The 112,459-nt window shown below is 68.7% G+C and carries 116 protein-coding genes, 5 tRNA genes and 2 pseudogenes (2 of these 123 only partly in view); 91 read left to right on the forward strand and 32 right to left on the reverse strand.

Features of this window, described 5'->3' with window-relative positions; genetic code table 11:
- The 4 genes from OHB56_RS25000 to OHB56_RS25015 form a co-directional block, all read left to right on the forward strand.
- On the forward strand, positions 1–987 hold the 3' portion of the coding sequence (locus tag OHB56_RS25000) for a NuoM family protein (protein WP_406355726.1). 588 nt of this gene lie to the left of the window's left edge; only the last 987 of its 1,575 coding nucleotides appear in the window; its start codon lies off the left edge, out of view; it ends in the stop codon at positions 985–987.
- Positions 984–2,483: an NADH-quinone oxidoreductase subunit N gene (locus OHB56_RS25005; RefSeq protein WP_326754234.1), complete on the forward strand. Its 1,500-nt coding sequence runs from the start codon at positions 984–986 to the stop codon at positions 2,481–2,483. The genes OHB56_RS25000 and OHB56_RS25005 overlap by 4 nt, the downstream gene beginning before the upstream one ends.
- A 327-nt stretch (positions 2,484–2,810) precedes the next feature.
- The gene (gene htpX / locus OHB56_RS25010; protein ID WP_406355728.1) at positions 2,811–3,674 is read left to right on the forward strand and encodes a zinc metalloprotease HtpX; all 864 of its coding nucleotides are present in this window, start codon (positions 2,811–2,813) and stop codon (positions 3,672–3,674) included.
- Entirely contained in the window at positions 3,671–4,063 is a 393-nt protein-coding gene (locus OHB56_RS25015; RefSeq protein WP_055595890.1) for a YccF domain-containing protein, read from the forward strand. Before htpX ends, OHB56_RS25015 begins: the two co-directional genes overlap by 4 nt.
- Before the next feature lie 288 nt (positions 4,064–4,351).
- On the opposite strand, the gene OHB56_RS25020 is transcribed toward OHB56_RS25015, so the two are convergent.
- Positions 4,352–5,602, reverse strand: coding sequence for an APC family permease (locus OHB56_RS25020; RefSeq protein ID WP_406355730.1), 1,251 nt, complete (start codon positions 5,600–5,602; stop codon positions 4,352–4,354).
- A 143-nt stretch (positions 5,603–5,745) separates the two neighbouring features.
- Here OHB56_RS25020 and OHB56_RS25025 point away from each other — a divergent pair, with 143 nt between their 5' ends.
- Complete coding sequence (locus OHB56_RS25025; protein WP_406355732.1) at positions 5,746–6,012, forward strand: GlsB/YeaQ/YmgE family stress response membrane protein; 267 nt, start codon at positions 5,746–5,748, stop codon at positions 6,010–6,012.
- Between the two features lie 135 nt (positions 6,013–6,147).
- On the opposite strand, the gene OHB56_RS25030 is transcribed toward OHB56_RS25025, so the two are convergent.
- Positions 6,148–6,636, reverse strand: a complete 489-nt coding sequence (locus OHB56_RS25030; RefSeq protein WP_055570592.1) for a YajQ family cyclic di-GMP-binding protein — start codon at positions 6,634–6,636, stop codon at positions 6,148–6,150.
- Between the two features lie 243 nt (positions 6,637–6,879).
- On the opposite strand from OHB56_RS25030, the gene OHB56_RS25035 reads away from it, so the two are divergent.
- Positions 6,880–6,961 (forward strand) — tRNA-Tyr (locus OHB56_RS25035).
- A gap of 174 nt (positions 6,962–7,135) precedes the next feature.
- Here OHB56_RS25035 and OHB56_RS25040 read toward each other — a convergent pair.
- From OHB56_RS25040 to OHB56_RS25090, 11 genes and pseudogenes are all read right to left on the reverse strand, one after another.
- A complete protein-coding gene (locus OHB56_RS25040; RefSeq protein WP_406355734.1) occupies positions 7,136–8,515 on the reverse strand; it encodes a tyrosine-type recombinase/integrase in 1,380 nt (459 codons plus the stop codon).
- A 59-nt stretch (positions 8,516–8,574) separates the two neighbouring features.
- Positions 8,575–8,760, reverse strand: a complete 186-nt coding sequence (locus tag OHB56_RS25045; RefSeq protein ID WP_406355736.1) for a helix-turn-helix transcriptional regulator — start codon at positions 8,758–8,760, stop codon at positions 8,575–8,577.
- Positions 8,761–8,933: 173 nt separating this feature from the next.
- Entirely contained in the window at positions 8,934–10,076 is a 1,143-nt protein-coding gene (locus OHB56_RS25050; protein WP_406355738.1) for a DUF3631 domain-containing protein, read from the reverse strand.
- A complete protein-coding gene (locus OHB56_RS25055; RefSeq protein ID WP_406355740.1) occupies positions 10,073–10,429 on the reverse strand; it encodes a hypothetical protein in 357 nt (118 codons plus the stop codon). The genes OHB56_RS25050 and OHB56_RS25055 overlap by 4 nt, the downstream gene beginning before the upstream one ends.
- Positions 10,426–11,328, reverse strand: coding sequence for a bifunctional DNA primase/polymerase (locus OHB56_RS25060; protein WP_406355742.1), 903 nt, complete (start codon positions 11,326–11,328; stop codon positions 10,426–10,428). The genes OHB56_RS25055 and OHB56_RS25060 overlap by 4 nt, the downstream gene beginning before the upstream one ends.
- A gap of 85 nt (positions 11,329–11,413) precedes the next feature.
- Complete coding sequence (locus tag OHB56_RS25065) at positions 11,414–11,881, reverse strand: hypothetical protein (RefSeq protein ID WP_406355744.1); 468 nt, start codon at positions 11,879–11,881, stop codon at positions 11,414–11,416.
- A 204-nt stretch (positions 11,882–12,085) separates the two neighbouring features.
- Positions 12,086–14,203 carry an ATP-binding protein gene (locus OHB56_RS25070; RefSeq protein WP_406355746.1) on the reverse strand — a complete coding sequence of 706 codons (2,118 nt, stop codon included), beginning with the start codon at positions 14,201–14,203 and terminating at the stop codon, positions 12,086–12,088.
- Between the two features lie 92 nt (positions 14,204–14,295).
- Positions 14,296–14,616 carry a hypothetical protein gene (locus OHB56_RS25075; protein ID WP_406355748.1) on the reverse strand — a complete coding sequence of 107 codons (321 nt, stop codon included), beginning with the start codon at positions 14,614–14,616 and terminating at the stop codon, positions 14,296–14,298.
- Entirely contained in the window at positions 14,607–14,924 is a 318-nt protein-coding gene (locus OHB56_RS25080) for a hypothetical protein (protein WP_406355749.1), read from the reverse strand. The genes OHB56_RS25075 and OHB56_RS25080 overlap by 10 nt, the downstream gene beginning before the upstream one ends.
- 1 nt (position 14,925) lies before the next feature.
- Positions 14,926–15,273 (reverse strand): RRQRL motif-containing zinc-binding protein, encoded by a 348-nt coding sequence (locus tag OHB56_RS25085; protein ID WP_406355751.1) that lies wholly within the window; start codon positions 15,271–15,273, stop codon positions 14,926–14,928.
- Positions 15,270–15,566: pseudogene (locus OHB56_RS25090) on the reverse strand (diguanylate cyclase domain-containing protein); the annotation flags it as partial. The gene OHB56_RS25085 and the pseudogene OHB56_RS25090, both read right to left, overlap by 4 nt.
- Before the next feature lie 104 nt (positions 15,567–15,670).
- Here OHB56_RS25090 and OHB56_RS25095 point away from each other — a divergent pair.
- Entirely contained in the window at positions 15,671–16,300 is a 630-nt protein-coding gene (locus OHB56_RS25095) for a class I SAM-dependent methyltransferase (protein ID WP_406355753.1), read from the forward strand.
- A 51-nt stretch (positions 16,301–16,351) separates the two neighbouring features.
- On the opposite strand, the gene OHB56_RS25100 is transcribed toward OHB56_RS25095, so the two are convergent.
- The 6 genes and pseudogenes from OHB56_RS25100 to OHB56_RS25125 form a co-directional block, all read right to left on the reverse strand.
- On the reverse strand, positions 16,352–18,313 hold the full coding sequence (locus OHB56_RS25100; RefSeq protein WP_406355755.1) for a tyrosine-type recombinase/integrase: 1,962 nt from the start codon (positions 18,311–18,313) through the stop codon (positions 16,352–16,354).
- Positions 18,314–18,840: 527 nt separating this feature from the next.
- The gene (locus OHB56_RS25105; protein WP_406355756.1) at positions 18,841–20,121 is read right to left on the reverse strand and encodes a tyrosine-type recombinase/integrase; all 1,281 of its coding nucleotides are present in this window, start codon (positions 20,119–20,121) and stop codon (positions 18,841–18,843) included.
- 63 nt (positions 20,122–20,184) lie between these two features.
- Positions 20,185–20,493, reverse strand: a pseudogene (locus OHB56_RS25110) (GGDEF domain-containing protein); the annotation flags it as partial.
- An 11-nt stretch (positions 20,494–20,504) separates the two neighbouring features.
- Positions 20,505–21,401, reverse strand: a complete 897-nt coding sequence (locus tag OHB56_RS25115; RefSeq protein WP_406355758.1) for a DUF2637 domain-containing protein — start codon at positions 21,399–21,401, stop codon at positions 20,505–20,507.
- The gene (locus OHB56_RS25120) at positions 21,398–21,844 is read right to left on the reverse strand and encodes a Pycsar system effector family protein (protein WP_406355760.1); all 447 of its coding nucleotides are present in this window, start codon (positions 21,842–21,844) and stop codon (positions 21,398–21,400) included. Before OHB56_RS25120 ends, OHB56_RS25115 begins: the two co-directional genes overlap by 4 nt.
- Positions 21,841–22,110, reverse strand: coding sequence for a DUF6284 family protein (locus OHB56_RS25125; RefSeq protein WP_406355762.1), 270 nt, complete (start codon positions 22,108–22,110; stop codon positions 21,841–21,843). The genes OHB56_RS25120 and OHB56_RS25125 overlap by 4 nt, the downstream gene beginning before the upstream one ends.
- Before the next feature lie 500 nt (positions 22,111–22,610).
- Here OHB56_RS25125 and OHB56_RS25130 point away from each other — a divergent pair, with 500 nt between their 5' ends.
- Positions 22,611–23,378, forward strand: a complete 768-nt coding sequence (locus OHB56_RS25130) for a helix-turn-helix domain-containing protein (RefSeq protein ID WP_406355764.1) — start codon at positions 22,611–22,613, stop codon at positions 23,376–23,378.
- A 2-nt stretch (positions 23,379–23,380) separates the two neighbouring features.
- Positions 23,381–23,854 (forward strand): NUDIX domain-containing protein, encoded by a 474-nt coding sequence (locus tag OHB56_RS25135; RefSeq protein WP_406355766.1) that lies wholly within the window; start codon positions 23,381–23,383, stop codon positions 23,852–23,854.
- Here the strand turns inward: OHB56_RS25135 and OHB56_RS25140 are convergent.
- The gene (locus tag OHB56_RS25140; RefSeq protein WP_406355768.1) at positions 23,842–24,408 is read right to left on the reverse strand and encodes an HD domain-containing protein; all 567 of its coding nucleotides are present in this window, start codon (positions 24,406–24,408) and stop codon (positions 23,842–23,844) included. The two genes, OHB56_RS25135 and OHB56_RS25140, sit on opposite strands and share 13 nt — an antisense overlap.
- A 1-nt stretch (position 24,409) precedes the next feature.
- The gene (locus tag OHB56_RS25145; protein ID WP_406355770.1) at positions 24,410–24,871 is read right to left on the reverse strand and encodes a GntR family transcriptional regulator; all 462 of its coding nucleotides are present in this window, start codon (positions 24,869–24,871) and stop codon (positions 24,410–24,412) included.
- Between the two features lie 502 nt (positions 24,872–25,373).
- On the opposite strand from OHB56_RS25145, the gene OHB56_RS25150 reads away from it, so the two are divergent.
- The 4 genes from OHB56_RS25150 to OHB56_RS25165 all read left to right on the forward strand — a co-directional run bounded on the left by OHB56_RS25150 (position 25,374) and on the right by OHB56_RS25165 (position 28,258).
- Positions 25,374–26,294 carry a hypothetical protein gene (locus tag OHB56_RS25150; RefSeq protein ID WP_406355771.1) on the forward strand — a complete coding sequence of 307 codons (921 nt, stop codon included), beginning with the start codon at positions 25,374–25,376 and terminating at the stop codon, positions 26,292–26,294.
- A 606-nt stretch (positions 26,295–26,900) separates the two neighbouring features.
- A complete protein-coding gene (locus OHB56_RS25155; RefSeq protein WP_406355773.1) occupies positions 26,901–27,728 on the forward strand; it encodes a hypothetical protein in 828 nt (275 codons plus the stop codon).
- Positions 27,729–27,840: 112 nt separating this feature from the next.
- A tRNA-Tyr gene (locus tag OHB56_RS25160) sits at positions 27,841–27,946 on the forward strand.
- Positions 27,947–28,045: 99 nt separating this feature from the next.
- A complete protein-coding gene (locus OHB56_RS25165; RefSeq protein ID WP_055595900.1) occupies positions 28,046–28,258 on the forward strand; it encodes a hypothetical protein in 213 nt (70 codons plus the stop codon).
- Positions 28,259–28,305: 47 nt separating this feature from the next.
- Here OHB56_RS25165 and OHB56_RS25170 read toward each other — a convergent pair whose 3' ends face one another.
- Together OHB56_RS25170 and OHB56_RS25175 are read right to left on the reverse strand one after the other, a co-directional pair.
- Entirely contained in the window at positions 28,306–28,962 is a 657-nt protein-coding gene (locus tag OHB56_RS25170) for an NAD(P)H-binding protein (RefSeq protein WP_406355775.1), read from the reverse strand.
- A 125-nt stretch (positions 28,963–29,087) separates the two neighbouring features.
- Positions 29,088–30,380 carry an amidohydrolase family protein gene (locus OHB56_RS25175; RefSeq protein ID WP_326754242.1) on the reverse strand — a complete coding sequence of 431 codons (1,293 nt, stop codon included), beginning with the start codon at positions 30,378–30,380 and terminating at the stop codon, positions 29,088–29,090.
- A 294-nt stretch (positions 30,381–30,674) separates the two neighbouring features.
- Between OHB56_RS25175 and OHB56_RS25180 the strand changes: the two genes are divergently transcribed.
- From OHB56_RS25180 to OHB56_RS25220, 9 genes are all read left to right on the forward strand, one after another.
- Positions 30,675–30,747, forward strand: a tRNA-Thr gene (locus tag OHB56_RS25180).
- 46 nt (positions 30,748–30,793) lie between these two features.
- A tRNA-Met gene (locus tag OHB56_RS25185) sits at positions 30,794–30,866 on the forward strand.
- Between the two features lie 94 nt (positions 30,867–30,960).
- Positions 30,961–31,125 (forward strand): 50S ribosomal protein L33, encoded by a 165-nt coding sequence (gene rpmG, locus OHB56_RS25190; RefSeq protein ID WP_006347275.1) that lies wholly within the window; start codon positions 30,961–30,963, stop codon positions 31,123–31,125.
- Positions 31,126–31,229: 104 nt separating this feature from the next.
- The gene (locus OHB56_RS25195) at positions 31,230–31,682 is read left to right on the forward strand and encodes a MaoC family dehydratase N-terminal domain-containing protein (protein WP_326754243.1); all 453 of its coding nucleotides are present in this window, start codon (positions 31,230–31,232) and stop codon (positions 31,680–31,682) included.
- 8 nt (positions 31,683–31,690) lie between these two features.
- Positions 31,691–32,119 (forward strand): MaoC family dehydratase, encoded by a 429-nt coding sequence (locus tag OHB56_RS25200; RefSeq protein ID WP_326757130.1) that lies wholly within the window; start codon positions 31,691–31,693, stop codon positions 32,117–32,119.
- A gap of 115 nt (positions 32,120–32,234) precedes the next feature.
- Entirely contained in the window at positions 32,235–32,804 is a 570-nt protein-coding gene (locus tag OHB56_RS25205; protein ID WP_326754244.1) for a helix-turn-helix domain-containing protein, read from the forward strand.
- 178 nt (positions 32,805–32,982) lie between these two features.
- A complete protein-coding gene (locus OHB56_RS25210; protein ID WP_406355778.1) occupies positions 32,983–34,425 on the forward strand; it encodes an MFS transporter in 1,443 nt (480 codons plus the stop codon).
- Between the two features lie 115 nt (positions 34,426–34,540).
- A complete protein-coding gene (locus OHB56_RS25215) occupies positions 34,541–34,921 on the forward strand; it encodes a DUF3291 domain-containing protein (protein ID WP_326754246.1) in 381 nt (126 codons plus the stop codon).
- Between the two features lie 160 nt (positions 34,922–35,081).
- Positions 35,082–36,137, forward strand: coding sequence for a UDP-N-acetylmuramate dehydrogenase (locus OHB56_RS25220; protein WP_406355780.1), 1,056 nt, complete (start codon positions 35,082–35,084; stop codon positions 36,135–36,137).
- Between the two features lie 50 nt (positions 36,138–36,187).
- On the opposite strand, the gene OHB56_RS25225 is transcribed toward OHB56_RS25220, so the two are convergent.
- Both OHB56_RS25225 and OHB56_RS25230 read right to left on the reverse strand, forming a co-directional pair.
- The gene (locus tag OHB56_RS25225) at positions 36,188–37,228 is read right to left on the reverse strand and encodes an adenosine deaminase (RefSeq protein ID WP_326754248.1); all 1,041 of its coding nucleotides are present in this window, start codon (positions 37,226–37,228) and stop codon (positions 36,188–36,190) included.
- Positions 37,229–37,386: 158 nt separating this feature from the next.
- Complete coding sequence (locus OHB56_RS25230) at positions 37,387–38,613, reverse strand: pyridoxal phosphate-dependent aminotransferase (RefSeq protein WP_055592511.1); 1,227 nt, start codon at positions 38,611–38,613, stop codon at positions 37,387–37,389.
- Positions 38,614–38,883: 270 nt separating this feature from the next.
- Between OHB56_RS25230 and OHB56_RS25235 the strand changes: the two genes are divergently transcribed.
- The 16 genes from OHB56_RS25235 (at position 38,884) to OHB56_RS25310 (ending at position 58,968) form a co-directional block, all read left to right on the forward strand.
- Positions 38,884–38,956: transfer RNA gene (locus OHB56_RS25235), tRNA-Trp, on the forward strand.
- 109 nt (positions 38,957–39,065) lie between these two features.
- Positions 39,066–39,353, forward strand: a complete 288-nt coding sequence (gene secE, locus OHB56_RS25240; RefSeq protein WP_055570299.1) for a preprotein translocase subunit SecE — start codon at positions 39,066–39,068, stop codon at positions 39,351–39,353.
- Between the two features lie 80 nt (positions 39,354–39,433).
- The gene (gene nusG, locus OHB56_RS25245) at positions 39,434–40,288 is read left to right on the forward strand and encodes a transcription termination/antitermination protein NusG (protein WP_326754249.1); all 855 of its coding nucleotides are present in this window, start codon (positions 39,434–39,436) and stop codon (positions 40,286–40,288) included.
- Positions 40,289–40,476: 188 nt separating this feature from the next.
- Positions 40,477–40,911: a 50S ribosomal protein L11 gene (rplK, locus tag OHB56_RS25250; protein WP_055570301.1), complete on the forward strand. Its 435-nt coding sequence runs from the start codon at positions 40,477–40,479 to the stop codon at positions 40,909–40,911.
- Between the two features lie 86 nt (positions 40,912–40,997).
- On the forward strand, positions 40,998–41,723 hold the full coding sequence (gene rplA / locus OHB56_RS25255) for a 50S ribosomal protein L1 (RefSeq protein ID WP_406355783.1): 726 nt from the start codon (positions 40,998–41,000) through the stop codon (positions 41,721–41,723).
- A 166-nt stretch (positions 41,724–41,889) separates the two neighbouring features.
- Positions 41,890–42,864 (forward strand): hypothetical protein, encoded by a 975-nt coding sequence (locus OHB56_RS25260; protein WP_326754251.1) that lies wholly within the window; start codon positions 41,890–41,892, stop codon positions 42,862–42,864.
- 377 nt (positions 42,865–43,241) lie between these two features.
- Positions 43,242–43,772, forward strand: a complete 531-nt coding sequence (gene rplJ, locus OHB56_RS25265) for a 50S ribosomal protein L10 (RefSeq protein ID WP_055592515.1) — start codon at positions 43,242–43,244, stop codon at positions 43,770–43,772.
- 115 nt (positions 43,773–43,887) lie between these two features.
- Entirely contained in the window at positions 43,888–44,271 is a 384-nt protein-coding gene (gene rplL / locus OHB56_RS25270) for a 50S ribosomal protein L7/L12 (RefSeq protein WP_326754252.1), read from the forward strand.
- A gap of 624 nt (positions 44,272–44,895) precedes the next feature.
- Positions 44,896–48,381, forward strand: coding sequence for a DNA-directed RNA polymerase subunit beta (gene rpoB, locus OHB56_RS25275; protein WP_326754253.1), 3,486 nt, complete (start codon positions 44,896–44,898; stop codon positions 48,379–48,381).
- Between the two features lie 111 nt (positions 48,382–48,492).
- Complete coding sequence (locus tag OHB56_RS25280; protein ID WP_326754254.1) at positions 48,493–52,392, forward strand: DNA-directed RNA polymerase subunit beta'; 3,900 nt, start codon at positions 48,493–48,495, stop codon at positions 52,390–52,392.
- 165 nt (positions 52,393–52,557) lie between these two features.
- Positions 52,558–53,145 (forward strand): DUF1707 and DUF4190 domain-containing protein, encoded by a 588-nt coding sequence (locus OHB56_RS25285; protein ID WP_406355786.1) that lies wholly within the window; start codon positions 52,558–52,560, stop codon positions 53,143–53,145.
- 380 nt (positions 53,146–53,525) lie between these two features.
- On the forward strand, positions 53,526–53,897 hold the full coding sequence (gene rpsL, locus OHB56_RS25290; protein WP_003948652.1) for a 30S ribosomal protein S12: 372 nt from the start codon (positions 53,526–53,528) through the stop codon (positions 53,895–53,897).
- A 2-nt stretch (positions 53,898–53,899) separates the two neighbouring features.
- Positions 53,900–54,370, forward strand: a complete 471-nt coding sequence (gene rpsG / locus OHB56_RS25295; RefSeq protein WP_055597737.1) for a 30S ribosomal protein S7 — start codon at positions 53,900–53,902, stop codon at positions 54,368–54,370.
- Between the two features lie 39 nt (positions 54,371–54,409).
- Positions 54,410–56,536 carry an elongation factor G gene (fusA, locus tag OHB56_RS25300; protein WP_326754256.1) on the forward strand — a complete coding sequence of 709 codons (2,127 nt, stop codon included), beginning with the start codon at positions 54,410–54,412 and terminating at the stop codon, positions 56,534–56,536.
- A 155-nt stretch (positions 56,537–56,691) separates the two neighbouring features.
- Positions 56,692–57,885, forward strand: a complete 1,194-nt coding sequence (gene tuf, locus OHB56_RS25305; RefSeq protein ID WP_326754257.1) for an elongation factor Tu — start codon at positions 56,692–56,694, stop codon at positions 57,883–57,885.
- Between the two features lie 195 nt (positions 57,886–58,080).
- Positions 58,081–58,968 (forward strand): hypothetical protein, encoded by an 888-nt coding sequence (locus tag OHB56_RS25310; RefSeq protein ID WP_326754258.1) that lies wholly within the window; start codon positions 58,081–58,083, stop codon positions 58,966–58,968.
- A 55-nt stretch (positions 58,969–59,023) separates the two neighbouring features.
- On the opposite strand, the gene OHB56_RS25315 is transcribed toward OHB56_RS25310, so the two are convergent.
- Complete coding sequence (locus tag OHB56_RS25315) at positions 59,024–61,468, reverse strand: FtsX-like permease family protein (RefSeq protein WP_326754259.1); 2,445 nt, start codon at positions 61,466–61,468, stop codon at positions 59,024–59,026.
- Complete coding sequence (locus OHB56_RS25320; protein WP_406355789.1) at positions 61,462–62,199, reverse strand: ABC transporter ATP-binding protein; 738 nt, start codon at positions 62,197–62,199, stop codon at positions 61,462–61,464. Before OHB56_RS25320 ends, OHB56_RS25315 begins: the two co-directional genes overlap by 7 nt.
- Positions 62,200–62,395: 196 nt before the next feature.
- Between OHB56_RS25320 and OHB56_RS25325 the strand changes: the two genes are divergently transcribed.
- Both OHB56_RS25325 and OHB56_RS25330 read left to right on the forward strand, forming a co-directional pair.
- Complete coding sequence (locus OHB56_RS25325) at positions 62,396–63,685, forward strand: sensor histidine kinase (RefSeq protein WP_406355791.1); 1,290 nt, start codon at positions 62,396–62,398, stop codon at positions 63,683–63,685.
- Positions 63,658–64,317 carry a response regulator transcription factor gene (locus OHB56_RS25330; RefSeq protein WP_326754262.1) on the forward strand — a complete coding sequence of 220 codons (660 nt, stop codon included), beginning with the start codon at positions 63,658–63,660 and terminating at the stop codon, positions 64,315–64,317. The genes OHB56_RS25325 and OHB56_RS25330 overlap by 28 nt, the downstream gene beginning before the upstream one ends.
- A gap of 67 nt (positions 64,318–64,384) precedes the next feature.
- Here OHB56_RS25330 and OHB56_RS25335 read toward each other — a convergent pair whose 3' ends face one another.
- Positions 64,385–64,771 (reverse strand): hypothetical protein, encoded by a 387-nt coding sequence (locus OHB56_RS25335; RefSeq protein WP_406355793.1) that lies wholly within the window; start codon positions 64,769–64,771, stop codon positions 64,385–64,387.
- Complete coding sequence (locus OHB56_RS25340) at positions 64,768–65,136, reverse strand: PadR family transcriptional regulator (RefSeq protein WP_406355795.1); 369 nt, start codon at positions 65,134–65,136, stop codon at positions 64,768–64,770. The genes OHB56_RS25335 and OHB56_RS25340 overlap by 4 nt, the downstream gene beginning before the upstream one ends.
- Positions 65,137–65,558: 422 nt before the next feature.
- Here OHB56_RS25340 and gdhA point away from each other — a divergent pair, with 422 nt between their 5' ends.
- From gdhA to truA, 37 genes are all read left to right on the forward strand, one after another.
- On the forward strand, positions 65,559–66,917 hold the full coding sequence (gene gdhA / locus OHB56_RS25345) for an NADP-specific glutamate dehydrogenase (protein ID WP_326754264.1): 1,359 nt from the start codon (positions 65,559–65,561) through the stop codon (positions 66,915–66,917).
- Between the two features lie 133 nt (positions 66,918–67,050).
- Positions 67,051–67,383 (forward strand): cupin domain-containing protein, encoded by a 333-nt coding sequence (locus tag OHB56_RS25350; RefSeq protein WP_326754265.1) that lies wholly within the window; start codon positions 67,051–67,053, stop codon positions 67,381–67,383.
- Between the two features lie 103 nt (positions 67,384–67,486).
- Positions 67,487–68,134, forward strand: a complete 648-nt coding sequence (locus tag OHB56_RS25355; RefSeq protein ID WP_326754266.1) for a hypothetical protein — start codon at positions 67,487–67,489, stop codon at positions 68,132–68,134.
- 100 nt (positions 68,135–68,234) lie between these two features.
- Positions 68,235–72,842 (forward strand): RHS repeat-associated core domain-containing protein, encoded by a 4,608-nt coding sequence (locus tag OHB56_RS25360; protein ID WP_406355798.1) that lies wholly within the window; start codon positions 68,235–68,237, stop codon positions 72,840–72,842.
- A gap of 11 nt (positions 72,843–72,853) precedes the next feature.
- Positions 72,854–73,606 (forward strand): hypothetical protein, encoded by a 753-nt coding sequence (locus tag OHB56_RS25365; protein WP_326754268.1) that lies wholly within the window; start codon positions 72,854–72,856, stop codon positions 73,604–73,606.
- Between the two features lie 35 nt (positions 73,607–73,641).
- Positions 73,642–74,007 carry a hypothetical protein gene (locus OHB56_RS25370; RefSeq protein ID WP_406355799.1) on the forward strand — a complete coding sequence of 122 codons (366 nt, stop codon included), beginning with the start codon at positions 73,642–73,644 and terminating at the stop codon, positions 74,005–74,007.
- Between the two features lie 1,296 nt (positions 74,008–75,303).
- Entirely contained in the window at positions 75,304–75,612 is a 309-nt protein-coding gene (gene rpsJ / locus OHB56_RS25375; protein ID WP_003948644.1) for a 30S ribosomal protein S10, read from the forward strand.
- Between the two features lie 18 nt (positions 75,613–75,630).
- Entirely contained in the window at positions 75,631–76,275 is a 645-nt protein-coding gene (gene rplC, locus OHB56_RS25380) for a 50S ribosomal protein L3 (RefSeq protein ID WP_326754270.1), read from the forward strand.
- A gap of 8 nt (positions 76,276–76,283) precedes the next feature.
- The gene (gene rplD / locus OHB56_RS25385; RefSeq protein ID WP_055592167.1) at positions 76,284–76,943 is read left to right on the forward strand and encodes a 50S ribosomal protein L4; all 660 of its coding nucleotides are present in this window, start codon (positions 76,284–76,286) and stop codon (positions 76,941–76,943) included.
- Positions 76,943–77,362, forward strand: coding sequence for a 50S ribosomal protein L23 (rplW, locus tag OHB56_RS25390; protein ID WP_326754271.1), 420 nt, complete (start codon positions 76,943–76,945; stop codon positions 77,360–77,362). Before rplD ends, rplW begins: the two co-directional genes overlap by 1 nt.
- Before the next feature lie 40 nt (positions 77,363–77,402).
- Positions 77,403–78,239 carry a 50S ribosomal protein L2 gene (gene rplB / locus OHB56_RS25395; RefSeq protein ID WP_055628342.1) on the forward strand — a complete coding sequence of 279 codons (837 nt, stop codon included), beginning with the start codon at positions 77,403–77,405 and terminating at the stop codon, positions 78,237–78,239.
- 12 nt (positions 78,240–78,251) lie between these two features.
- Positions 78,252–78,533 (forward strand): 30S ribosomal protein S19, encoded by a 282-nt coding sequence (gene rpsS / locus OHB56_RS25400; protein WP_003948639.1) that lies wholly within the window; start codon positions 78,252–78,254, stop codon positions 78,531–78,533.
- 42 nt (positions 78,534–78,575) lie between these two features.
- Positions 78,576–78,923: a 50S ribosomal protein L22 gene (gene rplV / locus OHB56_RS25405; protein WP_030619142.1), complete on the forward strand. Its 348-nt coding sequence runs from the start codon at positions 78,576–78,578 to the stop codon at positions 78,921–78,923.
- Positions 78,923–79,750 (forward strand): 30S ribosomal protein S3, encoded by an 828-nt coding sequence (gene rpsC, locus OHB56_RS25410; protein WP_010986347.1) that lies wholly within the window; start codon positions 78,923–78,925, stop codon positions 79,748–79,750. The genes rplV and rpsC overlap by 1 nt, the downstream gene beginning before the upstream one ends.
- 5 nt (positions 79,751–79,755) lie before the next feature.
- Positions 79,756–80,175 carry a 50S ribosomal protein L16 gene (gene rplP / locus OHB56_RS25415; RefSeq protein WP_004927269.1) on the forward strand — a complete coding sequence of 140 codons (420 nt, stop codon included), beginning with the start codon at positions 79,756–79,758 and terminating at the stop codon, positions 80,173–80,175.
- Positions 80,175–80,399, forward strand: coding sequence for a 50S ribosomal protein L29 (rpmC, locus tag OHB56_RS25420; RefSeq protein ID WP_030831683.1), 225 nt, complete (start codon positions 80,175–80,177; stop codon positions 80,397–80,399). Before rplP ends, rpmC begins: the two co-directional genes overlap by 1 nt.
- On the forward strand, positions 80,399–80,686 hold the full coding sequence (rpsQ, locus tag OHB56_RS25425) for a 30S ribosomal protein S17 (RefSeq protein ID WP_326754272.1): 288 nt from the start codon (positions 80,399–80,401) through the stop codon (positions 80,684–80,686). Before rpmC ends, rpsQ begins: the two co-directional genes overlap by 1 nt.
- Before the next feature lie 136 nt (positions 80,687–80,822).
- Complete coding sequence (gene rplN, locus OHB56_RS25430; RefSeq protein ID WP_003992364.1) at positions 80,823–81,191, forward strand: 50S ribosomal protein L14; 369 nt, start codon at positions 80,823–80,825, stop codon at positions 81,189–81,191.
- Between the two features lie 2 nt (positions 81,192–81,193).
- Positions 81,194–81,517: a 50S ribosomal protein L24 gene (rplX, locus tag OHB56_RS25435; protein WP_326754273.1), complete on the forward strand. Its 324-nt coding sequence runs from the start codon at positions 81,194–81,196 to the stop codon at positions 81,515–81,517.
- Positions 81,517–82,074 carry a 50S ribosomal protein L5 gene (rplE, locus tag OHB56_RS25440; protein ID WP_055605692.1) on the forward strand — a complete coding sequence of 186 codons (558 nt, stop codon included), beginning with the start codon at positions 81,517–81,519 and terminating at the stop codon, positions 82,072–82,074. The genes rplX and rplE overlap by 1 nt, the downstream gene beginning before the upstream one ends.
- Before the next feature lie 5 nt (positions 82,075–82,079).
- Positions 82,080–82,265: a type Z 30S ribosomal protein S14 gene (locus OHB56_RS25445; RefSeq protein ID WP_003948630.1), complete on the forward strand. Its 186-nt coding sequence runs from the start codon at positions 82,080–82,082 to the stop codon at positions 82,263–82,265.
- A 238-nt stretch (positions 82,266–82,503) separates the two neighbouring features.
- Positions 82,504–82,902: a 30S ribosomal protein S8 gene (rpsH, locus tag OHB56_RS25450; RefSeq protein ID WP_055592171.1), complete on the forward strand. Its 399-nt coding sequence runs from the start codon at positions 82,504–82,506 to the stop codon at positions 82,900–82,902.
- Between the two features lie 24 nt (positions 82,903–82,926).
- Positions 82,927–83,466, forward strand: coding sequence for a 50S ribosomal protein L6 (gene rplF, locus OHB56_RS25455; protein ID WP_326754274.1), 540 nt, complete (start codon positions 82,927–82,929; stop codon positions 83,464–83,466).
- Between the two features lie 3 nt (positions 83,467–83,469).
- On the forward strand, positions 83,470–83,853 hold the full coding sequence (gene rplR / locus OHB56_RS25460) for a 50S ribosomal protein L18 (protein WP_055592173.1): 384 nt from the start codon (positions 83,470–83,472) through the stop codon (positions 83,851–83,853).
- Between the two features lie 41 nt (positions 83,854–83,894).
- Positions 83,895–84,500 (forward strand): 30S ribosomal protein S5, encoded by a 606-nt coding sequence (rpsE, locus tag OHB56_RS25465; RefSeq protein WP_030221015.1) that lies wholly within the window; start codon positions 83,895–83,897, stop codon positions 84,498–84,500.
- A gap of 2 nt (positions 84,501–84,502) precedes the next feature.
- The gene (rpmD, locus tag OHB56_RS25470; RefSeq protein WP_042165115.1) at positions 84,503–84,685 is read left to right on the forward strand and encodes a 50S ribosomal protein L30; all 183 of its coding nucleotides are present in this window, start codon (positions 84,503–84,505) and stop codon (positions 84,683–84,685) included.
- A 2-nt stretch (positions 84,686–84,687) separates the two neighbouring features.
- The gene (gene rplO / locus OHB56_RS25475; protein ID WP_055592174.1) at positions 84,688–85,143 is read left to right on the forward strand and encodes a 50S ribosomal protein L15; all 456 of its coding nucleotides are present in this window, start codon (positions 84,688–84,690) and stop codon (positions 85,141–85,143) included.
- 232 nt (positions 85,144–85,375) lie between these two features.
- Complete coding sequence (secY, locus tag OHB56_RS25480) at positions 85,376–86,689, forward strand: preprotein translocase subunit SecY (protein WP_055592175.1); 1,314 nt, start codon at positions 85,376–85,378, stop codon at positions 86,687–86,689.
- Positions 86,689–87,342: an adenylate kinase gene (locus OHB56_RS25485; RefSeq protein WP_406355806.1), complete on the forward strand. Its 654-nt coding sequence runs from the start codon at positions 86,689–86,691 to the stop codon at positions 87,340–87,342. Before secY ends, OHB56_RS25485 begins: the two co-directional genes overlap by 1 nt.
- Before the next feature lie 134 nt (positions 87,343–87,476).
- Entirely contained in the window at positions 87,477–88,313 is an 837-nt protein-coding gene (gene map, locus OHB56_RS25490; protein ID WP_055592177.1) for a type I methionyl aminopeptidase, read from the forward strand.
- A gap of 426 nt (positions 88,314–88,739) precedes the next feature.
- Entirely contained in the window at positions 88,740–88,961 is a 222-nt protein-coding gene (gene infA, locus OHB56_RS25495) for a translation initiation factor IF-1 (protein WP_003948620.1), read from the forward strand.
- A gap of 64 nt (positions 88,962–89,025) precedes the next feature.
- Positions 89,026–89,139: a 50S ribosomal protein L36 gene (gene rpmJ / locus OHB56_RS25500; protein ID WP_003974245.1), complete on the forward strand. Its 114-nt coding sequence runs from the start codon at positions 89,026–89,028 to the stop codon at positions 89,137–89,139.
- 207 nt (positions 89,140–89,346) lie between these two features.
- Positions 89,347–89,727 (forward strand): 30S ribosomal protein S13, encoded by a 381-nt coding sequence (gene rpsM, locus OHB56_RS25505; protein WP_055592178.1) that lies wholly within the window; start codon positions 89,347–89,349, stop codon positions 89,725–89,727.
- A gap of 65 nt (positions 89,728–89,792) precedes the next feature.
- A complete protein-coding gene (gene rpsK / locus OHB56_RS25510; protein WP_003956432.1) occupies positions 89,793–90,197 on the forward strand; it encodes a 30S ribosomal protein S11 in 405 nt (134 codons plus the stop codon).
- A gap of 279 nt (positions 90,198–90,476) precedes the next feature.
- A complete protein-coding gene (locus OHB56_RS25515) occupies positions 90,477–91,499 on the forward strand; it encodes a DNA-directed RNA polymerase subunit alpha (RefSeq protein WP_042165128.1) in 1,023 nt (340 codons plus the stop codon).
- 114 nt (positions 91,500–91,613) lie between these two features.
- Positions 91,614–92,129, forward strand: coding sequence for a 50S ribosomal protein L17 (gene rplQ, locus OHB56_RS25520; RefSeq protein ID WP_326754276.1), 516 nt, complete (start codon positions 91,614–91,616; stop codon positions 92,127–92,129).
- Positions 92,130–92,202: 73 nt separating this feature from the next.
- Positions 92,203–93,066 (forward strand): tRNA pseudouridine(38-40) synthase TruA, encoded by an 864-nt coding sequence (truA, locus tag OHB56_RS25525; RefSeq protein ID WP_326754277.1) that lies wholly within the window; start codon positions 92,203–92,205, stop codon positions 93,064–93,066.
- A 49-nt stretch (positions 93,067–93,115) separates the two neighbouring features.
- Here truA and OHB56_RS25530 read toward each other — a convergent pair whose 3' ends face one another.
- Complete coding sequence (locus tag OHB56_RS25530) at positions 93,116–93,949, reverse strand: hypothetical protein (RefSeq protein WP_406355809.1); 834 nt, start codon at positions 93,947–93,949, stop codon at positions 93,116–93,118.
- Positions 93,950–94,149: 200 nt separating this feature from the next.
- Here OHB56_RS25530 and OHB56_RS25535 point away from each other — a divergent pair, with 200 nt between their 5' ends.
- From OHB56_RS25535 to OHB56_RS25555, 5 genes are all read left to right on the forward strand, one after another.
- A complete protein-coding gene (locus OHB56_RS25535; protein WP_406355810.1) occupies positions 94,150–95,325 on the forward strand; it encodes a CapA family protein in 1,176 nt (391 codons plus the stop codon).
- Positions 95,326–95,532: 207 nt separating this feature from the next.
- Positions 95,533–97,854, forward strand: coding sequence for a HAMP domain-containing protein (locus tag OHB56_RS25540; RefSeq protein WP_406359213.1), 2,322 nt, complete (start codon positions 95,533–95,535; stop codon positions 97,852–97,854).
- A gap of 6 nt (positions 97,855–97,860) precedes the next feature.
- Positions 97,861–99,591, forward strand: coding sequence for a poly-gamma-glutamate synthase PgsB (gene pgsB, locus OHB56_RS25545; protein ID WP_406355812.1), 1,731 nt, complete (start codon positions 97,861–97,863; stop codon positions 99,589–99,591).
- Between the two features lie 54 nt (positions 99,592–99,645).
- Positions 99,646–100,128, forward strand: a complete 483-nt coding sequence (locus OHB56_RS25550; protein WP_055592185.1) for a poly-gamma-glutamate biosynthesis protein PgsC/CapC — start codon at positions 99,646–99,648, stop codon at positions 100,126–100,128.
- A 21-nt stretch (positions 100,129–100,149) separates the two neighbouring features.
- The gene (locus OHB56_RS25555; protein WP_326754280.1) at positions 100,150–101,235 is read left to right on the forward strand and encodes an NlpC/P60 family protein; all 1,086 of its coding nucleotides are present in this window, start codon (positions 100,150–100,152) and stop codon (positions 101,233–101,235) included.
- Positions 101,236–101,317: 82 nt separating this feature from the next.
- On the opposite strand, the gene OHB56_RS25560 is transcribed toward OHB56_RS25555, so the two are convergent.
- Positions 101,318–102,205, reverse strand: coding sequence for a hypothetical protein (locus OHB56_RS25560; protein ID WP_406355814.1), 888 nt, complete (start codon positions 102,203–102,205; stop codon positions 101,318–101,320).
- A gap of 436 nt (positions 102,206–102,641) precedes the next feature.
- On the opposite strand from OHB56_RS25560, the gene rplM reads away from it, so the two are divergent.
- The 3 genes from rplM to glmM all read left to right on the forward strand — a co-directional run bounded on the left by rplM (position 102,642) and on the right by glmM (position 105,417).
- Positions 102,642–103,085 (forward strand): 50S ribosomal protein L13, encoded by a 444-nt coding sequence (gene rplM, locus OHB56_RS25565; protein ID WP_360038652.1) that lies wholly within the window; start codon positions 102,642–102,644, stop codon positions 103,083–103,085.
- A 42-nt stretch (positions 103,086–103,127) separates the two neighbouring features.
- Positions 103,128–103,652, forward strand: a complete 525-nt coding sequence (rpsI, locus tag OHB56_RS25570) for a 30S ribosomal protein S9 (protein WP_326754282.1) — start codon at positions 103,128–103,130, stop codon at positions 103,650–103,652.
- A gap of 406 nt (positions 103,653–104,058) precedes the next feature.
- The gene (glmM, locus tag OHB56_RS25575; RefSeq protein ID WP_055592190.1) at positions 104,059–105,417 is read left to right on the forward strand and encodes a phosphoglucosamine mutase; all 1,359 of its coding nucleotides are present in this window, start codon (positions 104,059–104,061) and stop codon (positions 105,415–105,417) included.
- A gap of 162 nt (positions 105,418–105,579) precedes the next feature.
- Here the strand turns inward: glmM and coaA are convergent, their stop codons facing one another.
- Positions 105,580–106,569, reverse strand: a complete 990-nt coding sequence (gene coaA, locus OHB56_RS25580; protein ID WP_326754283.1) for a type I pantothenate kinase — start codon at positions 106,567–106,569, stop codon at positions 105,580–105,582.
- 194 nt (positions 106,570–106,763) lie between these two features.
- On the opposite strand from coaA, the gene OHB56_RS25585 reads away from it, so the two are divergent.
- The 6 genes from OHB56_RS25585 to OHB56_RS25610 all read left to right on the forward strand — a co-directional run.
- Positions 106,764–108,275, forward strand: a complete 1,512-nt coding sequence (locus OHB56_RS25585; RefSeq protein ID WP_406355817.1) for a polysaccharide pyruvyl transferase family protein — start codon at positions 106,764–106,766, stop codon at positions 108,273–108,275.
- A gap of 164 nt (positions 108,276–108,439) precedes the next feature.
- Positions 108,440–109,219: a hypothetical protein gene (locus tag OHB56_RS25590; RefSeq protein WP_406355818.1), complete on the forward strand. Its 780-nt coding sequence runs from the start codon at positions 108,440–108,442 to the stop codon at positions 109,217–109,219.
- 106 nt (positions 109,220–109,325) lie between these two features.
- On the forward strand, positions 109,326–111,173 hold the full coding sequence (gene glmS / locus OHB56_RS25595) for a glutamine--fructose-6-phosphate transaminase (isomerizing) (RefSeq protein WP_406355819.1): 1,848 nt from the start codon (positions 109,326–109,328) through the stop codon (positions 111,171–111,173).
- 290 nt (positions 111,174–111,463) lie between these two features.
- Positions 111,464–111,835 carry a holo-ACP synthase gene (locus tag OHB56_RS25600; protein WP_326754287.1) on the forward strand — a complete coding sequence of 124 codons (372 nt, stop codon included), beginning with the start codon at positions 111,464–111,466 and terminating at the stop codon, positions 111,833–111,835.
- 10 nt (positions 111,836–111,845) lie between these two features.
- The gene (locus OHB56_RS25605) at positions 111,846–112,016 is read left to right on the forward strand and encodes a hypothetical protein (RefSeq protein ID WP_406355820.1); all 171 of its coding nucleotides are present in this window, start codon (positions 111,846–111,848) and stop codon (positions 112,014–112,016) included.
- A gap of 174 nt (positions 112,017–112,190) precedes the next feature.
- Positions 112,191–112,459 carry the beginning of an RNA-guided endonuclease InsQ/TnpB family protein gene (locus OHB56_RS25610; protein WP_406355822.1) on the forward strand. It continues 934 nt past the right edge of the window, so 269 of the gene's 1,203 nt are visible here — the first part of the coding sequence; the start codon lies at positions 112,191–112,193; the stop codon falls past the right edge of the window.

Raw genomic sequence — 112,459 nt, forward strand, 5'->3', positions numbered from 1 at the left:
CTGCTCCTGATCGGAATCAAGGCGGGCACATTCGACATGGTGGCACTCGCCACTGACAACGGTCGGTCACTTACCGTATCCGTGCAGATCATCGCCGTATTGGCGATCGGGATCGGGCTCGCGGTCAAGACCCCGATGTGGCCGCTGCACAGCTGGCTGCCCGACGCCCACACCGCCGCCCCGACCGTCGGCTCCGTCCTGCTGGCCGGCGTCCTGCTGAAGATGGGCACGTACGGGTTCGTACGGATCCTGCTCCCCGCCGCACCGGACGGCTTCCGCACGTTCGCGCCCTACCTCGCCGCCTTCGCCGTCGTCGGCATCATCTACGGATCCCTCGCCTGCCTCGCCCTCGCCAAAGAAGGCGCGAAGGGCGACCTCAAACGCCTCATCGCCTACTCCTCCGTCGGCCACATGGGCTTCGTCCTCCTCGGTATCGCCACCATGACCCCGACCGGCGTCAACGGCGCCCTCTTCGCCAACATCGCCCACGGCCTCATCACCGGCCTGCTCTTCTTCCTCGTCGGCGCCCTCAAGGACCGCACCGGCACCGTCGACCTCGACACCCTCTCCCAGCAGACCGGCGCCGCCCTCTACGGCAGGGCACCCCGCCTCGGCGGACTGCTCGCCTTCGCCGCCGTCGCCTCCCTCGGCCTGCCCGGCCTCGCCGGGTTCTGGGGAGAGATGCTCGCCCTCTTCGGCGCGTTCGACCCCGCCGCCGGACTCAGCCGCCCCGCCTTCCTCGTCTTCATGTCGATCGGCGCGTTCGGCACCCTGCTGACCGCGGCGTACCTGCTCGTCGTGGTCCGCAGGGTCTGCATGGGCGCCCTGCCGGAACAGGCCCCCGCGCTCACCGACGTCCACGGCTACGAGTTCGCGGCCTGGACCCCGCTCGTCGTCCTCACCGTCGTCGCCGGACTGTGGCCCGGGGCCCTGATCGGACTGACCGACCCGGCCGTGCAGCAGCTCCTCACAGGAGGCACCCGATGAGCTCCCTCGTCCAGTCCGTCGACTGGCTTGCCATCGCGCCGCCCGTCATCGCGGCCCTCGTCGGGCTCGCCGTCCTCGTCGCCGACCTGTTCGTCGGTGAGGCCAGGAAACCGCTCCTCGGGTGGCTCGCGGTCACCGGACTCGCCGCCGCCACGCTCATGCTGCTGCCCCTCCTCGACGCCGACCGCAGCACGTTCTGCCTGGTCGGCGACCCCGGAGTGTGCAGCTACACCGCCGACCGGTTCACCCTCGTCATCCAGTTCCTGGTGCTCGGCGGCGCGCTCCTGACCGCCCTCCTGTCGGTCACCGCCCTCAAGGACGCCGACAAGCGGCTCCCCGAAGGCGAGTACTGGTTCCTGTTCCTGTCCTCCGTCGCGGGCGCCGCCCTCCTGCCCGCCTCCCGCGACCTCGCGACCCTCGTCGTCGCCCTGGAGGTCGCGTCCCTGCCCGCCTTCGCCCTGGTCGGCCTCAGACACGGCGACCGGAAGTCGTCCGAAGCGGCGCTGAAGTTCTTCCTGTCCTCGGTCACCGCCACGGCGGTCAGCCTCCTCGGCATCAGCTTCGTCTACGCCGTCACCGGGACCCTCCACCTCACTCTGGTGGCCGAACGCGTCCAGACCGTCGACGGGCAACTCCACACCCTCGCCCAGACCGGCGTCGTCCTCACCCTCGTCGGCTTCGCCTTCAAGACGGCCGCCGTCCCCTTCCACTTCTGGGTACCCGACACCTACGTGGGCGCTCCTCTGCCGATCGCCGCCTACCTGTCGGTCATCGGCAAGGCGGTCGGCTTCACCGGCCTGATCCTCGTCACCGTCGTCGCCCTCCCGTCGTACGCCGAGGTCTGGGGCCCGGCCCTGGCCGCGCTCGCCGCCCTCACCATGACCGTCGGCAATGTCGGCGCCCTCGGGCAGCAGGCCGCGCGCGCGTACAGCGCGGTACGCCTCCTGGCCTGGTCCTCCGTCGGCCAGGCCGGCTACCTCCTGGTGCCGATCGCCGCCGCCGCGTACTCCGGCGACGCCGAGAAGTCGATCGGCTCCACCCTCGCCTACGCCCTCATGTACGGCGCGGTGAACCTCGGCACCTTCGCCGTCGCCGCCCTGGTCGGCCGTACGAAGGCCCTCAACCGGGTCTCCGACTACCGCGGCCTGTACGCCTCCAGCCCGCTCACCGCCCTGCTCCTGGCCTTCTTCCTGCTGTGCCTGGCCGGACTCCCGCCCGGCATCATCGGCCTCTTCGCCAAGGTCACCGTCTTCTCCGCGGCCGTCGACGCCGGACTCGGCTGGCTCGCCGTCGTCATGGCCGTCAACGTCGTCATCGCGCTGGTCTACTACCTCCGCTGGACGGCCCTGCTGTTCCGCGCCCCCGACGGCGAACCGGCCGTGCACCGCGTCCCGGTCCCGCTCACCGCCGCGATCGCCCTCACCGGAGTCCTCGGCATCGCCCTGTCCGGCGCACCCCAACTGATCCTGCGCTTCACCGACACCGGCCTCTTCTGACCGGACCGCCGGGACCGTGCCGCCCCCGGCCTCCCCGGACGTGCCGAGGCCCCGAGGCCTTCCGGGTCTCCTCCGGTCCCTGCCCTCATCCACCGGCCGCGCTTTTCGGCCACCGGACGGGCGCGGCCGGCACGACGCCGGGGGAGGACGTCACCCGGACGGTGTGCACGTGCCACCACGCGCCCCGGGGAACCTGTGCCGCTCGCCTGGCGTTGACGAATGCGGGAGGGTCCACTGGACGTGAGGCCACACCACCCGGGGCCACCGCAGGTCAGAAGGAAGATCGGCAGACGAGGGTCCCCCGCCGCACGATTTGGAGGACGTACCGTGCACCGCCGGCACAACGGGCTCAGAACCGCGCTCCTCCTCGGGGGACTGTCCGCACTCATCATCGTCATCGGCAGCTTCTTCGGCCGTACGGGCCTCGTTGTCGCTGTCGTGATCGCGCTGGGCACCAACGCGTACGCGTACTGGAACAGCGACAAGCTCGCCCTGCGCGCGATGCGGGCCCGCCCCGTGAGCGAGTTCGAGGCCCCCGGCCTGTACCGCATGGTGCGCGAGCTCTCCACGCAGGCCCGCCAGCCCATGCCCCGCCTGTACATCTCCCCGACCGAGGCGCCCAACGCCTTCGCCACCGGCCGCAACCCGCGCAACGCCGCCGTGTGCTGCACCGAAGGCATCCTGCGCCTGCTCGACGAGCGCGAACTGCGCGGTGTCATCGGCCATGAACTCAGCCACGTCTACAACCGGGACATCCTGATCTCCTCGGTCGCCGGCGCCCTCGCCTCCGTGATCATGTTCCTGGTCAACTTCGCCTGGCTGATCCCGGTCGGCCGTTCCAGCGACGACGACGGCCCCGGCATCCTCGGCATGCTCCTGATCATGATTCTGGGGCCCCTCGCCGCCTCCCTCATCAAGCTGGCCATCAGCCGTTCCCGCGAGTACGAGGCCGATGCCTCCGGCGCTCAGCTGACCGGCGACCCCCTCGCCCTGGCAAGCGCTCTGCGCAAGCTGGAAACGGGCACCAAACAGCTTCCCCTGCCCCCCGAACCCCGTATCGAGACCGCCAGCCACATGATGATCGCGAACCCGTTTCGCCCGGGCCAGGGGTTCGCGAAGATGTTCTCGACCCACCCGCCCATGGCGGAACGCATCGCCCGACTCGAGAAGATGGCAGGTCGAACGCAGTGAAGACCATCCTGAACGTCATATGGCTCGTTCTGAGCGGCTTCTGGCTGTTCCTCGGCTACCTGCTCGCGGGCGTCCTGTTGTGCATCACGATCATCGGTATTCCTTTCGGCATCGCCGCCTTCCGGATCGGTGTCTACGCCCTGTGGCCGTTCGGGTATACGGCGGTCGAGCGCAGGGACGCGGGGGCCGCCTCCTTCGTCGGCAACGTGCTGTGGCTGGTCCTCGCGGGCTGGTGGCTGGCCATCGGCCACATCGTCACCGGTCTCGCCCTGTGCGTGACGATCATCGGCATCCCGCTCGGCATCGCCAACTTCAAGCTGATCCCTGTTTCGTTGCTCCCGATGGGCCGCGAGATCGTACGCACCGACCAGCCGTTCGTGTCCCGCTAGTTCCGCTAGTTCCGCTAGTTCCGCTAGTCCCGTCAGTCCCGCTGGATCGACTGGGTTTTCCACAGCCCGCGAGCGCGCCGAAGAGGGTTGTCCACAGGGCGCCGTGACTGTCAGTGGCGGCGTGCATCATGGATTCATGACCGAGCGTGAGTATTCGCTGACAACAGGTGGTGCCCGAATTCCAGGTGGTCCGGAAGGCCGGGCCCCACCCGGAACGCCACCCGTTCCCGCCCCGCCATGGGGTCGCCCCGCCATGGCTCTGCCGGACCCCGCCCGGACCGGGGCGGTCTACCGCCCGGCGACCCTCCACCGCCGTACCCCGTATGCGGCCGTGCCCACCGCCAGTACCCCCGCGCCGAGGGCTACGGACATCCCCGGCAGCGAGAACGCCAGGACCAGACACCCGGCGAGCCCGACCGCCGGCAGCACCCGCGCCACCGGCCCCGGCCGAAGCGTCCAGGCCGACGCGTTGGCCACCGCGTAGTACACCAGCACTCCGAAGGAGGAGAACCCGATCGCACCCCGTACATCCACCGTGGCAGCCAGGACGGCGACCACCGCTCCCACGGCCGCCTCCGCCCGGTGCGGCACCTGGAAACGAGGGTGGACGGCGGACAGAAAGCCCGGAAGATGCCGGTCCCGGGCCATGGCCAGCACCGTCCGCGAGACACCCAGGATCAGGGCGAGCAACGAACCCAGCGCGGCCGCGGCCGCCCCCACCCGTACCGCCGGCGTCAGTTCCGGAACCCCGGCCGCCCGCACCGCGTCGGCCAGTGGCGCGCCCGAATCGCCCAGCCCCCGGGCCCCCAGCACCGAAAGGACCGCGACCGCGACAGTCACGTACACGACCAGTGCGATGCCCAGCGCCAGCGGGATCGCGCGCCGGACGGTGCGCGCCGGATCCCGTACCTCCTCGCCGAGGGTCGCGATCCGCGCATACCCGGCGAAGGCGAAGAACAGCAGACCGGCGGCCTGAAGCACGCCGCCCGCGCCGCCCGGTGCCGCGAAGGAGAGGCGTCCGGCATCGGCCTGTCCCGAGGTCAGGCACGCGACCACCACGGAAGCGAGGACAGCAAGGACCACAGCCACGATCACCCGCGTCAGCCATGCGGACTTCCGCACCCCGCCGTAGTTCACCGCGGTCAGCGCCACGACAACTGCGACCGCCACCGCGTGGGCCTGCCCCGGCCAGAGGTACGCGCCGACGGTGAGCGCCATCGCCGCACAGGAGGCCGTCTTCCCGACCACGAACGCCCAGCCCGCGAGGTACCCCCAGAACTCCCCGAGCCGCTCCCGCCCGTAGACGTAGGTGCCGCCCGATTCGGGATACAACGCGGCCAGGCGTGCCGACGACGTGGCGTTGCAGTAGGCGATCACGGCGGCGACCGCGAGCCCGAGGAGCAGGCCGGGACCGGCCGCCTGTGCCGCGGGCGCCAGAGCGGCGAAAATCCCGGCCCCCACCATGGCACCGAGACCGATGACGACGGCGTCCCCCACGCCGAGCGTGCGGCGCAGTCCGGAACCGGAGCGGGTTGTCATGAGGCCGCACCCTACTGATCGTGGGAACCGCCACACATGCCCACGCCGTCCTCCGTCCCAACACGACATGAACGGAACACCGGGCGCGGGTTTCACAGACCGTGCCAGGTGAGAGCGCGGTACGAGAAGGGAACGGGCAGGGCATGACGATCATCAGCTGGATCATTCTGGGGCTGCTGGCCGGAGCGATCGCGAAGTTCCTGCTGCCGGGCCGCGACCCGGGCGGCTTCATCGGGACGACCTTCATCGGCGTCGCCGGAGCGTTCATCGGCGGCTGGATTTCATCCCGTTGGCTGGACCACCCGATCACCAAGGACTTCTACGACGGCACCACCTGGGCCGCCGCGATAGGCGGCTCCCTGGTCCTCCTGATCGCCTACCGGCTCCTCTTCGGCCACTCGCGCGACTGACGCCACCGGCTTCTCGGGAAACAGTCGACAGCAGAGCAGAGCAGAGCAGGGCGGGGCGGGTGCCCGGAGACACCCGCCCTGCCGTATCCACGCGACGCCCAGGGCGCACGCGGCTTCGTTCTCCGCCGGGACCTGCTAGCGGTAGTTCACGAACTGCAGGTCGAAGTCGAAGTCCTGGCCCTTGAGCAGGGAGATGACGGCCTGAAGGTCGTCACGGCTCTTGGAGGAGACCCGGAGTTCCTCGCCCTGCACCTGAGCCTTCACACCCTTGGGACCCTCGTCCCGGATGAGCTTCGCCACCTTCTTCGCGTTCTCCTGGGAGATGCCCTCCTGGATCGACGCGAAGAGCTTGTACTCCTTGCCGGAGAGCTGCGGCTCACCGGCATCCAGGGACTTCAGTGAGATGCCCCGCTTGATCAGCTTGGACTGGAAGACGTCGAGGACAGCCTTCACCCGGTCCTCGGAGTTCGCCTCCAGAAGAATCTTCTCCCCGGACCACGAGATCGAGGCGCCCACGCCCTTGAAGTCGTAGCGCTGCGAGATCTCCTTGGCGGTCTGGTTGAGGGCGTTGTCGACCTCCTGCCGCTCGACCTTCGAGACGATGTCGAAACTGGAGTCGGCCATGTCCTGTGGCTCCTTGCATCGGGGTTGCGTATGGGGCTGAGAGCCGGATGCGTACCGGCTACCGGCGTATGTGGGCGGCCGTCGAGCCCGGCATCGGTCCCGGGCCGCATCCGCACAAGCCTAGCCACCTCGGGGTCCCCGGGGTGGCGATCAATCGGGTGGCGAACCACCCCTCCCCATCAGGTATCGTTTACGTCGTTGCCACGGAGCACCGCCGCAAGGCGGTTCGCGGGCAGCGACCTTGGCGGTGTGCCCGAGCGGCCAAAGGGAGCAGACTGTAAATCTGCCGGCTCAGCCTTCCCAGGTTCGAATCCTGGCGCCGCCACATTGAGGGAGACCCCCTCCGACCAGCTATCACAACAGGTCGGAGGGGGTTTTTCGTTTGCGGTCTCCGGTCGAACCACTGTGGACGGGGCGTGGACGTGTCTCACCTCATACCGCCCGTATCCCACCTTCGATCAGTGCGTGTCCCCCAGGTGTCCCCCGGGGGAGAGCGTGATCACTCCGGTTCGTTCCACTCCCGAAGGGCCGCATCGATCCGGCTGTTCGCGCGCTCCCGGGTCTGGTCAAGCACCTTGGCGTACACCTTGTGCAGCACCGCGATGCTGTGGCCGGCGCGGCGGGCGCACTCCATCGCGTCCACGCCAGAACTGAGCCAGAACGACACTCCAGCGTGCCGCAGGTCGTAAGGGCGGCGAGCCAACAGCGAGACCGTCTCTGCCTCGCTCAGCACGTCCCGGCGGGCCCTCGCCCACACCTCCCCGTAGCCGGTCTCCTGTAGCAGGCCGTTGCGGTTGGTCCGGAACAGCCGGCCGTCCGGCGCCGTGCCGTGCGCGGCGGTGTGCTGCCGCAGCATGCGGACGAAGTGCGGCGGGATGGGTACCGGCCGGGAATCCTTCGCGGCGCGAGCCTTGAGGTGGCGCACCTCGTGCGCCGTCCCGTCATCCGTCCAGCTCCGTCCGGCCCGGACGATGCCCTGTCGCAGGGTGAGCATGCCCCACCCCGATTCCGGAAGGAGGCATTGGCTCGCACGCAGCCCAGCGGCTTCGGCCGGCCGCATAGCCGCGTAGTAGAGGCAGCCGAAGAACGCCTCCAGATGCCGCCCGCGGGGCCCTTGCTCTCGAACCCCTGCCAGGAGCGCACGCACCTGGCGGGGGTTGGCGACGCTCTCGGGGTCCACCTCCTCCACCGACTTCGGGGCGGTCCACTTCACGGCCGCGAGCGGATTGACCGGCAGGGCGAAATACTTCTCCTCCACGGCGAGCCCCAGCACGTCGCTCAGGCACGCGCGCTTTCTCTTCGCGGTGCGCGGTGAAGCTGTCTTCCCGTCCAGCCGCAGCGACAGAGCGTCCAGGGCTAGGCGCACGTTCGCGGGGTCTTCCAACGCGGACACCGGCATGGAGTGCTTGGCGATCCAGGTGAGGGCGCGGACAACATCGTCCGGTGGAGTCTCGTCCCAACGGTTTCGGTTGTACGCCCACCCGTAGAGCGCCCGCCGCATGAGGGCGGCATCGGGCATGCCCGCCTTCGTCTTCACAAGCGCGGGCGTGATCGTGGCCAGCGCGTCAGCGTAGTTCTTCCGCGACTTCGCAGGGGCCGGCGCCCATTTGCGGTCGACGTAGGTGCGGCTGTGCTCGTACCAGGTGATGGAGCCCTGCTTGGCGCGCAGCTCCGAGACGGGCAGACCGGTCTCCTCGTCGAACTGGTCACCGCGTCGCACGGCCGACATGAGTTCCGAGCGGCGCCCCTCAGCCTGCACCTTGAGCGTGTAGCTCTTGGAGTGCTTCCGCTCCCCGACCAGCCAACGGAGGCGGTAGGGCTTGGGGCGGTCTCTGCGGACTTCGATGGAGTAGAGGCGGACGTCGTATGTCAGTGACATGCAAACTCCAGAGGGGTCCGCCGGAAGCGGGCCCCTCGTGTCTCGTGTGCGGAAGGTGATCAGGCAACGTCTTCCATGGACGACCACCACGCGTCCAAGTCAGTGCGGCGGCAGCGAAGCTGACCGTTCGGGAGCTTGATGAGCTTCGGGGCCTTACCCCGGGCGCGCATGCGGTAGAACGCGGCGCGGCTCATCTCGATCTCTTCGAGGACTTCGGGGAGCTTGAGCATCCTGGTGCCAGCCAAGGCAAAGACTCCTTCTCAGAGTTCAGCGGGAGGGGGGTACCTCTGAGGGGCGCTACTTCCGCTACCGCCGCTACCGTGCAGGTCAGGGGCCTGTTGGAGGTAGCGGGAAGGGGTAGCGGTAGCGGCGGGGTAGCGGCAAGCGGGGCCGCTTGCCGCTACCTCGTTAGTGCTGGTCAGGCCGCGTTTTCGGTACCGGGTAGCGGAGGTAGCGGACTTTCCGGGGGTGGGGGGCAGTAGCGGGCCCACGCGTCCCACAGGTCGGCGCTGTGGTAGCCCTTGAGGACGCTCCCGGCGGTCTTGATGTTGCGGGAGGCGATCGGCTCGTTGTCCGCCGTCATGTACTCGGCGAGCATCTTGGACAGGCGCCGGTTGTCGAGCGGCTTGCCGTGAAGGTCGGCCCACGGGGCATCGTCCAGGGCGTTGAGCCGGTCCAGGATGGCGACGGTGGGCAGGCGGTCGATGCCGACCATGACGTGATCGCGCAGGTCGGTCAGCAGCCGGACACCCAGACTGCCTTTGTCGTTGGCCTTGGACGCGGTCACCAGCGTCACGCATGCCTCTCGTGCCCGGGTGGGCCAGTCGCCACCGGCCGCGTCAGCGATGGCGAGCAGGGGTTCCCACACGTCGGCCGGCCGGTCGGTGACGCCGTCGGGCATCTCCGGCCACGCCCCCATGACCGAGTCGCGTGCCTGCTCCGTCCACTGCGCGAGGCGGTCACGGAGCTTGTGGCCCTCGGCTTCGTGGAGGCGGGCCCGGAAGGCTTCCACGCGTTCGTTGCGGGCCCGGCGCCGCATCCGGATCACGACCGAGCGGGTCATGATCGTGTCCGGGAGTGCTCCGAGGCCGGCGACCGCGACCGCGCAGTACGACGGGAAGGCTTGCACGGTCTGGTTGCCGCCGTCGCCGATGCACCGGTAGGTGACCCCGGTGCGGCGGTGGCCGGCGTTGAGGAACCCGCGCAGTTCCTCGTTGTCCCCCGCCTTCGGGCCAAAGATCGTATCGATTTCGTCGAACAGGATCGTGGGCCGTCCGTTGGGGTTGGACACGGACCGGAACAGGGCGGCGGCGGACGCGTTGACGGCCGTCATGGGCTGCGGCACGAGGGTTTCCACGACCTCCAGCGCCCGCGACTTGCCCGACCCCGGCTCCGGGGACAGGAAGGCGAGCCGGGGGGTGGAGTCGAAGCAGTCGAGCAGATGGGCGTGTGCGTCCCACAGCGTCACGGCGACGTAGGCGGCCTCGGTGGGGAAGACGTTGAAGCGGCGGTGGAAGGCTTCCACTTCGTTGAGCAGTGCGGCGCCGTCGATGGCGGTCATGCGGCGGCCCTCCCTTCCAGGGGGGTGCGGAGCGGGCAGGCGTTGCGGTGGGCGGCGTGGTCGTCGATCAGGGCGAGCACGCGGCCGTGACCGACGGCGCTGCGGTCACGGCCGCACTCGCACCGTGAGGTGGCCGTTGGAACGGCGCCGCGCGGTGCCACGATGTGCAGCCACGCCATGGGGTACCGGCCGTCGCCCTTGCGCGGGTCAGGGCGAAGGGCAGCGACGACGCCCTGACGGGCGGCGCCTTTCGGCTCGCCCCCGGCCGGCCGTGGTGTGGCCGGTCGGGCGGCGTGCGGGCCGGTGGGTGCCGGCGGTTGGCCTTCCAAGCGGGGGCGGTTCGGGGTGGTCATGCCGCCTCCCGGGGGCGGGCGGTGCGCTGGGAGCTGTTCAGGGCGCTGCGGATGGTGGTGGTGCACTCGGCAGCGGTGAGCCCGACCGCTTCTCCTGCCGCTTGGAAGGCCTCTTCGGCCATGTGCCGGGGGAGGTCGCCCCATGCGACGAACCGCCCCACCTTGAAGGCGCACCGGTTCAACGTGCTGTTGCGCAACCCGTCCGGCGCCGCGGCGACGACGGCGCATTCGGCTTCCAGCGCGGCCAGCGCCGCGCGGCTCCCGTCGACCGCCGGGAGCCTGAGCGGACCCGCAGGCCGCACGGGGGCCGGTTGCAGGATGGTGTGCAGCCACCGGGGCAGAGTGACGGCCACAGAGCCGCACAGCGCTCCGTACGGTCCGGTGGGCAGGGTGCTGCCGGCGGCGACGACGTAGCCGCCCCACGCGCGGGTGTCGACCGAAGCGGCCACGGTGCCCGCGGTGTTGGGCAGCCGGACGCCGTCCGGGGCGGTGAAGTACAGGTGCGTTCCGCCGCTCGCGGTCCGGGTGCGGTAGGTGGTGGGGACGGGGTGGCCGGCGCGCTCGCAGAGCGCTGCGAAGGTTGCCGTGCCGTCAGGCGCGTCCGAACTGCCCTTGTGCTCTGGCGTGTCCAGGTCGACGACGACCAGCCCGGACGGACCGGTCGCGATACCAACATTGAACGGCGCCCGCGACCAGGCAGCGCGGATGCGGTCCGGGTTAGTGGTGGCGCGCTGCTCCCACTTGCGATGGCCACCGGCGCACGGCCCGCTGCCGGTGCACGCCTTCTCGCCGTGCAGGGCGGGCCGCTTGGTGCCGGGCCGGAGCGGGAAGACGTGCCAGCCGCGTTCGGCGGCGTCCAGTGCTGCGCGCAGCAGCGCGGAACGGGGGTCTTGGGTCATGCTGGGTGTCTCCAGTTCTGTTGAAGGCGCTGGGAGACAAGGGCGGCCCCGGTTCTTTGGCGAGAGGGGGCCGCCTTTGGCGTCGCTAGCCGTGGAAGTGGTTGCGCTTGAACGTGGCCTTGCGGATGTTCACCGTGGTCCCGTCGCCCTTGTGGCCACTCGTGCTGAGGACCTGGACGGCGATCCATCCGCCGAAGATGACGGCGGCGAGGGTGATGAGCTGGGTGATGAACGCGGTCAGGGCGGCGATGAACGAGGTGAGTAGCAGCAGTCCGCCGCAGACCGCGAGGAAGCCGATGCCCCCGAGGGCGACGTTCACTGCGGTGCGGGAGACGGCCGGCGGGGTCGCGGCGGGGGTGTGCTGGGTGTGGTCGATGGCGTAGCCGGTGACGATCCGGCCGTCGGGCAGGACGATGCTCGCCACCGCCGGGACCGTGCCCGACTGGACGGGAACGACCGGCGCCGGCGTCACGACGGCGGGGGCGATGGGGGTGGGCTGGTGGACTTCCACGGCCCGCTGTGTGGGCACGTGGTGGGTGTGGTCGGGGTACATGCGGAATCCCTTCCGGCACATGGCCAGGGAGGCGGAGACACCCCCTTCGGGGTGCCGTGTGGAGGGGTGTTCGGGGGATCTGACCTGCGGGCCTCCCTGACTCCCTGAACGATCATTTGTGCAGGTCAGGGCGAGGGAGGCGGGTCAGGGAGGTGTTCAGGGAGTTCTCCCTGTCTCCCTGACCCGTCGGCGGTGCGCTCCCTGTCACCGGCCGGTGGAAGCGGAACCCTCGGTGTCGCGGTGGGCGAGTGCGCGGGCGACGCGGTCGCGGGCGACGACCATCACGCCGTCGGACTTGTAGGGTTCGGCGCCGGCGTCGTCCAGGACGCGCTTGAGGTCGATGAACGACCAGCCGCCGTACGCGTCCGGGTTCCGGGTGGCGAGACGCGCCAGCACGTCCTTGGTGCGCACCCGGGGCGCGTCGCCGATGACGGCGGCGATGTCGGCGAGCGGGTCGTGTTCCTGGCTTCGGTCGATGGTGTGCAGGGTGGTGACGCCGTCGCGGAGGGCTTTGGCCCGGTCGGTGATGGCCTCGGCGGCGTCGTCGTCGATGTAGTGCGTGCGCACCGTGAGGGAGGACTGTCCGGCCGGGATGGTGATCCCGTCGGAGGCGACGACCAGGGTTCCCCGGTCCAGACCGGGCCGCAGCAGGTTCGGCGCGGCCCCGCCGTCGACGGCCTTGTCTCCCAGCGCCATGCGGGCCTGTGACTCGGTGCCGAGGGCGAGGGAGGCGCGGGTGTGGGCGCCCTCGCGCACGAGCTTGGGCAGGTTCTCGTTGGTCGGGTCCTGGGTGCCCTGCCACATCAGCACGTTCACCGCCCGCCCCTGGTTGTGGATCTTACGGACGGCCATGAAGTACCGGGAGTTGGCCTTCGACCCGCCATAGGGGCGCCTGTCCTCGTCCTTGGCCGGGCACATGAACGCCACCTGCGCTTCGTCGACCAGCACGATCAGCGGCGGAAACGTCGTGCCGGGCGGCGCCTGGATGCGGCGGTTCATCTCGTCGACGGCGCCCTCGACCATCTCGGTCACCTGGATCACGTGCTCATCCGTCGGCCCCTGGATGAGGGTGGTGGCGAGCCCGCCGAACATGGCCCAGTCGCCCACGCCCTTGAGGTCGCCCATGAGGAACTGCACCGACTTGTCCAGCGACAGCCACAGGGCCAGGGAGCGCAGGGCCACGGTCTTGCCCTGGTTCGACAACCCGGTGATGAGCAGGTGGCGCTGATACAGGGACAGCGCGGCAGCGTCCCCGCGCAGGTCCTGACCCCACGGGGCCTTGCCCTTGGTGTAGTCGGCGGTCAGCGTGTCGTCGGTGACCAGCGGGGACGGACCGATCGGCTCGTCCAGCGCACCGGAGTCGGCCACCCACAGCCGCACCGTGCGCGCGGCGGTCGGGATGGTGATGAACACCTCGTGCTCGTGCCGGGTCAGGTTCTCGGCAAGCTTGCGACGCCGGTTCTGCACCTCGATCGTCGACACCCCGGACGGGAGAGTCACGTCGACCTCCACACCGCATCCGGCGATGGTGATCGGTCCGAGCATGGACGCGCCGGCGTCGCCCATCTCCTTGATGGCTCGCGCCAGGGCGGGTACTCCGAGGTCGCGCAGGGCCTTGACCACGATGGACGGCGTGATCGGCTCGCCCTCGCCCGATCGCACGTTGGCGGGCAGTGCCCACGCGGGGGCGGCGTGCTGCTTGCGGCCGACCGACCACAGGGCGAGCAGAGCCAGGAACGGGCCGATCGAGAGCGCCGGACCCCACACCACGGTCACGATCCGGATGAGCAGGGCGATGAAGTCGACGGTCGCAGTCAGCGGGGTGATGACGTCACCGACGCGCCCGGTGTTGAGGGCCATCACGACTCCGAGGGCGACCAGCACGCCGACGCTCATGCCGGCGCCGACGGCCACACCCTTGGCGGCGTCGACCGGGGAGTGAAGGAGGTCCATGCGGCGGTGGTGGCGGGCGGCGCGGAAGCGCTGCAGCCGCTCTTCCCACTCCTCGGCCGCTTCCAGGTTCCCCGCGGCTTCCGCTGCGCGGATCATGCGTTCGTAGCGGGCGCCGGTGCGGCCGTCCCAGGTGCGGCGGGCCACGATCCGCCCGCCGTTGAGGGTGTAGAGGGTGTGCCGGGCCGCCGCGCGGACCGTGGCCCGGGTCGTCTCGTGCGTGGCGGCGGTCTTCACCGCGCGGCCGGAGCGCACCCACAGCGGCACGGGGGCGGCCGGGGCCGGGTCGGGCACGACGGTGAGGAGGGTGGGGGCGGTGTCGGAGGTCGGGGGGTCGGTGGGCTTGTGCAGGTGAACGACGTTCTCGGACATGCGGGAAGTTCTCCTGACTGCCCCAGAAGGGGGCCGGAAGCGGGGAGAGACACCGCCCCCGACCGGCAGCAGCGCGGGCGGGGGCGGGCGGGTTAGCGGTTGTTGCGGGCGCGGTTCTCCGCGTGGCTGAGCTGCGTCGGGTCGGTGCGCGGGGCGTTGATCCAGCAGAACGGGCGGATGCCGTCGGCGGCCTTGAAGGTGCGGATCGCGGCGCCCGCCGGGGCGTTGGGCAGCGGGTAGACGCGGCCCCGATCGAGGGAGGCGAGCAGGCGGGCGCCGTGGTGCTCGCAGCCGTCCGCCCCCGCGCCCGTGGCGTCCAGTACGGTCACCGCGAGCGGACCGGTGCACGGCGTCGGGTCCTCGGGGTGCGCGGCAGGGCAGCGCCGGGCGGGGTGCCGCACGCTCACCACCACCCCGAGGACTTCTTGGCGGCCTTGTCGCGGGCGGCCTCGGTGATGAGCCGCTGCCGCTCGCTGTGCAGGGCGGTCAGTTCCGCATTCAGCCGCATTTCGGCCGCGCTGCCGGTGGAGTCCATCTGCGACTCGGCACGGCCGGTGCTGCGGCCCTTCATGACGCGGTAGGAGCCGCCGGCCAGGGCGCGGGCCATGGCCCGGCGCTCGCTGCCGTTCAGCGGCCACCACTCGCCCCGGCGGACCGCTTCCAGCTTCTTCGCGGTCACCTTGATCTCGCGGTCCAGGCGGCGCAGGTCGGAGTTACCCATGTCAGACGTTCCCTTCGGACCCGTGCGGGTCGGGGTAGGCGCAGGGCACGCAGGTGCCGAGTGCGGCGGGGATGACGTAGCCGGCGTCGCGCCGGCAGGCGGGGCAGACGCGGCGGGCGGCGTTGGCCTTGGCCAGAGCCGCCCACCGGGCCGGCGTCATCGGCCGGACGGGCTTGGCCAACTCGATGCGGTAGAGGTAGGCGATCAGCGGGCCCCGGCGGCGGCGCGGTCGCTCGAGCTGTGCGGCCACGTCCTGACCGCCGGGCCGCAAACCGTGGGCGCGGAGTTGTCGGCGGGTGGCGTAGCCGTCCGGGGCGAGCCGCCACGGGTAGACGGGCAGGGTGCTCATGCCGCGCCCCGGCGGCCGGGGCGCCGTCCGGTGACGCTGGCGAGCAGGCGCCCCAGACCGGCGCGGTGGACGCGGGCGGGGCCGCGCTTGGCCGCGTACATGGCCTCATCCGCCCGCCGCAGCAGCCCCGACAGGTCCTCGTCGGGGTGGTCACTCCGCCGGACCCAGCCCAGCGACACCGTGGTGTGGACCTCGGGTGCGGTATCGACGGGGCGGGCCAGGATGCGGGAGAGGACGGCGAACCGGTCGGCGGCCGTGCCCTCGTGGTCGATGAGCACGGCGGCGAACTCTTCTCTGAACTACCGAGGGTGTCCCGTGATCAGGTGAGGGGACGATCAGTCCTGAGGGGAAGGGCCGGAGAACGGCTGCGACCGGCGAAGGTGTTAGTTTCCTTCCCGTGTTAAGCCACCAGGACGAGACTAGGGCGGCCTATGACGGGGTCGTCGACCTGTACGCGTCGATGTTCGCTAATCGGCTGGAGACGCAGCCGTTCGCGCGGAACATGATCGGTACCTTCGCCGAGCTCGTGCGTGCCACGGGGAACCTGCGGGCGGCCGACGTCGGGTGCGGGCCCGGTCATCTGACGGCCATGCTGCACGACTTGGGGCTGGACGCCTTCGGGCTCGACCTCTCCCCGGGGATGGTCGACCACGCTCGGCGGGCCCATCCGGCGCTGCGGTTCGACGAAGCGCGAATGGAGGCCCTGCCGGTCGAGGACGGCGCGCTCGGCGGAGTGCTGGCCCACTACTCGATGATCCATACCCCACCTGAGGAATTGCCCGTGCTGCTCGCCGAGCAGGTGCGTGTCCTGGCACCAGGGGGCCTGCTCCTGGTGTCCTTCTTCGGGACCGAGGGGCCGAAGCCGGTCCGCTTCGACCACAAGGTGGCGCCCGCCTATAGCTGGCCGGCGGAGCAGTTTGCCGCGATGCTAACCGGGGCCGGACTCGTCACAGTTGCTCGGTTGCTCCATGACCCAGCGTCCGAGCGTGGTTTCCTCGACACTCACTTGCTGGCCCGCCGCCCGTAGAGCGTGGCCTGGGTCAGGGTGGTGTAGATCATCCGCGTGGATGAAGCTCGTCTAACTTGAAGGTCCTCTTGCCGTACTGATTCGTGTCGCGATCTGGCTGAAGCTGGGCATGCCGAGATTGATCACTTGGCGTTGACGGACTTGCTCTGTATCGAGCTGGATGAGCTTCTCCTCTGCGCTGGCGAGGCTGACTTGGAGTCCTTCGATCTCACCCAGCCATCCCTCCTGTTCTGCTTCGGTGATTCGGGCGATCAGGTTGTCGCGGATCTCGACGAGGCGGTGTCTCTGATCCGGGTCCGGTCGGAGCATGGAGCATCGAATACACGCGTGTTCGTGGATGCAGGGCGTTCCGAATGCGCGAGCGCAGATTCCGATGGACAGTTTGCGTCGCTCGAAGTGCCCGAGGAAGGCATCCCATTCTTCGTTGGTGGGGGTTCGGTACTCCTCGCTGGGCCGGAGTGTTCGGCGCCGGGCGATGAATGCGCGATGGGCTTCGATGGCCTCGCCGGGGTAGATGGCGTTGTATCCCATGGTCGTGTTGATGCTGGTGTGCCCGGCGATGACCTGCGCGATGTGCGGGGGAAGGCCGCTGCGGATGGCGTCGGTGATGAAGATTCGCCGAAAGTCATGGGGCGAGAAGTCCAAAGGCTGTCCGGCTGAATCGGTCAGATTCGTGGAGGCCAGCACTTCCTGGAGTGCTTCGCGCAGGAGCTTCGGGGAGAGGCGGGAGCTCTCGCCGCTGCGGCACCACTGGAAAAGCAGTGGCATCTGCGGATTCCAGGTCTTCTCTGCCATGTCATAGCTGGAGACATAGGGGACGGCACCGGTGCGAGGGTCGCGGATGCGGGCGATGATCGCGCTGAGCACATCGGCGAGCTCCGGGCTGACCAGGATGACTCGTTCCTCATCGGTTTTGGAGGGCGCGATCTGCAGGAGGGGAACAATCTCGCCGGTCGTGGGCAGTCTGTACTGGATCAGGCTGTGATGGCTGGCCTCCAGCATCTCCTCGATGCGGACACCAGTGTGCTGAAGGAACTCGACCATCGCCCAGGCCCAGAACGCTCGGCTCTCCGCGAGGGCCAGGTCGACGCGCCGGCCGGTGGCAACGTTCACCGCCCAGGTCGTTCCGTCCTTCGCTGCCCGCATGAAGGTGTCGCCCGCGAAAGCGAACCGACCGCCTGGCCGGGTGTCCATCAGTGCCTGTAGTCGGGCTTTGGCTGCGTGGAGGCATGATGAAGCTGCTCGGGCGACAGCAGGCAGAGCCGGAAGGCGTTCCCTCGTCCGGTGGTCCATCCGAGCTTTGCGCCGCTTGTTGTCTTTCACAACAGCGACATCCGCGTCCTTGATGGGGCTCGGCACCGCCCAAGGCCCCCAGCGTGCCGGCTCGTCGATGGCCCACTGGGCGATGTCGAGATAGAACGCCCGGACGGAGAGCATGATGCTGGCGACGTTGGCGCGTTCGGTCACTACTTCACGCACTTTGCCGTCTGGTTGGCGGCGCCGTTCGATGCGGGTCCGGCATCTCTGTTTCCAAGCCGCGCTCACCTCGGGCGCAAGGTGGAGAGAGTCGATCCCTGGATGATGCTGTTCCAGCTCACCCCAGAAGTTGCTGGCCAGGTGCCGGGACAAGTTATTCAGGGACGTGTAGTCGAGACCCGGCTGCCGCTCTTTGAGATAGTCCACCAAGAGATCTCGGACAGGGCGGCAGCGGACGCCGAACCGGTCGACGAGCTGCTCCATCGACACCTGGCCACTGGTGTTGGCCAGGTAGCGCAAGGAAGTGGGTGCTTCTGCAGGCAGGGTGCCCAACTCTCGCAGCCAGGCGTAGAAAAGGGTGTTGCCGCGGGCTTTGACGTTCGCGGCTTTGTTCGCTGCTTTGAGTGCGGCGAGATACTCCACGGCGTCGCCGACGGTGACGTCCGCCAAGGTGCCGCCCTTGGCGGCCACGATCTTGACCAGGGAGTGCAGGGCGTGACGCCCGACTTTGGAGGACCACGTGGCAGAGTCGATCATCGCTTCAAGCTGAGCGAATCCTCCCGGGTCACGGGCGGGGATCAGCCCGATACGTAGGCTCGTCATGTTGGCTGAGGTCCGTGACAGCAGCCACGGGAGGGCGGGCCTGACAACGTCTGCGCAGATCAGACTCAGCAGCCCTCCCGACAATGCCTGCCGTTGCGAGGGACCAGCAGCCGTTCCGATCCAACCGGGTGCCAATCGGGCCCAGTCGTTGCCAGGACGCGTGCTCGCGGGACTGGTATTCCAGCGCTGCTGCCAGGTGGCCCCCGGGAAGGTCTCCAGCCACTGCAACGTCTGGCGAGCTCCTCGGATCCTGGCTCGGTGCTGCCTCACGTCCGCCGGTCGCAGAGGAGGTTGCTCCAGACGAGCAAGGATGTCGGCCTGCGTGCTTGCCGTGGCCGCCCAGTGATCCTCAGCAGGTCTGGGCGGGAAGCGCAAAGCGACAGCTTTCAACGCCTCCCCGGCCAGGCGCAGGGACGCGGGAGGCGCGACATGCGTCGCGACGGACAGGGTCTCCGTAGGTGTCACCAGGCAGTCCCGAAAAGGTTGTTGAGGGATTCAGGGTTGTAGCCGGCTGCCGGAGGCGCGGGAGTCCGCTCGGCGGACTTCGCCCGTCGGGCATGATGTGCCCGAACGTGTTCGATCACCTCGTCCCGGTCAGCCGGAAGATAGAGCTGTGTCGTCGACAGGTGTGCATGACCGAGCACCCACTGCACGTCGGTCAGGGGCATCTTCGGATCCCTCGCCAGCCGATAGGCGGCGGTGTGTCGAAGATCGTGGAGAGTCCAGTTCGTACCGAGCAAGCTGTTGGCCCGGTTGAACATCGCACGGGCCGCCGGATAGTTCAGAGGACGCCACGGGCGGCGTAACGTCCACCACAGCCCCTCGTTCCCCCCGCGGGGGACCCCAGCCCGCCAGGCGCTCTCCTGATAGAGCCGTAGCCAGACGAAAGCGTCCGCTGAGCAGGGGAGTTGTTGATAGGCCCGGCTCCCCTTGCGGACAACCCCCAGGACCTGTTGGCCGGGCAGCGCGTCGCGTTGCCGACTGGTGAGCAGTTCCTCGGCGCGAGCCCCGTTGGAAACCCAGAAGGCCAGCAGGGCTCGATCACGATCGTGCTTCAGCGCGGCGAAGAGCGCGTTGAACATCGCGTCGGGGATTCGCCGAGGCGCTCGCTTGGGGATGGCCGGCCGGTAGCGGCCCTGCCGTTCGTGGCGAAACCGCTCGTCAGGGTTGTGGTGAGCGTGTGCCCTGCCATGGCGCCGGGAGCGATCCAGTGGAAACGGGTTCAGGATCGGGCCGGTTCCCTCGGAGAGGTGGAAGTCGTAGAAGACCCGCAGGACGGTCTCGCAGTGCGCTCGCGTTGTCGGCGCGTATCTCGCCCCTGGTGACGTCTTTCCCGTGATCGGATTTGGGGCTCCGGGCGGCAGCTTCTCTGGTACTGGCTTTGGTGCTGTCTCAGTCTGGATGTCTCGTCGGTGGCGCCAGTGCAGCGGTGCGGGCTTGTTCGCGATCTGCATCCAGCGTGAGAAGTCCCGAGCGTCCGACCGGACTGCACGATCCCAGGCGATTCCCCAGCCCCACAGGAAGCGCCACCAACGCAGCAGATCCATTCCGTACGACCGGATCGTGGCTGCTGACTTGTCACAAGCCAGCAGCTCCGCGAAAAAGGCGGCCACGGGTTCGATCTCGACCCCGTCCGCGTCCAGCAGGACAAACGGCCTCCATCGATCTCCCGTCTCCGCCAGTTGTCCGGCCTCGGGCACCACGAAGCTTGCTAACTCCCTCTCGGGATCACGTCCAAGCATCCACGGAAGCTAGCAGAAAGGCTATCTGACCTGCGAAAATACTGGATCTAGTTCAGTCAACGGATCGTCGCCCCCGAGCCTGCCGGCCACCCCGGCACGGCCCACGGCGTGGGCGAGCCGGCCGGCCGTTGCGGCGAGCAGGGCGTCACCGGCGGCGTGGCCGTGGGTGTCGTTGACCTGCTTGAAGCGGTCGACGTCCGCCAGGACCACCACCGCGTGCGGGTTGCGGAGCAGGCGGCGGGCCCGCCGGGTGAAGGCGTCCCGGGTCCATAACCCCGTGAGCGGGTCCCGGCGGGCGGTCCGCAGACGGCGGGACATCCACCATCCGTGGACACCCCACACCAGCGCCACACCGGCCGCGATCAGAACCAGCGTCGGTGTGTTCACGAGGTCGCCCCCGCCCCGGCGCGTTCGGTAAGGATCGTGTCCCGCAGCGTCCGCGCGTTCACCGGCGACGTGCGCACCGCGCGGCGGATGCCCTCGGCGGTCACCTTCGCGTCCGGCCAACCGGCCGTCACCGACCGTGCTTCGGCGAGCAGTTCGGCCGGCGTGCGCCTGGGTCGACTCGACTTCGCCACCGCCGGGACACGCCCGGTGGCGCGGCGCGATCGGGTCGACTCTGCCGCCACCGGGCGCCGCTCGATCGGCGTGACGGGGGCCGGTGCGATCGAGGGCAGCGGCTTGGCCGGGAGACTCGACTTCAGGAAGCCGACGGCCACCGGTCGGGGCAGCACCGCCGCGTTCGACGTGATCGGCGCCGGGGTCGATACCGCGAGGTCAGCCGTAGACCGTTTCGCATCGGTCTCGGTCGATTCCTCCGCATTCGCGCTCACGGTCGGAATCGGGCCGGGGCGGTGGTGGAGCACCTTGGCGACCAGATCGGAACCGAAGTAGATCGACCCGACTGGCAGCGACGTGGCGAGCAGCACGAGCGCCCAGTTCGCCGGGTCCCAGTCGGCCAGCCGACCGAAGTCGACCGTGCCGCCGTGCAGCTCCGGAACGAGTCCGTGCACGTAGTTGAGGACCAGGGAAGCGACGGTGTAGGCGCCCAGCACCCGCAGCGCGAACGTCCGGTCGCGGTCGGCGAGTACGAGGGTGGCGACCAGGGCGAGCGCCATCAGGCCGTCGACCACGAACGGGTACAGCATGGCGGCCGTGTCGTCGGCTCCGACGGCGCCGGCGATGTCCCGCAGCGCGTTCCACGAGACGCGGAACGCCATGGCGACCACGGCGACCAGGGCCAGCACCAGGGCGGCGCGTCCCTTGCGGTGAAGGTTCATGCCGCACCCCCGAGGGCGAGCACGGTCGCGAGGACGAGCAGGGCGCCGCCGGTCAGGGTGAGGTCGACCGCGCGGCGCAGGCAGGTGAACTTGGCGACCGCGAGCCGGGACAGGCCGGCGATGTCGGCGGCCAGGCCCCCGCCGATGGCTGTGTTGATCTCCTCGGCGGTGAGCGTGGCCCACAGCGGGAAGCCGTGCCGACCATGCAGGTTCGGACGCACCGACCACAGCAGCAGCCCCGCCGCGCCGACCAGCAGCGCCAGACCGACACCGCCCGCCACGATGGCGGGCACGTTCAGCGGCAGGTCACGGGCGACCGTCCAGGTACCGGCGAGGACCGCGCCGACGAACGCCAGCAACAGTGCCGTCTTCGTGTCCGTCCGCGTAATCTCCGCCTTCACCTCGGCGTGTGCGGCACTCAGGTTCCGGTCGGTGGCGCTCACGCGGCACCCCCGGGCAGGGTCGCGTCGGCCGTGCGGTTGAGCAGCGCGACCCGCGCGGCCAGCGCCCGGCGGCGGGCCCGGCGGATGCGGCGCGCGTCCAGCTCGGTCGGCGTGCGGTCGAGGGTAATGATGTGCGCGTCCAACAGGTCGACGTCCGCGAGGATCACGGGCATCTCCAGCTCGATCGCGTCCAGCTCCGCGTTCGTCGGCTCGATGAAGTCGGCGAACGCGGTAACAGCTTCCTGAACAGTGACGATGTGGTTCATGGGTCGTGGTCTCCCTAGCAGGTGAAACGGCCCGAACAGCGGTCCCGGGTCTAGCCACCCGGGACCGCGCGCCGTTGTTGGTGAAGCCGCGCATCAGGCGAGGCATGGCCGCTGAGCAGCGGCCGAAGTGCCCCGGACCGGACTTGAACCGGCCAGACTGCCGTACGAGGCACGCCGGTCTTCTCCGCCTTGTTTCCGACCCCTTCGGGCAGGCGGACCACGGGTTACCGGCAGTTCCCTGTGTGGAGTTGTCAAGGCACTGACGCTTCCTTCGTACTCACCCCTGCGGGCTTTCCTCCGGGCGTTGCAGTACCTGTTTTACAGATACTGCATAGGGGTTCGTCAAGTACGGCGGCGCAATCTCTTGGTCTCGCGCCGGGACGTCTTGGCGTACTCTCAGAATCCCCGCAGGTCAGGGGAGTTGGTTACCCCGCTCATGGACAGCTCTGGGACTTCTGGCTACGGTCAAGAAGTCCCTAGACGTCCCACCGGGGGTGCAGATGTCGAACGAGCGCTTACGAACCGCCCTCCTCGCCCGGGGCATGACCGTGCAGAGCCTCGCTGAGACGATCGAGGTGAGCCCTAAGACGGTCGAACGCTGGATCACTCAGGGCAAGGTGCCGTACCTGCGTCACCAGTACGCGACGGCGGCGGCCCTCAAGGTCGACGTGACCACACTGTGGGAGGACGGTCGGACCGTCCACAGTGCGGCCGACCTGACCAAAGCCGAGATCGCGACGGTCTACCCGCATCGCCACACGGTGCCTTCTGGGCTCTGGCGAGAGCTGTACGGACGTGCTGAGCGCAACTTAGACGTCCTCGTGTACTCCGGGCTTTTCTTGTCCGAAGACCCCCTTTTTCACGACCTCGTGAGGGCGAAGGTGGAAGCCGGGGCGCGGGTGCGCATCCTGCTCGGGGACCCGGGATGTGCGGCTGTCCGGCAGCGCGGCATTGACGAGGGGCACCACATCATGGACGGCAAGATTCGCAACGCGCTCGTGCTGTATCGGCCCCTCATGCGGAGTCACCCGGACATCGGCTTCCGGCTGCACGAATCGACGCTGTACAACTCGATTTATCGGGCCGATGACGAAATGCTCGTCAACCCTCACGTCTACGGCATCGGCGCCTACATGGCGCCCGTCCTGCACCTGCGACGACTCCCCGGCGGAAGCCTCTTTGACACGTACGCGAATAGCATCGATCACACCTGGGAGAACGCACGCCAGATCACTGACCAGGACGTCACGAGCATCACGGGAGCCTGACCATGGGACGTATCGACTACCTGCACGACCCGGACGCCCCGCCGGCGAACTCGGTAGTGCCGTCCGTCGTCGCTTTCGTACAGAACGACGCGGGGCAGGTGTTGATGATCCAGCGCTCCGACAATGGCAGGTGGGCACTGCCCGGCGGTGGTCACGACGTGGGGGAGTCCATTAGTCACACGGTGGTGCGTGAGGTTTGGGAAGAGACCGGCATCAGGGCGGAAGTGGTCGACGTGTCCGGCCTCTACACAGACCCCGGGCACGTCATGCAGTACGACGATGGTGAAGTCCGTCAGCAGTTCAGCATCTGCTTCCGGGCCCGGCCGGTCGGCGGTGACCTTCGTACGAGCAACGAGACGACTCAGGTCCGCTGGGTTGACCCGGCGGACCTGGTGACGCTGGACGTACACCCCACGATGCGGCTCCGGATTGAGCACGCTATGGACCGGACGCGCACGGCGCCTTACATCGGTTGACGCTTGGCGGCGGCGACCCGTTCGAGGACGCGGCATGTGCACGCGAGGATCTCGGGTTCGGCACGCCGGATGAACCGGCCGATCAGGCTGTCCGGCCCGTAGCGTCCGGTAATTTCGTTGATCCGATCCACGGGGTTGGTCGGCGTGCCGTCCGGGGTGGTGTTCATGTCGCAGTAGCAGAGCGCATCGTTCAGGTGCTCGCTCTCACGGGGAAACTCGCCGTCCAGCTCAGCACGCAAGCCGCGCGCGTCAGCCTCAAGCCATGAGCACGAGTGATGAGCGACCAGGTTGACAACCCGCTCGTCAGCGTCGGCCACGTCCCGGAGATACCGCGCGCCGTCCAAGGGATGAAATCCCGTCTTGGCGAGATCCGGCGCATAGCCGATGTCATGCAGAACCGCCGCAGCCTCCAACAGGTCCGCATCCTGATCGAGGATGAGCGCGATGGTGCGCGCCCTCTCGGCGACCCCGAGGCAGTGTTTCCAGCGTCGCGGCAGCGGCTCAGCGAGCAACGACTCAGCCAGGGGATAGGCCCACTCCGTCAACGTCAACAAGCTACGAACGCCCCTCTCGCGCCGGCACGGCGCGGACCGTCCGCACCTTGCCCTGTCCTCCACCCGCCAGCACGCCGGCGGCCTCCAACTTCTCCAGGGCCTTGGTCACGGTCGGACGTGACACCCTGAACCGTTCGGCCAGCGCGGAAGCGCTCGGGAACGCTTCCCCTACTTTGAGCCCCTCAGTCGCGATGATCTCCGCAATCCGCTGATCGAGCGGGCGCCGGTCGATTTGCGCCCCCACGCGTACGACGCGCCACCGCTCGCCCGGTACCGGCTCGGCCACGCCCTCCTGACGCAGCACGCCGAACGCACGGAGGGCGACCCCCCGCGAGACCTTGTGGTCGCGCATGACATCAGCCAGAGACGGAAGCTCCGTCATGTCCGGGTCGTCCTCGATCTGCCTCTTCATGGAGTCGGCAATCTTCAGGAAGGTCCCCCGAGGGTTGGCCTGTTGTGACACTCGCTCTCCCTCTCCGTTCGCCCATCGTCACTCCAAGACTCCCATGACTCGCCACCGTCGCGGAGACGTCGCGACGGCAAGGAACGACGGCGCGGAGCCCGTCCAGGCGTGGTCTCGACTCGCTCTCTGAGGTCCCGGAACCGTCGATGGCGCGGCTACTTACATAGGCGTGCTGCGTGTGCATCCAACCGTCTGCGAGGTGGATGGGCGGTGACCTCCGAGCCTGCTCTACTCCACGGGCGGCGCCCGTCCCGCGAGCGCGCGGATTCGGACAGTTTTGGGACGCTGGCGACAGCTCCACGCCTCTGAGCTGCGGGAATGACGTCGTACCCCGGGGGAGTAACCGCCGATAACATACGGCCGTCCCGGACGGAATCTTGGCATCGTTGGACACGGGAGTCGACTTGTTGCCACGCTCTTATTGTCCGAAGAGGCGGACTCACGCATTGCAATAACGTCATTAGGGGGGCCGGTGCGGCGTCACGGATTCAATGACTCACACATGGCAGCCGGGCCTTTGCAGTCCTGGTTGTTGGCGGAGAAACGGCGGAGTGGCCTTAGCTTTGGTCAACTAGCTGCGCTGACGTTCGTCTCTAAATCCTCGTTGCAGCGGGCAACCCGAGGATTTGAGCTACCGAGTCGGCAGGTGTTCGAGGCTTTCATTAGCGGCTGCGCTTCGGATCCCGAAATCGCTGAGCGGGAGTGGCGAACGGCCATGGCGATGCGCCGCTATTTCCTAGGGCGCAGGATGTATCCAATCCGTCCCGAGAATGTCACGAGTCACAGTGAATTGCGTCAGGCTCTTGAGGATCTCATTGATCGACGTGGGCTCAGTCTTCGGCAGATTGAAAAGTTGACTGAAAAGCGAAATGGAAAACTTCGGCGCAGTACATTGAGTGATGCGCTGAGTGGGCGTCAAAACTTCAGTCGTGTTTCGGTTGCAGAGCTTGTCCGCTCGTGCGGGGAGAAAGAGGATCTGGCTCACGCGTGGGACGAAGCGTGGCAGCGAGCTGAGCGGGATAGGCGTGGTCGGAAAGGGCATCTGGGTGAGTTCCGCGCACTGCCGGCCGAGGTGAGGCAATACGTTGAGCTTGGCGTAGGGGAGATCTACAGCGTCTGTGAGCGCCACGGAGTTTCGAGCGCTGAGATAGAGATGTATATGCGTCAGTGCGCCGAGTTGCGGCGTCGTACGGGAATTTCTCATTATTGGATCAATGCCCCCGAGTCGTGGAAGGAATCCGTATCTCGGCCTTGCGGGGATGTGTCGGGAGGGATCGAAAGGGCTATACAGGGGGTGTTGATGGAGACTTTCGGTGGGCCTGTGGATGGTGGGCTATTGGGTGGACTTACGAAAGCTGTACTCAAAGAAATTGGCCAGAGTCGAGTGGCTGATGATGTCGAAGCATCAGAGTCTGTTGAGTAATCCTTAGAATGCGTCTATGTGTAAAGGGGTGACTTTCCTTGGTCGGCCTTGAGAGTGATGGCGGAGCGCGGGAGGGGTATTCGGTGAAAGAATCAAGCGAGCAGAAACGGCGCAAACCGTGGAGTTGGCCTGAGAGGTGGCAAGTCGCACTGGCTGCGGCGGGTCTGTTGGTGGCAGCCATTGGCACCATTGGGCAGTACGTGCAGTAGCGCGGGTCACGCACGAGTGTTTGTAGCGATACCCCATCCTGGTCCCCCAGGTGTTCCCCACAGAGGGCACGCCCTCTCGATTCACCAGGTCACAGAGGCGATGCGGGGTCCACTGTAAAGCTGCCGCCTAGCTGCAGCGCGCAGCAATTAGCGCGACCGGGTTGTGGTCGGCTCGCGCGGCGACCACCTGTGGTTCCACACCGGAACTGAGCCACGTGGAGACGGCGACGGCGGCATGGCGTAGGCCATGGGGGCGCTTGGCGAGCTGGGAGGCGCGTTGAGCAGGAGGCGGGAGGGATCGGCTGCGGGGTCGTGAGCTGGGCGGTCAGGGTCAGAGTCATGAACTCGTCAGATAGGCTGCCGCCTCTTGCAACGGCATCCTCCTGATGAGGTGTGAATGAAGACAGGCAGACGCACCGTCGCGGTGGCCACGCTCGTGGGGACGCTGGGGCTCCCGGTGCTGAACGCGCCGACGGCTCAGGCGGCGGACACCGGTATCACCGTGTCGGACATCGTCATCAACAAGGGCAAGCCGATCGTCGTCGGCACGTCGAAGGAGGTGGAGCCGCCCATCACTTTCAACATCGCGCTGCCTCCCGGGTACAGCACTGCCAACCCCTTCCGCTACGAGGCGTACCCCTTCCTCTACCGCGGCAGCATCAAGACGGCGGCCGACACCGGAGAGAACTTCATCCGGCCGGGCAGCTACACCTGCTACGAGATCGACTCCAAGCATGCTCGCTGCGAGGGCGACCTCTACATCGACCCGCACCCGAGCCGGGAGCACGTCGACTCCAACAGCGACGCCACGACCTGGAAGGTCGGCGTCTCGCTGAAGCTGTGGAAGGCCGGCGGCGACCTCAAGACCGGGGAACTGGAGACGCGGTCCACGACGGCCCAGCTCAAGCGTGCGGCCAAGGCAACCGCCAACGCCTCGCCGGAGCCGGTCACCAAGGGCAAGTCGATCACGGTCACGGGCAAGCTGACTCGCGCGAACTGGAGCACGAAGAAGTACGGCGCTTACAGCGGCCGTAAGGTCAGCCTTCAGTTCCGCGCCAAGGGCGCCGACACCTTCAAGACGGTCAAGAAGGCCACCACCAGCAGCACCGGGGGTCTGAAAGCCACGGTCACCGCCTCGGTCGACGGCTCGTACCGCTGGGTGTACTACGGCAACTCCACGACTGGCGTCGCCACCAGCGCGGCCGACTACGTCGACGTGCGCTGACACCCTCGGTGCAGGGTCGGGATCTCGCCGCCCTCGGCCCTCGTCAGCGTGACCCCCATCAGGCCGCGTAACCCGCGTTCCGCCACGGCGGCGGTCGGTGGGGTGCCTGTGGGGCAGAGGGGTGGCAGGCCGAAGAAGAACCAGGCCAGGCGGATCACCTCACGCGGACTGTAAATCTGCCGGCTCAGCCTTCCCAGGTTCGAATCCTGGCGCCGCCACAAGGGAGGACCCCTCCGTACTGCGAGACGCAGCACGGAGGGGTCCTCGCGTTTGCTGCGGGGTATGTGTGGGGCGGGTCGCTCGGGGAGACTGGCGGGATGTCGTCACGTCGTAGGCGTTGTCCCGAGTGCCGTCGCGAGATCGCCGTCGTGGCCGGGCGGTACGCGCGTCACGATCCGCCCGGCGCCCGGGGGAGCGGGGAGCTCACCTCGTGCCCGGGGTCCCGCCGGTACGCTCTGGCCGGCGCCGAACAGCCGTCGCTGGACGGATACGTCGTACCGGAGTTCCCGGGGCAGATGCCGCTGTTCTAGCCGTCCTCGAGGAGCTTTCCGCGTCCTCCCGATCCCCCTCCCGCGGCTCACTCGCCCGCCACGGCCTTCACCGCCACCGGGACCGGCACGGGGCCGCTGATCAGTTCCAGGGTCAGGCCGGCCGTCGAGGAGCCCTCCACCAGCTCGGCCAGGACGGCGGCCACATCGTCGCGGGGGACCGGGCCGCGGCCGGTGTGGGCCTCCAGGCGGACCAGGCCGGTGCCGGCGTCGTCGGTGAGCATGCCGGGGCGCAGGATCGTCCATTCGAGGGCGTCCAGGCCGCGGACGTACGCGTCGGCCTCGCCCTTGGCACGCTGGTACACGTCGAAGACCTCGTCCCCCTTATGGGCCGGGTCGGCACCCATCGACGAGACGACCACGAACCGCCGCACGCCCGCGCGGACCGAGGCGTCGGCGAAGAGGACCGCCGCGGCCTTGTCCACCGTCTCCTTGCGTGCCGTGCCGCTCCCCGGACCGGCGCCTGCGGCGAACACTGCGGCGTCCGCGCCCCGGAGTTGCTCCGCGACATCCGCCACCGAGGCCGACTCCAGGTCGAGTACGACGGGCTCGGCACCCAACTGCCGCAGCGCGTCGGCCTGCTCGGACTTGCGAATGATGCCCGCGACTTCGTCCCCGCGCGCGACGAGCAACCGCTCCAGCCGCAGCGCGATCTGACCATGACCACCAGCGATGACAATGCGCATGCCTTCGACCGTACGCCGCGACGATCGCATCCGCCGCACGGCACGGCCCGGAAGGAGAGCAACGAAAGGAACAGGAGCAGGAGCAGCAGGAACGACGGGAAGAACGAGAGGAACCGGCGGAGGGGTTACGTGGTTCCTGCCCGGCCCTGCCGGGGCAGGCCCGTTGTCGGTTCCGGTTCCGGTTCCGTGGTCGTCGTCAACGAATCGCAGTACTGCCGTACCGCGCTCGTGCGTGCGACCACGCGTCCCCGGTGCACCACGATCCGGCTGTACGCCAGGGACAGTGCCGCCGACAGCCGGTCGCCGCGGACCGCGAGCAGTTCGGCGGGGAAGCCCGCCTCCACCCGCACCTCGGGCAGCCCGAGGGCGGCGCGAGCCGACGTGCTCACCGTCTCGTAGGCGTCCTCGGGGGACAGCCCGTGGTGGGAGGCCAGCAGGTACGCCGCCTCCAGCGGGTCGCCGCGGCCGACCGGGTTCGACACGTCCCGCAGGGCGCCGCTTCCGGCCGCCACCCGTACGCCCGCCGCGCGTAGCAGCCGTACCGGAGCCGTGCCCGTGCCCCGGCGGTCGAGGCCTCCGCAGCCGCCCTGGGGCAGGCACACCACGGTCACCCCGGCCGCCGCCAGGTGGTCAGCGGTACGTGCGGCGGCCTCGGCGGGCAGCCGGTCGAGGCCGCCGCACGGGCTGAGCGTCACACCCGGCCGCAGCCCGCCCGCCATCGCGGCGAGCCGGGCCACTCGGGCGGGGTCGGCGGTGTCCGTGTGCAGGTCGACGGGGCAGCCGTGCTCGGCGGCGACCTCCAGGACCGCTTCCACGTACCCCGTGGGGTCGGGATCGACGTCCGGGCAGCCACCCACCACCGACGCGCCCATCTTCATCGCGTCCCGCAGTATCGCGATCCCGTCGGCTCCTGCCACCCCGGTCAGCACGCGCGGCATCGCCACCGTCGTCAGCTCGGTCAGCCCGCGCAGCGAACGCCCTGCCTGCAGTACGGCGGTGAGCGCGCCGAGTCCGGTCATGTCGTCCACGCGCACGTGCGCCCGAAGTGCCGTCGCCCCGTGCCCGAGCTGGAGCAGCGCGGCCTCCGTCGCCCGGTTCCGGACGTCGTGGGGGTCGTACGGGAGGGGGCCGTCGGATGCTGCGGACAGGGCGGTGTCGGAGTGGGCGTGCGGTTCGGCGGGGGCCGGGAGGAGCAGGTGGCCGGCCAGGTCGACCCGGGTGCCGCCCGTACGGGTGCCGTCCAGGGTCAGGCTGCCGGCCGTGCCGACCGCCTCGATGCGCCCGCCGCCCAGCCGTACGTCCACGGTCCGGCCGTCGGTGAGCCGCGCCCCGCACAGCAGGAGCGGCGCCGGGTCGGACGGGCCCGGGGACGGCACGGGCGACGAGGGGGGCGGTGGCTGCGGCCGGTTGTCGGGCATCGCGCTCCTGGGGCTCGGACTGCGCACGGCTGTCGCAGGATCACACAGAGGGAAGATCACGCAGAGTGAGTCGAGCCTAGGGCGGAGGCTCGTCCCTCGCCGGGAGGAGCGTAAGAGTCAGCAATAGTCGTACCGGCGTGGCCGAGCAGGGGCCGCCGGGGTCCGGTGGGGGTGTCACGGAGGGCCGGACGTGACCTCCGGGACCGCCGTGAGGGAGTGACCGACAGGGTGGGACAGGGGCCGCGAAACGGATTTGGGTGAACGGCGGCGGAGCGTGTAATGTCTTCCTCGCTCGCCCCAATAGCTCAGTCGGCAGAGCGTCTCCATGGTAAGGAGAAGGTCAACGGTTCGATTCCGTTTTGGGGCTCTGGTGTGTGAGGTTCCCGTCGCGAGACGGGAACCAATCGCATCACAGCGGTGTAGCTCAGTCGGTAGAGCAAGCGGCTCATAATCGCTGTGTCACCGGTTCAAGTCCGGTCACCGCTACACAAAGTAGCCGATTGCGGGGTCGGTCCTTCGATCGGCTACTCTTTCTGCGTTCATCCAGTTTCATTATCCCGTCCGTCCAAGGAGCACTCACGTGGCTGCCACCGACGTCCGCCCGAAGATCACGCTGGCCTGCGTGGAGTGCAAGGAGCGGAACTACATCACCAAGAAGAACCGGCGTAACAACCCGGACCGTCTGGAGATGAAGAAGCACTGCCCGCGTTGCAAGGCGCACACCGCGCACCGCGAAACGCGATAAATCAGGCTCGTACGCGAGGCCGTCCCCCTTGTCGGGGGGCGGCCTCGCGTTGTTCTTCCCACCGGCCGACCAGGGCCGCACGAGACACAGGAGGTGCCGCGCGCATGGCGCTCGACCAGTCCTTCGTGGGGCGGAGCTACCCGCCCACCGTTCCTTATGAAGTGGGCCGGGAGAAGATCCGCGAGTTCGCCGAAGCGGTGGGGGACGCCAACCCGGCGTACACGGACGCGGAGGCCGCCAAGGCGCTCGGCCACCCCGATGTGATCGCCCCGCCGACCTTTGTGTTCGCGATCACTTTCAAGGCCGCCGGACAGGTCTTCACCGACCCCCAGCTCGGCCTGGACTACAGCAGGGTGGTGCACGGCGACCAGAAGTTCGCCTACCGCCGCCCGGTGCGTGCCGGCGACCGGCTCACCGTCACCTCGACCATCGAGGCGATCAAGTCGATGGCGGGCAACGACATCCTGGACGTCCGCGGCGAGGTGCACGACGAAGCCGGCGAGCACGTCGTGACCGCCTGGACCAAGCTGGTGGCCCGCGCCGCCGAGGGGGCGTGAGCAGCATCATGACGGCGAAGATCTCCTACGCCGACGTCGAGGTCGGTACCGAACTGCCCGCACAGACGTTTCCCGTGACTCGGGCCACCCTCGTCCAGTACGCGGGTGCCTCCGGCGACTTCAACCCCATTCACTGGAACGAGAAGTTCGCCAAGGAAGTCGGCCTGCCCGACGTCATCGCGCACGGCATGTTCACCATGGCCGAGGCGATCCGTGTGGTCACCGACTGGGTGGGCGACCCGGGTGCGATCGTCGAGTACGGCGTCCGCTTCACCAGGCCGGTCGTCGTCCCCAACGACGATCGGGGCGCCACCGTCGAGGTCACCGGCAAGGTCGGGGCCAAGCTCGACGACCACACCGTCCGCGTCGACCTCACGGCGACCAGCGCCGGGCAGAAGGTGCTGGGGATGTCGCGGGCGGTCGTACGACTCGCCTGACCGAAAACCGCATCACGTGGCATGGCGCAAGGGGCGCTCTCCCAGGAGAGCGCCCCTTGCGCCATGCCGGGCCCACCTCTTGACGTGGTTAGTGATTGAGTACTAACTTATTGGTGTGGTCAGGATGAGTGCGGAGGAGAGGCGCGAGAGCATCGTTCGCGCGGCGAGTGCCGAGTTCGCCCGTGGTGGTTATCACGGCACGTCGACCGAGGCGATCGCCAAGCGGGTCGGCGTCTCGCAGCCGTATCTCTTTCGCCTTTTCCCGGGTAAGAGGGCCATCTTCCTGGCGGCGGCGGAACGCTGCGTGGAGGACACCATCCGCATGTTCACGGAGGCGTCCGAAGGGCTGGAGGGTGAAGAGGCCCTGCATGCCATGGCGAACGCTTATATGCAGACCATCGCGGAGCGGCCCGAGCTGCTGATGATGCAGATGCAGATGTACCTCGCGGTGGCGGCAGCCGAACAGGAGGGCGACGAGGAGTTCGGTGCGAGCGTGCGCGCCGGCTGGCTGCGGCTGTGGGACACCGTCCACCTCGTGCTGGGGGCCGACGTCAACGAGACGACGACCTTCATGGCGTACGGCATGCTCATCAACTGCCTGTCCGCCATGGGATTCCCGGCCGGACACCGGATCTGGGAAGGGCTGGACCTCTCGGCGCGGATCGAAGGGCTGCCGAAGAAGTAGGAAGCGGCGCCCTCGGGAGACCCGATGGATCAGATCCATCAGATCCATCAGATCCGACGGATCCGTCGGATCCATCCGGTGGGGGCGATCGGAGTGAAGGAAAGCGTTGCTGTGCCGTCTTTTTCTGCGCGTGAAAGTTAGTCATCAATAACTAACAACATCATCTCCTGGGGGAGCGATGTCACAACAGACCGCACGCGGCGGCTCGGCCACCTGGGCACTCGTCATCACCAGCGTCGCCGGCTTCATGGCGGCCCTCGACAACCTCGTCGTCACCACCGCACTGCCCTCCATCCGCAAGGACCTGGGCGGTGCCCTGCCCGACCTGGAATGGACCGTGAGCGCCTACACGCTCACCTTCGCCGTCCTGCTGATGTTCGGCGCGGCACTCGGCGACCGCTTCGGCCGCCGTCGGCTCTTCATCGCCGGCATCACCGTCTTCACCGCGGCCTCCGCCGCCGCGGCCATGGCTCCCGGCATCGACTCCCTGATCGCCGCCCGCGCGGTGCAGGGCGCCGGTGCCGCCGTCATGATGCCCCTCACCCTGACCCTGCTCACCGCAGCCGTACCCGAGGCGCGGCGCGGCATGGCGTACGGCATCTGGGGCGCCGTGAACGGCTTGGCGGTGGCCTCCGGGCCGCTGGTCGGCGGCAGCCTCACCGAGCACATCTCCTGGCAGTGGATTTTCTGGCTGAACGTCCCGCTCGGTCTGATCCTCGTCCCGCTCGCCCGCCTGCGCCTCGCCGAGTCCCGCGGCACCGGAGCCCCGCTCGACCTGCCCGGCACCCTGCTCGCCAGCGGCGGACTCTTCGGCATCGTCTACGGACTGGTCCGCGGGCCCGTGGACGGCTGGACCGGCATCGTCGTCCTGACCGGACTGTTCGCCGGGACCGCGCTGCTCGTGGGCTTCGTGCTCTACAGCATCCGCGCCAAGCACCCCATGCTGCCGATGCGGCTGTTCCGCTCCCGCGCCTTCTCCGGCATCAACGCGGCGAGCCTGCTGATGTTCCTCGGCATGTTCGGCTCGATCTTCCTGCTCAGCCAGTACATGCAGGGTGTGCTCCGCTACACGCCCACCGAGGCGGGCCTGCGGATGCTGCCCTGGACCGGCATGCCGATGCTCGTCGCCCCGATCGCCGGCATCCTCTCCGACCGCATCGGCGGCCGTCCGGTCGTTGCCACCGGCCTCTTCCTGCAGGCTCTCGGCCTCGGCCACCTGGCCGTGGTGGCGACCGCCGACGCCTCCTACGCCGCCCAGCTGCCCGCCCTGATCATCAGCGGCATCGGTATGGGGCTGTACTTCGCCCCGGCCTCCAACCTGGTGATGTCCAGCGTCCGTCCGAAGGAACAGGGCATCGCCTCCGGAGCCAACAACGCCCTGCGCGAGGTGGGCGGCGCCCTCGGCATCGCGATCATGGCGTCGATCTTCGCGTCCCGGGGCGGATACGAATCCGGTCAGGCCTTCGTCGACGGTATGTGTCCGGCGCTGGTGACCGGTGCCGCGGCGGTCGCCCTCGCGGGCGTCGCGACCCTGTTCATACCGGCCCGCAGGCGGCCCACCGCCCCCACCTCGCCCCCCGCCGGTCCGACGCCCGAACCGGTACTGGAAACAGCCTCCTGAGCCCTTCGAAATCCCCTGGACCCCCTCCACCCACCACGGAGGAGACCCACCCGCCACGGAGGGGACCCACCCGCCACGGAAGAGAACCCTCCACCCACCACGGAAGGACCCGGTCATGCCCACGCTTCCCTGGACCGTCCCGAACCCCCCGCCGCCCCACACCGAAGTGCACGTCTTCGCCTCCCGCTTCGAAACCCGCACCCTCTGGGGAGCCCTGCGGTTCTTCCTCAGGACACCCGGTGTCTGGCGACAGGTGAGCAGGGCTCCTGGCGCGTACGGAGCCTCCCTGAAGGCGCAGCCGCTGCGGCGGACGTTCTGGACCGTGTCCGCCTGGGAGTCCCCGAAGGCCCTCGGAGCCTTCGCCCGTACCGGCCCGCACGCACCGACCGCCCGAGGGCTCCTCCCGCAGATGCGTGACGCCAAGTTCGCCGACTGGACCGCGAAGAGCGAGGACCTTCCCGTCGACTGGACCGAAGTACGGCGCCGCCTCACCTGAACACCCGCCTCACCCGAACACCCCTCCCGCGCGTGAACACCCCTCCCGCGCGTGCGCACGCCCCGCGCGGACACCAGCACCCACCCGCCACCCACACACGCGCACGCCGGCGCTCCCGGCCCCCGCAGCCCCGTCCGGCGGGGGCCTTAGTCTTGAGCCCGTGCAGGAACTCCACGACGCCCCCCTCGCCCCGCTGACCACGTTCCGCCTGGGCGGCCCCGCGACCCGGCTGATCACCGCGACGACCGACGAGGAAGTGATCGCCGTCGTCCGCGAGGCCGACGACAGCGGTACGCCCCTGCTGATCATCGGAGGCGGCTCGAACCTGGTCATCGGCGACAAGGGCTTCGACGGCACCGCACTCGTCATCGCCACCCGGGGCCTCACCCTGGACGGCACGCACCTGGAACTGGCGGCCGGAGAGGTGTGGACCGACGCCGTCGCCCGCACCGTGGAAGCCGGTCTGGCCGGTGTCGAGTGCCTGGCCGGCATCCCCGGCTCGGCGGGCGCGACCCCCATCCAGAACGTCGGCGCGTACGGCCAGGAGGTCTCCTCCACCATCACCGAGGTCGTCGCCTACGACCGCCGGGCCCGCGAGACGGTCACCCTCACGAACGAGGAGTGCGTCTTCTCCTACCGGCACAGTCGCTTCAAGGCCGACCCCGAGCGCTACGTCGTCCTGCGCGTCCGCTTCGGCCTGGAGGACGCCGACGGCCTCTCCGGCCCCGTCCGGTACGCCGAGACGGCCCGCGTCCTCGGCGTCGCACCGGGCGACCGCGTCCCCCTGCCCACGGCCCGCGAGACGGTCCTGAAGCTCCGCGCCGGAAAGGGCATGGTCCTGGACCCCGAGGACCACGACACCTGGTCGGCCGGCTCCTTCTTCACCAACCCGATCCTCACGGGTGAGGAGTTCACGGCTTTCCGGACCCGGGCGAAGCAGCACCTCGGCCCCGACGCCGAGCCCCCCGCGTACCCCGCCGGCGAGGGCCTCACCAAGACCTCCGCCGCCTGGCTGATCGACAAGGCCGGCTTCACCAAGGGCTACGGCGAGGGCCCGGCCCGCATCTCCACCAAACACACCCTCGCGCTCACCAACCGCGGCGAGGCGACCACCGAGGACCTGCTGGCACTCGCCCGCGAGGTGGTGGCAGGAGTGCGCGAAACCTTCGGCATCATCCTGGTCAACGAGCCGGTGACGGTGGGGGTCGGCCTCTGAGGAGCCGCGGACCGCCCGCCCTCACCTCACTCCGTCGGAGCCGCCGGCTTTCACCCCGTCGGAGTAGTCAGCCACCGGTCGATCCCCGCCAGCAGCTCCGCCCTGACCGCCTCCGGCGCCGCCGACCCGCGCACCGACTGCCGCGCCAGCTCGGCCAGCTCGGCGTCCGTGAAGCCGTGGTGCTCGCGCGCGATCTCGTACTGGGCCGCCAGCCGCGAGCCGAACAGCAGGGGGTCGTCCGCCCCCAGGGCCAGCGGCACGCCCGCGTCGAACAGCTTCCGCAGCGGCACGTCCCCCGCCTTCTCGTACACCCCCAGCGCCACGTTCGACGCCGGGCACACCTCGCACGTCACCTGCCGGTCCGCGAGCCGCCGCAGCAGCCGCGGGTCCTCCGCCGCCCGCACCCCGTGCCCGATCCGGTCGGCCTCCAGGTCGTCCAGGCAGTCCCGCACGGACGCGGGCCCGGACAGTTCACCCCCGTGCGGCGCGGACAGCAGCCCGCCCTCGCGCGCGATGGCGAACGCCCGGTCGAAGTCCCGGGCCATGCCGCGCCGCTCGTCGTTGGACAGCCCGAAGCCGATGACTCCCCGGTCCGCGTACCGCACCGCCAGCCGGGCCAGCGTGCGCGCGTCCAGGTGGTGCTTCATCCGGTTCGCGGCGACCAGCACCCGAATCCCGAGCCCGGTGTCCCGCCGCGCCGAGTCCACCGCGTCCAGGATGACCTCCAGCGCCGGGATCAGCCCGCCCAGTCGCGGTGCGTACGACGTCGGATCGACCTGGATCTCCAGCCAGCCCGACCCGTCCTTGAGGTCCTCCTCCGCGGCCTCCCGCACCAGCCGTTGGATGTCCTCCGGTTCCCTCAGGCACGAGCGCGCCGCGTCGTACAGCCGCTGGAACCGGAACCAGCCCCGCTCGTCCGTGGCCCGCAGGCTCGGCGGTTCCCCGCTGGTCAGCGCGTCGGTCAGCGTTTCGGGGAGGCGGACGCCGTACTTGTCGGCCAGCTCCAGCACGGTGGCGGGGCGCATCGACCCGGTGAAGTGCAGATGCAGATGGGCCTTCGGCAGCAGGGAGAGGTCACGTACACGTTCCATCCCGAAATCCTGCCGCACCTCCCGGGGGCGCCGGTAGCGCTTTCCCCGAACGTGGTCTTGCTCGCACGCCGGCACGAGGGAAACGGAAGCGGGCCGCCTCCCCGAGGGGAAACGGCCCGCCCGTGTCCTCACGGGAGGACACGGAACCGGTCCTGCGATCAGTCCTGTGCCTCCGCCAGCAGCTTCTGGATCCGGCTCACGCCCTCCACCAGGTCCTCGTCGCCCAGCGCGTAGGACAGCCGCAGGTACCCCGGAGTGCCGAAGGCCTCGCCGGGGACGACCGCGACCTCGACCTCCTCGAGGATGAGCGCGGCCAGCTCCACGGAGTTCTGAGGCCGCTTGCCCCGGATCTCCTTGCCGATCAGGGCCTTCACCGACGGGTAGGCGTAGAACGCGCCCTCGGGCTCGGGGCAGACCACGCCGTCGATCTCGTTGAGCATCCGCACGATGGTCCTGCGCCGGCGGTCGAAGGCCTCGCGCATCGTGGCGACCGCGTCCAGGGAGCCGGAGACCGCGGCCAGCGCCGCCACCTGGGCGACGTTCGACACGTTGGACGTGGCGTGCGACTGAAGGTTGGTGGCGGCCTTCACGACGTCCTTCGGACCGATGATCCACCCGACCCGCCAGCCGGTCATCGCGTACGTCTTCGCGACCCCGTTGACCACGATGCACTTGTCCCGCAGCTCCGGCAGGACGGCGGGCAGCGAGGTGAAGGTGGCGTCGCCGTAGACCAGGTGCTCGTAGATCTCGTCGGTCAGCACCCACAGACCGTGCTCGACCGCCCAGCGGCCGATCGCCTCGGCGTCCTCGGCGCTGTAGACCGCGCCGGTGGGGTTCGAGGGGGAGACGAACAGGACGACCTTGGTCCGCTCCGTCCGCGCGGCTTCCAGCTGCTCCACGCTGACGCGGTAGCCGGTCGTCTCGTCGGCGACGACCTCGACCGGGACACCGCCGGCCAGGCGGATCGACTCCGGGTACGTCGTCCAGTATGGGGCCGGGACGATGACCTCGTCGCCCGGGTCGAGGATCGCGGCGAAGGCCTCGTAGATGGCCTGCTTGCCGCCGTTGGTGACGAGCACCTGGGCGGGATCCACCTCGTAGCCGGAGTCGCGCAGCGTCTTCGCGGCGATCGCGGCCTTCAGCTCCGGCAGCCCGCCGGCCGGCGTGTAGCGGTGGTACTTCGGGTTCCGGCACGCCTCGATCGCGGCGTCGACGATGTAGTCCGGGGTCGGGAAGTCGGGTTCACCGGCGCCGAAGCCGATCACCGGTCGCCCGGCGGCTTTGAGGGCCTTGGCCTTGGCGTCCACGGCGAGGGTGGCGGACTCGGAGATCGCACCGATCCGGGCGGAGACCCGGCGTTCGGTGGGAGGGGTTGCAGCGCTCATGGGTCCATCGTTCCAGACCGGAAACCTGCCCGGCACGGGGGTTTCACAGACTGAACAGGTCCTGGCCAACCTCTGAACACCAGTCCGGATCCGCCCCGCCGGCCCCCTCCGTCGGGACGATCTTCGGCCGGGAGACCGGATCACGGGCGCTTTCTGTTCGACGCCCGGCTCCGGAACACGTACACTCACACCTCGTTGGCCTTCTGCGGCCGCGCTCACCGGGTGTACACCAAGCATCCGGTCGGATGCGGTACGTTGGGGGACACACAAAGGGTCGTAGCTCAATTGGTAGAGCACTGGTCTCCAAAACCAGCGGTTGGGGGTTCAAGTCCCTCCGGCCCTGCTACACACAACCTTAGCCAGGATGTGTACGCATGTACGTACAGCAATGCACCGCCGTGCGGCTCATACCGGGCGCGGCACGGCCATGACCCGGAATCAGGTGAGGACGAGTGACGGACGCCGTGGGCTCCATCGACATGCCTGATGCCGAGGACGAGGCGCCGGACTCCAAGAAGAAGACCCGCAAAGGCGGCAAGCGGGCCAAGAAGGGTCCGCTGAAGCGCCTCGCGCTCTTCTACCGCCAGATCGTGGCGGAGCTTCGCAAGGTTGTCTGGCCGACCCGGAACCAGCTGACGTCGTATACAACCGCAGTGATCATCTTTGTGGTCGTCATGATCGGCCTGATCACACTGATCGACTACGGGCTCGGTCACGTCGCCAAGTACGTATTCGGCTGAGCCGCCTGCGAAGAGCGCCGAGGTACCCGGCGCTCCTTTCGCGTGTTCCACCCCTATGTATCCAGGAAGAAGCAGCCACCGTGTCTGACCCGAACGTGAACGACGCCATCGAGCCGGTCGAGTCCGTCGAGGACGAGCTCGACACCGTCGGGGGCGCGGACAGTGAGGCCTCCGAGGCCTCCGCAGAGGTCGAGGCTGCCGACGCCGCCGCGGACGAGTCCGAGACGGCGGCCGATGCGACCCCCGAGGCCGAAGAGGCCGAAGAAGCGGATTCCGACGAGGACGCCGCCGCCGAGGCCGAAGAGGTCGAGGACGCCCGCGACCCGGTGGAGAAGCTCCGCGAGGAACTGCGGACGCTGCCCGGCGAGTGGTACGTCATCCACACGTACGCGGGCTACGAGAACCGGGTGAAGACCAACCTGGAGCAGCGCGCCGTCTCGCTGAACGTCGAGGACTTCATCTTCCAGGCCGAGGTGCCGCAGGAAGAGGTCGTCCAGATCAAGAACGGCGACCGCAAGACGATCAAGCAGAACAAGCTCCCGGGTTACGTCCTGGTCCGCATGGACCTGACGAACGAGTCCTGGGGCGTCGTCCGCAACACCCCCGGTGTCACCGGCTTCGTGGGCAACGCCTACGACCCGTACCCGCTGACCCTGGACGAGATCGTCAAGATGCTCGCCCCGGAGGCCGAGGAGAAGGCCGCCCGCGAGGCCGCCGAGGCCGAGGGCAAGCCGGTTCCGCAGCGCAAGGTCGAGGTCCAGGTGCTGGACTTCGAGGTCGGCGACTCGGTCACCGTCACCGACGGCCCGTTCGCCACCCTTCAGGCGACCATCAATGAGATCAACCCCGACTCCAAGAAGGTCAAGGGCCTGGTGGAGATCTTCGGCCGCGAGACGCCGGTCGAGCTCTCCTTCGACCAGATCCAGAAGAACTGACCCGGTCCTGAACAGCCCGGACAGTCTGGACCACAGCTTCCGAACAGGTCAGGCGAACGCTCAGGCGTCTGCCTGACCTGCTCGGTTTTTGGCCGCACATCCATACCCGCTATCGTTGTGCGGTATGCCTGTGTCCGGGTGATTCCCGGTACGCGGGCAGGACCCGAATCGAAAGGACCCGGAGAGTCATGCCTCCCAAGAAGAAGAAGGTCACGGGGCTCATCAAGCTCCAGATCCAGGCCGGTGCCGCCAACCCGGCTCCGCCGGTCGGCCCCGCGCTGGGTCAGCACGGCGTCAACATCATGGAGTTCTGCAAGGCCTACAACGCCGCGACCGAGTCGCAGCGCGGCTGGGTCATCCCGGTGGAGATCACGGTCTACGAGGACCGTTCCTTCACCTTCATCACCAAGACCCCGCCGGCCGCGAAGATGATCCTCAAGGCCGCGGGTGTGGAGAAGGGCTCCGGCGAGCCGCACAAGACCAAGGTCGCGAAGATCACCGCTGCCCAGGTCCGTGAGATCGCCACGACCAAGCTGCCCGACCTCAACGCCAACGACCTGGACGCCGCGTCGAAGATCATCGCCGGCACCGCCCGTTCCATGGGCGTCACGGTCGAGGGCTGACCTCCACCCCCCCGTAAGCCAAGCAGAAGTGTGGAAGGGCCCGCTCGGCCCGGACCACGACTCCTAAGAACCCACAGGAGCAATACGTGAGCAAGCGCAGCAAGTCTCTCCGCGCTGCGGACGCCAAGGTCGACCGGGAGAAGCTGTACGCCCCGCTCGAGGCCGTCCGTCTCGCCAAGGAGACCTCCACCTCGAAGTTCGACGGCACCGTCGAGGTCGCCTTCCGCCTGGGCGTTGACCCGCGCAAGGCCGACCAGATGGTCCGTGGCACCGTGAACCTCCCGCACGGCACCGGCAAGACCGCCCGGGTCCTGGTCTTCGCGACCGGCGACCGTGCCGAGGCCGCGCGTGCCGCGGGCGCCGACATCGTCGGCGCCGACGAACTGATCGACGAGGTGTCGAAGGGCCGTCTGGACTTCGACGCCGTCGTCGCCACCCCGGACCTCATGGGCAAGGTCGGCCGCCTCGGCCGCGTGCTCGGTCCCCGCGGTCTCATGCCGAACCCCAAGACCGGCACCGTCACCCCGGACGTCACCAAGGCTGTCAACGACATCAAGGGTGGCAAGATCGAGTTCCGCGTCGACAAGCACTCGAACCTGCACTTCATCATCGGCAAGACGTCCTTCGACGACACCAAGCTGGTGGAGAACTACGGCGCCGCGCTGGACGAGATCCTCCGTCTGAAGCCGTCCGCCGCGAAGGGCCGGTACATCAAGAAGGCCACGATCACCACCACGATCGGCCCCAGCATTCCGCTCGACTCGAACCGCACCCGCAACCTCCTCGTCGAGGAGGACCCGGCGGCGGTCTGAGCCCTCGGGTCGGCCCGTCCGGCCCGCCGCTCACCGAGCACACCCCGAACCCGCCCCCGCGCCTTCCACGGCGCGGGGGCGGGTTTTTTCGTACAGCAGTGTCAGTCAGGTGGGTTACGGTTCAACGGACTTGACTGAGCAGGCGAAACAACCAGGGGTGGGATGCATGGGCATGTCCGCATGGAAGCGCGCGAGTGTCTGCGTGGCGGCCGTGACGGTCGTCGCGGGTGTCACGAGCTGCCAGGCCGGTGACGGGGGCACGAAGGGCAAGGCGGCGGAGCCCAAGGTCCTGTCCCGGGGCGAGGCGACCGAGGTCCTTCAGGCCGCCTTCAAGAAGACGACGGAGGCGAAGTCCGCCAAGGTCCGGATGACCATGTCGATGCCCGCGAGCATGCAGGGCATGGGGGACATGGCGGGCGCCGCGGGCGACGGCACCATGGAGATGACCGGAGTCCAGGGCTGGGACCCCGCGGTCATGGATATGACCATCAAGGGATCCGACCTCGCGGGGCTCGATTCCGACGGGCCCTCCGAGATCCGCATGATCATGCTGGACAACGTCATGTACGCGGACATGGGTGCGAAGCAGGCCGCCGAGATGGACGGCAAGCGCTGGATGAAGCTGGACTTCCGGGCCATTGCCGAGGAGGCCGGGAGCAAGGAACTGCAGAAGCAGATCACCGGCAGCCTGGAGAGCATGAACCAGGACCCGGCCCAGCAGCTGGCCCTGCTGCTCGAGTCGCCGAACCTGAAGCACGTCGGCCCGCAGAAGGTCGACGGCGTCCAGGCGCAGCGCTACAAGGGCACCCTGACCTTCGAGGAGATCGTCAAGGGCAACGGGTCCCTCGACTTCCTCTCCGAGGAGGAGCGCGAGGAGCTCATCGCCAACGCCGAGAAGTCGGGCGTGAAGGGCTACGACACCGAGGTCTGGGTCAACGAGGACGATTACCCGGTCAAGATGGTCCTCGGCATGAAGTCGGACGAGGGCACGGTCGACATCACCACGCACTACTCCGACTACGGGGCCCGGGCGACGGTCGAGGCACCGCCGGCCAAGGACACGGTCGACCTCTTCGAGATGCTGCAGGGCCTCGGAGAAGGGCTCTCGGACATCGGAGCGGACGCCGGGGCCGACGTCTGAGTGCCGGAACCGTTCCGACGGTTCGACCGTCAGGAGAGGCCGTCCTGACGGTCCGTCGTCCGTCCCGAAGATCCGTCCCGAACGTCCCGGCGGGACCGGATTTGCCTCATGGCGATCCGGTCCCGTACTCTCCACAAGAAGCCAAAGACCGCTGGTCGTTGCCGCTCGCTCGCAAGAGGGTGCGGTGGCCGAAGGATCCGCTGAACTGCGGACGACCCGCGCAGGTGTCAGTGGAAGAGTTCCCGGACTTCGCGACCGCGAGGAAGCGAATACCGGTTGAGCCTCGCCCCGTGCGCCTGCGCCCGGGGCGTTTCGTTTTCCCCAGTCCTCCTTCGGGTCCGCGCGGTCCGAATCACCCGGAAGGAGGCCGAAACTCTATGGCGAGGCCCGACAAGGCTGCCGCGGTCGCCGAGCTGACGGATCAGTTCCGCAACTCGAGCGCCGCTGTGCTGACCGAGTACCGCGGTCTCACCGTGGCCCAGCTCAAGCAGCTGCGCCGTTCGCTCGGTGAGAACGCCCAGTACGCCGTGGTGAAGAACACGCTGACCAAGATCGCGGCCAACGAGGCCGGGATCACGACGCTGGACGACCTGTTCAACGGTCCGACGGCAGTCGCCTTCGTCACCGGTGACCCGGTGGAGTCGGCGAAGGGTCTTCGTGACTTCGCCAAGGACAACCCGAATCTCGTCATCAAGGGCGGTGTCCTTGACGGCAAGGCGCTGTCCGCCGACGAGATCAAGAAGCTCGCGGACCTCGAGTCCCGCGAGGTTCTGCTCTCCAAGCTGGCGGGTGCCTTCAAGGGCAAGCAGTCCCAGGCTGCTCAGCTCTTCCAGGCGCTTCCGTCGAAGCTCGTCCGCACCGTGGACGCGCTTCGCGCCAAGCAGGACGAGCAGGGCGGTGCCGAGTAATTCGGCTCGCTTTCCGGCCCTCGCCGACATGAGGCAAGGGTCATAGCGGGCCCGACGTACGCCCGCCTCACCCAGTACACCCGGCACCTGCCGATTTAGTGGAAGGACCGCCATCATGGCGAAGCTCACCCAGGACGAGCTGCTGGCCCAGTTCGAGGGCATGACCCTCATCGAGCTCTCCGAGTTCGTGAAGGCATTCGAGGAGAAGTTCGACGTCACCGCCGCCGCCGCGGTCGCCGTGGCCGGCCCCGCCGCCCCGGGCGCCCCGGTCGAGGCCGAGGCCGAGCAGGACGAGTTCGACGTCATCCTCACGGGTGCCGGCGACAAGAAGATCCAGGTCATCAAGGTCGTGCGCGAGCTGACCTCCCTCGGCCTGAAGGAGGCCAAGGACCTGGTCGACGGTGCGCCGAAGGCCGTCGTCGAGAAGGTCAACAAGGAAGCCGCTACGAAGGCCAAGGAGGCCCTCGAGGGCGCCGGCGCCTCCGTCGAGGTCAAGTAAGACCTTCCGGGTCCGACAGGACTCCCGCGGTCCGGCAGCGCCGGATCCGCACCGCGTCCACCAGGGCGTGTAACGCGTAAGTGCCGAGGAGCGATCATCCATCCGGGTGGTCGCTCCTCGGTGTCTCCGGGACCGGTGGCGGTTGCCTCGAACCCGGGACGGCGGGGGGTAGGGTGATCTTCGTCGTGGCCCTGTGCGGGCCACGAAGGATCGCCTGTCGAAAGGTGGTTCGGGCAAGGGGGCCTTGACGAACCGCACGTGGCGCGCAATTCTCAGGACGCGTCGTCACAAGGATCCGAATCCGAGGCATGGATCGGCGACGAAGAGGGCAGTATCACGGTGCGCTGAGGGCATGACCGTGTCACAGGAGTTGAGAGCAACGAGGGCCTCCGAGGGTCTTGAAAACCCGCACTGGACATCAGTGTGCCAAGTGGCTACACTGACCCTTTGCGCTGCCTGTTAGCTGTCCCCTGCCCGTCACCAGGGGCATGCCCTCACTTGAGCACTGACGATCAGAGCCTCTCTGACCTGGCCTTTTCCGCCGGGAAGCGAAGTGTCTGCCGTGGTGTCCCGTGGGGGGCCGGTACGCGCGTAGTGAGTCCGAGCCCTCGGAAGGACCCCCTCTTGGCCGCCTCGCGCAATGCCTCGACCGCGAATACGAACAACGCTGCCAGCACTGCCCCGCTGCGCATCTCTTTTGCAAAGATCAAGGAGCCCCTCGAGGTTCCGAACCTTCTCGCGCTGCAGACCGAGAGCTTCGACTGGCTGCTCGGCAACGACGCCTGGAAGGCTCGCGTCGAGGACGCTCTGGAGAACGGTCAGGACGTCCCCACCAAGTCCGGACTGGAGGAGATCTTCGAGGAGATCTCCCCGATCGAAGACTTCTCCGGGTCGATGTCGCTGACCTTCCGCGACCACCGCTTCGAGCCGCCCAAGAACTCCATCGACGAGTGCAAGGACCGCGACTTCACGTATGCGGCGCCGCTCTTCGTCACCGCCGAGTTCACCAACAACGAGACCGGCGAGATCAAGTCCCAGACCGTCTTCATGGGCGACTTCCCGCTCATGACGAACAAGGGCACCTTCGTCATCAACGGCACCGAGCGTGTCGTGGTGTCGCAGCTGGTCCGTTCGCCGGGTGTCTACTTCGACTCCAGCATCGACAAGACGTCCGACAAGGACATCTTCTCCGCCAAGATCATCCCGTCCCGGGGTGCCTGGCTGGAGATGGAGATCGACAAGCGCGACATGGTCGGCGTCCGCGTCGACCGCAAGCGCAAGCAGTCCGTCACCGTCCTGCTCAAGGCGCTCGGCTGGACCACCGAGCAGATCCTCGAGGAGTTCGGCGAGTACGAGTCCATGCGCGCCACCCTGGAGAAGGACCACACCCAGGGCCAGGACGACGCGCTGCTCGACATCTACCGCAAGCTGCGTCCGGGCGAGCCCCCCACCCGTGAGGCCGCGCAGACGCTGCTCGAGAACCTCTACTTCAACCCCAAGCGCTACGACCTGGCCAAGGTCGGCCGCTACAAGGTCAACAAGAAGCTGGGTGCCGACGCGCCGCTCGACGCGGGCGTGCTGACCGTCGAGGACGTCATCTCGACGATCAAGTACCTGGTGAAGCTGCACGCCGGCGAGATCGAGACCGTCGGTGACAGCGGCCAGACGATCGTCGTCGAGACGGACGACATCGACCACTTCGGCAACCGCCGCCTGCGCAGCGTCGGCGAGCTCATCCAGAACCAGGTCCGTACGGGTCTGGCCCGTATGGAGCGCGTCGTGCGTGAGCGCATGACCACGCAGGACGTCGAGGCGATCACGCCGCAGACCCTGATCAACATCCGGCCGGTCGTCGCCTCCATCAAGGAGTTCTTCGGCACCAGCCAGCTGTCGCAGTTCATGGACCAGAACAACCCGCTGTCCGGGCTGACGCACAAGCGTCGTCTGTCCGCGCTCGGCCCGGGTGGTCTCTCCCGTGAGCGGGCCGGCTTCGAGGTCCGTGACGTGCACCCCTCGCACTACGGCCGCATGTGCCCGATCGAGACGCCCGAAGGCCCGAACATCGGTCTGATCGGCTCGCTCGCCTCCTACGGCCGGGTCAACGCGTTCGGTTTCGTCGAGACCCCCTACCGCAATGTGAGCGACGGCCAGGTCACCGACGACGTCGACTACCTGACCGCAGACGAGGAGGACCGCTTCGTCATCGCGCAGGCCAACGCCCCGCTGAGTGACGACATGCGGTTCGCCGAGGCCCGCGTACTGGTCCGCCGCAAGGGCGGCGAGGTCGACTACGTCAGCCCCGACGAGGTCGACTACATGGACGTCTCGCCGCGCCAGATGGTGTCGGTCGCGACCGCCATGATCCCCTTCCTGGAGCACGACGACGCCAACCGTGCCCTCATGGGCGCGAACATGATGCGTCAGGCCGTGCCGCTGATCAGGTCCGAGTCCCCGCTCGTCGGCACCGGCATGGAGTACCGCTCCGCCGCCGACGCCGGTGACGTGGTCAAGGCCGAGAAGGCGGGTGTGGTCCAGGAGGTCTCCGCGGACTACATCACCACGACCAACGACGACGGCACGTACATCACGTACCGCCTGGCCAAGTTCGCCCGCTCCAACCAGGGCACCTCGGTCAACCAGAAGGTCATCGTCAACGAGGGCGACCGCGTCATCGAAGGCCAGGTCCTGGCCGACGGTCCGGCCACCGAGAACGGCGAGATGGCGCTCGGCAAGAACCTGCTGGTCGCGTTCATGCCGTGGGAGGGTCACAACTACGAGGACGCGATCATCCTGTCGCAGCGCCTCGTCCAGGACGACGTCCTCTCCTCGATCCACATCGAGGAGCACGAGGTCGACGCCCGTGACACCAAGCTCGGCCCCGAGGAGATCACCCGGGACATCCCGAACGTCTCCGAGGAGGTCCTCGCCGACCTCGACGAGCGCGGCATCATCCGCATCGGTGCCGAGGTCGTCGCCGGTGACATCCTCGTCGGCAAGGTCACGCCCAAGGGTGAGACCGAGCTGACCCCCGAGGAGCGCCTGCTGCGCGCGATCTTCGGCGAAAAGGCCCGCGAGGTCCGCGACACCTCGCTGAAGGTGCCGCACGGCGAGATCGGCAAGATCATCGGCGTGCGCGTCTTCGACCGTGAGGAGGGCGACGAGCTTCCCCCCGGTGTGAACCAGCTGGTGCGCGTCTACGTCGCGCAGAAGCGCAAGATCACCGACGGTGACAAGCTCGCCGGCCGTCACGGCAACAAGGGCGTCATCTCGAAGATCCTGCCGATCGAGGACATGCCGTTCCTGGAGGACGGCACCCCGGTCGACATCATCCTCAACCCCCTCGGTGTGCCGTCCCGAATGAACCCGGGACAGGTCCTGGAGATCCACCTCGGCTGGCTCGCCAGCCGCGGCTGGGACGTCTCCGGCCTCGCCGAGGAATGGGCCGAGCGCCTGCAGACCATCGGCGCCGACAAGGTGGAGCCCGGTACCAACGTCGCCACCCCCGTCTTCGACGGTGCGCGCGAGGACGAGCTGGCCGGCCTGCTGCAGCACACCATCCCGAACCGGGACGGCGAGCGCATGGTGCTCCCCACCGGCAAGGCGAGGCTGTTCGACGGCCGCTCCGGCGAGCCGTTCCCGGAGCCGATCTCGGTCGGCTACATGTACATCCTCAAGCTGCACCACCTGGTCGACGACAAGCTGCACGCCCGCTCGACCGGTCCGTACTCGATGATCACCCAGCAGCCGCTGGGTGGTAAGGCCCAGTTCGGCGGCCAGCGCTTCGGTGAGATGGAGGTGTGGGCGCTGGAGGCGTACGGCGCCGCTTACGCCCTCCAGGAGCTGCTGACCATCAAGTCCGACGACGTGACCGGCCGAGTGAAGGTCTACGAGGCCATCGTCAAGGGCGAGAACATCCCCGAGCCGGGCATCCCCGAGTCCTTCAAGGTCCTCATCAAGGAGATGCAGTCCCTGTGCCTCAACGTGGAGGTGCTGTCCTCGGACGGCATGTCCATCGAGATGCGCGACACCGACGAGGACGTCTTCCGCGCTGCGGAGGAGCTCGGCATCGACCTGTCCCGGCGCGAGCCGAGCAGCGTCGAAGAGGTCTGACGGGAGTTGTGGCCAGGAGGTTCGGCGATGAAGATCCCTGAACCTCCGGCCGGCCCCAGGACCCCCGTATCAGACCCCATGACTTACAACCCTGAGAGGGATTGACGCATAGTGCTCGACGTCAACTTCTTCGATGAGCTCCGGATCGGCCTGGCCACCGCGGACGACATCCGTCAGTGGAGCCACGGCGAGGTCAAGAAGCCCGAGACCATCAACTACCGCACCCTCAAGCCCGAGAAGGACGGACTCTTCTGCGAGAAGATCTTCGGTCCGACCCGGGACTGGGAGTGCTACTGCGGCAAGTACAAGCGTGTCCGCTTCAAGGGCATCATCTGTGAGCGCTGTGGCGTCGAGGTCACGCGCGCCAAGGTGCGCCGTGAGCGGATGGGCCACATCGAGCTCGCCGCGCCCGTCACGCACATCTGGTACTTCAAGGGCGTTCCGTCGCGCCTCGGCTACCTGCTCGACCTCGCCCCGAAGGACCTGGAGAAGGTCATCTACTTCGCGGCGTACATGATCACGTTCGTCGACGAGGAGCGCCGCACCCGCGACCTGCCCTCGCTGGAGGCGCACGTCTCCGTCGAGCGTCAGCAGGTGGAGAACCGTCGCGACGCCGACCTGGAGGCCCGGGCCAAGAAGCTCGAGACCGACCTGGCGGAGCTCGAGGCCGAGGGTGCCAAGGCCGATGTGCGCCGCAAGGTGCGCGAGGGCGCCGAGCGTGAGATGAAGCAGCTGCGCGACCGTGCGCAGCGCGAGATCGACCGCCTCGACGAGGTGTGGAACCGGTTCAAGAACCTCAAGGTCCAGGACCTGGAGGGCGACGAGCTGCTCTACCGCGAGCTGCGTGACCGCTTCGGCACGTACTTCGACGGTTCGATGGGTGCCGCGGCGCTGCAGAAGCGCCTGGAGTCCTTCGACCTCGAGGAGGAGGCCGAGCGTCTCCGCGAGATCATCCGTACCGGCAAGGGCCAGAAGAAGACCCGTGCGCTCAAGCGCCTCAAGGTCGTCTCCGCGTTCCTGCAGACCAGCAACAGCCCCAAGGGCATGGTGCTGGACTGCGTGCCGGTCATCCCGCCGGACCTGCGTCCGATGGTGCAGCTGGACGGTGGCCGCTTCGCGACCTCCGACCTGAACGACCTGTACCGCCGTGTCATCAACCGCAACAACCGCCTGAAGCGGCTTCTCGACCTCGGCGCGCCCGAGATCATCGTGAACAACGAGAAGCGCATGCTCCAGGAGGCCGTCGACGCGCTCTTCGACAACGGCCGTCGCGGCCGCCCGGTGACGGGCCCCGGCAACCGTCCGCTGAAGTCGCTGTCCGACATGCTCAAGGGCAAGCAGGGCCGCTTCCGTCAGAACCTGCTCGGCAAGCGCGTGGACTACTCGGCGCGTTCCGTGATCGTCGTCGGTCCGCAGCTGAAGCTGCACCAGTGCGGTCTGCCGAAGGCGATGGCGCTGGAGCTGTTCAAGCCGTTCGTGATGAAGCGCCTGGTCGACCTGAACCACGCGCAGAACATCAAGAGCGCCAAGCGCATGGTCGAGCGCGGCCGCACGGTCGTGTACGACGTGCTGGAAGAGGTCATCGCGGAGCACCCGGTTCTGCTGAACCGTGCGCCCACGCTGCACCGCCTCGGCATCCAGGCCTTCGAGCCGCAGCTGGTCGAGGGCAAGGCCATCCAGATCCACCCGCTCGTCTGCACCGCGTTCAACGCGGACTTCGACGGTGACCAGATGGCCGTGCACCTGCCGCTGTCCGCGGAGGCGCAGGCCGAGGCCCGCATCCTGATGCTGTCCTCGAACAACATCCTCAAGCCCGCCGACGGCCGTCCGGTGACGATGCCGACCCAGGACATGGTCCTCGGTCTGTTCTTCCTCACCACCGACGGCGAGATGCGCGAGCTCAAGGGCGAGGAGCGTTTCTTCTCCTCGGTCGCCGAGGCGATCATGGCCTTCGACGCGGGCGAGCTGTCGCTCCAGTCGAGGATCGACGTCCGCTTCCCGGTCGGCACCATCCCGCCGCGCGGCTGGATGCCGCCGGCGCGCGAGGAGGGCGAGCCGGAGTGGCAGCAGGGTGACAGCTTCCGGCTGAACACCACGCTGGGCCGCGCGCTCTTCAACGAGCTGCTGCCCGAGGACTACCCGTTCGTCGACTACGAGGTCGGCAAGAAGCAGCTCTCCGAGATCGTCAACGACCTCGCCGAGCGCTACCCGAAGGTCATCGTGGCGGCGACGCTCGACAACCTGAAGGCGGCCGGCTTCCACTGGGCGACCCGTTCCGGCGTCACCGTGGCCATCTCCGACGTCGTCGTTCCCGAGGCGAAGAAGGCGATCGTCCAGGGCTACGAGGCGCAGGACGAGAAGGTCCAGAAGCAGTACGAGCGCGGTCTGATCACCAAGGACGAGCGCACGCAGGAGCTCATCGCGATCTGGACCAAGGCGACCAACGAGGTCGCCGAGGCGATGAACGACAACTTCCCGAAGACCAACCCGATCTTCATGATGGTGAACTCGGGCGCACGAGGCAACATGATGCAGATGCGTCAGATCGCCGGTATGCGTGGTCTGGTGTCGAACGCGAAGAACGAGACGATCCCGCGGCCCATCAAGGCCTCGTTCCGTGAGGGTCTGTCCGTGCTGGAGTACTTCATCTCCACGCACGGTGCCCGTAAGGGTCTGGCGGACACCGCTCTGCGTACCGCCGACTCGGGTTACCTCACCCGTCGTCTGGTCGACGTCTCCCAGGACGTCATCATCCGCGAGGAGGACTGCGGCACCGAGCGCGGTCTGAAGCTGCGGATCGCCAAGCGCGACGCCGACGGGACGCTGCGCAAGACGGACGACGTCGAGACCAGCGTGTACGCCCGCATGCTCGCCGAGGACGTCGTCATCGACGGCAAGGTGATCGCGCCGGCCAACGTGGACCTCGGTGACGTGCTCATCGACCAGCTGGTGCACCACGGCGTCGAGGAGGTCAAGACCCGTTCGATCCTGACCTGCGAGTCCGCCGTCGGCACCTGCGCCATGTGCTACGGCCGTTCGCTGGCCACCGGCAAGCTGGTCGACATCGGTGAGGCGGTCGGCATCATCGCCGCCCAGTCCATCGGTGAGCCCGGCACCCAGCTGACGATGCGTACCTTCCACACCGGTGGTGTGGCCGGTGACGACATCACCCAGGGTCTGCCGCGTGTCGTCGAGCTCTTCGAGGCCCGTACCCCGAAGGGTGTCGCCCCGATCTCCGAGGCCGCCGGCCGCGTCCGGATCGAGGAGACCGAGAAGACGAAGAAGATCGTCGTCACCCCGGACGACGGCAGCGACGAGACGGCGTTCCCGATCTCGAAGCGTGCCCGTCTGCTGGTCGGCGAGGGCGATCACGTCGAGGTGGGCCAGAAGCTCACCGTGGGTGCCACCAACCCGCACGACGTGCTGCGCATCCTGGGTCAGCGGGCCGTCCAGGTCCACCTGGTCGGCGAGGTCCAGAAGGTCTACAACTCGCAGGGTGTGTCGATCCACGACAAGCACATCGAGATCATCATCCGGCAGATGCTCCGCCGTGTGACGATCATCGAGTCCGGCGACGCCGAGCTGCTGCCCGGCGAGCTGGTCGAGCGGTCGAAGTTCGAGACCGAGAACCGTCGTGTGGTGCAGGAGGGCGGTCACCCCGCTTCCGGCCGTCCGCAGCTGATGGGTATCACCAAGGCCTCGCTGGCGACCGAGTCGTGGCTGTCGGCGGCGTCCTTCCAGGAGACGACCAGGGTCCTCACGGACGCGGCGATCAACGCCAAGTCCGACTCCCTGATCGGCCTCAAGGAGAACGTCATCATCGGTAAGCTCATCCCGGCCGGTACGGGTCTGTCCCGCTACCGCAACATCCGGGTCGAGCCGACCGAGGAGGCCAAGGCCGCGATGTACTCGGCCGTCGGTTACGACGACATCGACTACTCGCCGTTCGGCACGGGCTCCGGCCAGGCCGTTCCGCTGGAGGACTACGACTACGGTCCGTACAACCAGTAAGCGAGTCGTCCGACGTACCGCAGGGGCGGTCACTCCCGTTTCGTACGGGGTGGCCGCCCCTGCGGCGTTCTCATGACCTGTACCGGTTTCGTGACGTCCTGCGGTGCCGGAAGACGTCGCGGGGGCGCATGATGGGATGACGTGTGCAGTCGGGGGAGGTACCTGGTGTCGCAGTCGCCGTATCCGTCGTGGCAGCCCTGGCAGGGGCGGGGTGTTCCGCAGCCGTGGGGCGGGCCGGGGGGACCTGTGGGGCCGGGCGGGCCGCCGCAGGGCGGTCCTCCGATGCTGGCCTCGCACGCGGACCGGGAGCGCACCGTGGACGTGCTCCGGGCCGGGTACGCCGAGGGCCGGCTGGACCAGCAGGAGCTCGAGCGGCGCGTGACGCGGGCCTACCAGGCGCGTACGGTGGCGGATCTGACGCTGCTGGTGGCCGATCTGCCGCAGGGCCCGGTACCGCAGACTGCGGCGGTGCAGCACCTCGCTCCCATGGCGCCGCCGACGTTCCTGTCCCGGCCGCCGAAGACCAACGAGAAGGCGGTCGGGGCCCTGGTGTGCGGGGTGCTGTGCCTGGCGACGGGTGGCCTGACCGGCATTCCGGCCGTGATCCTCGGGCACACGGCCCGCGCGGAGATCCGGCGGACGGGCGACGGCGGCGACGCGTACGCGATGACCGGGCTGGTGCTCGGCTGGCTGTCCACGGTCGGCTGGGCCCTGCTGCTCGTGCTGATGGTCCTGCTGGCCGGCGGCTCGTAAAGCTGAGGACCGGGCGCCGTACGGCTGAGGTCCGATCGGGGCCCGGCCGGTGTACGGGCGGGGGCCGGAAGCCCGGAGACCGCCCATTCGAAGATCATTACCCGTGTTCGGGCTTCACGCGCTTCGCGCGGCGATGGGGTGAGGGCCCATTTGTTTTGACCGCAGCCAATGCTATAGGTACGCTCAGACCTTGTGCCTGGGGTGTGCCCTGGCTTCCATGCGTGCCATCACCCGCGTTGGGGGCTGTGAACGGCCATCGCGATCATGCGTTTCCTTCTGCCCTGCGGCGGGAGTCCGCGAGATTCGACACACCCGACCGCGTGGGTCGGTGAATGTTCCAGGTTAGCTTCACCATTCGGCACACAGAAACCGGAGAAGTAGTGCCTACGATCCAGCAGCTGGTCCGGAAGGGCCGGCAGGACAAGGTCGAGAAGAACAAGACGCCCGCACTCGAGGGTTCGCCCCAGCGTCGCGGCGTCTGCACGCGTGTGTTCACGACCACCCCGAAGAAGCCGAACTCGGCCCTGCGCAAGGTCGCGCGTGTGCGTCTGACCAGCGGTATCGAGGTCACTGCTTACATTCCGGGTGAGGGACACAACCTGCAGGAGCACTCCATCGTGCTCGTGCGCGGCGGCCGTGTGAAGGACCTGCCGGGTGTTCGCTACAAGATCATCCGTGGTTCGCTTGACACCCAGGGTGTCAAGAACCGCAAGCAGGCCCGCAGCCGCTACGGCGCCAAGAAGGAGAAGTAAGAATGCCTCGTAAGGGCCCCGCCCCGAAGCGCCCGGTCATCATCGACCCGGTCTACGGTTCTCCTCTTGTCACGTCGCTCATCAACAAGGTGCTGATGAACGGCAAGCGCTCCACCGCCGAGCGCATCGTCTACGGCGCCATGGAGGGCCTTCGCGAGAAGACCGGCAACGACCCGGTCATCACGCTGAAGCGCGCTCTCGAGAACATCAAGCCGACCCTCGAGGTCAAGTCCCGCCGTGTCGGTGGCGCCACCTACCAGGTGCCGATCGAGGTCAAGCCCGGCCGTGCCAACACCCTGGCGCTGCGCTGGCTGGTGGGTTACTCCCGCGCCCGTCGCGAGAAGACCATGACCGAGCGTCTGCTCAACGAACTCCTCGACGCCAGCAACGGCCTCGGTGCCGCGGTGAAGAAGCGCGAGGACACGCACAAGATGGCCGAGTCCAACAAGGCCTTCGCGCACTACCGCTGGTAGTCGCTACCCACATCGAGACCGAGAGAAGACCGAAGCCTTATGGCTACTACTTCACTTGACCTGGCCCATGTCCGCAACATCGGGATCATGGCCCACATCGACGCGGGCAAGACGACCACCACCGAGCGGATCCTGTTCTACACCGGCGTGTCGTACAAGATCGGCGAGACCCACGAGGGTTCCGCCACGATGGACTGGATGGAGCAGGAGCAGGAGCGTGGCATCACGATCACCTCTGCTGCGACCACCTGTCACTGGCCGCTCGAGGACAACGACTACACGATCAACATCATCGACACCCCGGGGCACGTCGACTTCACCGTAGAGGTGGAGCGGTCCCTGCGCGTGCTCGACGGTGCCGTGACCGTGTTCGACGGTGTCGCCGGTGTCGAGCCGCAGTCCGAGACGGTGTGGCGTCAGGCCGACCGTTACGGCGTGCCGCGTATCTGCTTCGTCAACAAGCTTGACCGTACCGGCGCGGAGTTCCACCGCTGCGTCGACATGATCAAGGACCGCCTGGGCGCGCAGCCGCTGGTCATGCAGCTGCCGATCGGTGCCGAGGCCGACTTCAACGGCGTCGTGGACCTGGTCCGCATGAAGGCGTTCGTGTGGTCCGCCGAGGCCGCCAAGGGCGAGATGTACGACGTCGTCGACATCCCGGCCACGCACGCCGAGGCCGCCGAGGAGTGGCGCGGCAAGCTGATCGAGGCCGTCGCGGAGAACGACGAAGAGATCATGGAGCTGTACCTGGAGGGCCAAGAGCCCACCGAGGAGCAGCTGCACGCCGCGATCCGTCGCATCACCATCGCGTCCGGCAAGTCCAGCGACACCACGGTCACCCCGGTGTTCTGCGGCACCGCGTTCAAGAACAAGGGCGTCCAGCCCCTGCTCGACGCGGTCGTGCGCTACCTCCCGACCCCGCTCGACATCGAGGCCATCGAGGGCCACGACGTCAAGGACCCCGAGGTCGTGGTCAAGCGCAAGCCGTCCGAGGACGAGCCGCTGTCGGCCCTCGCGTTCAAGATCGCGAGCGACCCGCACCTCGGCAAGCTCACCTACGTCCGGGTCTACTCGGGCCGCCTGGAGTCCGGCACCGCCGTGCTGAACTCCGTCAAGGGCAAGAAGGAGCGCATCGGCAAGATCTACCGCATGCACGCGAACAAGCGTGAGGAGATCGCGTCGGTGGGCGCCGGTGACATCGTCGCCGTCATGGGCCTGAAGCAGACCACCACCGGTGAGACGCTGTCCGACGACAAGCAGCCGGTGATCCTGGAGTCCATGGACTTCCCGGCGCCGGTCATCCAGGTCGCCATCGAGCCCAAGTCGAAGGGCGACCAGGAGAAGCTGGGCGTCGCGATCCAGCGCCTGGCCGAGGAGGACCCGTCCTTCCAGGTCCACTCGGACGAGGAGACCGGCCAGACCATCATCGGTGGTATGGGCGAGCTGCACCTCGAGGTGCTGGTCGACCGTATGCGCCGTGAGTTCAAGGTCGAGGCCAACGTCGGCAAGCCGCAGGTCGCCTACCGTGAGACGATCCGCAAGGCCGTCGAGCGCGTGGACTACACCCACAAGAAGCAGACCGGTGGTACCGGTCAGTTCGCCAAGGTGCAGATCGCGATCGAGCCCATCGAGGGCGGCGACGCCTCGTACGAGTTCGTGAACAAGGTGACCGGTGGCCGCATCCCGAAGGAGTACATTCCTTCGGTGGACGCCGGCGCGCAGGAGGCCATGCAGTTCGGCATCCTCGCCGGCTACGAGATGACGGGCGTTCGCGTCACGCTCATCGACGGTGGCTACCACGAGGTGGACTCCTCCGAGCTCGCCTTCAAGATCGCCGGTTCGCAGGCCTTCAAGGAGGCCGCGCGCAAGGCTTCGCCCGTGCTCCTCGAGCCGATGATGGCCGTCGAGGTCACCACGCCCGAGGACTACATGGGTGAGGTCATCGGCGACATCAACTCCCGCCGTGGCCAGATCCAGGCCATGGAGGAGCGGGCCGGTGCTCGCGTCGTGAAGGGCCTCGTGCCCCTTTCGGAGATGTTCGGCTACGTCGGGGACCTCCGCAGCAAGACGTCGGGTCGCGCAAGCTACTCGATGCAGTTCGACTCCTACGCCGAGGTTCCGCGGAACGTCGCCGAGGAGATCATCGCGAAGGCCAAGGGCGAGTAACGGTCTCCGTTCACACGCTTTAGGCTTGACCCCGGAGCCTTGCTTGGGGCATTTCACCGAGAACCGGTGGAATGCCCCCGGCCCCGGGCTTTCCAGCAAAGATCACCTGGCGCCGATGAGTAAGGCGTACAGAACCACTCCACAGGAGGACCCCAGTGGCGAAGGCGAAGTTCGAGCGGACTAAGCCGCACGTCAACATCGGCACCATCGGTCACATCGACCACGGTAAGACGACCCTCACGGCCGCCATTACCAAGGTGCTGCACGACGCGTACCCCGACCTGAACGAGGCCTCGGCCTTCGACATGATCGACAAGGCGCCTGAAGAGCGTCAGCGTGGTATCACGATCTCGATCTCGCACGTCGAGTACCAGACCGAGTCGCGTCACTACGCCCACGTCGACTGCCCCGGTCACGCGGACTACATCAAGAACATGATCACGGGTGCGGCGCAGATGGACGGCGCCATCCTCGTGGTCGCCGCGACCGACGGCCCGATGCCGCAGACCAAGGAGCACGTGCTCCTGGCCCGCCAGGTCGGCGTTCCGTACATCGTCGTCGCCCTGAACAAGGCCGACATGGTGGACGACGAGGAGATCCTGGAGCTCGTCGAGCTCGAGGTTCGTGAGCTCCTCTCCGAGTACGAGTTCCCGGGCGACGACGTTCCCGTCGTCAAGGTCTCCGCTCTGAAGGCCCTCGAGGGCGACAAGGAGTGGGGCAACACGGTCCTCGAGCTCATGAAGGCCGTGGACGAGGCCATCCCGCAGCCCGAGCGTGACGTCGACAAGCCGTTCCTCATGCCGGTCGAGGACGTTTTCACGATCACCGGTCGCGGTACGGTCGTCACCGGCCGTATCGAGCGTGGTGTCCTGAAGGTCAACGAGACCGTCGACATCATCGGTATCAAGCAGGACAAGACCACCACCACGGTCACCGGTATCGAGATGTTCCGCAAGCTGCTCGACGAGGGCCAGGCCGGTGAGAACGTCGGTCTGCTGCTTCGCGGCATCAAGCGCGAGGACGTCGAGCGCGGCCAGGTCATCATCAAGCCGGGCTCGGTCACCCCGCACACCGAGTTCGAGGCCCAGGCCTACATCCTGTCGAAGGACGAGGGTGGCCGTCACACCCCCTTCTTCAACAACTACCGCCCGCAGTTCTACTTCCGTACGACGGACGTGACCGGCGTCGTGACCCTCCCCGAGGGCACCGAGATGGTCATGCCGGGTGACAACACCGAGATGAAGGTGGAGCTCATCCAGCCCATCGCCATGGAAGAGGGCCTGAAGTTCGCCATCCGCGAGGGTGGCCGGACCGTGGGCGCCGGCCAGGTCACCAAGATCAACAAGTAAGCTCCGGCTGCTTCTGATCGGACCTGGTAGCTCTTCTGCGAGCACCTGAGAGGGCCCGCACGACTTCGGTCGTGCGGGCCCTTTCGCGTGGTCGGAAACCGGTGGAGTCAACCTCGGTGCCGTGCCTGTCGCTCGATCGCAGGAACCCTTGGCATATGCGGCCGGCGAGTGGCGAGGTGCCCTTAGTTTCGGATCATGGTCAGCTCATCCCATGAGGCCCTGCACCGGATCTTCCAGGAAGATCCAGGCCTCTTCGCCCGTGCCGTCAAAGGCCGCGGAATCCTGTTCGACGTCCCCGTCACGACCTGCACCCTGCCCACCGATCTCACCGAGACGCGCCCGGTGGAGCGGAGGGTCGACACGCTGCTGCGGATGGACACCGCGGACAACGGCAGCTTCGTCCTCGCGGTCGAGTCCCAGGGCAAACAGGACCCGGACAAGCCCGCGAGCTGGGCCTACTACCTCTCGCACCTGTATGCGAAGTACCGCATGCCACCGGTCCTGCTCGTAGTCTGCGCCGACCGGCGCACGGCTGCCTGGGCGGCCCAGCAGGTCGACATCGGTCCGCCGCAGTGGCCCTCGCTCACCCTCCGCCCTCTCGTCCTGGGACCGGACGACCTGCCGGTGATCAACAGCCCGGAAGAGGCCTCGCGCGACATCCCGCTCACGGTCCTGTCCGCGGCTCTGCACCGTGCCGACCCGGCCGCCGATGGCATACTGAAAGCGCTGGCGACGGCGCTGAAAGGCCTGCTGGCCGAGGACGAAAGCACTGCGGGCCTCTTCATCGAACTCACCGAACAAGGCCTCGGCAAGGCGCCGGCGGCAGATTTCTGGAGGTATCTCATGGCCGCCGATCTTTCCTTCTTCCAGTCGGAGACCGCGCAGAACCTCCGTGCGGAGGGCCGGGTGGAGGGCCGGGTGGAGGACATTCTTCGGCTGCTCCAGGGCCGGGGCATCGAGGTGTCGGAGGAGGACCGGGAGCGCGTCACCGGCTGCCGTGACCTGGACACACTGGATGTCTGGTTCACCCGGGCGATCACGGCCACGTCGGCGGCGGAGGTGTTCGCGCCGGAGAGGGACTGAGAGACCGCGCCGGGTGAGCGGTTCGGGGGCGCGCCAGGGTGGTGTCGCACGGTGGTCATTCGCGGAGGCCCGCGAGTTCCACCGCCCGGCGCCGCAGGGCCAGGCCGGCCGGGACGACCGAGGCGAGCACCGCGAGGAACGCGCAGGCGGCCACGACCACCCCGATCGTCGCCCATGGAAGTCCGAGCGTGGGGCGTACCGAGAGCAGCCCCAGCGCCGCCCACATCCCGGCCAGGTTGACCCCGGCGACGACCAGCCCCAGAAGCGCGCCGGCCACCACGACCATCAGCGACTCGGCACCGACCAGCCGCAGCACCTGCCCGTGGGTGGCCCCGGCCAGCCGCAGCACCGCCAGGTCACGGACCCGGTCGGAAGTCGCCATCACCATGGTGTTGACCAGGGAGATCCCGGTGTAGAGCAGGGCGATGCCGAGGACCAGCAGAAGGCCGAGCCGGGTCGGGGGGTCGGACTTGGGAGAGACGGCCGCGACCCACTCGTCCTTGCCGAGAACCTGCCCGCCGGCCGCCCGCACCGCCTCGTGCAGCCCGGCGGCCACGGCCCCGGTGTCGGCGCCGTCGGCGAGGGCGACGTCCACCCGGTCGACGGAGGCGCCGGGGGCGTTGGCGGGAGTGACGTAGACGCCGTTGTCACCGGTGCCGGTGGCCATCACCGCGGCGATCCGCAGCGTCCTCTTCGTGCCGTCCCCGAGCCACACCCGCACACTCCGGCCGACGGAGTGCCGTTCCCACTCCTCGTTGACGATGATCGAACCGTCGTCGAGGCCGGACACCCTTCCCGCGGCGAGCGGCAGCCGGGTGGTGGCGGCCAGGGCCTCGGGGTCGGCGGCGCGCGCGTCGGACTTGAGGAAGGCCATGTCCTCCTCAAGGACGTACACCGTGCTCGACGAGGTCGGTGACACCTCGGCGCCGGGCACGGCGCGCAGCCGCTCCACGGTCCGCGCGTCGAAGCCCGCGCCGTCCGGGGCGGTGACCACGAAGGCGGCGGTGGTCCGCTCGCGCGTCTCGGTGACCTTCGCCTCGTTCAGGGTCGCGGTGGCGCCGAGCAGTGAGCCGGTGAGGGCGACCGTCACCAGCACGGGTGCCGCGAGCGCGGCCGTACGGCGCAGCCCGGCGGCCGCGTTCTCGCGCACCAGCATGCCTGCCGCGCCCGGCAGCCAGGCCGACAGCCGGGTCAGCGGACGCACCAGGACCGGCGCGAGCAGCGCCACCGCGGTGATCAGCAGCATCGGCCGGGTCACATAGGTCTTGCGGTGCAGCAGGTCGCCGGGGTCGTCGGCCAGGGCGATGCCGAGCGTCACCAGGGCGGTCAGCAGCAGTCCCGTACCGAACAGCCACCGGCCCCAGGTCATGGTCCTGGTGTCCACGGAGGCCTCGTGCAGTGCCTGCGCGGGGCCGGTCCGGCCGGCCCGCCAGGATGCCGCGGTCACGCCGCACAGGGCGACGAGGAGCCCTGTCCAGAAGGCCATGTGGTAGGGCCAGGTGTGGTCGCCGATGGTGAACCAGGCCGGCGCCAGTCCGCCGTCGACCACCCACGCGGCCAGGTGCGGCGCGCCGTACGAGCCGAGCACGCAGCCGGCCGTGGAGGCGAGCACGCCGATCCCGAGGGCCTCGGCCAGCACCATCCTGCGGATCTGCCCCGGTGTCGCCCCGGCCGTGCGCAGCAGCCCGAACTCCCGTTGCCGCTGGGCCACCGCGAAGGCGAAGGTGGACGCCACGACGAACACCGAGACGAACGTGGTGACACCGCCGGCCGTGCCGAACAGGGAGTTCGCCGCGGTCAGCGCCTCGCTGTCCCGGTCGGGGTCGGCGTCGGCGTACCGGCGGTCGTCCCCGGTGAGCACGCGCACGCCCGGGTTGCCGCGTACCGCGTTCCGCACCGCCGTCGCGTCCGCGTCGACGACCAACTGCACGCTGAGCGGGGAGAGCCGGGCGGCGCGCGCGTCGGTGTAGAAGACGGCGTCCTCGAAGCCGCGGTCGGGCACGGTGCCCACGACCCGTACGGTGCCCCGGTCCGTGCGGACCCGCTCGCCCGGCTCGGCCCAGCCGCCGGTGACGACGACCTCGTCGGCCGTGCGCGGCGCGCGGCCCGCATCGATCCCGTACGGGGCGAACGCGGCGGTGGACCACGGGTGGCCCACCAGGGCACCGGGCCGGCCCTCGGCACGTACCGCGAAGGACCGGTCCTGGACGACCCGGCCGAGCTTCTCCAGCTTCGAGACCGTCCCGGCGGGCACGGCACGCGGCTGCGCGAGCTCCTGCGTACGGTCGCCGATCGGCGTCGGCACCCGCAGGGTGTCCTGGCCCCGGACCACGACCGCCGCGGCGGCGAACCGCTCCGGCGCGCGGTCGGGCGCGTCCAGTGAGGAGGCGAGCGCCAGTCCCGTCACCGTGAGCAGCGCGACACCGAGCGACAGCGCGACGAAGCTGCCGAGGAAGGTGACCCGGCGAGTGCGCAGGGTGCGCAGGGCGACACTCAGCACGGCATGGCCTCCAGCTCGGTCATGCGCGCGGCGATGCCGCCGGCGCCCGCTCCGACCGATTCACCGTTCACGCGGCCGTCGACGAGGAAGACCACGCGGTCGGCGTAGGAGGCGGCCACCGGGTCGTGCGTGACCATGATGACCGTCTGGCCCTCGCGATCGACCATGCCGCGCAGCAACGCCAGCACCTCGCGGCCGGTCCGCGAGTCGAGGGCGCCGGTGGGTTCGTCGCCGAACAGCACCTCGGGGCGGGTGATCAGCGCGCGGGCCAGGGCGACGCGCTGCTGCTGGCCGCCGGACATCTCCGCGGGCCGGTGCCGGGCCCGGTCTCCGAGGCCGACCCGGGCGAGCGCCCCGCGCACCTGTGCCCGGGAGGGGCGGCGGCCGGCCAGGCGCAGGGGGAGCGCCACGTTCTGTTCGGCGGTCAGCGTCGGCAGCAGGTTGAACGCCTGGAACACGAACCCGATGCGCTCACGGCGCAGCAGGGTCAGCCTCCTCTCGCTCAGTCCGGTCAGCTCGGTGCCGCCGACGGCGACCGATCCCGACGTGGGCCGGTCCAGGCCGGCGGCGCACTGCAGGAGGGTCGACTTGCCCGAGCCGGAGGGGCCCATCACGGCGGTGAAACTGCCCCGGGGGAAGGCGAGGGAGACCTCGTCGAGGGCCGTCACGGTGCTGCCGCCCGACCCGTACCGTCTGCTGACGGAACGCAACCGGATCGCGTCGTCGTTCATTCGTCCCCACTCCTCGGGTGCCGGACCTCCCGCACATCCGGCGGGGCGGCTTCTTCGTCGATGACCCCACGAAACCGTCTGCGGTCACCACGGCGCAGTGCGGCAGAGGCGAGAACCGGGGTAGGGCCGGCCCTACCCCGGGGAGGCGCCCTGGACCGATGGCCCCGCCGTACGCGGCGGTTCTACGGTGGCCCGCATGCACCCTCGGAACGTGTGGCAGGCCATGTCCGCCCCCGGCTTCCTGCTGTCGGCGTGGCCGTGGCGCGCGGCCGCCTACCTGGTGACCGGGGCGGTGGTCGGTGCCGTGACCCTGGTGGGGATCGTGGCCGCGGCGGCCGCCGGCGGTGTTCTCGCCGTCGTGGTGGTGGGCCTGCCGCTGCTGGTCCTCACCGCCCTCGCGGGCATCCCCGTCGCCCAGGTGGAACGGCACCGGCTGCGCCTGGTCGACCGCGACCCCGCACCCGGCCGGCACCGACAGCCCACCGCCGCGGGCCCATGGGCCTGGCTGACCACCCGGCTGCGGGAGCGGGCGACCTGGCGGGAGCTCGGCTACGCCGTGCTGTTCGCCGGTCTGCTCTGGCCGGTGGACGCCCTCGTCGTCACCACCGCCCTGGCCCTGCCGCTCTCCACGGTCGCCACCCCGCTGCTGATGGCCACCGTCGGCGAGGGCGAGGAGGCGAAGGTGCTCAAGCAGTGGACGGTCACCACCTGGCCGACCGCGTTCGGCACGGCGGTGCTGGGACTGCTGCTCCTCGCCCTGGGCGCCTACGCGCTGGGGCTGGCGGCGGGCGCGCGTGCCGAGCTGGCCCGCGTCCTCGTCGCCCCGCGCGACGGTGACCTGGGCGCCAGGGTCGTCGAACTCACCCGGTCCCGCGTGCGGTTGGTGGACGCCTTCGAAGCCGAACGGCGCCGGATCGAACGCGACCTGCACGACGGCGCCCAACAGCGCCTCGTCGCCCTGACGATGGCCCTCGGCCTGGCCCGCCTGGACGCACCGCCAGGCCCCCTCGCCGACCAACTGGCCAAGGCCCACGGGGAGGCGGGAAAGGCGCTGGAGGAGTTGCGCGAGCTGATCCGCGGCATTCATCCCCAGGTGCTCGCCGACTACGGCCTCAAGGCGGCCGTCGACGACGCCGCCGACCGGTCCGTCGTCCCCGTCGACGTCCGTCTGGAGCTGTCCGGGCGGCTGCCCCGAGCGGTCGAGGCCGCCGCCTACTTCGTGGTCTGCGAGGCCCTCGCCAACACGGCCAGGCACAGTGGCGCCGAGCGTGCGGAGGTGACCGGCGGGCACCGTGACGGCCGGCTGTTCCTGGAGATCCGCGACGACGGCCGGGGCGGCGCCGAGGCCGGGGAGGGCAGCGGGCTGACCGGGCTCGCCGACCGGGTGTCCGTCCTGGGTGGCAAACTCTCCCTGTCCAGTCCGCCGGGTGGACCGACCCTGTTGCGCGTGGAGATTCCTTGCGAGTGGACCGAACGCTTCGCGTAGTACTGGCCGAGGACAGCGTGCTGCTGCGGGACGGTCTGATCGGCCTGCTCGGCCGCTGCGGACACGAGGTCGTGGCGGCGGTGGGCGACGCGGAGGCGCTGATCGGGGCCGTGGAGGAGCACACCCCGGACATCGTCGTGACGGACGTCCGCATGCCGCCCGGCTTCCAGGACGAGGGCCTGCACGCGGCGGTGCGGCTGCGGGAGCGGCGCCCCACCCTGCCCGTCCTCGTCCTCAGCCAGTACGTCCAGCGGGCCTACGCCGCCGAACTGCTGGACTCCGGTGACGGCACGGGCGTCGGCTACCTGCTGAAGGACCGCGTCGGCCAGGTCGAGGAGTTCGTCGACGCGCTGGCCGAGGTCGCGGACGGCGGCACGGTCGTCGACCCGGAGGTGGTACGCCAGTTGCTGCGCCGCCGCCGGGACCCCCTGGAGCGGCTCAGCCCGCGTGAGCGCGAGGTGCTGGCCCTGATCGCGGAGGGCAGGTCCAACGGCGCCATCGCCCGCGAACTCGTCGTCTCCGAGGCGGCCGTGGGCAAGCACATCGGCAGCATCCTCGCCAAGCTCGACCTGCCCCCGGCGACCGAGACCCACCGCAGGGTGCTGGCGGTCCTGGCATATCTGCGGGCCTGACGGGGCGTACCGCGAGTATCCGTATCCGGCGACCGGCCCGTGACACCGGGCTGTCCGCCCCGTGCCGTCACCGGGTGGACCGGGAGTGGGCCGAGGCGGCCGTCGGTACGCGCTGCGCGAGCCGACGAGTGAGCTCGCTGATCCGACCTGACAGCTCTCCACCGCGGTACCGCTTGCCTCCGGCTCTCCTCGTCGTCCGCGCGGACCGGGGGCGCGAACCCGGATGCGCTGTGACGGCGCCGGCGGCCACCACGGCGGCGTACTCTTCGGCGGGGCCGAAGAGTTCCTCCGCCGGCTGTTCCGTCTCGGTGACTGCCTCGGCAACCTCCGCCGGCACACGATTCACCAGCTCGCGCGGCACGCTGTGCACGAGGGCGAGTTCCCGTTCCAGCTTGTCGGCCCAGGTGTCCCGGTCGCTGTGACCCGGGCGGGTACCGGCGGCGGTCTTCGTCATCGGTTTTTCTCCTGTTCATGAGCTGTGCCGGCGGGGCCGGCCGTGTCCGCCGCCACCGTGTCGACCGCCGTGCGGAAGCCCTGCCATGCCCGGCGTTCCCGTGCCAGCCGCTCCCGTCCCGCATCGGTCAGCCGGTAGTACTTCCGGCCGGGGCCGCCCTCTCCCGGGGCCCATCGGACCTCGACCGCACCGTCGTCGGCGAGCCGCGTCAGTGCCGGGTACAGCACGGCTCCCTTGACCGTGCCGAGTCCCGATTCCTCGAGCTGTCGGAGCAGCGCGTACCCGTAACTCTCTCCGCGCTCCAGCGTGGCCAGAAGGCACAGCGGCAGGACGGCGCGGAGCCATGCGGGCTGGATGTCGCCCATGCATCGACCCTCCCTACGATCACGACTAGTCTGAAATTCGGAATAGTCGAGTGTCGCGAGTACGCGCAGAGCGAGGTCATGGGACGCGAGCCGCCAGGGCGTGGGCGCCGGGCCCGCTGATCGCCGGACGCTCAGGCCGGAGGCCGGTGACCGCCGGCCCAGGGAGTGATGCGGGCGGTGTGGGCAGGTGCGGCAACGGGGGTACCCGGACCCGGTCAGCTGTCCCGGGTTCCGTACGAAGGGTCTCGAATGGCGGACAGTCGTGTCAGATCCTTGGCCTTCCGCTTTACACATGAGTAACACTGAAGGGTCGACTGCTGTACGGAGAAGCCCCCTGGCGGTCGCCGTCCTGCGCGAGGCAATGGCGCCGCGCGCCCATCACCGGGCCCGTTCCGGTGTCAGCCGCGCCAGAAAGGGACCCCGTGACCTCACGACCCGACCGCAGCACAGCACTCGCCCACCTGCACGCCGAAATCGTCCGCCGCAATCCGGCGGAACACGAGTTCCACCAGGCCGCACGTGAGGTGCTGGACAGCCTCGGGCCGGCGCTTGCGGCGCGCTCCGAGTACCGGGACCCGGGGCTCGTCGAGCGGCTGATCGAGCCGGAGCGGCAGATCATCTTCCGGGTGCCGTGGCAGGACGACCAGGGCTGCGTCCACGTCAACCGCGGCTTCCGGATCGAATACAACAGCGCCCTGGGCCCGTACAAGGGCGGCCTGCGCTTCCACCCCTCCGTGAACCTGGGGATCATCAAGTTCCTCGGCTTCGAGCAGGTCTTCAAGAACGCGCTGACCGGGCTCGGCATCGGCGGCGGCAAGGGCGGCAGCGACTTCGACCCGCAGGGCCGCAGCGACGCGGAGGTCATGCGCTTCTGCCAGTCCTTCATGACGGAGCTGTACCGGCACATCGGCGAGTACACCGACGTGCCCGCGGGTGACATCGGCGTCGGCTCGCGCGAGATCGGCTACCTGTTCGGCCAGTACCGGCGGATCACCAACCGCTGGGAGGGCGGCGTCCTGACCGGCAAGCGCGCCGGCTGGGGCGGCTCGCTGATCCGGCCGGAGGCGACCGGGTACGGCAACGTGCTGTTCGCCGAGGCGATGCTGCACGAGCGCGGCGAGGACCTCGAGGGCCAGACCGCGGTCGTCTCCGGCTCCGGGAACGTCGCGCTCTACACCATCCAGAAGCTGATCGCCCTCGGCGCCAACCCGGTGACCTGCTCCGACTCCAGCGGCTACGTCGTCGACGAGAAGGGCATCGACCTGGAGCTGCTCTGCCAGATCAAGGAGGTCGAGCGCGGCCGGGTGAGCACGTACGCCGAGCGGCGCGGCTCCTCCGCGCGGTTCGTGCCCGGCGGGCGGGTCTGGGAGGTCCCGGCCGACCTCGCCCTGCCGTCGGCCACGCAGAACGAGCTGGACGAGGACGCGGCCGCCACGCTCATCCGCAACGGTGTGAAGGCCGTCTCGGAGGGCGCGAACATGCCCACGACACCGAAGGCCGTGCAGCTCCTCCAGCAGGCCGGAGTCGCCTTCGGCCCCGGCAAGGCGGCGAACGCGGGAGGGGTCGCGGTCAGCGCCCTGGAGATGACGCAGAACGCGTCGCGTACGACGTGGAAGGCCGACCAGGTCGAGAACGAGCTGGCCCGCATCATGACCGACATCCACAACACGTGCGCCGAGACCGCAGAGCGCTACGGCTCCCCCGGCGACTACGTCACGGGCGCCAACATCGCCGGCTTCGAGCGGGTCGCGGACGCGGTGCTGGCACAGGGCGTCATCTGACGGTGCCGGACCGTCACCGGCGGGGGGAGGCGCCGGCCCTTCCCCCGCTCGGGCCCGGCCCCAGCCCGCTCGGCGGGGGACTACCCCACATGGCCCTGGCGCCCGCACGACCCGGCCGTGGAGACTCGGACCCATGCAGAAGCTCTCCCTCGACGCCCTCGCCCGCGAGCACCTGGAACGCGCCGCCGCCTCCTCCACCGGCCGCAGCGCGAGCACGGTCTACGGCGGCCACGAGCACACCCTGCGCCAGACCCTCCTCGCGCTGACCTCCGGCACCTCCCTCGCCGAGCACGAGAACCCCGGCGAGGCGACCCTGCTGGTGCTGCGCGGCCGGGTCCGCCTCACCAGCGGCGACACCGCGTGGGAGGGCAGAGACGGCGACCTGATCATCATCCCGCCGGCCCGGCACGCCCTGGAGGCCCTGGAGGACGCGGCCGTACTCCTCACCGTCGCCAAGCAGACCTGAGGGACGAGACCGAGGACCGGACCCTCCCCGCCACGAGGTCGCACCGAACAATGGGACGATGTCGGCGCAGGCGATCGAACCGTGAACGGGGAAGGGCGGCGTCATGGCCCGCTACATGGAGGCGCTGACCGTCGAGCGCGGCGGTTTCCGGATCAAGGTGCCGGAGTCCTGGTGGGAGTTCGACGTCCGGCCGGAGTCGCGGGACGACTCGATCCACCGGATGGTCACTGAACGCCTGCGTCAGCACCCGGAGTTGGAACCGCACCGGGACACGTACACCACGTTCCTGCGGAAGGCCGCCGCGGACGCCTGGAAGTCGGGCGCGCTGTACTGCGGCTGCATGGCCGAGAGCTTCGGCGGGGACACCCCGATCACCGGCTCGGTGACGGTGTCCCTGGTCGGCGGCCGTACGAGCGGGGGCGACCCGCTCCCCACCGACCCGGCCGCCATCGCCGCCCAACTCGCCGTCAAGGAAGCCGGGAAGCCGGGCGACTCCTGGCGCAAGGTGACCACCGTCGACATCCCGGGCGTCGGCCCGGCGGCACGGACGTACGGCATCGAGGACATCCCCGTACCCGGCGACGAACTCCACCGCACCGTCCGCGCGGTGCTGACGCAGACCTTCATCCCGGTCCCCGGCCAGGAGGGCAAGGTCGCCCTGGTGGCCGGCAGCAGCCAGGTCCTCGACCTCGCGGACTCCTTCTTCGACATCTTCGACGCGATCACGTCGACGTTCCGCTTCACCGACTGAGCCGCGCGTCCCGACCTGACCTTTCCCTCGAACTGCTGTGCCTTGTAAGTTCACGTGTGCATACGGTGGTTGATGATGTGCGCGTGACGGGGGTTGCGGAATGGCGGGCCACAGGCCGACGGACTGGCATGCCCTTGACCTGGACAAGGACCCCACCCCCGGCGACCCGGAGCGGGTGCGCAGACTCGCCAAGGTCCTGCACGACTTCGCCGACGACGTCTCCGAGGCCCTGCGCCTGGTGAAGGGCATGGCCGGCGAGAGCACGCTGGCGGAGTGGGCCGGCAAGTCGGCCACCGTCTTCAAGGAGGAGTTCTCCGGCGTCCCGAAGAACCTGCGGAAGCTGGAGAAGTCCTACGGGATGTGCGGCGACGCGCTCGCCGCCTACTGGCCGAAGCTGGAGCGGGCCCAGGCGCTGGCGGATCGGGCGCTGGCCAAGGCCCGCGAGGCCCGCGCGGACCTCACAACAGCCCAGTCCCGTCTGTCGTCGGCGGAGTCGTGGGTGGGCCGGGCGGCGAAGGAGGCCGACCAGTACAAGGACGACCCCACCGGCAGCAAGTCGGACGCGGACAAGCCGGACGAGGCCAAGGTGCGGGCCGCGACGAGGGACGTGCGCAACGCGAAGTCCGCCGAGACCTCGGCCCGCGCGGACGTCTCGGACGCGCAGGACGCGCTGGCCGCGGCGAAGAAGATGGCCGCCGACGCGCGGAAGATGCGCGAGGAGGCCGCCCGCGAGGCCAAGGGCAAGATCGACGAGGCCTCGGACGCCGGTATCCAGAACCGGTCGGTGTGGGGGGAGATCGGTGACTGGTTCACCGACAACTGGGACACCATCGTCGCCGCCTGCAAGGTCGTCGTCGCGGTCGTCGGCATCGTCGCCCTGATCATCGGCGGCCCGATCCTGGGCGCGATCGTCCTGATCGCGGCCCTCGTCGTCCTCGCGGACACGCTCTACAAATACTCCAAGGGACAGGCGTCGCTATGGGATGTGGGCCTGGCGGCGCTGGACTGCATACCCGGAATGAAAGGCCTGACCACCCTTGGAGCGTTGGCGAAGGGGGCGAAGGGCCTCGGGAAGATGGGCCTCAAAGGCATGGCCAAGGGGCTGGGGAAGGGACTGCGACGCGAGGCCGATGACGCCGTCGGCAAGGGCAAGCCGACGGGCGGTCGCTGCAAGGGCGGTGATCCGATCGACTTGGTGTCCGGCGAGATGCTCATGGAGCACACCGACGTGGAGCTGCCGGGTCTCCTCCCGCTGATTCTTCGTCGGACCCACCTTTCGACGTATGCCTCGGGACAGTCGTTCGGACCCTCTTGGGCGTCCACGCTGGACGAGCGCCTGGAACTGGACAGCGAAGGTGCAATTTTCGCTTCGGAAGACGGGATGGTGCTCTTCTATCCGGTTCCCGCGCCCGGTAGATCCACGTTGCCTCTGGAGGGGCCTCGTTGGCCCCTCGACTGGGACGGCAGGGCCGGCGCCCCTCTGCGGATCACCGACCCGGCCACGGGCCTGAGCCGGTATTTCGCCGCGGCTCCCCGTCCTCCTGCCCCCGCTGAGGTATTCACGCTCCCTCTCGCCTCCCTCTCGGACCGCAACGGACACCGCATCGTCATCGACCGGGATGATTACGGCACGCCTGTGGCCGTCCGTCACTCCGGCGGGTATCACGTGCACGTCGACACGGATGACGGACGTGTCGTTCGCTTGAGGCTGCGGGATCCGGAAGCCGGCCCCGATGGAGTGACCCTGCTCCGGTACGGCTATGACGGTGACGGCAACCTGAGCGAGGTTCGCAACTCCAGCGACCTGCCGTTCCGGATGACCTACGACTCCCGGGCACGGATCACGTCCTGGACCGACCGAAACGGGTCCTGGTTCCGATACACCTACGACGGCTTGGACCGGTGCATACGAGGGGAGGGCGTCGACGGCATCCTCAGCTGCACGATCACGTATGACACGGAAGACCGGGAAACCCACTACACCAATTCGCTCGGCCGTACGACGATTCACCGATACAACGAACTCCTCCAGCGAACCGAAGTCGTCGATGCCCTGGGCCGTAGCGTCCGCACCGCGTGGGACCGGTACGACAGGCCGGTGTCCCGCACCGATGCGCTGGGCCGTACCACCACCTACGACTACGACGAACGCGGCAATCTGGTGTCGGTCACCCGCCCCGACGGCCATCGCACCACGGCGCAATACAACCATCTGGATCTGCCGGTCCGAGTGGTCGAGGCGGACGGCGCCGTCTGGGAACAGTCCTTCGACGCGCGCGGCAACCGCCTGGAGATCACGGACCCCACAGGCAGCTCTCGCCGCTACAGCTACGACGAACAGGGACGACCGACGGCTGTGACCGATGCCCTCGGGCACGTGAGCCGCACGGAATGCAATGCGGCCGGCCTCCCGGTCGGACACGCCGACGCCCTCGGGCACACCACCCGTGCCGAACGAGACGCCTTCGGACGTGTCATCGCCGTCGTCGACGCTGAGGGCGGCGTCGAGCGGATGGGCTGGACCGTCGAGGGGTATCCGGCCTGGCGCGTCACCACGGACGGCGGCAGGGAGAGCTGGGAGTGGGACGGGGAGGGCAACCTCCTCGCCCACCTGGACCTGACGGGCAGCCGGTCCTCGGTCAGGACCGCGCACTTCCGTCAGCCGGTCGCCCGCACTGACGGCAACGGCCGCGAGCACTGGTTCACCTACGACACGGAGCTGAACCTCACCGGGGTGACCAACTCTCAGGGTCGGATCTGGGAGTACGGCTACGACCCGCTGAATCGCCTGGTGGCGGAGACGGACTTCGAAGGACGCACGCTCACCTACGCGTACGACAGCGCCGGACGACTCGTCGGCAGCACGAACGGCGCCGGTGAGGTGACCACCCTCACCAGGGACGAGATGGGTCGAGTCGTCGCGCAACAAGCCGGCGACCGGCTCAGCCGCTACACATTCGACCCGGTCGGTCGACTCCGCCACGCCGAATGCGACGACAGCACTCTGGAGTGCGCGTACGACGTTGCCGGGCGCCTCGTCCGCGAGGTGCTCGACGGTGCTGAGACCAGCTACTCCTACGACATCATGGGTCGCCGAACCGAGCGGCGCACGCCTGGCGGAATCGTCTCCACCTGGACCTATGACGCCATCGGCCGTCCGACGACCCTCGATTCGGCCGGTCGCACGGTGACCTTCGCCTTCGACGCGCTCGGCCGGGAGAGAACGAGGGCATGGGGAGGCTTCGCCGAGCTCACTCATGCGTGGGACCACCGGGGGCGCCTCGCCGAGCAGCGCTTGCACGGTTTCGACTCCCATGGCGGACGCACCCTCCTCCAGGAACGTGCGTACACGCACCGGGCGGACGGAGTGCTGTCCGGAATCAGCGAACTCACCACGGGCAGCCGGACCTTCGAACTCGACATCGTCGGTCAGGTCACAGCGGTGCGGGGGCGCGACCGGACCGAGAGCTATGCGTATGACGAGCTGGGAAACCTCGAGCAGTCGGTGACGCCCGGTTCCGGCGACAGCCCGGTGGCACGGGAGTACCTGGGCAACCGGCTGCTGCGCTCGGGGCGCACACGGTACGAGTACGACGGGCAGGGGCGGCCCGTCCGCACAGTGAAGAGGCTCCTCAACGGGCAGAAACGGGTGTCCGCCTTCACCTGGGATGCCCAGGACCGGCTCACCGCGGTGCTCACACCGGAGGGGGAGCGCTGGAGCTACCGGTACGACCCCACTGGACGTCGCTGCGCCAAGGTCCGTGTCGGACCCCAGGGGGAGGTGGCCGAGGAGACCCGGTTCACGTGGGACGGCAACCGCGTAGCCGAGCAGATCGACGGTGAGGGGAGAACAACCTCCTGGGACTACTTCTCCGGCACCTATCGCCCGCTGACGCAGATCCATCAGGAGGCGGGCGGTGTCCGGTTCCACGGCGTGGTCACGGACAACGTGGGAGCCCCGACAGAACTCGTCGATGAGGAAGGCGCGTTGGTATGGCACCGTAGGTCCGAGTTGTGGGGGCGGGACCCGGAACGGGACCTCGACGGGGGAGTCACCAGTGGTGAAGTCGACTGTCCTTTGCGCTTCCCCGGCCAGTACGCCGATGCCGAGACCGGTTGGCACTACAACTTCGCCCGGTACTACGACCCGGAAAACGGTCGCTACCTCACACCTGACCCTCTTGGTCTGGCTCCGCAGCCGAACCACTACGGGTACGTTCCCAACCCGTTGTTCTTCATCGACCCGCTCGGCCTCGCGCGCATGCGTAACAAAAAGGGCCAGTATGCGAAGGACCCGGATGCCCCTGAGACCCGGCACAACCGTTCTTCGGAGTATCCGCACACTTACTGGGACTCGACGCATGAGGACATGGTCACCCGATTCACGGACGAAGGCCGTAATGCGGGGGGATGGCCCATTGACCCGAAGACCAGGCAAAGAATACCCAGGGATCAGCTCACGTGGCGCAACAGTGCCGGAGAAATAGTGGATGCGGATTCGAAGGTTCTCACCTACGATCACAATCCTCGTGTTGTTGAGCACTGGAATAGCGTCGGATATAACACTGATTATGCAACACGTGAGGCTTGGTACAATGACACGACCGATATGGAGCCCATGAGTCGGGCGGACAATGGCCGTGACGGGGCGAAAGCACCTGAATATCGTCAGGATACTGGAACCAATTACAAGTGCAGGGGCGCTTAGGGGAGGCTTGCATGAATCCGGCCGATGTCATTTCGGGATTTCCCGGAGTTACTGTGTTCGAGGGGGTCCCGGATGCCTGGCACTGGTCGCCGGCGCCGGGACTGGACTTCGCGGCAGCCCTGAGTCCGGATGGGGAGCACCTCTTCCAGGTGAACGCTCGGGACACCTACGATCAGGAACTCGTAGGCGCACTGCTCGTCGCAGCGCGGGAAAACAGTTCGAGACTGCTCACCGACGGTGTGCCGCTGAGCACGTTGCCCGGGTTCCGTCACCCCGGCCGAGGGTTTGAGGTCGTTGCGGCCGCGCGTCCCGGAATTCACCGGTACCACGAAGTCCAGCAGCCAGAGCTGCAGAAGGCCACGTGGGCGGTGTTCCCCGGCTATGAGTGCGAGTTCGCCGAACCCGCGCGCTACTTCGGTGACGACGCGCGGAAGAGTTTTATCAAGTTCCTCAACCCGGCAGATCTCGACAGGGGGCCGAATCCCTTCTTGAGGATGTGGTGGAACAATACCGTGACCAAGGCGGGAACTGAGGAACCCGGCGGGATCCTGGCCGCAACGTCGACGTTGTATCGAGAGCTCGAGCTCCTGGAAGGAGCCCAGGGAAGTTTTGTTCGTTATGAAAACTTCCGGGGAGAGATCTACCACGTGGAATGGGATGCGCGGCGAGATGCTCTGACCCTCCAGGGAACTTCCGGCGGCGGTGAACCTCGCGATATCGAGTCCGCTGCCCTGCTTTCCTTCGCCGAAAACTCCCTGCGATGAGTGGCGCTCGGCTACGCGTCACCGATGAAGACGGTGTGAGCTGGGAAGACCCCTCGGAACAGCAGATTCAGCGCCTGTATGCCGGACTCAACCTGCGTCGCCGTTTCCTCGTCCTGGAGAGACTTGACGTTCGCCCTTCGGAATCAGGGGAGCATTACCTTCAAGTCCGGCTCAACGACGATCTGACCGTCGAGATCGAGTACCGGGACGGAAGCGCTGCCGCGCACTACCGCGCTGGGGTCGATGTGCCGTCCGACCAAGGGGGGAGCGAGATCGTCGAGCCCGTGCTGCTCGGATGGGCGGCGGAGCGTGCGGACTGGCGTGCCCGGCTCCCGTGGACGCGGTGGGACGTGATGCGGGAGTGCCCGTGGGACGAGAACTCCACGATTGACGAGGAATGACCCTGGGGCCGGCTGGAGAGGGGGGAGTCGGCGCCGGTCCGGACCGACGGAGCGGCAGGGGACGATCATGTCCTCGGCCGCCCGACGCCATCCCGTCCACCGGGACTCCCCCGGAGCGGCCCACGAGGCGATTGATCCCGGTTCCGTGCTCCCACGGCTGCCTCACATACGCGAGTGGTCCGTTGAACAATTCTTCGCCATCGTCACCGACCTCGTCGGTACCCCGACCGGGCTCGCCTCCGGGGGCGGCGCCTTCGCCTGGCGCTCGGACGCCACGCTCTGGGGCCTCACCGTGTCCGGTACGAGCGCGACGGCTCATACGCCGCTCCGTTTTCCCGAGCGGTACTTCGACTTTCCCGAGCGGTACTTCGACCCGGAGACAGGGCTTCCCTGCAACTGCTTTCGGCGTGACGACCCGGTGACGGCGGCCTGTATCAGCCCCGATGCCTCGGGAATGGGTGCGCACCCTTCTCGCCCGGCTACGGCGGGAACCGCGCAGCATCGGCCGCCGGGTCGAGGGTGAGCTCGCCACCGGTGCGCCGGGGCCTGGCGCGGTCTGGACGGCGTGATGACGGCTGACCGCTCTCGCGGGCCTCTCGCGGCCCACCGCTTGATGCCGAGCCTGGGGGACTTCCGGACCCTGTCCCTGGAGGAGTACGCACACCGGAAGCTGATCCGCGGGCCGCGCGCCGGGGGCCTTGCGGACCCGCCGGATTCGTTCAGGAGATCTTGGGCGCCGACCTGGAGGCCCGCCTGATCTGGTCGGAGGACCGGGCTCTCACGCCGCATCCCGAGCCATGGGGCTTCTGACGCGTGACGTGTCGTCCGGGTGCGGTGCCTCCCAGCAGCCGGTACTCGGCGGCTGTGGTTTGACCCCCGTCACCCCCGGGGTATTCTCTCCGGCCCGATTGGCCAGGCCGCTGCCCGCTGTGGCAGACTAGCGGGGTTGCTCGGTCGAGTGCCGATGCTGCGCGCCTCCCGTCGGGGGGACCGGAAGCGAGTCCCACAGTACTCGTCGTCCCATGCATTACATCGAGAGATGTAGGGGCGGACGTACGGGAATCTTCCGGGAAGTGTCAGCGGGGTGCAGACCAGGCGCCCGGTGGGCCTCTCGCCCCCGCCCGCGGTTCCGGAAGGGCCCGCACTCCCATGCAGGGAAGTTCCGACAAGGGACATTCATGTCGACGGGAGCGCGACACGCCCGACCGCGTGGGTCGGAGGAGGGGAGGGTGAGTGACAGAGCGGGCAAACCATCGGGTTCCAGAGCGTTACTAGAGACAGGACTACGAAGTAGCCATGGCGGGACAGAAGATCCGCATCCGGCTCAAGGCCTACGACCACGAGGTCATCGACTCCTCGGCGAAGAAGATCGTCGAGACGGTGACGCGTACTGGTGCGTCGGTCGCGGGCCCGGTGCCGCTTCCCACTGAGAAGAACGTGTACTGCGTCATCAAGTCGCCGCACAAGTACAAGGACTCGCGCGAGCACTTCGAGATGCGCACGCACAAGCGCCTCATCGACATCCTCGACCCGACCCCCAAGACCGTTGACTCCCTGATGCGACTCGACCTCCCGGCCGGTGTCGACATCGAGATCAAGCTCTGAGGGCCGGTGATCTGAGAGATGACCAAGCAGATCAAGGGCATCCTGGGCGAGAAGCTCGGCATGACGCAGGTGTGGGACGAGAACAACCGCGTTGTTCCCGTCACCGTCCTCAAGGCCGGGCCCAATGTCGTCACCCAGGTCCGTACGAACGACGCCGACGGCTACGAGTCCGTCCAGATCGCGTTCGGTGAGATCGACCCGCGCAAGGTGAACAAGCCCCTCAAGGGCCACTTCGCCAAGGCCGACGTCACCCCCCGTCGTCACCTCGTCGAGATCCGCACCGCGGACGCCTCCGAGTACACGCTGGGCCAGGAAGTCACTGCCGAGGTGTTCGAGGCCGGCGTGAAGGTCGACGTCACCGCGAAGAGCAAGGGCAAGGGCTTCAGTGGCGTCATGAAGCGCCACAACTTCAAGGGCAACAACTCCTCGCACGGTGCCAAGCGCGTGCACCGCATGCCCGGTTCCATCGGCGGCTGCGCCACCCCGGGTCGTGTGTTCAAGGGCCAGCGCATGGCGGGCCGCATGGGCAACGAGCGGGTCACCACCCAGAACCTGACCGTCCACGCCGTTGACGCGGAGAAGGGTCTGCTGCTCATCAAGGGCGCGGTTCCCGGTCCGAACGGCGGCCTCGTCCTGGTCCGCACCGCGGCCAAGGGGGCCTGAGGTAACCGATGAGCACTGTTGACATCCTTTCGCCTGCCGGCGAGAAGACCGGAAGCGTCGAGCTCCCCGCGGAGATCTTCGGCGTGGAGAAGATCAGCATCCCGCTGATCCACCAGGTCGTCGTCGCGCAGAACGCCGCTGCCCGCCAGGGCACGCACAAGACCAAGCGTCGCGGTGAAGTCCGTGGTGGCGGCAAGAAGCCGTACCGCCAGAAGGGCACCGGCCGCGCCCGTCAGGGCTCGACCCGTGCGCCGCAGTTCGCCGGCGGTGGCATCGTCCACGGCCCGCAGCCGCGCGACTACTCGCAGCGGACCCCGAAGAAGATGAAGGCCGCGGCCCTGCGCCACGCCCTCACCGACCGGGCCCGCCACGACCGCATTCACGTCGTCACCGGCGTGATCGAGGGCGAGAACCCCTCCACGAAGGCAGCCAAGACGCTGTTCGGCAAGATCTCGGAGCGCAAGCACCTGCTCCTGGTCGTCGACCGCGCCGACGAGGCCGCGTGGCTCTCCGCCCGCAACCTGCCCCAGGTCCACATCCTGGAGCCGGGCCAGCTGAACACGTACGACGTTCTCGTCTCGGACGACGTGGTCTTCACCAAGACCGCTTTCGAGTCCTTCGTCGCCGGCCCGAACAAGGCCAACGACAACGAAGGGAGCGAGGTCTGATGGCAGTCCGTCACCCCTCCATCGCCTCCAAGGCGGCGAAGAAGGCCAAGGCCGCGCGCGTCGCCAAGGCGCACCGCCACGCCACCGAGGGCAAGAACACCGTCGTCACCCCGGCGAGCAAGGCGTACACGGACCCCCGTGACGTCCTGATCAAGCCGGTCGTGTCGGAGAAGAGCTACGCGCTCATCGACGAGAACAAGTACACGTTCATCGTCGCTCCGGGCTCCAACAAGACGGAGATCAAGGAGGCCGTGCAGGCGGTCTTCTCGGTCAAGGTCACCGGGGTCAACACGATCAACCGCCAGGGCAAGCGCAAGCGCACCCGCACCGGCTTCGGCCAGCGCGCGGGCACCAAGCGCGCGATCGTGACCCTTGCCGAGGGCGACCGTATCGACATCTTCGGCGGTCCGACCTCCTGACGGAGGTTCGGATCGTCCGGAATCGGACGAGGACTGAGAAATGGGAATCCGCAAGTACAAGCCGACTACGCCGGGCCGTCGTGGCTCCAGCGTCGCCGACTTCGTCGAGGTCACGCGGTCCACGCCGGAGAAGTCGCTGGTCCGTCCCCTGCACAGCAAGGGCGGCCGTAACAACTCAGGTCGTGTGACCGTTCGCCACCAGGGTGGCGGACACAAGCGCGCCTACCGCGTGATCGACTTCCGTCGTCACGACAAGGACGGCGTGCCGGCGAAGGTCGCGCACATCGAGTACGACCCCAACCGCACCGCGCGCATCGCGCTGCTGCACTACGCCGACGGCGAGAAGCGCTACATCCTCGCCCCGCGCAACCTGCAGCAGGGCGACCGCGTCGAGAACGGTCCCGGGGCCGACATCAAGCCGGGCAACAACCTCGCCCTGCGCAACATCCCGGTCGGTACGACGCTGCACGCCATCGAGCTGCGTCCCGGCGGCGGCGCCAAGTTCGCCCGCTCCGCCGGCGCCTCGGTGCAGCTGCTCGCGAAGGAGGGCACCATGGCCCACCTGCGCATGCCGTCCGGCGAGATCCGCCTGGTCGACGCCCGCTGCCGCGCCACCGTCGGCGAGGTCGGCAACGCCGAGCAGAGCAACATCAACTGGGGCAAGGCCGGGCGCAAGCGCTGGCTGGGCGTCCGCCCGACCGTGCGTGGTGTGGTCATGAACCCGGTTGACCACCCGCACGGTGGTGGTGAGGGCCGTACCTCCGGTGGTCGCCACCCGGTGTCCCCGTGGGGTCAGAAGGAAGGCCGTACTCGTTCGCCCAAGAAGGCGTCGAACAAGTACATCGTCCGCCGCCGCAAGACGAACAAGAAGCGCTAGGAGCGGGTTTAGATGCCGCGTAGTCTCAAGAAGGGGCCCTTCGTCGACGACCACCTGATCAAGAAGGTGGATGTCCAGAACGAAGCCGGCACCAAGAACGTCATCAAGACCTGGTCCCGTCGCTCGATGATCGTCCCGGCCATGCTCGGCCACACGATCGCGGTGCACAACGGCAAGACCCACATTCCGGTGTTTGTCACCGAGTCGATGGTCGGCCACAAGCTCGGCGAGTTCTCGCCGACGCGCACCTTCCGGGGTCACGTCAAGGACGACCGGAAGTCGAAGCGCCGCTAAATGCGGGGTGGAATGACCATGACAGACACTGGAAGGACAACCATGGAAGCCAGGGCCCAGGCGCGGTACATCCGCGTTACGCCCATGAAGGCCCGCCGAGTGGTGGACCTTATCCGTGGCATGGATGCCACGGAGGCTCAGGCGGTCCTGCGTTTCGCCCCGCAGGCCGCGAGCGTGCCGGTCGGCAAGGTGCTGGACAGCGCCATTGCCAACGCCGCGCACAACTACGACCACACCGACGCCGACAGCCTCGTCATCTCCGAGGCGTACGTCGACGAGGGCCCGACCCTTAAGCGGTTCCGGCCGCGTGCCCAGGGCCGCGCCTACCGGATCCGCAAGCGGACCAGCCACATCACCGTGGTCGTCAGCAGCAAGGAAGGAACCCGGTAATGGGCCAGAAGGTTAACCCGCATGGGTTCCGGCTCGGCATCACCACCGACTTCAAGTCGCGCTGGTACGCCGACAAGCTGTACAAGGACTACGTCAAGGAAGACGTCGCCATCCGTCGGATGATGACGTCCGGCATGGAGCGCGCCGGCATCTCGAAGGTGGAGATCGAGCGCACCCGTGACCGTGTGCGGGTGGACATCCACACCGCGCGTCCGGGCATCGTCATCGGCCGCCGTGGCGCCGAGGCCGACCGCATCCGCGGCGACCTCGAGAAGCTCACGGGCAAGCAGGTCCAGCTGAACATCCTCGAGGTCAAGAACCCCGAGACCGACGCTCAGCTGGTTGCCCAGGCCGTTGCCGAGCAGCTCTCCTCCCGCGTCTCCTTCCGCCGTGCCATGCGCAAGAGCATGCAGTCGGCGATGAAGGCCGGCGCCAAGGGCATCAAGATCCAGTGCGGTGGCCGCCTCGGCGGCGCCGAGATGTCCCGCTCGGAGTTCTACCGCGAGGGCCGTGTGCCCCTGCACACGCTCCGCGCGAACGTGGACTACGGCTTCTTCGAGGCCAAGACGACCTTCGGCCGCATCGGTGTGAAGGTCTGGATCTACAAGGGCGACGTCAAGAACATCGCCGAGGTCCGCGCCGAGAACGCCGCTGCCCGCGCCGGCAACCGCCCGGCCCGTGGTGGCGCTGACCGCCCGGCCCGTGGTGGCCGCGGTGGCGAGCGTGGCGGTCGCGGTCGCAAGCCGCAGCAGGCTCCCGCTGCCGAGGCCCCCAAGGCCGAGGCTCCGGCTGCCGCTCCGGCTGAGAGCACCGGAACGGAGGCCTGACCGACATGCTGATCCCCCGTAGGGTCAAGCACCGCAAGCAGCACCACCCGAAGCGCCGTGGTCAGGCCAAGGGCGGTACGACGGTCGCGTTCGGCGAGTACGGCATTCAGGCCCTCACGCCGGCGTACGTGACCAACCGCCAGATCGAGGCGGCCCGTATCGCCATGACCCGCCACATCAAGCGTGGCGGCAAGGTCTGGATCAACATCTACCCGGACCGTCCCCTGACGAAGAAGCCTGCCGAGACCCGCATGGGTTCCGGTAAGGGTTCTCCGGAGTGGTGGATCGCGAACGTGCACCCGGGTCGGGTCATGTTCGAGCTGTCCTACCCCAACGAGAAGATCGCCCGTGAGGCGCTGACTCGTGCGGCCCACAAGCTGCCGATGAAGTGCCGGATCGTCAAGCGCGAGGCAGGTGAAGCGTGATGTCGGCCGGTACCAAGGCGTCCGAGCTGCGCGAACTGGGTGACGAGGAGCTTCTGGCGAAGCTCCGCGAAGCCAAGGAAGAGCTGTTCAACCTCCGCTTCCAGGCGGCGACCGGACAGCTCGAGAACCACGGTCGGCTGAAGGCCGTCCGCAAGGACATCGCGCGGATCTACACCCTGATGCGCGAGCGCGAGCTGGGCATCGAAACGGTGGAGAACGCCTGATGAGCGAGAACAACGTGACTGAGACGAACACCGAGGCCCGAAGCTTCCGCAAGACCCGCGAGGGCATCGTCGTCAGCGACAAGATGGACAAGACCGTCGTCGTCGCCGTCGAGGACCGCAAGAAGCACGCGCTGTACGGGAAGGTCATCCGCAGCACGAGCAAGCTCCAGGCCCACGACGAGCAGAACTCGGCCGGCGTCGGCGACCGTGTCCTCCTGATGGAGACCCGGCCGATGTCCGCGACCAAGCGCTGGCGCATCGTCGAGGTCCTCGAGAAGGCCAAGTAGGTAATTCCCGCAAGGGAATTCCGACAAGTACGCCTGCGAGGCACCCCCCGCAGGACAGTTCCGCCAGGCTCCGGGGGCCGTTCGCTCAAGCAGATGAGCGGCCCCCGGGGAACCGGCAGACAAACAGGAGATAGACGTGATCCAGCAGGAGTCGCGACTGCGCGTCGCCGACAACACGGGAGCGAAGGAAATCCTTTGCATCCGTGTGCTCGGTGGCTCCGGTCGCCGCTACGCGGGCATCGGTGACGTGATCGTCGCCACCGTCAAGGACGCGATCCCCGGTGGCAACGTGAAGAAGGGTGACGTCATCAAGGCGGTCATCGTTCGCACCGTCAAGGAGCGCCGCCGTCCGGACGGCTCGTACATCCGCTTCGACGAGAACGCCGCCGTCATTCTGAAGAACGACGGCGACCCCCGTGGCACCCGTATCTTCGGCCCGGTCGGCCGAGAGCTGCGCGAGAAGAAGTTCATGAAGATCATCTCCCTCGCGCCGGAGGTGCTGTGAGCATGAAGATCAAGAAGGGTGACCTGGTCCAGGTCGTCACCGGCAAGGACAAGGGCAAGCAGGGCAAGGTCATTGCCGCTTACCCGAGCGAGGACCGTGTCCTGGTCGAGGGCGTCAACCGGGTCAAGAAGCACACCAAGGCCGCCCCGACCGCCCGCGGTTCGCAGGCCGGCGGGATCGTGACCACCGAGGCCCCGGTCCACGTCTCCAACGTCCAGCTGGTCGTGGAGAAGGACGGCCAGAAGGTCGTCACGCGCGTCGGTTACCGCTTCGACGACGAGGGCAACAAGATCCGCGTTGCCAAGCGGACGGGCGAGGACATCTGATGACGACCACCACCACTCCGCGTCTGAAGACGAAGTACCGCGAGGAGATCGCGGGCAAGCTGCGTGAGGAGTTCTCCTACGAGAACGTCATGCAGGTTCCCGGCCTCGTCAAGATCGTGGTCAACATGGGTGTGGGCGACGCCGCCCGCGACTCGAAGTTGATGGACGGCGCCGTGCGCGACCTCACCACGATCACCGGTCAGAAGCCGGCCGTCACCAAGGCCCGCAAGTCCATCGCGCAGTTCAAGCTGCGTGAGGGTCAGCCGATCGGTGCCCACGTCACCCTCCGTGGCGACCGCATGTGGGAGTTCCTGGACCGCACCCTGTCGCTCGCGCTGCCGCGCATCCGCGACTTCCGTGGTCTGTCCCCCAAGCAGTTCGACGGCCGTGGCAACTACACCTTCGGTCTCACGGAGCAGGTCATGTTCCACGAGATCGACCAGGACAAGATCGACCGTGTCCGGGGTATGGACATCACCGTGGTCACCACGGCGACCAACGACGAAGAGGGCCGTGCCCTTCTCCGTCACCTCGGCTTCCCGTTCAAGGAGGCGTGAGCGAGATGGCGAAGAAGGCTCTCATCGCGAAGGCTGCTCGCAAGCCCAAGTTCGGAGTGCGCGGCTACACCCGCTGCCAGCGCTGCGGTCGTCCGCACTCCGTGTACCGCAAGTTCGGCCTGTGCCGCGTGTGCCTTCGTGAGATGGCTCACCGTGGCGAGCTGCCGGGCGTGACCAAGAGTTCCTGGTAATCCGGCCAGTTCCGGACTCCCAGGGCTCTCGGTAAGCAAGGGGAACGGCAGGAGGCCTGCTCCGCATGGCTTAGGCTTGCGGGGTTGGGCACCTGCCGTGCCCGGACGCACGCGGGCTCTGCCCGCTAATGTTTGCTTACTACGCCGTAGGTCCACCGCGCCGCACCCGTCCCGTCTCGGATCGGGGAGAGGGATGGCGCACCAGGAAACCACGGCGAGAGAGGCCGAAGGCCAATTCATGACCATGACTGATCCGATCGCAGACATGCTGACTCGTCTGCGGAACGCGAACTCGGCGTACCACGACTCTGTGACGATGCCGGCATCCAAGATCAAGTCTCACATCGCGGAGATCCTCCAGCAGGAGGGCTTCATCACGGGCTGGAAGACCGAGGACGCCGAGGTCGGCAAGAACCTCGTTCTCGAGCTGAAGTTCGGCCCCAACCGTGAGCGCTCCATCGCGGGCATCAAGCGGATCTCCAAGCCCGGTCTCCGGGTGTACGCGAAGTCCACCTCCCTGCCGAAGGTGCTGGGCGGCCTCGGCGTGGCGATCATTTCCACGTCGCACGGGCTCCTCACCGACAAGCAGGCCGGCAAGAAGGGCGTGGGTGGGGAAGTCCTCGCCTACGTCTGGTAGCAGAAGGGAACGGAGGAAACAGCTATGTCGCGCATCGGCAAGCTCCCCATCGCGGTTCCCGCCGGCGTGGACGTCACCATCGACGGCCACACGGTCGAGGTCAAGGGCCCGAAGGGCACGCTGACCCACACCGTCGTGGCGCCGATCGAGATCGCCAAGGGCGAGGACGGCGTGCTGAGCGTCACCCGCCCCAACGACGAGCGTCAGAACAAGGCCCTCCACGGCCTGTCCCGCACGCTGGTGGCGAACATGATCACCGGCGTGACCCAGGGTTACGTGAAGAAGCTCGAGATCAGCGGTGTCGGTTACCGCGTGCTCGCCAAGGGTTCGAACCTGGAGTTCTCTCTCGGTTACAGCCACCCGATTCTGGTCGAGGCCCCCGAGGGCATCACCTTCAAGGTGGAGTCCGCGACCCGTTTCTCGGTCGAGGGCATCGACAAGCAGAAGGTCGGCGAGGTTGCGGCGAACATCCGCAAGCTGCGCAAGCCCGACCCGTACAAGGCCAAGGGCGTCAAGTACGAGGGCGAAGTCATCCGGCGCAAGGTCGGAAAGGCGGGTAAGTAAGCCATGGCATACGGGCAGAAGATCCTCAAGGGCGACGCCTACAAGCGTGCTGCTATCAAGCGTCGTCACATCCGGATCCGCAAGAACGTCTCTGGTACCGCCGAGCGTCCTCGCCTGGTCGTGACCCGCTCCAACCGTCACATCGTGGCGCAGGTGATCGACGACCTGAAGGGCCACACGCTGGCTTCGGCGTCCACGCTGGACGCATCGATCCGCGGTGGCGAGGCCGACAAGTCCTCGCAGGCCAAGCAGGTCGGTGCCCTGGTCGCGGAGCGCGCCAAGGCCGCCGGAGTCGAGGCTGTCGTATTCGACCGCGGTGGCAACCAGTACGCGGGGCGCATCGCCGCCCTGGCGGACGCCGCCCGCGAAGCCGGACTCAAGTTCTGAGTCGGTTCCGTAGCTAGCGGAAACAGAGAGAGGTAATTCCAATGGCTGGACCCCAGCGCCGCGGTGGCGGTGCCGGTGGCGGCGAGCGGCGGGACCGGAAGGGCCGTGACGGTGGCGCAGCTGCCGCCGAGAAGACCGCATACGTTGAGCGCGTCGTCGCGATCAACCGTGTCGCCAAGGTTGTGAAGGGTGGTCGTCGCTTCAGCTTCACCGCGCTGGTCGTGGTGGGCGACGGTGACGGCACCGTGGGCGTCGGATACGGCAAGGCCAAGGAGGTGCCGGCCGCCATCGCCAAGGGTGTGGAGGAGGCCAAGAAGCACTTCTTCAAGGTCCCCCGCATCCAGGGCACCATCCCGCACCCGATCCAGGGTGAGAAGGCTGCCGGCGTCGTGCTGCTCAAGCCCGCGTCCCCGGGTACCGGCGTGATCGCCGGTGGTCCGGTGCGTGCCGTGCTCGAGTGCGCCGGTATCCACGACATCCTGTCGAAGTCGCTCGGCTCCGACAACCAGATCAACATCGTGCACGCGACCGTGGCGGCCCTCAAGGGCCTGCAGCGTCCCGAGGAGGTCGCGGCCCGCCGTGGTCTGCCGCTCGAGGACGTCGCCCCCGCGGCTCTCCTTCGTGCGCGTGCCGGGGCGGGTGCGTAATCATGGCGCAGCTCAGGATTACGCAGGTCAAGTCCTACATCGGCAGCAAGCAGAACCACCGTGACACCCTGCGTTCGCTGGGCCTGAAGAGGCTCAACGACGTGGTCGTCAAGGAGGACCGCCCCGAGTTCCGCGGAATGGTGCACACCGTCCGCCACCTCGTGACGGTCGAGGAGGTCGACTGATCATGGCGGAGCAGAACCCGCTCAAGATCCACAACCTCCGTCCCGCCCCGGGCGCCAAGACCGAGAAGACCCGTGTGGGTCGCGGTGAGGCGTCCAAGGGTAAGACGGCCGGTCGTGGTACGAAGGGCACCAAGGCCCGTTACCAGGTTCCGGAGCGCTTCGAGGGTGGCCAGATGCCCCTTCACATGCGTCTCCCGAAGCTGAAGGGCTTCAAGAACCCGTTCAAGATCGAGTTCCAGGTCGTGAACCTCGACAAGCTGGCCGCGCTCTACCCCGAGGGTGGCGAGGTCACCGTCGAGGGTCTGGTGGCCAAGGGTGCCGTTCGCAAGAACAGCCTCGTCAAGGTCCTCGGCCAGGGCGAGATCTCCGTGGCGCTGCAGGTGACGGTCGACGCCGTCTCCGGCTCCGCCAAGGAGAAGATCACCGCCGCCGGCGGTACCGTCACCGAGCTCGTCTGAATTACTCAGGCGTGCTGATGACTTGAGCGATCCCGACCGGGGATACCCCACATATGGGGTATCCCCGGTTGGTCGTTCCTAGGGCGGTGGTCCGCCGGTAAGGTGGCCTGCACTGCCCACTTTCCCCGGGCGCCCCACACGGGCACTTCGGGCGAAGGTTGACCGTTACGTATTCGTCGAACCTCAAGACCATCACCCTTGACGCGGTTGCGCGGGGGTCGCAGGAGGCACCGTGCTCACCGCGTTCGCCCGGGCGTTCAAGACGCCCGACCTGCGCAAGAAACTGCTGTTCACACTCGGCATCATCGTGGTGTACCGGATCGGTACGAACATTCCGATCCCGGGCGTCGACTACCGGAACGTCCAGATCTGCATGGACGCGGCCCAGGCGAACCAAGGCATCTTCGGTCTGGTCAACATGTTCAGCGGCGGCGCGCTGCTGCAGATCACGGTCTTCGCGCTCGGCATCATGCCGTACATCACGGCGAGCATCATTCTGCAGCTGCTGACGGTGGTGATCCCGCGGCTGGAGGCCCTGAAGAAGGAGGGCCAGTCCGGTACCGCGAAGATCACGCAGTACACCCGTTACCTGACGGTGGCGCTCGCCGTCCTGCAGGGCACCGGCCTGGTGGCCACCGCGCGCAGCGGAGCCCTCTTCCAGGGCTGCCCGGTGGCGAGCCAGATCGTCCCCGACCAGTCGATGTTCGTGACCATCACCATGGTCATCACGATGACCGCCGGCACGGCCGCCGTCATGTGGCTCGGTGAGCTGATCACCGACCGCGGCGTCGGCAACGGAATGTCGATGCTGATGTTCATCTCGATCTCCGCCACCTTCCCCTCCGCCCTGTGGGCCATCAAGGAGCAGGGCAGCCTGGCGGACGGCTGGATCGAGTTCGGCACGGTCATGCTCGTCGGTCTGGTCATGGTCGGCCTGGTCGTCTTCGTCGAGCAGGCGCAGCGCCGGATTCCCGTGCAGTACGCGAAGCGCATGATCGGCCGCCGTTCCTACGGCGGTACGTCCACCTACATCCCCCTCAAGGTGAACCAGGCGGGCGTCATCCCCGTCATCTTCGCCTCGTCGCTGCTCTACATCCCGGCGCTGATCGTCCAGTTCTCCAGTTCCACCGCGGGCTGGGCGACGTGGGTCACGAAGAACCTGGCCGACCCCGGAGCAACGGCGCACATCATTCTGTACTTCTTCTTGATCGTATTCTTCGCATTCTTCTATGTGGCGATTACCTTCAACCCCGAAGAAGTCGCTGACAACATGAAGAAGTATGGTGGTTTCATCCCGGGCATCCGGGCTGGCCGACCGACCGCTGAGTACCTGAGCTACGTACTCAACCGGATCACCTGGCCGGGTTCGCTGTACTTGGGGCTGATCGCTCTCGTGCCGACGATGGCGTTGGCCGGTTTCGGGGCAAACCAGAACTTCCCGTTCGGCGGGACCAGCATCCTCATCATCGTGGGTGTCGGCCTCGAGACGGTGAGGCAGATCGAGAGCCAGCTCCAGCAGCGCAATTACGAAGGGTTCCTCCGCTGATGCGAATCGTCCTCGTCGGGCCGCCCGGTGCTGGGAAAGGCACGCAGGCCACCCGCCTAGCCGAGAAGCTGAGCATCCCCCACATCTCCACCGGCGATCTGTTCCGCGCCAACATCAGCCGGCAGACCGAACTGGGCAAGCTCGCGAAGTCCTACATGGACGCGGGCAACCTGGTGCCGGACGAGGTCACCATCGCCATGGCGAAGGACCGCATGGAGCAGCCGGACGCCGAGGCCGGCTTCCTGTTGGACGGCTTCCCGAGGAACGTCTCCCAGGCCGAGGCGCTGGACGAGCTGCTGGAGACCGAGGGCATCACGCTGGACGCGGTGCTGGACCTGGAGGCCCCCGAGGCCGAGGTGGTCAAGCGGATCGCCGGGCGGCGGGTCTGCCGCAAGGACTCCAGCCACGTCTTCCACGTGACGTACAGCCCGCCGGCCAAAGAAGGCGTCTGCGACGTCTGCGGCGGCGAGCTGTACCAGCGGGACGACGACTCCGAGGAGACGGTGCGCACCCGGCTGGAGGTCTACCACACGCAGACCGAGCCGATCATCGACTACTACAAGGCCCAGGGCCTCGTGGTGACGATCGGGGCGATGGGCCCGGTGGAGGAAGTCACCGGGCGCGCGCTGGAGGCGCTCAAGCAGGACCAGTAGCTGTGCCCGTCCGGCCGCGGTTCCCTGCGGGGAGCCGCGGCCGACGTGTGTGCGGGGGGAGCGGGCGCGGACGCCGTCCCCCGTATCGTTGACGGTGTCCGTACTCTCTCCGGTCCAGAAAGGCCGTCGTCCTCATGGTGCAGATCAAGACCCCCGAGCAGATCGCCAAGATGCGTGAGGCGGGGCTGGTGGTCGCTGCCATTCACGCGGCCACCCGCGAGGCGGCCGTGCCCGGGGCCACGACCAAGGACCTGGACCAGGTCGCCCGCAAGGTGCTCGCGGAGCACGACGCGAAGCCCAACTTCCTCGGTTACGGCGGTTTCCCCGCGACGATCTGCACCTCCGTCAACGAGGTCGTCGTCCACGGCATCCCCTCCGACGAGGTGGTCCTCAAGGACGGGGACGTCATCTCCATCGACTGCGGCGCCATCATCGACGGCTGGCACGGTGACGCGGCCTACACGGCCTTCGTCGGGTCCGGGCACGCCCCGGAGCTGGTCGAGCTGTCCCGGGTGACCGAGGAGTCGATGTGGGCCGGCATCGCGGCCATGAAGCCGGGCAACCGGCTGGTCGACGTCTCCCGTGCCATCGAGACCTACATCCGCCGGCAGCCGAAGCCCGGCGGCGGGCGCTACGGGATCATCGAGGACTACGGCGGCCACGGCATCGGCACCGAGATGCACATGGACCCGCATCTGCTGAACTACGTCGAACGCCGCCGGGGCAAGGGACCCAAGCTGGTTCCGGGCTTCTGCCTGGCCATCGAGCCGATGGTCTCGCTGGGCACGGCGAAGACGCAGGTGCTGGAGGACGACTGGACCGTCATCACGACGGACGGGACCTGGTCCTCGCACTGGGAGCACTCCGTCGCGCTGACGGAGGCGGGCCCGCTGGTGCTGACCGCCCCGGACGGCGGGAAGGCGAAGCTGGCCGAGCACGGGATCACGGCGGCGCCGGATCCGCTCGCCTGAGTGAGGGAGGCCTCGCCGCGACCGTCGGCCGGGGCGGGCGCAACCGCCGGAGGCCTGTGAGGCGCCCCTGGCGCCGAGCCGCGAGAGGGACGCTCGGGGTGCGGCCGGACCGTCATCGCGACGGACGGGACCCGGTCCTCGCGCGGGGAGCACTCCGGAGCGCTCCGTCGCGCTGACGGAGGCGGGCCGAGGCGGACCGGCTACGGGATCACGGCCGCGCCGGATCCGCCGGGACGAACCCCGGTGCTCGCGGAAGTCGGCGGGTTAAGGATCGCGTGGGTGGGGCAGACTTCCCGATTCGTCTTTCCGGGGGCCCCTGACGTAGACTGACTCGTCGGCTCTTGTGCACCCGCATGTCTGCATGCACGTCATGCGCGTGCGGTGCGCGGCAGAGCCGATCAAGGTAGTCGATTCGAAGGGCGAAGCGTGGCCAAGAAGCAAGGTGCCATCGAGATCGAGGGCACTGTCGTCGAGTCTCTTCCGAACGCCATGTTCAAGGTCGAGCTCCAGAACGGCCACCAGGTTCTGGCACACATCAGCGGCAAGATGCGCATGCACTACATCCGCATCCTCCCTGACGACCGGGTCGTGGTGGAGCTCTCTCCGTACGACCTGACCCGTGGCCGGATCGTCTACCGGTACAAGTGAGCAAGTAGATCTTGCCCCCTCTCCCTGTGATGCGGGGGCACTGAGCCCGGAGAACTTCAATCCCATGAAGGTCAAGCCGAGCGTCAAGAAGATCTGCGACAAGTGCAGGGTGATCCGCCGTCACGGCCGGGTCATGGTCATCTGCGACAACCCGCGCCACAAGCAGCGCCAGGGCTGAACCGCACGATCCACCCTCTGCGCCTTCCCGCAGAACTTCGCGCGACGCGAGCAGTACACGTTCATACGCAGAGCCCGAGCCTTCCGGCTCGACACCCCTGGCTCGGAGGCCGGGGACCCAGTCCGTACCAAATCGTCGAAGCAGGCGAGGACGGCGGTTGGGGGACGGTTCTGCGGAAGACCTCCGACAACAAACTGGAGCCATTGAATGGCACGCGTTTCCGGTGTTGACATCCCGCGCGAAAAGCGCGTGGAGATCGCCCTCACCTATGTGTTCGGCATCGGCCGAACCCTTTCGCAGCAGACGCTGGCCGCTGTCGGCGTCGACCCGAACACCCGCGTTCGCGACCTCTCCGAGGAGCAGCTCGTCGCGATCCGCGAGTACGTCGACAACAACGTCAAGACCGAGGGTGACCTCCGTCGCGAGATCCAGGCCGACATCCGCCGCAAGGTCGAGATCGGCACCTACCAGGGTCTGCGTCACCGTCGCGGTCTGCCCGTCCGCGGTCAGCGCACCAGCACCAACGCGCGTACCCGCAAGGGCCCGCGTCGCGCCATCGCCGGCAAGAAGAAGCCGGGCAAGAAGTAGTCCGCAGCGGACACCTGTCCACGGTCTTCGCTGAAGGACCGACCACCTCCCGTAGGAGTTAGTAGATGCCCCCCAAGGGACGTCAGGGCGCTGCCAAGAAGGTGCGCCGCAAGGAAAAGAAGAACGTCGCTCACGGCCACGCGCACATCAAGAGCACGTTCAACAACACGATCGTCTCCATCACGGACCCGTCCGGCAACGTGATCTCCTGGGCCTCCGCCGGCCACGTCGGCTTCAAGGGCTCCCGGAAGTCCACGCCGTTCGCCGCGCAGATGGCCGCCGAGTCGGCTGCCCGCCGCGCCCAGGAGCACGGCATGCGCAAGGTCGACGTGTTCGTCAAGGGCCCGGGTTCCGGTCGTGAGACCGCCATCCGTTCGCTCCAGGCGACCGGTCTCGAGGTCGGCTCCATCCAGGACGTCACCCCGACCCCGCACAACGGCTGCCGCCCGCCGAAGCGTCGCCGCGTCTGAGTCGGTCGTCGGTTCGGTCGGTCGGCCTCCTGCTGGGGGTGCGGGGGTCGCCCCCGCAGTGTCGCAGCACGGCTGCCGTTCGCCGAAACGTCGCCACGTCTGATGCGGCCGCGTCGCATCCGAGTCCTTGACCCGGCGCCACGCAGGCAGTGATTTTTCGGGCGGTACGCTCCGTATACGGGCCGTACCGCCCGTACCCTTGCAGTGCCCGCACTCCTCACCGGGTGCGGTTTCCGTCGGACGTCAAATAGCGGGCGTCCACGAAAGAAGGATCTCCACATGCTGATCGCTCAGCGTCCCTCGTTGACCGAAGAGGTCGTCGACGAGTTCCGGTCCCGGTTCGTGATCGAGCCGCTGGAGCCGGGCTTCGGCTACACCCTCGGCAACTCCCTCCGCCGCACCCTCCTGTCGTCGATCCCCGGCGCTGCTGTCACCAGCATCCGCATCGACGGCGTCCTGCACGAGTTCACCACCGTGCCGGGTGTCAAGGAGGACGTCACCGACCTGATCCTCAACATCAAGCAGCTGGTCGTCTCCTCCGAGCACGACGAGCCCGTGGTGATGTACCTGCGCAAGCAGGGCCCGGGTCAGGTCACCGCCGCCGACATCGCGCCCCCGGCCGGTGTCGAGGTGCACAACCCCGACCTCGTCCTCGCCACGCTCAACGGCAAGGGCAAGCTGGAGATGGAGCTGACCGTCGAGCGCGGTCGCGGCTACGTCTCCGCCGTGCAGAACAAGCAGGTGGGCCAGGAGATCGGCCGTATCCCGGTCGACTCCATCTACAGCCCCGTGCTGAAGGTCACGTACAAGGTCGAGGCGACCCGTGTCGAGCAGCGCACCGACTTCGACAAGCTGATCGTCGACGTCGAGACCAAGCAGGCCATGCGTCCGCGTGACGCCATGGCGTCGGCCGGCAAGACCCTGGTCGAGCTGTTCGGTCTGGCCCGCGAGCTCAACATCGACGCCGAGGGCATCGACATGGGCCCGTCCCCGACGGACGCCGCTCTCGCCGCCGATCTGGCGCTGCCGATCGAGGAGCTGGAGCTCACGGTCCGCTCGTACAACTGCCTCAAGCGTGAGGGCATCCACTCCGTGGGTGAGCTCGTCGCCCGCTCCGAGGCCGACCTCCTCGACATCCGCAACTTCGGCGCGAAGTCGATCGACGAGGTCAAGGCGAAGCTGGCCGGCATGAGCCTGGCTCTGAAAGACAGCCCGCCCGGATTCGACCCCACCGCGGCTGCGGACGCCTTCGGTGCGGACGACGACGCGGACGCCGGGTTCGTCGAGACCGAGCAGTACTGAGAACCTTCCGGGGCTTCCCTTCGGGGAGGCCCCGGATCTCCGACAGGCGACCGCCTGCTCGGATACTGACCCCGGTACCTGATACGGCCGGGGCAGACACCTAGGAGAGACACCATGCCGAAGCCCGCCAAGGGTACCCGTATGGGCGGCAGCGCCGCGCACCAGAAGCAGCTCCTCGCGAACCTCGCGAAGGCGCTCTTCGAGCACGGCCGGATCACCACCACCGAGGCGAAGGCGCGCAAGCTGCGTCCGTACGCCGAGCGTCTGGTCACCAAGGCGAAGAAGGGCGACCTTCACAACCGCCGCCAGGTGCTCCAGGTCATCACGGACAAGAGCATCGTGCACACGCTCTTCACCGAGATCGGCCCGCGGTACGAGAACCGCCCGGGTGGCTACACCCGTATCACCAAGATCGGTAACCGTCGTGGCGACAACGCGCCCATGGCCGTCATCGAGCTGGTCGAGGCCCTGACGGTCGCCCAGGAGGCCACCGGTGAGGCCGAGGCCGCGACCAAGCGCGCGGTCAAGGAAGACGCCCTCACGAAGGACGCGGCCGTCGAGGACGCGAAGCCCGAGGACGCCAAGGACGAGGCCGCCGAGGCCCCGGCCGAGGAGTCCAAGGACGCCTGAGGCACTGTCTCGCCGAAGCGGGCCCGCCCTTCCCGGGGCGGGCCCGCTTTCGTCTGCCTGAGAGGATCTGTACGTGAGTGACGAAGCGCAGCCCGGACACGTCCGTATCCGTCTGGATCTCTCCTACGACGGGACCGGGTTCTCCGGCTGGGCCAAGCAGGCCGGGGGCCGGCGGACCGTGCAGGGGGAGATCGAGGACGCCCTGCGGACCGTCACGCGGTCCGGGGAGACGACGTACGAACTGACCGTGGCCGGACGGACCGACGCCGGGGTGCACGCCCGCGGGCAGGTGGCCCATGTCGACCTCCCGGCCGAACTGTGGGAGCAGCACCGGGAGAAGCTGCTCAAGCGGCTCGCGGGACGGCTGGCCCGCGATGTGCGGATCTGGTCCCTCGCCGAGGCCCCGGCGGGATTCGACGCCCGCTTCTCCGCAGTCTGGCGGCGCTACGCGTACCGCGTCACCGACCACCCCGGCGGGGTGGACCCGCTGCTGCGCGGCCATGTGCTGTGGCACGACTGGCCGCTCGACGTCGACGCCATGAACGAGGCGGCGGGCCGGCTGCTGGGGGAGCACGACTTCGCCGCGTACTGCAAGCGGCGGGAGGGAGCGACGACCATCCGTACGCTCCAGGAGCTGAGCCTGGTGCGCGGCGCGGACGGGGTGATCACGGCGACGGTGCGGGCCGACGCCTTCTGCCACAACATGGTGCGCTCGCTGATCGGCGCGCTGCTGTTCGTCGGCGACGGCCACCGCGCGCCCGACTGGCCGGGCAAGGTGCTGGCGGCGGGCGTACGGGACTCGGCGGTGCACGTCGTGCGTCCGCACGGGCTGACCCTGGAGGAGGTCGGGTATCCGTCCGACGACCTCCTGGCCGCCCGCTCCAAGGAGGCCCGCAACAAGCGGTCGTTGCCGGCTCCGCCGGCCCGGTGCTGCTGATCCCGGGTCGGCCCGGCTTTTCGCTCCCCCTCCTCGCCCGGCTCTCCGCTCAGTTCCCCGCCCCCTTCTCCGTCCAGGTCGTGAGCAGTCCCGACAGGGCGTCCACGACCTCCTGGGAGCGGGGTCCTTCGCCGCGGCCGTCCGGGGCGAGTTCCAGGTGCAGGAAGACCGCGTGGTGCTGCTGCGCGGCCTTGCCCTGAACGTTGGAGGTGCCCTCCAGGGGGCAGCGGGCCGACCAGCCCCGGCAGACCCGCAGCCCGTCCTCCTCCAGGCGGTCGGCCAGCGCGGACGCCTCGCCGGGCGCGCTCTGCGCGGCACCGCCGGAGAGGATCGCGTCGTAGCGCTTCACGGAGGCCTCGGCGAAGCCGTGCAGCTGGATGCCGGGCACCCCGCGCTTCTGCAGCTCCACGACGATCAGGTGGAAGGCGCTGTCCTCGCGGTGGGCCACATCCGCGACGCGGTCGCTGTCGTCGCCGTCGCCCGCCCGGCGGTGGGAGCCGGCCAGGACGAGCGCGCCGCCCGGGTTGTCCTCCAGCAGCCGCAGGCCGAGCGACTCGGTCTCCCGGTCGGAGACGGGATGCGGTACCTGGGCGCTCCAGCGGACCGGGGAGTCCGCGTTCAGGTACAGCCGTCCCCACCGTGTGCTCGCGCCCTCGCCCGAGGCGGCGACCTCGTCGTAGCGCCGGCCGGTCGCGGTGTCGGTGAGCCGGGTGACGCGCAGGCCGATCGGGGCGAGGAGTTCGTCCGCCTCCCGCGGGTCCTGGTCCAGGAGCCGTCCGACGCCGCGTGCGAGCCGGTCGCGCTGGTCGGCGTCGGGGGGCGCATAGGAGCCGTCGCGCTTGAAGGTCTTCGTGTACGTGAGGATGCGGCTGCGGAGGTCCACCAGTTCCCGGGATGTCGGAACGTTTTCCTCCGTTTTTCCCCCCGTGTTCACCTGGCAACTCGTCATTGTCAGAACAAGTAGCACTAGGGCGATAATTGGAAAGAAACGTGACTGTCTCGTAATGGTAATCGGCGCGGCGGGTGTGGGGACCATGTGAATATGACCGTGTGACACTGCGTAAGTCTCTCCCTAAGGTTCGGGTGGCCGCCACCCTGGTCGTACTGACCGGGCTGCTGGCCTCGTGCGGTACCGCCGACGGTTCGGTGGAGCCCCAGGCCAAGCCGGGAGGGCGTTCCTTCACCGTCGCCGCCGCGGGGGACGTGCTCATCCACCCCGAGCTGGTGGAACAGGCCGCCAAGGATGCCGAGGCGACCGGCGAGGGAGAGAAGGGTCTGGACTTCGGACCGACGCTCGCCGGGGTGAAGCCTGTCATCAGCAAGGCGGACCTGGCGATCTGCCACATGGAAACAGCCGTGGGCAAGCCCGAGGGGCCCTTCGAGGGATACCCGGAGTTCCTGGTCCCGCCGCAGGTCCTGACGTCACTGAAGGACGTGGGCTACGACACCTGCTCGACCGCCTCCAACCACACGTACGACCACGGGATGGACGGCGTGCGGCGCACGCTGGACGTGATGGACGACCTGGACCTCGGGCACGCCGGATCGGCGCGGTCGGCCAAGGAAGCGGAGTCGATCAACATCCGTGACGTCAAGGGCGTCAAGGTCGCGCACCTGTCCTACTCCTGGGAGTCGTTTTTGAACCCGACGTCCGAGAAGCACACATGGGCGTTGAACCGGCTCAGTACCGAGGAGATCAAGAAGGGCGAGGCCCGGGCCCGGAAAGAGGGCGCCGAGGTGGTGATCCTCTCCGTCCACTGGGGGCTGGAGCACTACAACGAGCCCAGCGTGCCGCAGCTGCAGATGGCGCAGCGGCTCACCGAGGAGACCGGTGTCGACCTCGTGATCGGGCACCACGCGCACGTCGTCCAGCCGATCCAGAAGGTGAACGGCACCTGGGTCGCCTACAGCCTCGGCAACCAGCTGGCCCGGCACTCCTCGCCGACGGGACTCACCGAAGAGGGAGCCATCGGCTGGTTCGAGTTCCAGGAGACCACCGAGGGCTGGGACGTGAAGGCGCGCTACCGCACCACGCTGGTGGACATCCCGCCGGAGGTGGAGGACGAGGAGGAAGTGCCCGACGGCGCTGTGCAGGACCTCCGGCTGGTGGACGCCCAGCTGATGCTGGACAAGCCGGGCGACCTGTCCGAGGAGCGGCTCGCCCGCTACCGGCTGGCGATCGACCGGACCCGGGGCTTCCTCTACAACCGGGGCGCCCCCGGCGGCGACGGCCTGGAGCAGCTCTCGTTGGAGAAGTGACCGGCCCCACACCCGAAGTCCGCGCCGGGGATACAACCTTGTCGGCGTTTATCAGTCTATTGAGTGACGACGTCGCACGGCCGCGGTCCTGGTGCGCCGGCGTACGCCCGGCACCCGCGTAAAGACCAAGGAAGACCACCGGTGACATCGAGCCATGTCGCGCCGCCCACGGCACAGAAGCGGCGCCGCAGCCGCAGACGGGCGGACATGCCGCTGCTCGGCGGCATCCGCCCGCCGATCGCGGTGCTGTGCGTCCTGATCCTCGCCCTGGCCGGGCTGACCGCCAAGGTGCTCGGCCCCGGCAGCGACCCCGTCGTGCCGAAGGCCGTGCTCTCCTCCCAGCAGCACTACGCCGAGGACGGGGCGATCGCCCTGCGCGCCTCGATCGACGAGCGGGTCACGGACCTGCAGCGCACCGCCACCGCGCTGAACGCCGGAAAGCCGGCCGAGCCCGAGGACGTCCTCTCCGACCTCGGCAGGACCTACCAGAAGTGGACCGGGACCACCGTGGTGGACCTGGAGAGCGGGGACGTGCTCGCCGCACGCGGCGAACGCATCCCGCTCGCCTGGCTGGACAAGGACGTCCTCACCGGAAAGAGCGCCCTCCTCCCGCGTATGGTGCGGCTGGAGACCGGTGACGTCCGGCTGATGACGATGGCCCTCCTCGACCGCAAGGACGGCCCGCAGCAGCTCCTGATCGCCTCCAACAGCCTGTCCGTGCCGCCCATCACGCTCGGCCCGTTCCGCACCATGGCGGTCGCGGCACGCGGCGGCGAGGTGCTCGCCACAGCCGGCTTCGAGCAGTCCGAGGCGCTCAACTCGGACCAGCAGCGCCAGGAACTCGAATTCCTCCAGAAGCAGATGTCCGACCTGTCCGCCCAGGCGGCCGACCGGACCGAGGAACACCCCGTCACCGCCAAGCAGCCCGGTTCCCGCGGCTACCCCGGCGTCAGCGGGACCCTGACGGGAGGCGAATACAACGGCCGCGTCGTCGCCGTCGGATACGCCTCGCTCTCCTCCTCCGACCCCGAGGAGAAGGAGAGCGTCGCGGCGGGCCTCGGCCTCACGGTCGTGGCCATGCTCCCCGCGGTCGCCGAGCAGAGCGGCGCTACCGGCCGGGAGCTGTACGGACTGATCGCGGCCGGCGCCCTGGTGGTGCTCGGCCTGCTCGCTGCGGGATTCCTGTGGGCCCGGGTGCAGCGGCCCCTGCTGCGGCTGTTCCTGGAGTCCCGCCGGCTCGCCCGCGGTGACCTCACCCGTCCCGTCGGTGCCTTCCGCGGCGGCGAGGCCGCCCGTATCGGCAACGCCCTGGAACGGCTGAGGGGCCAGCTCGGCGGCTCGGGCGAGCCGAACGGTCCCGGCGGACCCGGTGGCTTCGACGGGGGAGGCGGCGCGAGGCGCGCCGGCAGGACGCGGTTCGGAATCCGGGTGCAGCTCGTGGTGACCGCCGTGCTGCTGCTCCTGTGGTGCGTGCCGGTCGGCCTGCTGCTGAACCGCACCGACGACTCGGTCAGCGTGCCCGCCACCATGGTCAACGACCAGCGCGACCGCACCGACCTGGTGTCCGACCGCGTCCGCCGGGCCCTGAACGAGGCCCAGGCGGACCTGGTCTCCACCTCCCGTCTCGTCGACGTCTCCGACCGGGACGCCACCGAGAACGTGCTCAAGGACGCCCTGCGCAAGCACACCCGGTACGGCGCGCTGTACGTCGTCGAGGCGGGCGGCGAGGTCGTCGCCCGAGCCGGTGGCGACCCGCACGAGTGGAGCGACGGGAAGGACCTGCCGCTGGTCCGGGTGTCCGGGGAGGGTGGCAAGCGGCCGGTGGTCCAGGCCGGCGCGCCCGTCCCGGAGGAGAAGGGCGTCACGCTGGTCGGCGAAGTGCGGATCGAGTTCCTCAACTCGCTGCTGAAACGTCCCGGCCTCGGTGAGGTCCGCGTGGTGGACGCGAAGGGGCGGACCCTCGCCGCCAGCAACGGCTTCCTCGCTTTCGAGGAGCTGCCCCGCGAGTCCCTGACCGACCTGGTCCGGGCGGCCGGTGTGCAGGTCGGCGCCGGGCCCGTCGAGAACGGACTCCTCCTGCGCGACGGCGGCAGCGTCACCGTCGCGGCCGCGGCTCCCTTCAGCGGCGGCGGTGTCGCCGCCGACGCCGGCTGGACCGTGGTCAGCTGGCAGAACGCCGACCGCTTCCAGATCACCGCGTACGAGCGGGAGGACCGCAGCGTGCTCGCGGGCCTGCTCGGGCTCGCCGCGATCGTGGTCTGCCTGGGCTGGGTGCACCTCGTGGTCGCCCGGCCGCTGCGCGCCCTCGCCACCAGCGCCGAGAAGCTGGCCGACGGCGACCTCAAGGCGGTGCTCTACCCCACGTACCACGACGAGGTGGGAGCGGTCGTCCGCAGCCTCGAACTGATCCGTCAGCAGCTCCAGGCCCGCCGGCAGCAGCCCCGCCGAACCGCCGAGCCCCGACCCGCCGAACCCCGGCCGACCGAGCCCCGACCCGGTGAACCCCGGCTCGGCGCCGGAGGAAGGTGACCCGCCGTGCTCTATCTCTACTGCGCCCTGCTCGTCTGCTGCCTGCTGCTGTTCGTCGCGGGCGTCATCGAGCAGCGCCGGCACTACGCCGCCCTGCACTCCATACAGTCCCGGGTGCTCGTCAACGGCATCCGCGGCAAGTCCTCCATCACCCGGCTGTGCGCCGGCGCCCTGCGCGGCGGTGACCTGACCACGGTCGCCAAGACGACCGGCACGGCCGCCCGGTTCATCCACCCGGACGCGACCGAGGAGCCGGTCTACCGCAAGTTCGGCATCGCCAACGTGGTGGAGCAGATCGGCATCGTCCGTCGGGCCGCCGCGTACCGGCCCGACGCGCTCGTCATCGAGTGCATGGCGGTCATGCCGGCCCTCCAGGAGGTCAACCAGAGCAAGCTGATCCGCTCGACGATCGGCGTGCTGTGCAACGTCCGTGAGGACCACCTCGCCGAGATGGGCCCCACGCTCGACGACGTGGCCCGTTCGCTGTGCCGCTCGATGCCCCAGGACGGCATCTGCGTCACCGCCGAGAAGGATCGTTTCGACATCCTCCAGGAGGAGGCCGACGCCCGGAACTGCAAGCTGATCTACGCGGACCCCGAGATGGTCACCGACGAGGAGCTGCGCGGCTTCAGCTGGTTCACGTTCAAGGAGAACGTCGCGATCGCCCTGGTCGTGGCCGAGCTGCTCGGTGTGGAACGCGAGGTCGCCCTGCAGGGCATGTACGACGCTCCGCCGGACCCCGGTGTCCTCTCCGTGGAGAAGTACGTGACCGAGGAGAACAAGCGGCTGGCCTTCGCCAACGTCTTCGCGGCCAACGACCCCGAGTCGACGCTGATGAACATCAACCAGCTGCTCGACCTCGGCGCCATCCGCCGCCCGCTGAACGTCGTGATCAACTGCCGCCCCGACCGCGTGGAGCGCAACGGGCAGATGGGCGAGATCGTCCCCGACCTCCAGCCGGACAACGTCTTCGTCATCGGGCACCCCGCCAAGAGCGCCATCGACGCCATTCCCGCCGAGTGGCGGGACCGCGCGGTGGACCTGGGCGGCGACCGCCGGGACGCCCACGAGTTCATGCCGGAACTGCTCGGCCGCATGTCCGACGGTTCCTCGCTCGTCGCCATCGGCAACATCCACGGCCAGGGCGAGGAGCTGCTGGAGTACCTGGCCGAACTCCCCGCGGACGACACGCCCGACCCGGACCAGCCGTCCGGTCCGGAGCAGCAGAGCGACCCGGACCGGACGGCTCCGGCCCCGGCCCAGGCCGCCGCCGTTCCGGCGCAGCAGGCGCCCCGCCTGGACCCGTTCGCCGCCTACCCGACGGCGTACGAGGAGCGCTACCAGGCCTCCCAGACCCAGGAGATCCCCCTCATCCGCCGCCGCGCCCCCGTCCAGCAGGCGGGACCCGGGGCGGCGACGCAGACCGCGCCCCAGGGTCGGCCGGGGCCGTACGGGCAGCAGGGCCGGCCGGGCCAGTACGCCCAGCAGGACCGGTACCCGCGGCAAGGCCAGTACCAGCAGCACGCGCAGCACGCGGAGCACGAGCAGCGTGAGCAGTACGAGCAGCGGCCCGCACAGCACGCACCGCAGCAGGGGCAGCGCCCTCCGCAGTACGGGCAGCAGTACCAGGAGCACGGGCCCGAGCGGCAGAGCCGGCCGTACTACGACGAGCAGCCCGACGGCGGGCCCTGGTACCCGACCGACGAGGACGGCGGCGGACCGCCTCCGCGTCGCTGACCCACCGCGGGCCGACCGCCCTTCTTCTTTCCGCACACCTGCCCGGAGACCCCGTTGATCACCGCCGCACTGACTCCCGAGATGGCCGCTCTGGGCATCGCGATAGGTCTGTTCTTCTCACTGCTGTGCTATCTCACCACCAACCTGTCGCCCGGCGGGATGATCACCCCGGGCTGGCTGGCGCTCACCCTGATCGAGGACCTGCAGCGCGCGGCGATGGTGGTGGGCGTGACGGCCCTGACCTACGCGGGCACCAAGGTGATGCAGCGACTGGTGATCCTCTACGGCAAGCGGCTGTTCGCCGCGGTCGTCCTGCTGGGCGTACTGCTCCAGGGCACCGTGATGATCGTGCTCTCGCTCGAGTTCCCGCTGCTGTACGGCAACCAGACCCTCGGGTTCATCGTGCCCGGTCTGATCGCCTACCAGATGGTGCGCCAGCCCAAGGGGCCCACCCTGCTGGCCACCGGCACCGTGTCACTCATGGCCTACATCGTCATCGCCGCCGGCCTGCTGCTCGGCGTCATGCCCACCGTCTGACAACAATCGAGGAGCATTCCGATGGCAGGGAAAGGGAAGAAGAAGACGCGCCACATCGTCCCCGGACTGGTGGTGCTCACACTCGTCGGGGCCTCCGGCTACCTCACCGTGGAGCTGCGCAAGCAGGAGGTGCCCGGGGTCACCGAGGTCCGCAACGTCGGTGTCCTCGACGGCACCGGCGGGTCCGGGGGCGGGGCGGACGACAGCAAGGCGACCTGGTCCCGGCTGGAGAACCCGGCGCGCTCGGTGCTGCGCGGCGGCGACGGGCAGATCGTGGCGGTCCTCACCGACGGGTCGCGCACCGCGACGCTGACCGGGAAGGCCCGCACCTTCCAGGAGCCGGCCGCGACCAAGTCCAAGGTGTCCACCCGGGACTGGGTCCGGCTCCTGCCCGAGGAGTGGAAGAAGGGCGCGGAGAAGGAACAGTGGTTCAAGGACTGGTACGCCGAGAACAAGGACAGCGAGGAGGACGACCTCTTCGCGTTCGCCTTCCAGTACGTGACCGGCGCCCCGGACAAGAAGGACGAGCAGGGCACGCTCTACGCCGGTGACGCCGACTTCGGCCCGCTGAACACCACCGGCGCGGAAGGCGGCGACCTGCGCCTGGAGCAGTCCGACTTCTACGACTTCCTCGGCGTCCAGTACCCCTTCCGGGACGGTGCCGTCGGGGCGCCGGAGGCCATGCGGGCCAGGGCCCTGGACTGCTCCGGCTTCATCCGCATGGTGCTCGGCTACCGCGCCCGCTACCCGCTGATGTCCCTGGACAGCGCCTCCGGCGACGGGCTGCCGCGCACCGCCAACGGCATGGCCCGCTCCAAGCTGGGCGCCGACGTGCTCCCGCTGACCGGCGTGTCCGCCGAGGACCGGCCCGCCAACATCGACCAGCTGCAGCCCGGGGACCTCGTCTTCTTCAAGCTCGACGCGCGGACCAAGGAGCGGCTGGACCACGTGGGCATGGTGCTCGGCTACGACACCGAGGGCCACCTGATCTTCGTGTCCAGCCGCGAGGAGGTCAACGGCCCGACCATCGGCGACATCGGCGGTGTCTCCCGGCTGGACGGCAACGGCTACTACGCGAAGACGCTGCGCAGCGCGAAGCGGCTGTGAGGCGCTGAGGGAACGAAGCACCGAAGCACCGAGCCGGGTCCGGCTCGGTGCTTCGTCGTCCGAGGAGTGCGTCGGGCCGTCGTCACTCCTCCGCGGCGGCCGAGGCCTGTGCCTCGCCGCGGCGGAGGATCTGACGGAAGGTGAACTCCGCGAGATCGTTGCCGGTGGAGAAGACGGTTTTGTCCTTCTCCGTCACGTTCTTGGCGGCGGTGAAGCCGGAGAGGGTGAAGTAGGCGTAACGGCCGTAGGAGTTGGTGGTCGACCGGCAGACCGCGCCGTCGCAGAACTCCTTCACCCCGCCGCCCGCGAGGGACTTGATGATGCTCTTGGCGTCGGCCTGCTGCTTGGCCTTGGCCGCCTGTGCCTCGGTGTCGAAGACGGCCACGCCCACCGTCACCGCGACGTCGTCCTTGGTGTAGGTGACCCGGAGCAGACGGCTGCAGCCGTTGTCCGTGAGGACCTTGGGCAGCGTGGCCTTGGCGGCCGAGGCGCAGTTGCGGGTGTCGGCCGTCGGGCCCTTCTTGTACACCGTGTCGCCCATGGTGAGCTGCGTGCCCGGGAAGAGGACGTCGGGGCCCAGCGGCGCCCGGTCCTTCTGCGCGCTGGAGACGAAGTCCTTCGGGTCCAGCGGCGGCGGCGCGCTCGTCGGGGCGAACGACGGGACCGTGCCGGTGGGGCTCGGCAGGCCGGCGGTCGCCGGCAGCTGGGAGGACGGGTCGGAGGCCTGGTTGCTGCCGTTCGCCGAGACGACGGCCACCGCCACGGCCGTGCCGATCGCGGCGGTGGCGATCGCGCCGCCGCCGATGAACAGCAGCCGCCGTCGCTTGTGACGTGTCTCGGACGCCTCGGCGAGCGCGGCCCAGTCCGGTGCCTGGCCGCTGTCGCTCCCGCCCCCGCTGCTCCAGGGCTGCTGAGACTGCGGTTTCCAGGGATCCCACTGCGAAGGAGGTCCCCCCTGCCCATAACTCATGGGGCGCATCTTAGACGGGGAGCGGGGTGCGCCGGTCCGCCCCAACCCCGCGCGCAGTCCACGCCGTTGCCCCGCCCGAGGGGCAAAAGCGACAACTCCGGGTGGTTGGTGCGAGCCGCGCGGAGGGCCCGGCGTACGAGGGGGGACAGGCCCGGCGAACGGGAGAGGGACGGGTGGTGGCGAACGCCTGTAGAGTCGGTGTGGCCCACGCGCGGCGGACTCGTTTTGACCCGTCCGGCCGAGCATGGGTATTCTGCATGTTTGTTATGTGTATTGGCTTGCTCATTCTCACGTGAGGGGCCCTTACACCGGTCCACCGGGCCGATGACCAGCGACCTGCACGCGGTATGCGTCACCGCGGTGCGGTCAGGGCTGTCGTGATCGTCTTCGGTGACCATGTCAGGACCACTCACTGAAGAAGCGAAGGCTACGAACCGTGCGTACGTACAGCCCCAAGCCCGGCGATGTGACGCGCCAGTGGCTCGTCATCGACGCCCAGGACATCGTCCTGGGTCGTCTGGCCTCCACTGCGGCCTCCATCCTGCGCGGCAAGCACAAGCCGATCTACGCCCCTCACGTCGACACCGGTGACTTCGTCATCATCGTCAACGCCGAAAAGGTGCACCTCTCCGGCAACAAGCGGACCCAGAAGATGGCGTACCGCCACTCGGGCTACCCGGGCGGTCTGCGCTCGGTCCGCTACGACGAGCTGCTGGCGAAGAACCCCGAGAAGGCCATCGAGAAGGCCGTCAAGGGCATGCTCCCCAAGAACACCCTGGGCCGTCAGATGCTGTCGAAGCTGAAGGTCTACTCGGGCGACCAGCACCCGCACGCTGCCCAGCAGCCGGTGCCGTTCGAGATCACCCAGGTCGCGCAGTAGTTCCGGCCACCCCCTAAGACTGAACAGAATCTGAGGAGCATCGTGGCCGAGACCACTGCCGAGCAGCCGCTCGAAGAGACCGAGACCGACATCGACATCGACAGCTACACCACCGAGTCCGAGGTGCCCGTCGAGGGCGAGTACACCTCGGAGTCCATGGCGTCCCACTTCGGCGAGCCGCAGCCGGCCGCCGGCCTGGGCCGTCGCAAGAACGCCATCGCCCGCGTCCGGATCGTTCCGGGCACCGGCAAGTGGAAGATCAACGGTCGCACCCTCGAGGACTACTTCCCGAACAAGGTGCACCAGCAGGAAGTGAACGAGCCCTTCAAGGTGCTCGAGCTCGAGGGCCGCTACGACGTCATCGCCCGCATCGCGGGTGGCGGTGTCTCCGGTCAGGCCGGTGCGCTCCGTCTCGGTGTCGCCCGTGCGCTGAACGAGGCGGACGTCGACAACAACCGCGGCGCGCTCAAGAAGGCCGGCTTCCTCCGCCGCGACGACCGTGCGGTCGAGCGCAAGAAGGCCGGTCTGAAGAAGGCCCGCAAGGCCCCGCAGTACAGCAAGCGCTGATTGCAGCTGTCCCTGCATGTACTCCGAACGCCCCGGCGGCACGCCACAGTGCCGCCGGGGCGTTCGTTTTCTCTCCATGGCGGGCGTATAACGACACAAGGCGCTCGACGGCTAATCTGATCGGATGGCCGGGGAGTGCTTGCCTCGGGATGCGGAAGCCGCACACGCAGCGCGACCGTCGAACGAACACCTCACGTGCGCCCCTGGGCCGTGGCCTGCGGGCCAAGGGCCATGCCCGGTACCTGACGTCCGGCGTCCGGTGCCTGGCGTCCGATGCGGTGCCCGGGTCCTCGGCCCGCGGTCCGGCATCACACCCTCGCGACATCACGCTCGATACGACTTCCGAATGACTTCCGGTACGGCATTTCGATACGGATTTCGACACTGACGCTTCTCAGGAGGACAAGTGGGACGACTCTTCGGCACGGACGGCGTGCGCGGTGTCGCCAACGCGGACCTGACGGCCGAGATGGCGCTGGGCCTCTCCGTGGCCGCCGCGCACGTACTGGCCGAGGCGGGCACGTTCGAGGGGCATCGGCCGACCGCCGTGGTCGGGCGTGACCCGCGGGCGTCCGGGGAGTTCCTGGAGGCCGCCATGGTCGCCGGACTGGCCAGCGCCGGTGTGGACGTGCTGCGGGTCGGCGTGCTGCCGACGCCCGCCGTGGCGCATCTGACCGGAGCGCTCGGCGCCGACCTCGGTGTGATGCTGTCCGCGAGCCACAACGCCATGCCCGACAACGGCATCAAGTTCTTCGCACGCGGCGGCCACAAGCTCGCCGACGAGCTGGAGGACCGGATCGAGTCCGTGTACGAGGAGCACCGCACCGGCGCCCCCTGGGACCGCCCGACCGGCGCCGGCGTGGGCCGCGTGCGGGACTACGAGGAGGGGCTCGACACGTACGTCGCCCACCTCGTCGGCGTCCTGCCGAACCGGCTGGACGGCCTGCGGATCGTCCTCGACGAGGCGCACGGCGCCGCTTTCCGGGTCTCGCCGGAGGCGTTCGCGCGGGCCGGGGCCGAGGTCGTCACCATCGGCACCCAGCCGGACGGGCTCAACATCAACGACGGGTGCGGCTCGACCCACCTGGAGCAGCTGAAGGCCGCGGTCGTCGAGCACGGGGCCGCCCTCGGTATCGCGCACGACGGCGACGCCGACCGCTGCCTGGCCGTCGACCACACCGGTGAAGAGGTGGACGGGGACCAGATCCTCGCCGTGCTCGCGCTGGCGATGCGGGAACGTTCCGCACTGCGTTCCGACACCGTCGTCGCGACCGTGATGTCCAACCTCGGGTTCAAGCTCGCCATGGAGCGCGAGGGCATCCACTTCGTGCAGACCGCGGTCGGCGACCGGTACGTGCTCGAGCAGATGAAGCAGCAGGGCTACGCCCTCGGCGGCGAGCAGTCCGGCCACGTCATCGTCCTCGACCACGCCACGACCGGCGACGGCACGCTCACCGGCCTGCTGCTGGCCGCGCGCGTCGCCGAGACCGGGCGTCCGCTGCGCGAGCTGGCGTCGGTGATGGAACGGCTGCCGCAGGTGCTCATCAACGTGCCCGACGTGGACAGGACCCGGGTGCAGAGCTCCGGGGAACTCGCGGTGGCCGTGACGGAGGCCGAGCGCGAGCTGGGGGAGACCGGTCGCGTGCTGCTCCGCCCCTCGGGCACCGAACCGCTGGTCCGCGTGATGGTGGAGGCCGCCGACATCGACCAGGCCCGCTCGGTCGCGGGACGCCTGGCGGACGTGGTGAAGTCGGCGCTGGGCTGACGGAGCGGGTGGCCGCCGTCCGGCGGTGCCGGCCCGGCGGTCACCGGTCGGCCGCGCACCGGTCGGACGGACGCGGGTCGGACGGATGCGGGATGGACGGATGCGGGGCGGCGACGGCGATCGCCCCGCCCTCGGGTCACGACCGGTGTCCCGTCCCCGAGGTCACAGTTTGCGCAGGCTGAGGCGCTGGACCTTGTGGTCCGGGCCCTTGCGCAGGACGAGGGTGGCCCGGCCGCGGGTGGGGGCGATGTTCTCCACCAGGTTGGGCCGGTTGATCGTCCGCCACATCGTGCCGGCGTAGTCGAGGGCCTCCTCCTCCGAGACCTGGGTGTACTTGCGGAAGTACGAGGAGGGGTCCTGGAAGGCGGTCGCGCGCAGCTTGCGGAACCGGTTGAGGTACCAGCGCTCGATGTCCTCGGTCCGGGCGTCCACGTACACGCTGAAGTCGAAGTAGTCGGCGAGTCCGACCCGGGTGCGCCCGTCCTTGCCGGGCAGCGCGGGCTGCAGGACGTTGAGGCCCTCGACGATCAGGATGTCCGGGCGGCGCACGGTGAGGAGTTCGCCCGGGACGATGTCGTAGATGAGGTGGGAGTAGACCGGGGCCGTGACCTCGTCCTTGCCGGCCTTGATGTCGGCGACGAAACGGGTGAGCGCGCGACGGTCGTACGACTCGGGGAAACCTTTCCGCGACATCAGGCCGCGCGCCTGGAGATCTTTCGTCGGCAGCAGGAAGCCGTCCGTGGTGACCAGCTCGACGCGCGGGTGCTCGGGCCAGCGGGAGAGCAGGGCCTGGAGCAGCCGGGCCACCGTGGACTTGCCGACGGCCACGGAACCGGCGACCCCTATGACGAAGGGCGTGCCCGACTGAGAGCCCTGCTCGCCGAGGAAGGTGTTCAGTGCGCTCCGGAGCCCGTCGGTGGCGCCGACGTAGAGGTTGAGCAGCCGGGACAGCGGGAGGTAGATGTCCCGCACCTCGTCGAGGTCGATGACGTCACCGAGTCCGCGCAGCTGCTCCACCTCGTCGGCGGACAGCGGCAGCGGCGTCTTGTGGCGCAGCGCGCTCCACTCCGCACGGGTGAGGTCGAGGTAGGGAGTCGCCTCCGGCCGCTGCCGCTGGGCGCTCCGGGACGTCGAGGAGACCGGTGAGATCACAGTCCATTGTTAACGGAGTTTGAACGGGATGGTTCGTGGGCTGCGTCACGCGGCGAGGGGGAGTGGAAGGAGACCGAGGGGAGTTGCGAGAAGTTGCGTACCCCGTGTCCGGTTTTCTTTGCACCGTGTATAGCATTTCGTAGCGGCAGGGGTCGCCGTCGAGCCCATCAGCCGCAGCAGCCGGGGAGTGTCGTGTGAAGCGCATTCTGATCCGTTCCGGGAAGAGCCCGCTCCGCGTGGCCACGCCGACGGAGTTCATCCACCAGGATCTGATCGGGACCAACACGGGCAATCTTCTCTTCAGCGACTCGGCCCACAAGATGCTGTCCGCGCCGGACACCGACGTCGTCTCGAACGGCATCCGCACCGATCCGTCCGCCCGGCGCGCGGCCGAGATCAACGAGCAGTACGACGCCTTCGTCGTGCCGCTGGCGAACGCCTTCCGCCCCGCCTTCCAGGCGTCCCTGGACCGGCTGTCGGCGCTGGTGGAGCAACTCGCCATCCCCGTGGTCGTCTTCGGCGTGGGCGCCCAGACCGGGGCCGACTACGACACCGGGCGGCTGAGACCGATGGAGGCGTCGGTGAAACGTTTCGTCTCCGCCGTCCTCGAGCGGTCCGCGTCGATCGGTGTCCGCGGCGAGCTCACCGCCCGCTACCTCACCGACCTGGGGTTCCCCGCCGACCGCGTCGACATCATCGGCTGTCCGTCCATGTTCCTGTACGGGGACACCTTCCCGGCCGTCCGTGCCGTCGAGCTGACCGCGTCCTCGCGCATCGCCGTCAACCTCTCCCCGGACGCCATCCCCGTGGGAGACATCGCCGGTCTGGCCCGTCACGCGTCGGAGCGCTACCCCCACCTGCTCTACTACGCGCAGAACCTCGCCGACGCGGAACTGCTGTTCTGGGGCGACCTCACGCCGGAGACCGGCGTCGAGGACCCGTTCCCGCTCCAGCTCAGCCACCGGCTGATGCGTGAGAACAAGGTGCGCATGCCGCTGGACCCGGCCACCTGGATCGACGAGCTGCGCGGCCACGACTTCGCCTACGGCACCCGGATCCACGGCAACATCGCCGCCCTGCTGGCCGGTACGCCGAGCGTCGTGCTCACCCACGACTCGCGGACCCTCGAACTGTGCCGTTACTTCGACATCCCGCACGTCCCGATCGACTCGCTGTCCGCGGACACCGACCCGCGCGACCTGTACGAGGCCGCCGACCACTCGGCGATGATCAAGTACCACGGTGAGCGGTTCGAGCGGATCGTCGCCTTCCTCGACCGCAACGGCCTGCGGAACACGTACACCCACGGCGACCGCGGCGCGGCCTTCGACGCCCGTCTCGCCGCCCTGGAACTGCCCGCCTCGATGCCGGTCTGGGACGGCTCGGACGACGGCCACATGCGCTACCGGGTCAGCCGGCTGCGCGAGCGGATCGCCGTCGCCAACACCCGGATCGACAAGCGCGTCCGGGAGAACAAGGAACTGCGCACCCGGCTGGCCGCCGCCGAGGAGCGGGCGGGCGAGACCAGCCGACGGCTCACCGCCGCACAGAAGGAACTGGCGGCCACCCGCAAGCGGCTCGAGGCACTGGAGCGCCGCATCGGCGGCATCGAGAAGCGCGCCATGGTCCGGATCGGCCCCGCCGTCCGCCGCCGGGTACGCCGCATCCCGAAGCCCGGTGAGTCCAAGCCGGGAGAGAAGGGCTGACCGGGCCGGATCGGGCCGGACCGGCGGGTGGACGAAGCAGGATCACGTGACTGTCACAGTTCCCCTACGAATGATCCTTCGATGATCATTTGTGAGGGGGCTGTGCCTATATTCCGTGCACTGTGCTGCGGATTCCTCCGCGCCTTCGAAGAAAGAGTTCCCCCGTGAGAACCACCGCCGTCCGCCGTTCCGCTCTCGCCGCCTCCGCCGCCGCACTCGCCCTGCTCGTCACCGCCTGCGGTGGCTCCGGCGACAGCGACAGCGGCAAGGGGGACGAGGGCAAGGCGGACTCCTCCGCCGCGCCCGCGGCCAAGGCACTGACCGCGGCTGAACTGGAGAAGGCCGCGCTGGTGCAGGCCGACATGAAGGACGGCAAGGTGGTCACCAAGGTGCCCGCGACGGACGACCTGAGCGCCGACAAGGTCAAGGCGGACGACGAGGCGTGCCAGCCCCTCGCCAACCTGCAGCTCGCGGTCCCGGTCGGCTCGCCCGCCGCCACCGTCAAGCGGTCCTGGACCGGTGAGGCGAAGAAGCCCGCCGAGGGTACGGACCCGGCGGAGGCCCTGCTCGCCGGCCTCGACGTGGACAAGGTCTTCGTCACGCTCGCCTCCTACGAGGACGGCGGCGCCGAGCAGGTCATGAAGGACGTCGACGCCGCTGTCGAGAAGTGCGCCAAGGGCTTCACCTCCACCGCCGCCGGCGAGAAGATCGAGTTCCTGAAGGCCACCAAGACCGAGGGGCCGAAGGGTGCCGACGAGTCCGTCGAGATCACCGTGACGATGGCCGCCGACGAGGGCGTCGAGGCGCCCGTCAAGATCGTCGTCGCGCGCACCGGCGCCACCGTCACCGGTTTCTCGGCGGTCAACTTCGGTGCGATCGCCGCCGGCGAGGAGGCCCCCTTCCCGGCGCAGATCTCCGACGCCCAGCTCGCCAAGCTCGGCTGACGCACCCCCTGCCGTTCCCACCGGTGCCTCGCGCACCGGTGGGAATTTCCGATTCCGGGCACGCGGCGGCCCTGTCCGGCGCCTGACGGCTCGTAGGCTGCCGGGCATGTGCGGAATCGTGGGTTATGTGGGGCCGCAGTCGGCGCTGGACGTCGTGACGGCCGGACTGAAACGACTGGAGTACCGGGGCTACGACTCGGCGGGCGTGGCCGTCCTCGCGGACGGCGGGCTCGCCACGGCGAAACGGGCCGGGAAACTGGTCAACCTGGAGAAGGAACTGGCGGCCCGGCCGCTGCCCACCGGGGCGACCGCCGTCGGCCACACCCGCTGGGCCACGCACGGCGGCCCCACCGACGCCAACGCACACCCGCACCTCGACAACGCCGGCCGGGCCGCCGTCGTCCACAACGGCATCATCGAGAACTTCGCCGAACTGCGGGCCGAACTGGCCGAACGCGGCCACGACCTGGCTTCCGAGACGGACACCGAGGTCGTCGCCCACCTGCTCGCCGAGGAGTTCTCCTCCTGCGCCGACCTCGCCGAGGCGATGCGCCTCGTCTGCCGGCGGCTGCTCGGCGCCTTCACCCTGGTCGCCGTCCACGCGGACGCGCCGGACGTGGTCGTCGGCGCGCGCCGCAACTCGCCGCTCGTGGTGGGCGTCGGCGAGGGCGAGTCGTTCCTCGCCTCGGACGTCGCCGCGTTCATCGAGCACACCCGCTCCGCGATCGAACTGGGCCAGGACCAGGTGGTCGAACTGCGCCGCGACAAGGTCACGGTCACCGGCTTCGACGGCGCACCGGCGGACGTCCGTACCTACCACATCGACTGGGACGCGTCGGCCGCGGAGAAGGGCGGCTACGCCTCCTTCATGCTCAAGGAGATCGCCGAGCAGCCCAGAGCCGTCGCCGACACCCTGCTCGGCCGCATCGACGGCTCCGGTGCCCTGTCCCTGGACGAGGTGCGGATCCCCCCGAAGGCGCTGCGCGAGGCCGACAAGGTCGTCATCGTCGCCTGCGGGACGGCCTTCCACGCCGGGCTGATCGCCAAGTACGCCATCGAGCACTGGACGCGGATCCCCTGCGAGGTCGAGCTGGCGAGCGAGTTCCGCTACCGCGATCCGATCCTCGACCAGCAGACCCTCGTCATCGCCGTCTCCCAGTCCGGCGAGACCATGGACACCCTGATGGCCCTGCGGCACGCGCGGGAACAGGGCGCCCGCGTCCTGGCCATCTGCAACACCAACGGCTCGACCATCCCCCGCGAGTCTGACGCCGTCCTCTACACCCACGCCGGCCCCGAGGTCGCCGTCGCCTCGACCAAGGCCTTCCTGACCCAACTGGTCGCCTGCTACCTGGTCGCCCTGTACCTCGCCCAGGTCCGGGGCGCGAAGTACGGCGACGAGATCCGCGCGGTCGTCCGGGACCTGTCCTCCATCGCCCGCTCGGTGGAACGGGTCCTGGAGACCATGGAGCCGGTACGGGAACTCGCCCGCACCCTCGCCCACAAGAGCACCGTGCTGTTCCTGGGCCGGCACGTCGGCTACCCGGTCGCCCTGGAGGGCGCGCTCAAGCTCAAGGAGCTCGCCTACATGCACGCGGAGGGCTTCGCCGCGGGAGAACTGAAACACGGCCCGATCGCCCTGGTCGAGGACGACCTGCCCGTGGTCGTCGTCGTCCCGTCACCGCGAGGCCGCTCCGTCCTCCACGACAAGATCGTCTCCAACATCCAGGAGATCCGCGCCCGCGGCGCCCGCACCATCGTCATCGCCGAGGAGGGCGACGACGAGGTCGTCCCCTACGCCGACCACCTGATCCAGGTCCCGGCCACCCCCACGCTGTTGCAGCCCCTGGTGACGACGGTGCCGCTCCAGGTCTTCGCCTGCGAACTGGCCACGGCCCGCGGCAACGAGGTGGACCAGCCCCGCAACCTGGCGAAGTCGGTCACGGTGGAGTGACGCCGGAGCCCGCTCGGGAAGCCCGGCCGGGGCCGGGACGCGTGAGCACTTCGGGCGTCACTGTCCATGTGCTGCTCGTTCGAGCGGTCGTGCGGCATGCGATGAAGACGGTGCGGCTCATGAGTCGCGGCTTCTGCTCTCCCTGTGTTCCCGCGCGGTTTCTGACGCACTGCAAGGCCCGCCACCGACATGGTGCCGATGCGTCGGGAGGGTGAACCGGCATGGGTGGGGAGAGGAACGGGAACCTGCCCGACGTCCGCGCCCGGGGACGGGCTCGTAAGGTGCTGCGCATGAGCATCATCGGAGTCGGGATCGACGTGGCCGAGATCGAGCGGTTCGCGGCGTCGTTGGAGCGGACGCCCGGCCTCGCGCGGCGGCTGTTCGTGGACAGCGAGTTGCTGTTGCCCAGTGGGGAGCGGCGGGGGATCGCCTCGCTGGCGGCGCGGTTCGCGGCCAAGGAGGCGCTGGCCAAGGCGCTCGGCGCGCCCGGCGGCCTGTACTGGACCGACGCCGAGGTGTACTGCGAGGACAGCGGGCAGCCACGGCTGCGGGTGAAGGGGACGGTGGCGGCGCGGGCCGAGGAGCTGGGCGTGCGGTCCTGGCACGTCTCGCTCAGCCATGACGCCGGGGTGGCGTCGGCGGTCGTCGTCGCCGAGGGGTGAACGAGGGCGGGTGACGGACGTGGAGCGGTACAGGGCGCTGGGCTTTCCCGGAGTCGGGGACCGGCTGCCGGTGTGGGGAGAGGCACTTCTCGCCGTCGCCGCTCTGCTCGTGGTGGTGTTCACGGTGGTGCGCATGGTGCGGATGGCCCGTCGGTCGGGGCGCGGGCGGCGGCGCCGGTGACCGGCCGGGCGTGCGGAATGGGAGCTTGTGTTCCCCGCGGTCGCTGGCCCGGGTGGTGTCCGTGTGATCGGGGCACCGATGTGCGGCGGTCGCGCATACCGTCTCACTGGAGGGCTCGGGAGGCCACGCCGTTCCCGTTGGCAACCTAGAGGGATCGGGAAGGGTGAAGGCATAGTGCAGGCAAGGACGGTCGCAGAAGCGGTCGGGTGGGCCCGTTATACCTACCGGCTGCGTGTGTCGTCGACTGCGCGGGTGGCGTTGGAGGCCGAGTGGGATCGCTGCCGGTGGGTGTGGAACGAGTGCGTGGCGCGCGCGAAGAAGGACCACCAGGACGGGGAGTCCTGCGGTCCCGCCCGGCTGGACAAGATGCTGACCGGGGCCCGTGCGGTCACGCCCTGGTTGACGGCGGGCTCCTCGGTGGTGCAGCAGCAGGTCATCCGCGA

It is taken from the genome of Streptomyces sp. NBC_01635 (assembly GCF_045209715.1).
Taxonomy (GTDB): Bacteria; Actinomycetota; Actinomycetes; order Streptomycetales; family Streptomycetaceae; genus Streptomyces; species Streptomyces hirsutus.

Coding starts and splice junctions, on each gene's coding strand:
- OHB56_RS25005 (WP_326754234.1), top strand. CDS start 984: ATGAGCTCCCTCGTCCAGTCCGTCGACTGGCTTGCCATCGCGCCGCCC.
- OHB56_RS25020 (WP_406355730.1), bottom strand. CDS start 5,602: ATGACAACCCGCTCCGGTTCCGGACTGCGCCGCACGCTCGGCGTGGGG.
- OHB56_RS25025 (WP_406355732.1), top strand. CDS start 5,746: ATGACGATCATCAGCTGGATCATTCTGGGGCTGCTGGCCGGAGCGATC.
- OHB56_RS25030 (WP_055570592.1), bottom strand. CDS start 6,636: ATGGCCGACTCCAGTTTCGACATCGTCTCGAAGGTCGAGCGGCAGGAG.
- OHB56_RS25040 (WP_406355734.1), bottom strand. CDS start 8,515: ATGTCACTGACATACGACGTCCGCCTCTACTCCATCGAAGTCCGCAGA.
- OHB56_RS25050 (WP_406355738.1), bottom strand. CDS start 10,076: ATGACCGCCATCGACGGCGCCGCACTGCTCAACGAAGTGGAAGCCTTC.
- OHB56_RS25055 (WP_406355740.1), bottom strand. CDS start 10,429: ATGACCACCCCGAACCGCCCCCGCTTGGAAGGCCAACCGCCGGCACCC.
- OHB56_RS25060 (WP_406355742.1), bottom strand. CDS start 11,328: ATGACCCAAGACCCCCGTTCCGCGCTGCTGCGCGCAGCACTGGACGCC.
- OHB56_RS25065 (WP_406355744.1), bottom strand. CDS start 11,881: ATGTACCCCGACCACACCCACCACGTGCCCACACAGCGGGCCGTGGAA.
- OHB56_RS25070 (WP_406355746.1), bottom strand. CDS start 14,203: ATGTCCGAGAACGTCGTTCACCTGCACAAGCCCACCGACCCCCCGACC.
- OHB56_RS25080 (WP_406355749.1), bottom strand. CDS start 14,924: ATGGGTAACTCCGACCTGCGCCGCCTGGACCGCGAGATCAAGGTGACC.
- OHB56_RS25085 (WP_406355751.1), bottom strand. CDS start 15,273: ATGAGCACCCTGCCCGTCTACCCGTGGCGGCTCGCCCCGGACGGCTAC.
- OHB56_RS25100 (WP_406355755.1), bottom strand. CDS start 18,313: ATGATCGACTCTGCCACGTGGTCCTCCAAAGTCGGGCGTCACGCCCTG.
- OHB56_RS25105 (WP_406355756.1), bottom strand. CDS start 20,121: ATGCTTGGACGTGATCCCGAGAGGGAGTTAGCAAGCTTCGTGGTGCCC.
- OHB56_RS25115 (WP_406355758.1), bottom strand. CDS start 21,401: ATGAACCTTCACCGCAAGGGACGCGCCGCCCTGGTGCTGGCCCTGGTC.
- OHB56_RS25125 (WP_406355762.1), bottom strand. CDS start 22,110: ATGAACCACATCGTCACTGTTCAGGAAGCTGTTACCGCGTTCGCCGAC.
- OHB56_RS25130 (WP_406355764.1), top strand. CDS start 22,611: ATGTCGAACGAGCGCTTACGAACCGCCCTCCTCGCCCGGGGCATGACC.
- OHB56_RS25135 (WP_406355766.1), top strand. CDS start 23,381: ATGGGACGTATCGACTACCTGCACGACCCGGACGCCCCGCCGGCGAAC.
- OHB56_RS25150 (WP_406355771.1), top strand. CDS start 25,374: ATGGCAGCCGGGCCTTTGCAGTCCTGGTTGTTGGCGGAGAAACGGCGG.
- OHB56_RS25155 (WP_406355773.1), top strand. CDS start 26,901: ATGAAGACAGGCAGACGCACCGTCGCGGTGGCCACGCTCGTGGGGACG.
- OHB56_RS25165 (WP_055595900.1), top strand. CDS start 28,046: ATGTCGTCACGTCGTAGGCGTTGTCCCGAGTGCCGTCGCGAGATCGCC.
- OHB56_RS25170 (WP_406355775.1), bottom strand. CDS start 28,962: ATGCGCATTGTCATCGCTGGTGGTCATGGTCAGATCGCGCTGCGGCTG.
- OHB56_RS25175 (WP_326754242.1), bottom strand. CDS start 30,380: ATGCCCGACAACCGGCCGCAGCCACCGCCCCCCTCGTCGCCCGTGCCG.
- OHB56_RS25195 (WP_326754243.1), top strand. CDS start 31,230: ATGGCGCTCGACCAGTCCTTCGTGGGGCGGAGCTACCCGCCCACCGTT.
- OHB56_RS25200 (WP_326757130.1), top strand. CDS start 31,691: ATGACGGCGAAGATCTCCTACGCCGACGTCGAGGTCGGTACCGAACTG.
- OHB56_RS25210 (WP_406355778.1), top strand. CDS start 32,983: ATGTCACAACAGACCGCACGCGGCGGCTCGGCCACCTGGGCACTCGTC.
- OHB56_RS25215 (WP_326754246.1), top strand. CDS start 34,541: ATGCCCACGCTTCCCTGGACCGTCCCGAACCCCCCGCCGCCCCACACC.
- OHB56_RS25225 (WP_326754248.1), bottom strand. CDS start 37,228: ATGGAACGTGTACGTGACCTCTCCCTGCTGCCGAAGGCCCATCTGCAT.
- OHB56_RS25230 (WP_055592511.1), bottom strand. CDS start 38,613: ATGAGCGCTGCAACCCCTCCCACCGAACGCCGGGTCTCCGCCCGGATC.
- rplK (WP_055570301.1), top strand. CDS start 40,477: ATGCCTCCCAAGAAGAAGAAGGTCACGGGGCTCATCAAGCTCCAGATC.
- OHB56_RS25260 (WP_326754251.1), top strand. CDS start 41,890: ATGGGCATGTCCGCATGGAAGCGCGCGAGTGTCTGCGTGGCGGCCGTG.
- rplJ (WP_055592515.1), top strand. CDS start 43,242: ATGGCGAGGCCCGACAAGGCTGCCGCGGTCGCCGAGCTGACGGATCAG.
- rplL (WP_326754252.1), top strand. CDS start 43,888: ATGGCGAAGCTCACCCAGGACGAGCTGCTGGCCCAGTTCGAGGGCATG.
- rpsG (WP_055597737.1), top strand. CDS start 53,900: ATGCCTCGTAAGGGCCCCGCCCCGAAGCGCCCGGTCATCATCGACCCG.
- fusA (WP_326754256.1), top strand. CDS start 54,410: ATGGCTACTACTTCACTTGACCTGGCCCATGTCCGCAACATCGGGATC.
- OHB56_RS25310 (WP_326754258.1), top strand. CDS start 58,081: ATGGTCAGCTCATCCCATGAGGCCCTGCACCGGATCTTCCAGGAAGAT.
- OHB56_RS25320 (WP_406355789.1), bottom strand. CDS start 62,199: ATGAACGACGACGCGATCCGGTTGCGTTCCGTCAGCAGACGGTACGGG.
- OHB56_RS25325 (WP_406355791.1), top strand. CDS start 62,396: ATGCACCCTCGGAACGTGTGGCAGGCCATGTCCGCCCCCGGCTTCCTG.
- OHB56_RS25335 (WP_406355793.1), bottom strand. CDS start 64,771: ATGACGAAGACCGCCGCCGGTACCCGCCCGGGTCACAGCGACCGGGAC.
- OHB56_RS25340 (WP_406355795.1), bottom strand. CDS start 65,136: ATGGGCGACATCCAGCCCGCATGGCTCCGCGCCGTCCTGCCGCTGTGC.
- OHB56_RS25350 (WP_326754265.1), top strand. CDS start 67,051: ATGCAGAAGCTCTCCCTCGACGCCCTCGCCCGCGAGCACCTGGAACGC.
- OHB56_RS25355 (WP_326754266.1), top strand. CDS start 67,487: ATGGCCCGCTACATGGAGGCGCTGACCGTCGAGCGCGGCGGTTTCCGG.
- OHB56_RS25360 (WP_406355798.1), top strand. CDS start 68,235: ATGGCGGGCCACAGGCCGACGGACTGGCATGCCCTTGACCTGGACAAG.
- OHB56_RS25365 (WP_326754268.1), top strand. CDS start 72,854: ATGAATCCGGCCGATGTCATTTCGGGATTTCCCGGAGTTACTGTGTTC.
- rpsJ (WP_003948644.1), top strand. CDS start 75,304: ATGGCGGGACAGAAGATCCGCATCCGGCTCAAGGCCTACGACCACGAG.
- rplC (WP_326754270.1), top strand. CDS start 75,631: ATGACCAAGCAGATCAAGGGCATCCTGGGCGAGAAGCTCGGCATGACG.
- rplD (WP_055592167.1), top strand. CDS start 76,284: ATGAGCACTGTTGACATCCTTTCGCCTGCCGGCGAGAAGACCGGAAGC.
- rplW (WP_326754271.1), top strand. CDS start 76,943: ATGGCAGTCCGTCACCCCTCCATCGCCTCCAAGGCGGCGAAGAAGGCC.
- rplB (WP_055628342.1), top strand. CDS start 77,403: ATGGGAATCCGCAAGTACAAGCCGACTACGCCGGGCCGTCGTGGCTCC.
- rpsS (WP_003948639.1), top strand. CDS start 78,252: ATGCCGCGTAGTCTCAAGAAGGGGCCCTTCGTCGACGACCACCTGATC.
- rplV (WP_030619142.1), top strand. CDS start 78,576: ATGGAAGCCAGGGCCCAGGCGCGGTACATCCGCGTTACGCCCATGAAG.
- rpsC (WP_010986347.1), top strand. CDS start 78,923: ATGGGCCAGAAGGTTAACCCGCATGGGTTCCGGCTCGGCATCACCACC.
- rplP (WP_004927269.1), top strand. CDS start 79,756: ATGCTGATCCCCCGTAGGGTCAAGCACCGCAAGCAGCACCACCCGAAG.
- rpmC (WP_030831683.1), top strand. CDS start 80,175: ATGTCGGCCGGTACCAAGGCGTCCGAGCTGCGCGAACTGGGTGACGAG.
- rpsQ (WP_326754272.1), top strand. CDS start 80,399: ATGAGCGAGAACAACGTGACTGAGACGAACACCGAGGCCCGAAGCTTC.
- rplX (WP_326754273.1), top strand. CDS start 81,194: ATGAAGATCAAGAAGGGTGACCTGGTCCAGGTCGTCACCGGCAAGGAC.
- rplE (WP_055605692.1), top strand. CDS start 81,517: ATGACGACCACCACCACTCCGCGTCTGAAGACGAAGTACCGCGAGGAG.
- OHB56_RS25445 (WP_003948630.1), top strand. CDS start 82,080: ATGGCGAAGAAGGCTCTCATCGCGAAGGCTGCTCGCAAGCCCAAGTTC.
- rpsH (WP_055592171.1), top strand. CDS start 82,504: ATGACCATGACTGATCCGATCGCAGACATGCTGACTCGTCTGCGGAAC.
- rplF (WP_326754274.1), top strand. CDS start 82,927: ATGTCGCGCATCGGCAAGCTCCCCATCGCGGTTCCCGCCGGCGTGGAC.
- rplR (WP_055592173.1), top strand. CDS start 83,470: ATGGCATACGGGCAGAAGATCCTCAAGGGCGACGCCTACAAGCGTGCT.
- rpsE (WP_030221015.1), top strand. CDS start 83,895: ATGGCTGGACCCCAGCGCCGCGGTGGCGGTGCCGGTGGCGGCGAGCGG.
- rpmD (WP_042165115.1), top strand. CDS start 84,503: ATGGCGCAGCTCAGGATTACGCAGGTCAAGTCCTACATCGGCAGCAAG.
- rplO (WP_055592174.1), top strand. CDS start 84,688: ATGGCGGAGCAGAACCCGCTCAAGATCCACAACCTCCGTCCCGCCCCG.
- OHB56_RS25485 (WP_406355806.1), top strand. CDS start 86,689: ATGCGAATCGTCCTCGTCGGGCCGCCCGGTGCTGGGAAAGGCACGCAG.
- map (WP_055592177.1), top strand. CDS start 87,477: ATGGTGCAGATCAAGACCCCCGAGCAGATCGCCAAGATGCGTGAGGCG.
- rpmJ (WP_003974245.1), top strand. CDS start 89,026: ATGAAGGTCAAGCCGAGCGTCAAGAAGATCTGCGACAAGTGCAGGGTG.
- rpsM (WP_055592178.1), top strand. CDS start 89,347: ATGGCACGCGTTTCCGGTGTTGACATCCCGCGCGAAAAGCGCGTGGAG.
- rpsK (WP_003956432.1), top strand. CDS start 89,793: ATGCCCCCCAAGGGACGTCAGGGCGCTGCCAAGAAGGTGCGCCGCAAG.
- OHB56_RS25515 (WP_042165128.1), top strand. CDS start 90,477: ATGCTGATCGCTCAGCGTCCCTCGTTGACCGAAGAGGTCGTCGACGAG.
- rplQ (WP_326754276.1), top strand. CDS start 91,614: ATGCCGAAGCCCGCCAAGGGTACCCGTATGGGCGGCAGCGCCGCGCAC.
- OHB56_RS25540 (WP_406359213.1), top strand. CDS start 95,533: ATGCCGCTGCTCGGCGGCATCCGCCCGCCGATCGCGGTGCTGTGCGTC.
- OHB56_RS25555 (WP_326754280.1), top strand. CDS start 100,150: ATGGCAGGGAAAGGGAAGAAGAAGACGCGCCACATCGTCCCCGGACTG.
- OHB56_RS25560 (WP_406355814.1), bottom strand. CDS start 102,205: ATGAGTTATGGGCAGGGGGGACCTCCTTCGCAGTGGGATCCCTGGAAA.
- glmS (WP_406355819.1), top strand. CDS start 109,326: ATGTGCGGAATCGTGGGTTATGTGGGGCCGCAGTCGGCGCTGGACGTC.
- OHB56_RS25600 (WP_326754287.1), top strand. CDS start 111,464: ATGAGCATCATCGGAGTCGGGATCGACGTGGCCGAGATCGAGCGGTTC.